Consider the following 114,603-nt stretch of genomic DNA (forward strand, 5'->3'; position numbering starts at 1 on the left):
TTTTGCTATTATACAGAATTTTATCAAAGAATGTCCATTTAATTTTTATAAGTATATATATTGTAATTGCCTAGTAAATAAAAACTTTTGCATTCACTTAAATTTACCGTTTCATCTAAAATTACTTTACCCATAACATCTTTGATAACAAGTTTGGTTTGAACTTTATCGTGATACAACACATCAACAAAAGCCTGTCTTTTGGCACGTGATTGATATTTTAATTCGGCTCTGCTAATGATTGACCAACAACTCATATGATCTTCAAAATCTATAGAAACTGCCGGTAAAACTTCCGCATTATATTCTTTAAAGTTTCCCTGTATGGTAATTTGATATCGCGGATAAGATAATTTGCCTGTTATAATAGGGTTTGGTATGACATTTGCTATATTTGTGATGTCGGGTTTTAAAAAATCGGTGGTTTTGAATTCTTGGCGAATGTCATCTTGTAGAATTTGGTTTTTTATTTTTTGAAATTTTCCATAACCAAAATAACCTGCTATTACTACAAAAAATGAGATAGTAAAATATTTCATTTTAAAAAATCCTTAAAAAACGATAAACAACTTATATAAATATCAATGGGCGTAAATATGTCCCCAAAATTTACGCCCATTATCTCATAAATTTAAATTGGTTGTTTAAAAACACCCAACCTTCTCGCCTTTTTCCGCCTTAGCCAATTTCTTTTGTGCCAATGCGTAAGCTAAATTGCCTAATTTGACATAAATGAATTTAAAATAAAGCAGTATTAAACACTTGCCAATTTTAATGCCATTGCGTGCCGTATTATTTCATTGATATGGCGTTTGGTTGTACTGTCTTGATTGGTTATCCAAATGGACAAATCTTCATCAAGCCAAGCAGTTTCTTGCTGTTTGGCGAGTTTGGCATTGGCTTGCATTTTTTCAAAAATAGGGTGCTTGATACTTGGTCTATTCAAGTCCACACCTTCAAAATAATCAGTATCCACGATTATACCGTTCTTCATATGATTTCTCCGCTTTAACTGCTGTAATTAGCCGAATGTTTTCGCCCCTAAAAGTCCACACCACGACCAAAAGCCGAGCCTGATTACTCATACCGATTGTCAAAAATCATTCTTCATAATACTCAAATCGTGCATCATCTATGGTAACATAATTTGGATCAAGAAAAATACTGGCACATTCTTCAAAGGCAATGGTGCGAGCATTCACCACTTTGGCGTATTTTTCATCGTCCCATTCAAATGTTATACCCATATACTCAAAAACTGTGGTTGGCATTAAAAACACCCAACCTTCTCGCCCTTCTCCGCCTTCGCCAATTTTTCTTCCGCCAACGCCTTAGCTGAACGCACAGGCGGTGGGCAGTCTTCGCCATAATACTGGCGGTCGGCAAAGTAGCTTGAACGCACCATAGGGTTCGCCCAGATGTTAAAAAAGCCCAATTTTTTGCCGTATTCGGTATAACGGGCGAACTCATCAGGGTGGACGTATCTGTCCACAGGGGCGTGGTTTTTACTTGGGGCTAGGTATTGCCCGATGGTGATGATGTCCACGTCATGAGCTTTTAGGTCGTCAAGCAGGGCATAGACTTCTTCTTCGCTCTCGCCAAGCCCCACCATAAATCCGCATTTGGTGGCAACATCGGGACGGCGTGCCTTGTATTCTTTTAGTAGGTTTAGTGAGTGCTGATAGTCCGAGCCGGGGCGAAATGCTTTGTATAGGCGTGGCACGGTTTCAATATTGTGGTTAAAGACATCGGGGGCGGTCTCGGTCAAAATGTCCAACGCCACTTGCTCTCGTCCACGAAAATCAGGCACCAAGATTTCAATCAAGCAGTTGGGGCTTAGGGCTTTGGATTCTTGGATAACTTCCGCAAAATGCCCTGCACCGCCGTCTTTTAGGTCGTCTCTGTCTACGCTTGTAATGACGGCATATTTTAGCCCAAGCCCAAGTATCGTCTCAGCGGTGTGGCGTGGCTCGTCCACATCTAGGGGGTTGGGTCTGCCGTGTGCCACTTCACAAAACGGACAACGGCGTGTACAAATGTCGCCCATAATCATAAAGGTTGCCGTGCCATCGCCAAAGCATTGCGGTAGGTTGGGGCAAGCGGCTTCTTCGCAAACGGTGTAGAGCTTTTGTTTACGCAGTGTGCCTTTGATACGCTCCACTTCGGCAGGGCTGGATAATTTGACACGAATCCAGTCGGGCTTTTTGGGGGCTTCTACGGTGGGAATGACCTTAATGGGAATGCGAGCGACTTTATCATAGCCACGCAGTTTTTCGCCTTGGACGGCTTTTTTGGGGGCGGGCTTGGGGCTTGGGGTATAAGTTTGGACGGTCATGGCTTGCCTATTTTTATAAAAATATGAAAATAAATTGGGATATTTTACCTTATTTCAAGGTAAAAAGCGATGACAAAAATCAAGGCGTGTGGGTGCGATTGTCGCCATAAACCCTTGTCGTTGATAGGGTTTTGCCATTTTTAAAGATGGTTTGGGCGTGGCAGGGGCGTCGATTGGCAATGATGGATTGATTTGTTAAAATGGGTGTAAAAGTTTGGGTGGGTTAAAGTTGTTTTAAAAATAATCATTTGTCAAATTATGGTTGTTTTAAAATTATGGCTATTTTAAAATACTTGCAAATTGTAAATCATATTATAAAATTTTAACACATCCTAATCATTTAAAAGTAAAATAAAAAAGTAAGTTCATGGATTTATTTAATGATATTTTCGACAATCAATCGCCAAATCAATTACCCATAGACCAATTAATAAAAAACAGTCAATTTATGAATACCGACTTTACCGCTTATCTGCACGATGACGGCAAAGGCGTGGTTATTGTGGTGCCATTTGGTAGATTGTATTATTCACCATGTTATTTTGATAAAAAATTCTGTGATGGCTATTTGGCTTATTTATTGGCGGATGGCATTATCAACTGGCAACAAGACACCGTTTATATGTATGGTAAAACGCACCCAACTCCCCGCCTGTCGGCATGGTATGGCGATAAGGATTGCCCTTATGCGTATTCGGGTATTAGCCTTATGCCAAATACTTGGACGGATGAGCTACTTGCCATCAATCAGGCGTTATTTGATGTTTGTAAAAGGCGATTTAATAGCGTGCTGTTAAATCATTATCGCACGGGCGATGATTATATTAGCTGGCATGCCGATGATGAATCAGAGCTTGGGGCAAATCCTTTGATAGCGTCGGTAAGTTTTGGGCAGACCAGACGATTTTTATTAAGGCTTAAAGACAATCATGCGGTAAAACTAGAATTGCCTTTATATCATGGCAGTCTGCTTGTCATGGCAGGGCAGATTCAACACCAATGGCAACACAGCATACCCAAGCAAAAGCGAGTGCAGGGCAGTCGGGTGAATCTGACGTTTAGAAACATCAAAATACGCCAATAGCCCAATACTCCACGTGTCGCCTAAACCCAAATCACACCCAATGCCAAACCCTGACAAATGGGTGGTATTTTTTAAAAAAATGTTGGCTATGGCAAATATTTTTTTGAAAATATGTCATTTTTCGGTTATCATACAAAGAGTAAATTTGGGCAAGATTGCCTTTAAAATCAACGTCTAGGCACTTGATAATTATTGTAATAATGAAAATCATTGTCAAGCACTTATGACCTACTATCATGGAGAATTGCTATGTCGCAAATGCTAACCGAATACAGAGCCCACGTTGCCGAGCGTGAAGCACTAGGCGTACCCCCACAGCCATTGACCGATGCCCAAACTGCCGATTTGGTAGAACTTTTAAAAAACCCACCAGCAGGCGAAGAAGACTACTTGGTGGACTTGCTTGAAAACCGTGTACCAGCAGGGGTTGACCAAGCTGCCTACGTTAAAGCTGCTTTCTTGAACGCTATTGTTAAAGGTGAAGCAACTTCACCACTAATCACCAAAGAGCGTGCGGTATATCTGCTAGGTACGATGCTTGGTGGTTATAATGTTGCGCCATTGGTTGACCTGCTAGACAATGCTGAGCTTGGCGGATTGGCTGCTGAAGCACTTAAGAAGACTCTGCTAGTATTCGATGCGTTCCATGACGTAGAAGAAAAAGCCAAAGCAGGTAACGCCAACGCCAAAGCGGTATTGCAGTCTTGGGCGGAAGGCGAGTGGTTCACAACTCGCCCAGAAGTCCCCACCGAGATGACCATTACTGTATTTAAGGTAACAGGCGAGACCAACACAGACGACCTATCGCCTGCCCAAGATGCGTGGAGCCGTCCTGACATTCCACTACACGCCAACGCCATGCTAAAAAATGAGCGTGATGGCATTAACCCAGAAAAAAATGGCGAAATCGGTCCAATCAGCCAAATCAAAGAATTGATTGCTAAGGGCAATCCTGTTGCTTATGTGGGCGACGTTGTGGGTACAGGTTCTAGCCGTAAATCAGCGACCAACTCTGTGCTATGGTTCTTTGGTGATGAGATTCCTTATATTCCTAACAAAAAAGACGGCGGTGTATGCTTAGGTGGCAAAATCGCACCGATTTTCTTTAATACCATGGAAGATGCTGGAGCGTTGCCTGTTGAGATTGATGTTGCTGATATGAACATGGGTGATGAAGTTACCTTAAAGATTGATCATGCAACTGCAACTGTGTCCGCCTTTAAAAACGGCACACAGATTGCTGAATCTAAGCTAAAAACTCCTGTGCTACTAGATGAAGTGCGTGCAGGTGGTCGTATCAACCTGATCATCGGTCGTAACCTAACAAGTAAGGCTCGTGAAGCGTTAGGTCTTGAGCCTTCAACCTTGTTCCGTATTCCAGAGCAACCTGCTGATACAGGCAAAGGCTTTACTTTGGCTCAAAAAATGGTCGGTCGTGCGTGCGGTCTGCCAGAAGGTCAAGGCATCCGTCCAGGCACTTACTGCGAACCTAAGATGACAACCGTTGGTTCACAAGATACCACAGGACCGATGACTCGTGATGAGCTAAAAGATTTGGCGTGTTTGGGCTTCTCGTCCGACCTAGTCATGCAGTCATTCTGCCATACCGCTGCTTATCCGAAGCCGATTGATGTTGTTACACACCACACCTTGCCTGACTTTATCATGAACCGTGGTGGTGTGTCTCTACGCCCCGGGGACGGTGTGATTCACTCATGGCTAAACCGTATGTTACTGCCTGATACTGTGGGTACTGGTGGCGACTCGCACACTCGCTTCCCGATTGGTATTTCATTCCCAGCAGGGTCGGGTCTTGTGGCGTTCGCTGCTGCAACGGGTGTGATGCCACTGGATATGCCTGAGTCGGTGCTTGTCAAGTTCAAAGGCAAAATGCAACCTGGCATCACGCTTCGTGACCTAGTACATGCTATCCCTTATTATGCCATTCAAGAAGGCGACTTGACTGTTGAGAAAAAGGGTAAGAAAAATATCTTCTCTGGTCGTATCTTAGAGATTGACTTGACCGAAATGGAAAATGACTTGACCGTTGAGCAAGCATTCGAATTGTCTGATGCGTCTGCTGAGCGTTCAGCTGCTGGCTGTGCGATCACGGTATCAGAAGAAAAAGTTGCCGAATACCTACGTTCTAACATCGTCATGCTAAAATGGATGATTGCCGAAGGTTATGGTGATGCTCGTACCCTAGCTCGCCGTGCCGAGAACATGCAAAAATGGTTAGACAACCCAAGCCTGCTAAAAGCCGATGCCGATGCCGAATACACCAAAGTGTATGAGATTGACCTTGCCGACATCAAAGAGCCAATCCTATGCTGTCCAAACGACCCTGATGATGCCAAATTGCTATCAGAAGTGGCTGGTGATAAGATTGATGAAGTATTCATCGGTTCGTGTATGACCAACATCGGGCATTTCCGTGCCGCAGGTAAGCTTCTGTCTGAAGTACCAGCAGGTAGCTTGACCACTCGTCTATGGATTGCACCACCGACCAAAATGGACGAACGTCAGCTCATGGACGAAGGGTATTACAACACCTACGCCCAAGCAGGTGCCAGAACCGAAATGCCCGGTTGCTCGCTATGTATGGGTAACCAAGCTCGTATCGCACCAAACTCAACGGCAGTATCTACCTCTACTCGTAACTTCCCGAACCGTCTGGGTCAAGGAGCGAACGTGTATCTAGCCTCTGCCGAGCTTGCATCAGTAGCGTCCGTACTTGGTAAACTACCAACTGTTGAAGAGTACATGGCATACGCAGGTAAACTTGAATCTATGGAAGCCGAAGTGTACAACTACCTAAACTTCGACCAAATGAGCGAGTACACCGAAAAATCAGACAAAATCAGCGTGGCACAACTTGCCTAATCTAACCTGATTTGACTTGATTAAAAAACACCGTCAAGCGATTGGCGGTGTTTTATTTTTGGTCAATTTTTATCAAAAAACACACTTCTAATCCGCAAAAATGCCACGACCACTAAGACAAGCCCTACCACGACCGCCACGCCTTTACTAATGGGGGCGATAAACTCCGCCACTTGTTCATAGTTCGCCCCAAGTACATAGCCGGCATATGCCAACAGGGTCGTCCAAATGGCAGAGCCTAATGTCGTCAGCACCAAAAACGGCAATATCGGCATGTGGTTCATACCCGCAGGGATAGAGATGAGCGAGCGAATGGCAGGTATCATTCGCCCAAAAAATACCACCGCCTTTCCGTGTTTGTCAAACCAATGGGTCGCATTGGTGATGTCGGACGGCTTGATGAGTAGGTATTTGCCGTATTTTTCGGTCAGAGCGTACAGGCGTTTCTCATCAAACACCGTCCCCAGATAGTACAGTGGCAATGCCCCAAGCACCGACCCTGCTGTCCCTGCGATGATGACGGCAATGATGTTCATGTTACCCATGGCTGACCAAAATCCCGCCATAGGCATGATAAGCTCGCTCGGTATGGGCGGAAAGACGTTTTCCAAAAACATCATCAGCGTAACCCCTGCCAGTCCAAGCCTATCCATGATCGCCAAAATCCACGCACTCATGCTGTCCATGAATACCCCCAATCTTTAAAAAAGGTCTTATCATAACAGAAAAAATACTTTGTTGGCAAAGGTAAATTTGATATAATGAACAACCAACCTTTTATTTATGATGAGAGCCTTATGACCACATTTACCGAACAAAAAAATGCCGTAACCCACATTGACGGTGCCTTACATGACAATGCCAATCTGCGTATTGGGATTGCTGTGGGGCGGTTTAATGGTTTTTTGGTTGAAAGTTTGGTAGAAGGGGCGTTAGATGCTCTGCTACGTCATGGCGTGCTTGGCGAGAACATCACCGTGGTGCGTGTACCAGGGGCGTTTGAGCTACCCCTGACCGCCAAACGCATGGCGGTAACGGGCAACTATGACGCCATTGTCGTGCTCGGGGCGATTATCCGTGGAGCGACACCACATTTTGACATCGTGGCAAGCGAGTCTGCCAAAGGCTTATCGCACGTGGCTCTACATCACGACATTCCTGTGATTAATGGCATTTTGACCACCGAAAACATCGAGCAAACCATTGAGCGTGCCGGCACCAAAGCGGGTAATAAAGGCTATGAAGCAGGCATGACCGCCATTGAAATGGTGAGCGTTTTAAAAGCTCTGTAATCTCTAATAAATTTGGCATTGTTTTTTTATTAAACTTATTTTAATTTTAAATTAAAAAATGTAGGGGTGAATTGCAATTCGCCCTAAGATGGTTTATTAAAAATAAACAATGCCCATTTTTCCATTAAAAGATGATTTTAATGCAGTATTATTTTAAGACTAACTATGACTACATCCAACCCCCAAAACGACCAATTTGACATCAACGAAACTGGCTATAAAACGAGCTATACCGCCATTCGCAAGGCTCGCCGTTTTGCCGTGCAGGGTTTATATGAATGGCTGATGACTGATTATCGTTTTGCCAATGAAAGCCGTGATTTGCTTGGCGGTAATGAGCCACACACGATTGTTGCCCGTACCCGCCGTGATAACGCCATGCACACCGTGCATTTGGGCTATTATCATGAGCTTATGCGTCAAATCCCCATGCAGGCAAGTGAGCTGATTGTGGAGATTTCTCGTTATCTTGACCGCAGTTTTGAAAAGTTAGACACCATTGAAAAGGCGATTTTGCTGATTGGGGCGTATGAGCTTAAGTACAGCTTGCATATCCCTTATAAAGTGGTGCTTGATGAGGCCATGCAATTAAACACCCATTTTGGGGCAACCGATGCTCATAAATTTATCAATGCCATTTTGGACAGATATGCCAAAGACGTGCGAGAATTGGAATATCAAGCCAACAAAGTTGAGAAAAAAGCCAAAAAAGAAAGCGAGTAATTAAAAGGGCGGAATAATTCTGCCCTTTTTTAAAATCATCAAATAAATAACCATGTCCGAATTTTCCCTAATCTACATCCATTTTAAACACGCCACCACACGCCACGTCAATACCGTTTTGGGCATTGGCGATGATTGTGCGATAAGCCACATTCCGCCAAATAGCCAGCTTGTGAGCTGTGTGGATACGCTCGTGGCAGGACGGCATTTTGTTCATGAGACCGACCCGCACGCCATTGCCTACAAGTCGGTGGCGGTCAATCTGTCCGACCTTGCCAGTATGGGGGCGACACCGTATGCCATTTTGGTGGGATTGTCCTTACCAAAGGCGATGGCGAACGATGATTTTTGCCGAGCATTTGCACACGGTTTGGCAGACGCTTGCACGCCCTTTGGCGTGGAGCTGATTGGGGGCGACACCACAGGCTCGCCCATTTTGACGATTTCGGTTACGGCTTTGGGTTTTGTTCCGTCAAATCGAGCAATCACACGGCAGGGGGCGTGCGTGGGTGATGTGGTGTGCGTAAGTGGTGCGGTGGGGCTTGCAAGCCTTGCCCTGCATGGAATTTTGGACGATTTGAATGGAGACGGACACGCCAACCGACCGCCAGACAGCCTGCCCCACGAGCTACGCCAAGCCATGCAATACCCTGCCCCACAGGTGGCACTTGGTGGGCGACTTGTCGGCTTTGCAAACAGCATGATTGACATCTCGGACGGCTTGGGGCAGGATTTGGGGCATATTTTGGCCGCAAGTGGCGTGGGGGCGGTGATTGACCTTGATGCCATACCAAGCCATGCCCTGCTCGATGCCTTGCCCCACGCCCAAAAATGGCAACATCAAATCAATGGGGGCGATGATTATCAGTTGTGCTTTACCATGCCTTCTGCTAAACTTGATTTATTTAAAATCCAAAATCCTGATATGGCTATTTATCCCATTGGACAAATTGTGGCGGATAAGGGATTGGTATTTTTATATGATAAAAGGCAAGTGGATTTATTGGTAAAAGGGTGGGAGCATTTTTGATGAGCTTACAAGCTGATAACATAGAAAAAACCGAACGCCTAATCCGTGAAATTAATTTAATTCACGCCAAATATTCGGCTGATTATTTTGAAACAGGCAAAGTAGAAAAAATTAATTTAAGCCGTAGCTTAAAAAATATTCCAACAGAACATATTTTCTCTTATCGGCTCAATTTACACGAAGCGATTAACGATTATTTGTTATTTTCTGACACCAAAGATATTAACTTTTATTATCGTGTCAAAACTTCTGAAAGTATTCAAGATAAAATTGAGCGTTATTTAAATCGTCAAAACCAATACCCAACCAATAATATTTTAAATGATATTTTTGGCGCAAGAATTGTTTTGCCGTCTGATGATATTGCCATTATCTTGGAAAAACTGGACGATTATAAAGATAAATATAGTCTTAAAAATTGGTATTTAAGAGATATTGATGGTTATGTTGGCATCCATATTTATTTTAAAAATTCTAGTAATTTTTATTACCCTTGGGAATTGCAAATTTGGGACGAAAATGACGCTTTAACCAATATCCAAAATCATATACTTTATAAAAGAAATTTTGTTAAATAGTTCGAGAGTTAAAGACAATGAATGAAATTCCATCGCATTTAATTTTTGGTGAAACCTATTCTGATTTTGAAAAGAAGAAAGATAATCCAACTGAATTTTTGACTATTCGTAAAGAATTGGCTGACGAATTGGGCGTGCAAGTTGAAAATTGTGCCTTTTTTCCTTATAGTGGCGAAACAATGAAACCAACTCTAAATGGCAAAGGCATTATGCTTGCTGATTTGTCCGATAATAAATTGCAAGATGGTAAAATCTATCTTTTAAGTATCAATTCCAGACTAATTGTTAGGCGAGTGCAAATTTTATTAGATAAAATTATTTTAATTGCAGATAATCCAAAGTACCAAAATATTGAAGTTTTTGGCGAGCATTTAAATAATTTAAAGGTAATTGGAAGATTGCGTTATATTATGCAAAATTTTGATTAATTTATTAATAGGAATATAAGTAAAATTGTTATGACTAACCACAAACCCGACATTCGTAAATCAAACCCTTGTCCGCCCTGTCCGCCGACCGCCACGCTCTTTGAAAAATGCGTATATTGGCTAGGGATTGGTTTGGGTTCTGGCTTGCCCAAACGAGCGGCTGGCACTTGGGGAACGGTGGGTGGGCTTATTATCGCCTTGCCCATGCTTTTATTGGGATTTTGGGGGTTTTTAGCCATTACCATCTTGGGGTGTTTGGTCGGCAGTTATATTTGTGGCAAAACGTCTGATTTGATGAATACTCATGATGACCCGCATATTGTTTTTGATGAATGGGTAGGAATGTGGATTGCGTTATTGCCAAGTGTTTGGTCGTTGATAGGTATACCAGATGATAAAAGCGGATTGGTATATTGGCACCCAAGTTTAATTTTACTTTTGATTATTCCATTTATTTTATTTCGTTTTTTTGATATTATCAAACCATTTCCGATTAAATGGGTGGATAAAAACGTCTCTGGCGGATTTGGGATATTGATTGATGATATATTGGCAGGGATAATGTCGGCGGTGGTGTTTTCGGTTGTGATTTTATAAATTACCATCAAAATCAATTTGAATATATTATTGATAAATAATATATTCAAGCGGTTGTATAAATTTATCTGATTTTATATTTTCCCAAATTACATGTTATAATAATTTTACCTAATTTTAGTAAGGATTTACCATGTTAAATATCATCATTCTAGCAGGTGGCAAAGGCACTCGCATGAAGTCGGTTAAGCCAAAAGTATTACAAACTTTAGCAGGCAAACCACTACTTCGCCATGTATTAGATACTTGCCGTGCATTAAATGCCGATAATACCATTTTGATTTATGGTTATAACGGTCAAATGGTCAAAGATGAGATTGCCGACAGCGATTTGATATGGGCAGAGCAAGCCGAACAATTGGGTACGGGTCATGCGGTGCAAATGGCATTGCCCCATTTGCCAAAAGACGGCAAAAGCCTGATTTTATATGGCGATGTGCCATTGACAAGATTGGATACCTTGCAAAATCTCATTGAGCAAAACACGCATGGCATTAGTATGCTGACGATGAGTGTGGACAATCCGTTTGGGCTTGGGCGAATTGTCCGTCAAGATGATAAAGTCATCGCCATTGTGGAGCAAAAAGACGCAACCGATGCTCAAAGACAAATTAAAGAAATCAATAGCGGTATTTATTGTGTGGATAATGCTCTATTGCATAAATATTTGCCAAAGCTCGATAATAACAACGCCCAAGGCGAATATTATCTGACCGATATTATCAAAATGGCGGTGGCAGATAATATTGAGATAAAAACGATTAGCCCGACTTTTGAATTTGAAATAGACGGGGTTAATGACCGCATTCAACTTGCCAATTTAGAACGTACTTATCAGGCTCATCTAATTCATGAATTACAAACAAATGGTGTGCAATTTGCCGACCCTAATCGTGTGGATATTCGTGGCTCATTAAAATGTGGTAGTGATGTGTTTATTGATATTAACACCGTTTTTGTGGGCGATGTGGTATTGGGCGATAATGTGCAAATTGATGCAGGTAATGTTATCTCTAATTGTGCCATTGGCAATAATACTCATATCAAGCCAAATTGTGTGCTTGATGACAGCACGATTGGGGCAGATGTTGCCATTGGTCCTTTTGCCCATATTCGCCCAAAAGCGGATATTAAAGACAAAGTCAAAATTGGCAATTTTGTAGAAATCAAAAAATCTACCTTAAACCAAGGGGCAAAGGTAAGCCATTTAAGCTATATTGGCGATGCCGATGTGGGGCGTGATGTCAATATCGGGGCAGGGGTGATTACTTGTAATTATGACGGCGTGAATAAATTTAAAACGCACATTGGCGATAATGCCTTTGTGGGCAGTAATAGCTCGCTTGTCGCTCCTGTCAAGATTGGCAATAATGCCACGATTGGGGCAGGGTCTGTGATTACCAAAGATACGCCTGATGATAAGCTGACCGTTGCTCGTAATAGACAGACGACTATTGACGGTTGGAAGCGTCCTGTTAAAAAAGGCTAAGTTTTAATCAAATATCGCATTCATTTATTTAGGGCGTGCCTACCTTTTATAACACAATTTAAAATTTAAAAATATTTTAAAAATAAAATGATGTTTTTGCATGAAAAATGGCTATCCGACCACTTAATTTAAAAATTAGGTTAAAATTCTTAAAAATTTACCCAGTTAAGTGATCGGATTGTTTTTCATAATAAAAACTCGTTTGATAGGAATGGCTATCAAACTTCACTTTTACCTTGAAAAACGGGCGATTCCCCTGCTTTTTTAAACGGACATTTTTCATTGCAAATACAAAAGGTAGGTACACCCTAGTGAATGTGATGTTTTTATCATTTCTAAAAAATATTAAAAAATATCAAGACAAATTCATTGTCCTGTGATAAAGTACAAAACCGATGTTTATCATATAATAAGTTGAATTTCAATTTGGTTTTTGTGCTATTTTATAACATAATTTATAATATAAATAATTATTTATAAATGATATGTTTTTAAAAGAATAATTTATTTTTATCATAAAATCACTTATTCCCATAAAAATAAACGCACTGCTCGCCTGTGATAAATGTCTAGTATTTCATCATGATTAAGGAAAATATATGCTGACACTCATCGGCTTGGCAATCATTCTTGTGATTGTCGGTTTGCTTATTACCGAAAAAGTCTCGCCTGTCATCGCCATGGTGCTTGTGCCATTTATTGGTATTTTGGTGGCAGGATTTGATTTGGGACAGATTAAAGAATTTTATGGCGACGGGGCAAAATCAGTCATTCAGATTGTGATTATGTTCATCTTCGCCATTTTGTTTTTTGGGATTATGAGCGATGTGGGGCTGTTTCGCCCTTTGATTGACAAATTGGTTCAGCTAACTCGGGGTAACATCGTTGCCGTGAGCGTGGGGACGGTGCTGGTGTCGGTGGTGGCACAGCTTGATGGAGCGGGGGCGACCACGTTTTTGCTTGTTGTGCCTGCTTTACTGCCACTGTACAAAAAGCTACACATGAATCCGTATATGCTGTTTTTGCTGTTGGCGTCTAGTGCCGGGGTGGTGAATATGCTTCCTTGGGGCGGCCCGACAGGACGTGTGGCGACCGTGCTAGAAATGGATGTAAATGAGTTGTATCAACCGCTGTTTAGTGTGCAAGTCATTGCTTTGACGTATATTGTTGCATTGGCGGCATTTTTGGGCATCAAAGAAAAAAGACGCATCACCAAGGAATTTGGGGTGTTGCCTGATGTGAGTGAGCTTATCAAGCCTGTTGAGCTAAGTGATGAAGAAAAAGCATTGGCACGCCCTAAACTATTTTGGGTGAATGTGGCGATTTTTGTGCTGACCATGGTGTTGCTGTTTTCTGGCAAGTTACCCCCAGGCTATGTCTTTATGATTGCCACGTCTGTGATATTGCTTGTCAATTATCGCAGTCCCAAAGAACAGCTTGCTCGCATTAACGCTCACGCAGGCGGGGCGATTGTCATGGCAAGTATCATCTTGGCGGCAGGGACGTTTTTGGGTATCTTAAAGGGTTCGGGCATGCTTGATTCGATTGCTCATGACTTGGTAAAAGTGCTACCTTCGGCAAGTCTGCCTTATCTACACATCATCATCGGTATCATCGGCATTCCGTTGGAGTTGGTGTTAAGTACGGATGCGTATTATTTTGGACTGTTCCCTGTGGTTGAGCAAATCACCACCCAAGCAGGGGTGTCTCCGACATCGGCAGGCTATGCCATGCTTATCGGTAGTATCGTGGGTACGTTTGTTACACCATTATCGCCAGCGTTATGGATGGGCTTGGGTCTTGCCAATCTGTCTATGGGTAAGCATATTCGTTATTCGTTCTTTTGGATTTGGGGGTTGTCGTTATTGACCCTTGCCAGTGCGATTGTGATTGGGGTCGTGCCTTTGTCATGATTATCAAGGCGATTTAAGGTTTAAAAACACGGTGGGTAAGCCGTGTTTTTTTGTGGGTATGTGGTGGGTGTGCTGAGGTGGTTCGTTGTATTTCATGAACTTGATTTACCACAGCCATGTCATACACCCTAATTTGTCATGAGTTTGTAGGGGTTGGCTCCGCACATCCTTTATTGTCGTCATTTTTAGCCCTTACATCTCATCATTGCGTTTGTAGCAATTTTAAAATCTCTTGGGTATATGATTATACAGCACACAAGCTCAAAAACACATCATCTTACCATTACCACCTTACTCACCTGAGCTAAACCCAATAGAGCAAACTTGGGCAACGATTAAAAGATGGCTTAGAAGTCATTTGTCAGAGTTTGATACAATCGAAGAAGGTTTGAAGTGTTATTTTGGGGTTTGGTGAGTATAGTATGAACCATAAAATAAAAACACGACCAATAGCCGTGCTTTTATAGAATGGATAGGGGGTTATTGTCCTTCGGGAATGTTCTCGCCGTCCCCCTCAGGAATAACTTCATCGCCTGAGCTTTCTGCCATCTCTGAATCACCATCACCTAAAATCTCATTGGCAAGAGCTTCTTCGGCTTCTTCTCGGGCAATCTCCTCCATGGCTTCGGCTTCATTCTCATCGGTGATGTCGATGATTCTTTGCTCGGTTTTTTTGCTCTTGGCAAGATTGCCATCATCGACCCATTTGGTGGGTTCGTCTTTGAGTTGATGTTTCATATAATCCACCCAAACAGGCATGGCAAGCGTGCCTCCATAGGCTCTTGCACCCAATGAAGCAGGCTCGTCATAGCCAATCCACACCACAGCCACATGGTTGCGTTGCAAGCCAGCAAACCAAACATCTTTGGCTTGGTTGGTGGTGCCTGTTTTACCACCTAAGTCAGAGCGGAAATTACCCTGACGACCTGTACCGCCTGTCATCACACCTTTTAGCATACTTGCCATGTAGCGAGACGTGCGTACTGATAAGATGCGTGGTGCTTGCTCGGCTATACCAAATTGAATGGCTTGTTTGGGTTTTAGGCGGTCAAAGATGGGTGCGGCATCTAGCGTAGGATTCTCTTTGCGGTAGGCGGCTTGTTGGGCGTCAAGTGCTTTATGAGCGTTGTGAATGCGTGCTACCAAGGCTTTGGTGCGGTCTATCTTTTTAGGTGGTTCTTGGTCTTTTTTGGTGTTTTTCTCTTTATCCAAGGCATCATCAGTGGTTTGCTCTGATGTTTCTTCGTCTGCTGGTGTATGCCCAAAGCTGTCTAATAATTGGGTATTGACTTTACTAAGCTCTTTATTAAAGCAAACGGCGCAAGCTTGTAAAGGATTGGCTTGGAAGATGGTTTGGTTGTCAAAGTTATAGATACGTTCGATAAAATAAGGCTGGATGCGGTGACCGCCATTGGCAAAAGTGGCATAGGCGGTTGCCATCTGTAAAGGAGTGGCATCAGTTGCCCCCAGTGCTAAGGTGAGAGACTGGGGCAGGCGGTCTTTTTCCAAACCAAACTGTGAGAGCATTTCTCGGGTGGGTTCAACACCCGCCTTTTGCATCATGCGAATCGACGGTAGGTTTAGTGAACGTGCCAAGGCGCTGGAAATGGAAACTGCACCGCCAGCACCACCACCTGCATTCTTGGGTTGCCAATTACCAATTTTGATAGGGGCGTTTGAGATGACATCGCCAGGGCTTAGTTTGCTGTTTTCAAAAGTGGCGGCATAGACCAAAGGTTTAATGATAGAACCAGGCTGGCGATAGCCTTGGGTGGCACGGTTAAACTTGCTTTGGTTGAAATGAAAACCACCAGCGACAGCTTCTAATGCCCCATTTTGGGGGTTCATGGCGACAAGTGCCCCTTGGGTGCGTGGGGGCTGGGTTACGTACCAGCTATTACCTTGCTTGGTCACACGAATGATGTTACCCACTTCAATGGCGGGTTTTAGCTCTTTTCTGTCGCCAGCGACAAGGTTGGTGCCAAAGCCTCGTCTTTTGCCCCCGACTTTGCTGTCAGCATAGTGCATGTTCATAAAGACACGCACTGTCTCGCCTGATTGGAGTTCGGCACGGATTTGACCATTCTTGACTTCGACCACTTTGGCAGGCAGCATGTCACGAAACCGCTCGCCATCTCTAAAAGTAAAAGGTTTAAAATACGCCAAATCGCCCGTTAGAGCTTCAACACCACGATAAACGGTATTTGTATAAGCATTGTGACTATAAGTGCCATTTAGCACGGCTTGCCTTGCTTTTAATTGGTCAGCACTGTCAATGGTCAGCTGTACTCGCCAGCCACTGTCCATGACCTGTGCCCCATAACGCTCGACCAATGCCGAACGTGCCATTTCAGCGATATAAGGCAAGTTTAGATCAAGCTGTTCTTGGTACATATTAAGACCGATGTCAGCGGATAACGCTTCATCGTGCTGGGCTTGGGTGATGTAGCCTTCGGCAAGCATTCGCTTAATAATCCAGTTGCGTCGTTCTAAGGCACGTTTGGGGTTGATGACTGGGTTAAAGTCGGACGGGGCTTTGGGCAGACCTGCCAACATTGCCATCTCTGCGATGGTAAGATTATTTAATGACTTACTATAATAACGTTTGGCGGCGGCACGGATACCATAAGCCCCTTGACCCAAGTAGATCTTATTGACATATAATGTCATGATTTCTTTTTTGGAAAGCTCGTTTTCGATTTTACGGGCAATGAACAGCTCGTTTAGCTTACGCTCAAAAGTTTGCTCGGGGCTTAAAAAGTAGTTTTTGGCAACTTGCTGGGTAATGCTTGAACCGCCCGTTTGTCCATCTGTGGTTGAAATCATCTCAGTGATGGCACGCCCAAGTCCCTTGACGCTAATGCCAGTATGTTCAAAAAAGGTATCATCCTCTGCCGCCAAAAACGCTTGAATCATGGTCTCAGGGATGTCTTCATAAGCTACAGGTAATGAATACCTGTTGCCATACTGCCCGATGAGTTTATGGTCTGCTGTGTAGATTTGCAAAGGCATCTCTAAGGGCATTTTTTTTAATTCTTTGATGTTTGGCAAACTGGGTTCAAGATACATTGCCATGCCATAAAACCCAATTGGAAAAGTTAGCACTAAGATTAAAATTAGAGCAAAAATTGCCAAAATTAGGTTTTTTAGATAAGAAATCAGACGAACGGCAGAATTTTTTTGAGACATAGCGTTTCTAGGTGGTTAAAATTGTTGTCAAAATGTTGTATCATATTCTCTGTGTAAAGAATGCGTTACAAAGCATGTTAATTTTGAAAAATTCATGTTAAAATTACAGCTAAGTATAGCAGATTTCCAACAAAACTGGTAAATAAAACTGTGAAGTTGGCATTATTGGTGTAAAGCAGTAACGCACTGTACTTTCAAAAGCCACTATTATAACCGAAACGATGCTGTTTTTGTTCGGTTGGCGTTAAAAAATATAAGGATAAAGTCTGTGGGACTATCTTTTTCTTCTAAGGGTCGGCATCTTCTCGGCTTAGATGTCAGTACCACTTCCGTTAAACTTGTTGAGCTAACAAAACAACAAGGAAGACTTCATTTGAAGTCTTATGGCGTTGAGCCACTTGAGCCGGGTTGGGTTGTTGACAAAAATATTGTTAACAGCGAAGAAGTGGGTGAGGCGATCGCTCGTTTGGTACGTCGTGCTGGTGCTGGTGCTAAAGACGCAGCAACGGCAGTATCAGGCTCGGCGGTGATTACCAAGATTATTGACATGGAAACAAACATGTCTGATTCTGACCGCGAGGCCCAAATCAAGCTAGATGCTGAGCAGTATATTCCATATCCATTGGCGGAAGTGAATATGGATTTTGAGGTGTTAGGATCATCAACGACTGACCCGAACTTGGTGCGAGTTCTGCTTGCTGCCTCTCGTTCTGAGAACGTGGATCAGCGTGTCGAGACTCTCTTAATGGGTGGCTTGACAGCCAAAGTGATGGATATTGAGTCTCATGCCATTGAGCGTGCATTTAGTTTGATGGTGGATAATCTGCCTAATGACCCACAGGTGGTAGCACTCATTGATTTGGGGCATAAGCAGTCTACGCTGTATATCGCCAAAGATGGTGAATTTATCTATAACCGTGAGCAAGGTTTTGGTGGGGCTCAGCTAACCGAAGAGATTCAGTCGCGTTACAGTATTCCTTATCATGATGCTACCATCGGTAAGCATGAACATACACTGCCTGCTGATTATCATGAGAGTGTGCTCACACCTTTTATGGAAAATATCGTCCAACAAATCAGCCGTTCATTGCAATTTTATTTCTCATCTAGCGAATACAACAATGTTGACCATATTATCTTATGTGGTGGCACTTCTGCGCTGCCAGGACTGGCCCAAATGGTGCAACAACGTGTCGGGGGTATGGTATCAGTAGCAAATCCTTTTGAGGGCATGTCTATTGACTCACGCATTGATACCGTTACGCTCCAAAAAGATGCACCAAGCCTGATGGCGGCGTGTGGATTGGCTTTAAGGGGGTTTGACTGATGGCACGCATTAACTTATTACCATGGCGTAAAGAACAGCGTGAGCGTAGAAATAAAGAGTTTAATCTCTTGGCAGGAGCGACAGCTGGACTTGCTATTTTGGCGACGATTTTGGTGTTGTCTATTTTAAATCGAGAATTGACCAACCAACAAAATGCCAATAAACACATTGAAGACGCCAACGCTCAGCTTGATGTTGCCCTAAAATCGATTGAAGAGCTAGAGGTTAAACGCGAGCAGATGCTGTCTCAGATGAAAGTCATTCAAGATTTGCAAGGTCGTCGTTCGGTGCCTGTGCGTGTATGGGATAACATCGCTCGAGCCATCCCAAGGGATACCATGTATCTAAACAATATCAAGCGTGAAGGCGATGTAATTACATTTACAGGCTTTGCCGCTAACCCCAATGTTGTGGCAAATTTGGTACGCAACTTAAACGCTAGTGAATGGTTGGATGGCTCAGCGGTGGTAAGCATTAAGACCAAACTAGAGGCCTATCAAAGTACGCCCTCTCAACAATTAGCCGATGCAGGTACTCGTTCTGTATATCCTGAAGATGGTTATGTAGAATTTGTGGCAACCACCAAGATTCAATATCAAGAAGACAAAGAAGAAGCCACTGATTCAACCAGTGAAGACGTTGTATTACCACCCGTTACTGTAGACAGTCAAAGTGTGGATGCTCAAACAATGCCTGAGGTTTCAGCGATTGGTGTTGATAACGCTCCAGCTCAAGCATCTTCAACTACAAGCGAGGCAATCCCAGCATCTGAACCCACCAATAATACTACATCGGATACAGAAGCGACTGATACTCCTAATACCCAAAATACGCAACCTACACCTACAGATGGTAGCACTCAAGTAGGAGGTCAACCATGAAATCACCTTTCAAAAAATCTAAACCAACCACCGATACAGCTGCTACTCCAGAGGAGAGTGGTAAGAAAAAAATTAAACTTGGCAAGCCAAATTTATCAAAGCCAAAAGGCTCGGGTGGCTTGGGCAAGCCCAAAACAAAAGCCAAAGGCAAAAAGGTGGGTTCTAAGCCTAAAAAACCTGCTTTTGATTCCAAAAAGTTTATGGCAGAGGTAAACTCCTTAAATGGTCAAAACTATGGCTCCGCCCCGCTCCCAGTTAAGATTTTCATCTTAGCGATGATGCTAGCGATTATTTTGGTTTTGGCTTGGCTTTTGTTAATCTCTAAAAAACTTGATGAAATTAAACAGGCTGAAAGTCAACAAGTTGGTTTGCTTGAAAGTTATAAAGAAAAAGAGTCCAAAGCCCGCCATCTGCAAGCCTATGAGGCACAAGTGGCACAAATGGATACTGACTTTGCAGACCTATTGGCACAGCTACCTACCGACACTCGTGTGCCTGAATTGGTAGATGGCATCAATATGGTGGGTAGTGGTAGTGGTGTGCGTTTTCAGGACATTTCTGTGCAACCTGAGGTGGAGCGAGAGTTCTTTATTGAGCAACCCATTCAAATTATTGGTTTGGGGGATTATCATCAGTTTGGTTCGTTTGTGAGTGGTATTGCTGCTTTGCCAAGAATCATTACCATGCACGACTTTGAGATTAAGAATCCTCAGCCTTCGCTTGATAGAATGCCTGAATTACAACTGGTGTTGCAAACCAAAACTTATCGTGCAAAAGATGATGTGGATTTAAATGCAACTGCCGAAGAAGTGAAGTCAACTAAAGGAGAGGGCAAGTGATTAATTTTTCTCTAAAAACCAATGTTGGTTTGATGCTGTCTATCTTTTTAGTAACAGGTTGTACTGATCGCATTAGTCTTGCTGAAGCTGAGATGGCAAAAATTCGTAGTGAAGGGCCTCAGGCGATTGAGCCGCCACCAGAACCCCTTAAGATTGAAGACTTTGTTTATGCTGCTCAAGGTGAGTCTGACCCTTTTGTAGCAAAAAGCCTACGCGAACGTCAGCAAGTTAGGGAGCAGACGCCTTCTGTGAAACCAGATGAGAATCGAGTGAAAGAGCCGCTTGAAGAGTTTGAGTTGTCGCAACTAACATATCGTGGTAAAGTGGTTGCACCTAATGGTCAGGAATATGGATTGGTACAGACGCCTGATATGATGGTGCATGATGTTCAGGTTGGTAACTACCTAGGTAAAAACCATGGGCGTATTGTTGAAATTACTTCAACTCAAATCAATTTGATTGAGATTGTCAAAGATACTGATGAGCAATACGTTGAAAAAACCACTCCGTTAGTGTCACCAAATTAAAAGCCAACTAGATTTATTCTGAGGATGAAATAATGAATTTTTTAACCAAAAAGTCTGCCTTTGCTTATTCTGCGTTGGCAATCAGTTTTATGGCGGTTGAAGCACATGCTTTAGCTATTCAAGGTCTATCAGCCAACCAAATCAGTGCTGATACCACTCAACTTAAAGTTGCCTTTGATGGTCAGCCTGTAACCCCTGTGGCTTATCAACAGGCAGATGGCAAACAGCTTGCTCTTGATTTTAACCAAGTAAGTAGTGGTGGATTGCCAAGAAGTATGCCCATCAACCGTGGCGTGGTTAATGAAGTGACTGCACTAAATAACGGCTCTATGACCCGCTTAATGATTAACTTAAAGGATAGTGCAAGCTACACCAGCACGGTACAAGGTAATCAGCTACTTATTAATATAAAACAAGGCGGTTCATCGACCACTCAATCTGTAGCAAATCAACCCGCCCCTGCGGTTGTTACCACGCCAGTCCAATCAGCAGTACAGCCGATGACTGTAAAAGTAAACCCATTGTTAGCACCCAACTCGGGTTCATTGGCAAGTAATTATGATGGCGTGTCAACAGTCGATTACTCAGGTAATGCTAATGGTGGTAATGTTACCGTAAACCTAACCAATGAGTCCATTCCTGTAGATGTACAACGCCAAGGTAATAAACTGGTGATTCGCACCACTGGCACTACCATTCCACGTCATTTATTAAAACGTATTAATGGTAGTGGTTTGGTGGCGGATATTGATGCAAAAAATCAAGGTCAAAATGGTGTTATTACGGTTAACATGACAGGTGATTTTGAGTACCAAGCCTATCAATCAGGTGCAACACTTAACATCTCAGTATTGCCACCAAAAATGCTCCGTGAACCGACCATTGAAGAGAAGGTTTATACTGGTGAACCGTTATCAATGGAATTTCAGGATGTATCAGTGCGTACTGTACTTGATGTTTTAGGCCAATTCACCGAAAACAATATTGTCGCTGCTGATAATGTGCAGGGTAATATTACATTAAGACTTATTAATGTGCCATGGGATCAGGCTTTGGATATTATCCTAAAAAGTAAAAATTTGGGTCAACGCAAAAATGGTAATGTGATTTTGGTAGCTCCTGCTGAAGAGTTGGCAGCACGCGAAATTAAAGAGTTGGAAGATGCTAAAAAAGTAGATGAATTAGAACCTATTCGTCAAGAGCATATCCGTCTTAACTATGCCAAGGCGGAAGACATTCATGGTCTATTAGATAAAGTTGGTAGTTCAAGCGGCTCTAACAATAACCGTAACTCACTACTTAGCCCACGCGGTAATGCCACCTTTGATGGTCGTACCAACACCATCATCATCAATGATACGGCACGAAGCATCGCAAATGTACGCCAATTAATTGAAGCCATTGACATTCCTGTTAAACAGGTAATGATTGAGGCTCGTATTGTTAATGCATCAGACACTTTTTCTAAGCAGTTGGGTGTAAGATGGGGTTTTAATAGAACGGGTAATGAATTTGACATTCGCGGAATGAATGGATTGTCTTCTTCAAATACCGAATCACGTTTTGGCAACTTTGCTGTTGATCTGGGTGTGACAGCGGCCACAAGTGGTATATCGCTAGGACTGTTGAATATTGATAATTATGCACTGGGCTTGGAATTGTCAGCAATGCAGGCTGATAATAAAGGAGAGATTATCTCTTCGCCAAAGGTCTTAACATCTGATAAACAACCAGCCAGAATCTCATCTGGGGTGGAGATTCCTTATCAAGAGGCATCAGCCAGTGGTGCAACAACAGTCAGCTTTAAAGAAGCGGCCTTAGTGCTATCTGCCACACCAAACATCACCCCAGAGGGTAAAATCGGTCTAGATTTAGAAATTACCAACTCTGCAGACTCCGGCGGTAGGGTGTTGGGCGTACCAATTCTTAATACAGATGAGATAAAAACCAATGTTATCTTAGAAGATGGTCAGACTGTGGTGCTGGGCGGTGTCTTTAAGAACACCATTGGTAATAACCAAAGTAAAGTACCTTTCTTAGGTGATTTACCAGGGGTGGGTCGTTTGTTTAGAAATAATGTTAGGCTTAACAACAAAGAAGAGCTCCTTATCTTTGTCACACCACGCATCGTCAACGACGGCGTTAGTCGCTACTAATTTTACAGTTCAAACAAAAAGCAGGCTGATGGTCTGCTTTTTGTTTTGTATTCACAAAAAAGCACTAGCCATAATCGCCCAAAACTTGTATCATAGAACATTTATTTTTAGCGATGTTATTATGAGTATAGAAGAATCGGCGGTGATTGAAGAGGTGTTTGTCCAAAAACCCATTCATCACTATGCCCATTTATTGCCGTCTATTTTTTTGGTGGGACCGATGGGGGCGGGCAAGACAACCATTGGTAAACTGCTTGCCAAACATTTAAAACGTCCTTTTTGGGATGTAGATTGGTGTATCAGCGAAAAAGCAGGGGCGGACATCCCGTGGATTTTTCAAAAAGAGGGTGAGTCAGGCTTTCGTGAGCGTGAGAGCCGTGCCATGGATGAGCTGTCTGCCATGCCAAGCATTGTACTGGCTACAGGTGGCGGTGTGGTTGAGCGTGAATGCAATCGAGAATATCTAAAACGTGGATTGGTTATTTTTTTGGATGCGAGCGTGGATACCCAAATCCATCGCACCAAAAAAGACAAAAATCGCCCTCTACTCCAAACAGATAATCCCAGAGCGGTATTAGAAACGCTTTATCAAAGACGATCACCATTATATCAAGAGGTGGCAGACATTACTGTCGCCACAGGAAGGGCTTACCCCAAGCAAATGATGGCAGAGATACTTGATGTTCTTATCGCTTATGCTAAAAATATTGAGAATCAGCAAACATCTTAATTTTTAAACCATTAAAATATTTACAGCAAATTTCAAAGCAGTATCATGACACACATTACCAATACACTCACTGTCCAAACCCAGAGTCACGATTATCCCATTTTTATTGGTGCCAGCACCGCAGGTCAGATAGATTTGGCAAGTCCTATTTTGCCATTCATCAAAGGCAAGCAGGTGCTTATCGTTACTAATACGACCATTGCTCCTTTGTATTTGACCGATTTAACTAAACATTTGGCAGTACAGGGCTTGATGGTTGAGAGCTGTGTCTTGCCCGATGGTGAGCAGTATAAAAACCAAGAGCATATCAATGCCATTTATGATACGCTCATGAAAAATCACTTTGCTCGGGATTGTACGCTCATCGCCTTGGGTGGTGGGGTGATTGGCGATATGACCGGCTTTGCGGCGGCAAGCTTTATGCGTGGGGTAAATTTCATTCAAGTGCCGACCACACTACTGGCACAAGTGGACTCGTCAGTGGGTGGCAAGACAGGCATTAACCACCCCCTTGGCAAGAACATGATTGGGGCATTTTGGCAACCTGTGTGCGTGTTGGCGGACATGACGACATTTGATACATTGCCCAAAAGAGAATTTGCGGCAGGACTGGCAGAAGTGGTAAAATATGCCCTCATTTTTGATAAGGCTTTTTTGGATTGGCTTGAAGTCAATGTTGCAAAAATCACCGCCAGAGATGGTACGACACTAAGCGAGATGGTGTATCGCTGTTGTGACTACAAAGCCAAAATCGTTGCCAGCGATGAACGTGAGTCGGGTGTGCGTGCTTTGCTAAACTTTGGACATACCTTTGGACACGTCATTGAGACGCACATGGGCTATGGTAATTGGCTTCATGGCGAGGCAGTGGCGGCGGGTATGGTGCAGGCGATGATGATGTCGCAAAAACTTGGATTGATTGGCAAAGACGAAGTTGCTCGTGTTGTTGATTTGTTACAAATCTTTGATTTGCCCGTCAAACCACCCTATATAGAACCATCGGTGGCACTGGATTTGATGGGACATGACAAAAAAGTGCAAAACGGCAGTATTCGATTGGTGTTATTAAAAGAGCTTGGCAAGGCGTTTGTCACCAAAGATTTTGATATGGCAGTGTTAACAGAAGTGCTCAACGCCAACCATTGATTTTTTAAATTTTAAAAATATTGTATTAATTAAAGGCAAGACCATGACCCAAAGTGTAGCGATGATTAATAAAAAATCCAGAAGACAGGCGATGATATGGCTTATCACGGCAGGCGTCATGCTGATACTGTGGTTCTTAATGTCGCTTTCTCACGCCACACCAGAGATTACCAAAGAACGTCAAAAAACCAAAGCGGTGGCAGAAGACTTTGCCTTGCCAGTAACCATTGATAATTTAAGCGAGTTTTCCAAAGAAGTGCCACCCATTGACTTTGCGACGGTGGTGCGAGACCTGCGTAATTATCCTGCCGAGTTTAAGGGTAAAAAATTTTTTGAAGACAATGAGAAGCGCTGGACGGTGCAAGTCATGGATGTGGCACAAAATGAGATTATCACCGAATATCTCAAAGGACGCAGAGACCGTGATAAGTTTGCTTATTTTCGCTATCATAATGCCAATAACGAACAGCGTTATATTCTAACCTATGGCATCATGGGTAGCACCCAAGAGGCATTGGGTGCGATAAAGACGGTGGATTTTGGACTGCCCAAAAGTGTCACACCCATGCCTGAGGAAATGAAGCGTTATGTTGGTATGATAGATAATTACGAACGTTCAGCGGAAGTGGTGATTGATTCTTCGGAATCATCACCTCGTGCAGTTCGTTTAAAACCAACCAAAAAAGAAATCCCTGCCGAGGCACCTAAGCCAAAAGAGGAAATAAAAGAGACGCCCAAAAAAGCAGTGGCAGAAGACGTGATTGCCGACTTAAATGAGCAGGAGAATGGGCCGACCAAACAACTCAAAGCTCCGCCTACCATCAAACCCAAAGAGACGGCAGAAAAACCAAAAGCTGATACCAAGAGTAGCAATAAAGCAGAAAGTCAGGTCGAGTCAAAACCTCAAACAAAACCCGAGTCAACCTCTGAACCCAAAAATGAACCAAAGTCTGAACCTAAAAGTGAAAAGCCTGCACCCACCAAGGAGGCGAATGTGGCGGACTTAGAGCCTGCCCCACCCATGACCATGCCAGGTGATGATTGATAGTATTTGAATGGTCGGTCACGTATCAAATTAAATAACTCCAACAGGAAGTGCCATGAAAAACTTAAATGCCCAAGCGGTGCTAGAACAGTTAAAAGCAGGTAATTTGCGTTATGTTGAAAAAATCAAAAATGCCAAAGAACATCATCAGCCTCCGCCGATACTGGTAGAAGAGCAGTTGCCATCAGCCATTATTTTGGGGTGTTCGGACGCTCGTGTGCCTGTGGAGCTCATCTTTGACCAAAAATTGGGCGAGTTGTTTGTCATCCGAGTAGCGGGCAATGTCGTTGCCCCATCGCAGATTGGTTCGGTAGAGTTCGCTGCCGAGAAATTCGGTACCGAGCTCGTGGTTGTGCTAGGGCATAGCCACTGTGGGGCGGTAACGGCATGTGTCGAGACACTCATTAATCCCGACCAATATTATTCGCCCAATTTGCAATCCATCGTTGATAGAATTCGCCCCAGCGTGTACAACCTACATGAGATACTCACCGCAGGCGATGGCAAGATAGACATGGACGAGTTCATTGACCGTGCTGTGCGTGCCAATGTGCGACTGTCGGTAAGTCAATTAAAATCAGGCTCGCGCAGTTTAGAAGATATGGTTAATAGTGGGAGACTGACCATTGTCGGAGCGGAATATGACGTGGCAACTGGCAAAGTGAATTTTTTTGAATAAGTTTATTATTGCAAAAGTGTTTTAAAAGTATGTTAAATCAAAAAGAGGAGTTGTTATGACGACCATTACCCAACCCGCCCAAGCCTTGACCGCCAATGGCGTTAAAGACATTCCAATAGCGTCCGAAGGTTTTACCTTTAACCACACCATGCTACGCATCAAAGACCCTGTCAAGTCGCTAGAATTTTATACAGGCGTGCTTGGTATGACTCTACTCCGCCATAGCCAATTCCCTGATGCCAAATTTGACTTGTATTTTTTGGCAAAATTAACCAAAGATGAGCGTGATAATTTGCCTGCCACAGAGAACCTGACTGCTTATGTCTCGCGCCAACGTGGTATTCTAGAACTCACGCACAACTACGGCACCGAAAATGACGCTGATTTTAGCTATCATGATGGCAACAGCGACCCCAGAGGCTTTGGACATATCTGCTTTGCTGTGCCTGATTTGGCAAAAGCAGTGGCGTGGTTTGATGAAAATAATGTCGTGTTCCAAAAACGCCCCGAAGACGGTAGCATGAAGGACATCGCCTTTATCAAAGACCCAGATGGCTACTGGGTTGAAATTATTGAGCTAAAAGGTTAAAAACAAAAAACACGCTTTTGGGCGTGTTTTTCATTTTATCAATGATAAATGGCGTGCCTGGCGGGAATTGAACCCACGACCTTTGGCTTCGGAGAAAGTAAAAAAACGGTACTTTTTAGTACCGTTTTTTGTTTGTGTTAGCCAATTAAATCCACAGCTTGTAACTTAGTAGAGTAGTCAAGATGTGCATAACGTTGGGTGCTTGATATGTCGCCATGCCCTAAAAGTTCTTTGACCGTGTAAATGGGTACGCCTTTTTGAACGAGCCAACTTGCATAAGTATGGCGTAAATCATGCATACGGCAGTTAATGCCAGCACGCTTTTTACAAAGTTGCCAACCCTTATTGAATGATTTGATATTTTCGCCAGTTTTGGGGTTGGTAAAGACGTAATCGCCTTGTCTATTATCTAAACGGTGTTTTAGTACGTTGTAGGCTGTATCATTGAGATATTTGTACATGGTGCGTCTTGATTTACTGAGCGTATTTCTAACGATGAATTGGCGTTTTTCAAGGTGGACATTTGCCCATTTAAGTGTAAGAACTTCGGACTGACGGCATCCAGTCATGACAAGTAATGTAATAAAGTCGTGCAAGTCGGTATTGTCAAATTCTAGGCTTGCGGTGAGTAATTTTTCGTACTCTTGGGGGCTTAAGTAGTTTGGGATTGTGTCGGATTCAACGTATTTGACGTTGGCAAATGGGTTATTTAACGTAATCTCAAAATCTTTTGAGACTAAGTTTATTGCAGAGCGACAAAAGCCAATTTCTTTATTGACTGTGGCATTAGATACCTGTTTTTGGCGTTCTAATGCCCATTTTTTGACTTCGGCACGCCTTAGCATGGATAGGGGGTAATCATCAAATGGGGCAAGCAGAGCCAGTCTGTAAGTGTATTTGTACTTAGTCAGATGATAGGTCTGATAGTATTTGATAATATCAGATAACTTTTCAAAATTCATAGATTTAACCTTTAAAAACCGTGCGAAATTGCACGGTTAAAGATTACTAGTTAAAAATAGGTTCGGTGTTTGATTTATCAGTAAATATATATTCTTCCGTTGTCGTTATGCCTTGTGTTGTTTTTTGGGGTTGTGTTTGCTTTTCATTTTTTTGCTCATTAAATTCATTTTCTCTATACTCCGAATAGACATCATTTGCTTGACTGTCCCCAGTGCGTGAATATGTATCACGTCTTTGGGGTATTCTTCCTTTTTCGGCGAGCATATATAAACACTGCTCATTGGATATGTTGAGTAAGTCGCCATACTGGTTATAAGCCTTACATTTACCGTTCATTGCCATGACGGAAGCGGGGAGAATTAAAGGGTCGTCGCCTACTTCTAATGTATATTCAGACAGATATTTTTCACGGACGGCATAGACACGCTTTTGTTCGTCTTTTGCTATTGGTGTAGGTTCGTTTTGTGTTGTTGTGCTGTCTTGTTGTTTTTCTTGTTCTTGTTGTATTTGTGTGGGTTTTTCGTCGTCGCCAATCAATGATGATTTTTCAAAATCATCGGAGAAAAAAACTTGATAAATGAAAAAAGCAATGCCGAGCAGTACCCACGCAACAAAAAATAAAATACCTTTGGGTAATCGCTTTTGATGGGTGTTAATCGTCGTAGACTTGTACAATTTGAAAATTCGTTGCTGAGGCGTAAAAAAAACTTAGCTTCACGGTTATGTTTATTAACCATGGCATTTGGATTATCTTTGGCGGAGCCATATTGATAAACCACGGTTTTCATTCCGTAGGGTCTGGTTAAATGATAATGTACGCCTATCAAAACTTTAACAGTAGGGTGCAATAGGCTTGGATATTGAGTGATAAAATAAAAATCAAAGCCCCTATGACGGTGAATCGTTAGACTTTGGACAATGGGGTCATCTTTCGTTTTTATGTCATCATAGGGCGGTACTAATTGCACTTCGTCAATAACGACAATAGAGCCATCAGGACAATCACGCCAATCATGAGTTAATGCCCTAGCGTAATCAATTTTTAAATTATTAATATTAGTATAAATGGTGCGAACAGGCAAAAAGAATTTAAAATTTTGTTCACCCTCACGCTCATTAATACGTTGTATTATTTCGTTGAAATGAACAACTCTTTGAAAATAATAATCGGGTCGTAAATCGTCAAATTCCTGCCCTAAGAAATTAAAGTAATCATCTGGTAGAATTTCAATCTTGTTTTTAAGTTCGTGGCCAGAGCCATCTTCATACTCACGATAAGTAAAATCATGGGCGAATTTTTCCATAAGGTTTTTGTTATGGTTATAAAATTCAATGTTCTTAACCAAATTAACTTTGTTTGATTTCTCAATTGCGTCTAATTTGGTAACAACAAAAGCGGTTTTTGTCGCCCCTGGTACGCCAGTAACAAGATGTAGCATTGTATTTTCCTTTTATGCGTTAGTTGCTAATGACCTATTTTTAACGCTTGAAAATAGGATTTTAAATTTTTTGTAGGGCGTTCGCGCTTCGCAATCGTCGCAAGCTCCTCACTTGTCGCGCGAATGCCCTTATTTAATTTTTTGTAAAGTGAGTTTGCCAGCTTGCATGGTAGAGCGGGCAACAATCGCCCCAATGATGATAGACATTGCCAGGTCAATGCCGGCAATATGGGCAAGACCTAATAAGTCAGCAGATACACTATTAAGACCCGATCTTAAATGCTTAATTGCGGTATCAAGCATGGTTAAAGTGATTGCAGATGTGCCGAGAGTTAAGCCAGCACCAGTTAAAACGTCTTTTAACCATCCTTTTTGCAAATTCTTAAATAAGCTAATCATTGACATTTACGCCCCCTAAAATTCTAACGGCTTGATAACTTGCCATGGATACAATGATGTATTTTATATAAGACAAAATTTCACAAAATTTATGCCATTTAAAGTTAAAAAATTCGAAATTTTTACCAGCAAAAGATCCGTTTATAATCACGTCGCTAGGACATTGACCGCTAAAACGTATTGATGAATCAATGTTTTGGATATTGTCAGGTGATATATCAATATCGGTATCTTTGTCGGTATCATCTTTTTTTACCCAATCGATAAAGTCACAAACTTTACCAGCCCAATCACAAAATGCAGGTAGTTCAAAGGGCTTGGATTCATCCTTGGGCTTAGTTTCGTCGCTTGGTTGTTCTTTATTGTCTGTTTTGTCGTTTGGGCTTGTGCTGTCGTCTGGTTGACTGACATTGCGAAGTGCTGTGTCAATGTCGTTATCATGTTCACCTTTTTCAATTTGTTCTATGATTGTTTCGTTTACTGTGTTGTAGTAATTGTTAGTGATGACGTTAGTTGTGCTATTGTCTTCGTTATTGATAACGTGATTTGCGATTGTGTCAAGTGGCATTGACTGTTCTTTCGTTGTTCCAATACGCTGAATGGAAGGAGCTGTAGTAATTGAAGGATTATCAGAAACAATATAAACATCAAATACATCTGGATTATACGATGATACTGATATTGATTTAACTGAAATGCACGGTTCGACGATTTTGCAATTATAATTTGCGGCAGATTCTTTACTAGGATGAATTTTTTGGTGGTGGTCGAGCCAAAGATAACCATCGGGATGATAATATTTAATAGAATTATTATTTGGGTCTAAAACCCAGTCTATGCCGTCGCCAAGCAAATCTACAACAGCATAAGCTAATGCAGCTGAATTGATACCACGAGCAAAACGCCCTGCTAATGTTTTAGCATTTGCTTTAATGTTAAAGGTGGATTGTTTTTTGACATTTGGGTGATTTGGGTCGTAAGGGACAACAGGGTAATTTTTAGATAAAGTAACTTTTGAGCCGGCTTTTAGTCTTTCAGTATCTAATTGTATGCTATCATCAAACAATCCACGTTTTTGTACAGCGTCATTTAACGCTGGATATGTTGTTTTTTTATAGCTAACTGACATTTCATCAGCACGAGCAAGCACGCTACACAGTGACAGCACGGCAAGCAGTGTGATGATAATGGGGCGGTTATAGTTCATATCCGAGTATTCCAGCGATGATTGCAATCCACATGAGTAAGGCGGGTATGTAGATGATGATAATGCGGAGTATAGTTGCGAGCATAAGAGTTCCTTTTGTTTTGGGTTGGGGTTTGTTATGGGTCTGGAATAGAATCATCACATTCTAAACAAATATCATCAATGGAATGACCCACATAAATAAAAGGCTGTTTACAAATTGAGCAAAGCTCATCATCTGAAAAGCCAATATCATCATAATCATCATAATCATTTTCTTCTGTTCTAAATAAATACATTATCAACCTCAGTAAAAATTCATTTAAAAATATCTATCAGTACCTTAATTGCATAACAAACTAATGCAATAGGTAGCCAATATAACACGCTTGCTTCACTTTCCATTTTTACACCTTTTTAGTTAAAGAAAGACAGCCTAAGGCATGGCAAAGACTGTCTTTGGTGTTACTGCTTAGAATTAAGCAGAGTTTGCACCACGTTTTAAATAACGCCAGCCAGCGAAAATGCCAAGCAGAATAGCACCAGCGGTAAATAGCGTGATAATGAGTGCTTTACCAGCATCGATCTCGCCAGTTAAACCCTCGCCAATTTTTGTAATTTCGGCTGCGTTTGCCGCTTGCATTGAGCTAGCAACAACTGCAGTCGCTACACCGTATTTTACGGCTTCTTTGAAAGTGGGTTTTTGTGATTCTTTTTCAGTTAGAACCAAAACTTCGTTTTGTTTATCCATGGGGATACTCCTGTTAACGCTCGTTAGAGCTCTTTTACTGCTTTTGCAACCAGCGTGAAAGCCAGTATGATTGCAAAAACGCCAATGATTGAACCGCCAATAATAGCCATTTCTTGTTTAGTGATAGCAAGCTTATCAAGCCAAGAAGTAGAATCATAAGCGACCCAAGTTTTACAAAACATGACCCCTTGAACATCTACAAGCTCAGAGCAGATATAATGCGTTTGGGGCTGTTTCATAATCTGTTAAACCTTTTGAGTGGGCTTTATAATTTGAATATCAGTAACAATCACTTGATTGCTTTTGCCGTTGGTGACCATCTCATAAGTGATATTGGCTTCGGCAGGGAATTTGACGTCTTTTATCTTGTCATAATTGGAGCTGTCACCCCAGGTAAATTCGGAGACAGCAAAGCCGACCTGATCGGGTGACGGTTTCATAGATGTTTGTACATAGATTTTGGTTGAATCGTATGTATTGCCGTTGTCTAGGGTGCCTTTGGAGCGTTTAGCCCCAAGGATGATAGGATTTGACATGGTTGTTTCCTCGTGCGTTAGTTGCTAATGACCTATTTTTAACGCTAAAAAAATAGGATTTTTTTTATGGGCTTGCCCACATTGGCGTAATTTTAATGCCCCACATATCAAACAATTCCTTTTCAAGGTCGGTTTGTTTGGTTTTGGGCGGTGCCTTAACGTGGTTCAAAATCTTATCCAAATCAGCATATCTCGAATTTGGATTGTAGTAATTGGCACAAAGTTTTAGGCGTTTGGGGTAATAATCCTTGTCCTTTTTTGTGCAAATCTTTGAAAAAATCTTTCGAAAATCAGGGGTTTTTTGTCCGTTCATATATGTATTAGTAAATATCTCACCAAAGGCCTTGATATATTTACCGAACTGATGCCTGATAATATCTATGGCACGGTGCAAACTGATTTTTGATTCTTGCTTAATTGATTCAAATTTATCCACAATTTGGGGCGTGTGGTCGCCCTTATTCTTTTTTGCCAATTCAATCAAATCAAGGCAATAAGGGTAAGCACCGCAGAAGTATTCAGTCGGGTGCAGTAATATATCAAAGGGTATTAGCCTTTTTTTGGCGTGTATTTCAAGCTCAGAGCGGAACCAAGGCGAGCTTGTATCGCCAAGTTGTTTGCCTTTTTCGTAGCAACGGATAACTTTTCCATTTTTACGAGAGCCGACATACAAGGTTAAGCCCTTGTTTTGTGGGTCGCCATGCTTAAATTCGCCTGCTATGGTGCATGCAGGGCGGTTACGGGTTTTGGGCAGTAAGAACATGTCATTTGATTCTTGCTCATTTGCCCAATCAAAGCTACTGTATTCACCCTTGAAGTCATCATGGGCTAAGTCAATGCGTGATATTTTGCCATCGGTTGCCACGTTATCAAGCCAGTGATGTAGTCTTAGTTCCCAGCCTTCATCAGCGAGCTTACAGCCCATGCCAGTTAAGCCCAAAAATACCGTTTCATTTTGTCCACCAATGCCAATATTTAATAAAATTTCATTTTCGGGGGAGTAAACGGTATAACCGTTTTTGTAATAATGTATGCCTGCATTTTTAGGGATAATAATGCCGAACATATCGCCAAAGATATTTGATAAGTCCAGAGCCATGGCAGAAATGACCATGTCATTTAGGTGTTCTTTTTGTTCATTGTCTAAATCCAATCTAAACAAGTCTTTGGCAGTCGTGCCAAGCTCATACATTTGCTTATTTGTAAATGTTTCCACGGAGCAGACAATATTAAGGGCATCAATAACCACATATTCGCCTTTTGTTGGTACACGCAGGGGTAAAAGGTGCGTTTCACCGCCTATTAATATCGTTTGTTCTTGCACGGTTGATATCGTTTCTAGTATTGTTGAGCTCATTTGTTTTTCCACATTAAAACGTCTTGTTTGTAACGTACGGTGCAAAGTCCTGTACAGTGGTTAGTTTGTTTACGCCGTATTACGCCGTATTACATAAGGCGTAAACCCAAAAATTTGGGTATTAAGTTTTGTCTTGTCTTTTTGTCTTGTCGGGTTTTTCGTTTGGTTTTCGCTACTCTTTGTATGTTGGGGGAACAAAATAAGCGGTTTTTGTGCTTTTTGTTTTTGGGCGTTCCCCTGACGGGTCGGGCTTTTCGCTTCAATCCTTTTAAGCCAAAGTATTATTTTCCTAAGCAAAATTTCATTCTTTCTACCGAGAAATGAAATTTATCTAAGAAAAATATATCCTTTGTTTAAAAGATATTTCCGCTTCAATCCCTAACGCATCCAAAGCGAAGTAACGTACTAAACATAGGGTGTATTCTTAACACTTGGGGGCTACACCCCCAAACCCCCGTGAATCCTTTTAATCATTAATTTAAAAAGCAAAATTAATGATTAAAAGGATTGATGAAAAGGATTGATGATTCACTTATCCGACTTCATCCAACAATCAAAATGAAAATCATTGTATGATTCTTCATGCCCTAGCGGTTCGCCACAGAATTTACATGGTGTTTGGTCGCCGTAAATTTCTTCTAAATTGTCATCTTTGCAGTTATCGCAGAGTTCAAATTCACTATTGGGGGGAATGCTGGTGCCACAAACCATGCAATCCCAGTCGTCAGGTGAATGGTCTAAATAGTCTAAATCAAAGTCATCATCAAAATTCATAATGAACCTATTAAAAAAGGCGGTAACACTGCTATAATAAGAATGCAAACCCAAATTAAAGAGTGTTACCATGAGTGAAAATAATCAAAGTCAAAGCTGGAAAGAATTCCAAGAGCTTAGCGATAAACGGATTTATGTGGAATCCGAAACCAACAACAGCACCCAAGAGCCTTACCAATCAGAACTATTTAACCAGACTGCTGTTAAATCCATGCCCCTGTATCTTGTCATTGGTGCCGTTATGGGGCTTGTGATTGGTGTATTCTTTAAAACGCTTGCCAAACGATTGACAAAGCGTAAAAGTAAGCAAAAACCGCTTCAAATTATTCGCCCAGAATTTAGGGGGATGACAAAGCAAGAGCGGGAACATCGCCAACGCCAACGCCGAAAATATGGGATTTTTGACGAAAAGGGAGAGCGGAAGCGGAAATAAAAGAGCCACCCCGCCCCAAAAGGGGCGATGTGGATGGGTGGCAAACTGGTAAACCAGCCAAAGGCGGATGAAATCCGACTTTGGCAGAGTTATTATCTTTTGCAATCATGACAACGATGGGGGTGCCGTCTTCTTCATCTGATTGGGGCTTGTCTTCTGGATTGGATTGGCTTTGTGTATTTTTTGCCTTGTGTGCCTTATCCAATGCGATAAGGTTGTCAATGTGGGCATCAAACAATTCTTTGCTATTGGGTAGCTCAAAACGCTTAGCATATTTGTAAGCGTGATGAACACTTTTATAAGTTAAAAGCTTGTCCAAGTGTTCGGCAGGGATAAAGAAGTCATCATTAGAGCCATTTAGACTTGCACAAACCTTGATATTATTGCCAACGCTTTTATAAATGCGTAGTTTTGAAGTCTTGTTTGACAGCTCAAGAAGTGTTTCTTGATGGTCGTAGATTGAGAATAGATTTGTCATGTTGTCACTCCAAATTAAAGAATTTCACGTTCGCCAAAAATTTCTAAAAATTCTTGTAGTCTGTGGTCGTCTTTGATTTCTGATGCAAATTGTACTTGCTCAATAGTATTCAAAGAATAGGCGACAAGACTGTTATCGCAATCATCTTCGATGTAGACAACAAACTCAAATTTAACGTTTTTCATGAAATTAACTCCACATTGTTAATATTGCCAAAATTGGCGGTTAGGGGTATAATCGGAATTTATACACCGATTTTGGATTACACCAAATTTGGTGTAATCCAAATCTAAAAAATACACCGTTTTTGGTGTAATTCAAATAATACACCAAAAACGGTGTAATAGCAATGGAGTTTACAAAATGTTACAAAACTTAATTAAGCAAGCAGAAGTTAAGGCGGGAACACAACAAGCATTATCCAAACGCTTTAATGTTGTTTATAGTCGTTTTGGGGATTATAAAAAAGGCAGACGTGTGCCAGACGATGCACTTATTTTTAAATTAGCGGAGTATGTGGGGCTTGACCCAATGCAGGTATTTTTTGCAGTGAAAGCGGAGACAGACCCCGAAAATGGGGAACTTTGGGAGAAATGGCGTGCCTGGCGGGAATTGAACCCACGACCTTTGGCTTCGGAGGCCAACACTCTATCCAACTGAGCTACAGGCACATTTAAGGGCGATATTTTAGCAGATTTTTGCTAAAATTACCATGTTTTTGTAAAAATACCAAAAAATCTTGCTAATTTTTTACAAATTACATAAAAAACGTGGCATTTTATCCTTATTTTCCCTTATAATAGTAGGGTAAATTTCCCAAACCCAGAATAACAAGATTATTCAAGGCTAAACGAGATAAGACAATGAAAAAAATTGTAACTTTATCTTTTGCCACATTGTTGGCAATCTCTGGCGTGATGACCAGCCAAGCAAGTGAAGCACCCGCCAATGTGGAAGCAACGACCGAGACTCAGGCAGAGACCGCGATTGCAGAAGCACCCAAAGCAGAAGCCAAAAAAGAAGCCATCCCCGAGGACAGTGCTCAGGTCAAAAAGCTCATCGCCATGTACCCACAACTGGTGGCACGTATCGCCCCTGTGGGTAAAGTGTGCTTTGATGGCGAAGAGTGTGACATTAACATCACTGTGCTAGCCCCTGCGGTAGAGGGCGAGGCAAGACCAGGCGACATGCTTTATAATGCCATCTGTGCCACGTGTCATGATGCGGGCTTGGTGGGAGCACCAAAAACAGGTACAGCCGATTGGGCTCCACGTATCGCCAAAGGTAAGGCAACTTTGTACGACCACGCCATCAATGGCTTTAACGCCATGCCTGCTCGTGGTGGTGCAGACATCTCTGATGATGAAGTGAAAAACGCGGTTGATTATATCATTTCCCAATCGCAATAATTCATTGAATAATCCAAATGGCTTAGGCGGGTAACCGCTTAGGCTGTTTGGCGTTTTTTTATTTTGGATTAAAAGGTGAATCATGGCAAGAGTTTTCGCCATTGGCGACATTCACGGCAGTAAGGTTGCCCTAGCCACGCTGATAGACGGCATACAGCCAACCCATGATGACACGCTTATCTTTTTGGGTGATTATGTCAATCGTGGCGATGACAGCAAAGGCGTGCTGGATATATTGATGGATTTATCTGACACCTGCCAAACGGTCTTTATCATGGGTAATCACGAGCTGATTATGCTGGCAGGGTTAAAATACAAAGATGACTTTGAATTTTGGCTGAAAGTCGGTGGCGATAAAACCTTGCAATCTTTTAATCTAATGCCCATGCGGTCAGAGTGTTTGCATTTGCCATTTAATTATGTGGGTTTTTTAAATAAAACCGTGGATTATCATGAAACAGACGATTTTATCTTTTGTCATGCGTCCATTTATCCATATTTGCCAATGGATAAACAAAATGATTATGCCCTACGCTGGCGTAAATTAGAAAACGACCATGTCGGTCATGTCTCAGGCAAAACCGTGATTTGTGGACATACCGAACAGCGAGACGGACAGGTGTTATTTCAAAACGGCATTATCTGCATTGACACATGGGCGTATGGGGACGGTTGTTTGACGGCGATAGAAGTAAATGGCAAAAAGCTCTATCAGGCGGATAATGACGGCGATTTCTATATTACAGACGTAAGCAATTTCTTTTAATTAACTTGTATTGATTTAAATAAATTAACTTATTTAAAAAGTGAATTTGTCTTTTTATTATTTACCCTAATTTAGTTATCATGCTTTTTAAAATGCAGATGTGTAGAGGCAATTTATTCGCCTAAAAATCAAAATTTTATCACAGAGCAAATTGCAATTTGCTCCTACAACTCTACCCAAAATATCGTTAATTTACACTATCAAATAAATTTTTAAAAACTAAATCATGACCATACCAGCCTTAAAAATAACCAACCTTAAAAAAACCTATCCCAATGGCACTGCCGCCCTAAAAGGCGTGGATTTGACCGTGCCACAAGGCGAATTTTTTGCCTTGCTTGGAGCAAATGGAGCGGGCAAATCCACGATGATTGGTATCATCAGCTCATTATTTCCCCAAACAGACGGCACGGTGGAGATTTTTGGTGTGGATTTGCACAAAAATCCAAGCCTTGCCAAATCCCATCTGGGCGTTGTTCCTCAAGAATTTAATTTTAACCAATTTGAAAAGTGCTTGGATATATTGATTATTCAAGCAGGCTATTACGGCATAAAAAAGAAAGACGCTCTGCCACGAGCAGAATTTTTATTAAAAGAATTGGGGCTTTGGGATAAGAAAGATACAAAGGCTCGTTCGCTCTCTGGCGGTATGAAACGCCGTCTGATGATTGCCCGTGCTTTAATGCATCGCCCTAAGCTATTGATATTAGACGAGCCGACCGCGGGGGTGGATATTGAATTACGCCGTTCTATGTGGGATTTTATGGAGCGTATCAATAAAGACGAAGGCACAAGTATTATTTTGACGACCCATTATTTAGAAGAAGCCGAGCAGTTGTGTAAATATATCGCCATATTAAATCATGGCGAAATTTTAATTAACACCGACATGAAATCATTGCTGACGCAGTTATCCTTAGAAACCTTTGTTTTTGATTTAAAAGACGAATTAAAAAATACCCCAACTCTTAATAATATCAGCCATATAAATTTGGCAGATAACAAAACCTTAGAAATCACACTTAATAAAACCCAGAATTTAAATGACGTATTTACCCAATTAAACAACCTAAATATCCAAATTGTCAGCATGAGAAATAAAGCCAACCGCCTAGAAGAATTATTTATGGGTGTGGTAGATAGCTATTTTCATAAAGGCAAAATGAAGGATGAAAATAAATTAAATAAAGATGAAAATAAATTAAATAATGGGTATTGTTAACCAACCATACCTTTGGGTAGGTTTGTAGGGGCAAATCACATTTGCCCTGTGATAAAGTGTTGATTTTTGGGCGAATGTAATTCGCCCCTACACGTCCAAATTTTAAAATATATCTTTATTGAACAATACCAAATAATGGGGAAAATCATGAATAACCAATTAACCGCTTTTAACACTCTATTATTTAAAGAAATCAAACGCATTGTTCGTATTTGGCCCCAAACCTTATTACCGCCTGTCATTACCATGACTTTGTATTTTGTGATATTTGGGCAAATGATTGGCTCTCGTGTCGGAGAAATGGGTGGGGTGAGCTATATGCAGTTTATCGTGCCGGGTTTGATTATGATGTCGGTCATTACCAATAGTTATTCTAATGTTGTTTCATCATTTTTTAGCACCAAATTTCATGGCAGTATTGATGAAATGCTGGTCTCGCCCATATCCAAGCACGCCATATTATTGGGTTATGTGGGTGGTGGCGTATTTCGTGGGCTTGCCATTGCGTTAATTGTCAGCATTGTGGCGTTATTTTTTACTAAGTTAACGATTAGTAATTTGCCAATCATGCTGATTACCATTATTGGCACGTCCGTGCTATTTTCATTGGGCGGATTTATCAATGCGGTATTTGCTCGCTCGTTTGATGATATTTCTATTGTGCCAAGTTTTATTTTAACGCCTTTGACTTATTTGGGTGGGGTATTTTATTCGTTGGAAAATTTATCACCATTTTGGCAAAATTTATCTCTACTTAACCCCATTGTTTATATGGTCAATGCCTTTCGTTATGGCATATTGGGGCATTCTGATGTGAATGTCGGTTATTCGTTATTGGCGATTTTGGTATTTTGTGCGGTGTTTTATGGCGTGGCATATAAAATATTAAAAGATGGTAAAAGAATTCGGCTTTCTTAATTTAATCATTAAATTTAAATTTGTAGGGGCAATTTATTCGCCCAATATAAATCAAATAAAAAGGTAAACTATGAGTATTCACGGCGTACTGGGCGAAAGCACCACTTATTCAAAAACCTATGACCCCGCCATTTTATATCCCATCTCTCGGCAAATCGGACGAGATGAGATTTTAAAAGACGTGGGATTTGATTTTAATAATTACCATGACGAATTAAAAAATGGCGTGGATATTTGGCAAGCCTTTGAATTGTCATGGCTAAATCCGATTGGCATTTCACAAGTGGCAATGGCTCGTTTCTCTATCCCTGCCAATTCGCCAAATATCGTAGAATCCAAATCCTTAAAGCTCTACCTTAATAGTCTAAACTTTACCAAATTTAGCCATACTGATGAATTAAAAACCACTTTGCAAAAAGATTTATCTATCTGCGTGGGTGCTGATGTGGGTGTGGAGATTATTGATTTAGATAGTGATGAATTAACCATTGCAAAACCAATGGGTACTTGTATTGATGATGTGCTAAATCATTTATCTGATGAGATTATTTTAAGCGATGATATTGATAGCAAATTTTTAAAAAATGCCAAAAAAGGCGAGTTAGAAACCTATCAATTTTATAGCAATCTGTTACGTTCAAATTGCCCTGTTACCAATCAGCCCGATTGGGGAACGGTGCAAATTGAAATGGCGAGCGAATACGCCTTGGATTTTGGCGAATTTTTAAAATACATTTTGTCGTTTAGACGACACAACGGCTTTCATGAGCAATGCGTGGAGCGAATATTTGCCGACATGATGACGTATTTTAAGCCAACTTCTTTAAAAGTGTTGGCGAATTACACCAGACGTGGCGGGATTGACATTAACCCTGTGCGGGTATTTAATGCGGATAAGGGGCAGATTAAACGGCTTATTCGTCAATAAGATAAAAGTAAAAAATAAACCCTGCAATCACAGGGTTTATTTTAATCAGTTAATCCCACGAGCCTTTAACAAAGCATCGTTTTTGGGTTTGCGACCCATAAACCGCTCAAATAGTCTCATCGGCTCATCAGCACCGCCTTGGGACAAAATGGTATTGATAAAATCCTGCCCTGTTTGTTGGTTAAACAGCCCTTCATTCTCAAAGCGAGTAAAGGCATCGCTTGCCAACACTTCCGACCACAGATAGCTATAATACCCTGCCGAATAACCACCCGAAAAAATGTGGTTAAAACTGTGAGCCATACGCACCCAGTCAGGTTCGTCCAGTACCGAGACGTTTTGGCGAATGTCATCACGCAGGCGAGACAGTGTTTTTTTGTCGCCTTGTTTATGTTCAACGTGCAAACGAAAATCAAATAGGGCGTACTCTAACTGGCGGACGATAGAAGTTGCCGATAGGTAGTTTTTGGCGGTTTGCATTTTTTGAACCATGTCCATGGCAATAGGTTCGCCTGTCTCATAATGAGTCGAGATAAGGGCAAGCACGTCTTTATCCCACGTCCAGTTTTCTAGCATTTGGCTTGGGAACTCCACCGCATCTCTTGGCACACGAGTACCCGATAGGGCAAGCACGTCCACCTGTGTAAGCATATGATGTAAGCCATGCCCGAACTCATGAAACAGCGTTTCTACTTCGCTGTGTAGTAGCAAGGCAGGCTTGTCGCTGGTTGCTCCGCCAAAGTTACACACGAGCATGGAGACAGGTTTTTGGGTGTCGCCAGTGGATTTTTTAAAATGCCCAATCGCTGTGCTATGCCACGCACCGCCACGCTTGTTTTCACGAGCAAATAAATCCAGATAAAATGATGCGATGTGTTTGTCATCTTGATGCAGCTCAAAAAAGCGAGTGTCGGGGTGGGGTAAGGATACGCCTGTTTTTTCACGCACGTCCACACCAAACAGACGGCGAGTTACTTCAAACATGCCGTTTAACACTTTATCCACAGGGAAATACACCCGTAAGGCTTCTTTGTCAATGTCATAGAGTGCTTGCTTTTGCTTTTCGGACAAATAGGCAAAATCCCACGGCTCAATCTTATCATCTTGACCTAGCACGCCAATATCACGTCCGTATTGTTGCAACTCTTGCATTTGTTTTTTGGCGGTGGGGCGAGTTTTGGCAAGCAAATCTTTTAAAAAGCCCAATACTTCATCGGTGTCTTTTGCCATGCGTTTGGCAAGCACGTATTGGGCGTAGTTTTTGTAGCCGAGTAGCTGGGCAAGCTCCAACCGCAAATCAATGAGTTCGTTGATAATAGGGGTGTTGTCCCATCGGTGAGCGTTCACCCCTTTGTCAGAGGCACGAGTGCGATACGCCTCGTACATTTGTTTGCGTAGCTGTCTGTCATCGGCGTAGGTGGTGATGGCAAGATAGCTTGGGACATCAAGCCCAAAACGGTAGCCTGTTTTGCCTTTGGATTTGGCGGATTGCTCTGCTTTTTGTAGGGCGATGTCGCTAAGTCCTGATAGTTTGGCTTTGTCGTCAATGACAAGCTCCCAACCCATGTCGGCATCTAGTACGTTGTTGCTAAACTGGGTGGATAGTTCGGATAAACGAGCGACCACTTGGGTATAACGTTCGGCTTTGTCGCCTGTCAATGCCACGCCTGAGAGTTTAAAATCCAGCAAGGCATCGTTTATCGCTTTTTGTTGGGCTTGGGTGTAGGTTTTAAACTCATCGCTTTTGGCGAGTTTTTTAAAGCCTTCATATAAAGGGCGATACATACCAAACCACGACTCATAGTCGCTTGTGCTTTTGGTGATGTCTTGATACACCGCTCGCAGGGCATCTGAGTTTTTGACCGAATGCAAGTGAGCGACCACGCCCCACACACGGTCTAGTTTGTTTTGGGCATCTTCTATCGGGGCGTAGAAGTTATCCCATGTGATACTTTTTTGGGTGCAGACACGCTTGACCACGTCTTTGTTGTGTTTTAATAAAAAGTCAATGGCAGGCGTGATGTGCGAAATCTCAACCGCCCCAAAGCTCGGCAAGCCGTCAAAATGCAGTAGGGGGTTGTCTTGTAAAGTGGTGGGTAAATCTAAGGGTAGGGGGTGTGCCATGCCAAATTTAGGCAGACTTAGAGCAAATAAGCTACCGATTCCTAATTGTAAAAATTGACGGCGTTCCATGATGTCTCCTGATAAAAAACTTTATCTTACGCAAAGTGATTTAAAAAATCAAGGGTTATCATGGATAAAAGGTAGTGATTATGGGGCTTGATTGGGGGATGATGGCTTGGGCTAGGCATAAAAAAGCCCTGCAAATACAGGGGTTTTGGTTTTAGTCTCTATCAAGTTTGGCTTGTAGATTTTTTAAGCTAGGATAATCTAGGCGGATATCGTATTTTTTGCCGTTTTTGATGGCTTCGGTTTCAACATACAGCTTACCACGCTTCTCATCGATTTCTAACTCGTCAGTGATTTGGTAGCCTTGTGCCTCGATGATGGTGCGAGCTTTTTCAAGGTTTTGATGGACTGCTGGGTCTTGATAAGCGGTGCGTTCTAGATGGTTATCGTCTGCGTGAGCCATGCCGATACTTGCAGTGGTCAAGGCTAGGGCAATGGCTAGGGCTTTTGTAATTTTCATGATATTTCTCTATGATAATGGTATGATAAGCCTAATTGGCTTGGTCTTATTATATAACAAGACCAAGCCGATGATGAGTTATTTTTGTATAAAAAGTTATAATGATTGTTTCTTTAAAACTTCGCCAACAGCTCATCAAGCCCCAACAGCTCCTTATCATCACTCCCACGCTTGGCGTATTCGTATTTACCCTCAGCAAGGTTACGCTCGGATACGACAATGCGGTGCGGGATACCGATAAGCTCCAAATCGGCAAATTTCACGCCCGCCCGCTCGTCTCTGTCGTCTAATAGGACGTTTACGCCTTTGGTTTTTAGGGTGCTATACAGCTCGTCCGCTTTGGCTTCTGCCGAGCCGTCTTTGGATTTCATGGGGACGACCGCCACATAGAAAGGGGCGATATTATCGGCAGGGTCTGGCGTGTCCGCCCATAGACAGCCCTTATCATCATGGTTTTGTTCTAGGCTTGCCGAGATGATACGGCTAACCCCAATGCCATAACAGCCCATCATCAGCGTAACAGGCTTACCTTCTTTACCCAGTACTGTGCAGTTTAGGGCGTGCGAGTATTTATCGCCCAGCTGAAAGATATGTCCGACTTCAATACCACGCTTGATTTGTAGTACGCCTTTACCGTCTGGGCTTGGGTCGCCGTCTACCACGTTGCGAATGTCGGCAACATCTGCATAGACCGCATCACGCTCCCAGTTCATGCCCGTGGTGTGTTTGTTGGCGATGTTCGCCCCACTCACAAAATCCGCCATGACGGATGCACTTCTGTCGGCAATCACAGGTATGCCATATTTTGCCAAGTCCACGCTGATATAGCCTTTGATGAGTCCTGCTTCTTTCATCTCATCTTCGCTTGCCATTTCTAGCGGTGCTTTGATTTGGGGCAACTTCTCGGCTTTTAGCTCGTTTAGGGTGTGGTCGCCACGCAAGACAAGGGCGACAAGTTTTGGCATATCAGGCGTATCTTCCGAGTACGAGCCTTTGACGATGAGCGTTTTTACCGTGCGTGTCAAGTCCATGCCCAAATGCTCCGCCACTTCTTCACAAGTCGGCATATTTGGCGTATCCACGTCCGTGCGTGGCTCACTTGGGGGCTGGCGTGTGTCGTGGCAGACTGCTTCAGCAAGCTCCACGTTCGCCGAGTAGTCGGACTCACTGCTAAATGCAATGTCGTCTTCTCCACTGTCGGCTAATACATGAAATTCATGACTGGCAAATCCGCCAATAGACCCCGTGTCCGCTTGCACCGCCCTAAAATCAAGCCCCAAACGGGTAAAGATACGACTGTACGCTTCATAAAAGTCTTGATAAGTCTTGGCAAGGCTGTCTTTATCAATATGAAAAGAATACGCATCTTTCATGGTAAATTCACGAGCTCTCATCACCCCAAAACGTGGGCGAATCTCATCACGGAATTTGGTTTGGATTTGATAATAAGTGGCAGGGAGCTGTTTGTAGCTTTTTAGCTCGCCACGAGCGATGTCGGTGATGACTTCTTCGTGCGTAGGTCCTAGCACAAAATCACGGCTATGGCGGTCTTTAAAGCGAAGCAATTCCGCCCCATAGTCCTCCCAACGTCCCGACTCTTGCCACAGTTCGGCAGGTTGGGTGACAGGCATGAGTAGCTCTTGGGCACCGATACGCTCCATTTCTTCACGGACGATTTTTTCCACCCGTTTTAGCACACGTAAGCCTGTTGGCATCCACACATACAAGCCTGACGCAAGTTTGCGAATCAGACCTGCTTTTATCATAAGTTGGGCGGAGATGATGTCGGCATCGCTTGGGGTGTTGCGAAGGGTGGCTAGGGTAAATTGACTGGCTTTCATAAAATTCTCGGCAAGTTTGATTTTAAATTTGGTAAAAACGTATTATATTAAAGTAAACTTTGGTAACAGTGCAAGTAATTTTTTTGATAAATGCTAAAATTGTCCCTATTATGGCATTAAATGAGTTGTTTTACGTCAATTTGTATTTTTAAAAGGAGAGTTATGACCACATCTACCCCACCTACCACCCCCAAAGTAAAAAAAGCCAATAAATTCACCTTATTTTGTATCGTGGCAGTCATGGCGATGATTGTGTTTTTGGCGGTTTTTTGGACGTTAAAATTGACCGAAGAGCCTGCCGTATCCGCCATTAGCCGAGACGGTGTTGTTACCGAAATCCAAAAAATGGCTCGCCTAAATACCGTTGCTTTTGGCGTGGACACGGTCATTACCGCCCAAAAAGAAGGCAATTGGTACAAGCTATGGCAGGACGAGCAAAAGGGGCTGTTTGTTGCTCGTGGGCGGGTTTTGGCAGGCGTGGATTTGGGTAAAATCACGGCGGACAACGTGCAAGTTACCTTTGACCCCCAGACCGACCCAAAAGTCGCCCCACACGCCAACATCACGGTAACGCTCCCGCCATCGCAGGTGTTTGAGGTGTTCCTTGATGACATACAGGTCTATGACTGGAAAACAGGGCTGTTTGGGGTGGTGGATAATGACCCTGAGATTTTAAATCAAGCCCAAACATCCGCCAAAGCCGAAGTGCTAAAAAAAGCGTGCCAAGGCGACATCATGACCCTTGCCACCGATAACGCCACCGAACAAATCAAGGGCTTATTTGCCTTGACAGGGGCGACTGTGGTGGTCAATGGCGATGTGGGGGCGTGTAGGGTGTGAATTTGTATGTTTTTTTAATCATTTAAATGTTAAATAATAACATTTCATCAAATTGATAAAATGGGTAAACCTGCCCATAAAATCATCAATTTGCCCAAATAACACACAAAACATGCCTAATTTATATCCATAATATTTTTATGGGTATAAAAATATTGCTCAATGGTAAAATATTTTTACTGTTTGGTATAGCCGTAAACCAAATTATGTTATAAAATAGAATCAGCAAATTAACAACCTAAATTTGCTGATTTATCTTTAATTGTTTATTTAAAATAAATGTTTTGTTGTGGTCTCATGCCAAAATAACCGCTAAATGTGCCTAATTTTGTAAACTATTGATTAAAATTAAGTTTTATCAATGTTTGTTAATAACAAGTTGGTATTTGATAAATTTTTATGAATTATCAATAATTACTTTTATTGGCATCATGAAGCGATTTCATTTTGGATGAAAATAAAGCACTCATTCTAACTGCCATACCAAATTTTTTAACACGATATTAGATAATGGTATTTTATTAAATTTTAAAATTTTCTGACCGAATTTTTAAAAGTTATTTAAAATCAACAATTATTACTGATGGTCGTATTAATTAAATGTGATATTGGGATAAAAGAAAAACATAAATCAAACATTGATTTATGGCGTATCGGGTTGCTTATAAAATTGAGCAGATATTTTCTTTGTCAAAAATATCAGGACGATGGCGTTAGGCAATTTAGACCAATAATCTCCAAGCGATTGCTTTGGTTGAGAGTAAATCATGACGAGTACTGATAGCAAAAAAGCCATGCGTATTGCCATGGTTGGTGTTAGCCCTGCTGACCAAATTACTTTTAAAGGATATCTGCGTGTCCTATTGCGTTTGGACGTAGATTTGGATTGGGTGTCCGCTCAGATGGGTGAGGTTGATTTGTATGTCATTAATGAAGATTTTAAAAATTCTACCAGCGTGCAAAAACTAATAGAATTGCACCCACGCACACCCATCTTATACGTCAGTCGCAACCTGACGGGCGATGGTAGTATCGCTGGCGACTCACTGGTATTACCCCTAAAACAAATCAATACCTTAAATGACTGGCTTCATGAAAAAGTGGATGTATTAAAGGGTCTGCCTTATCAAAAATCAAGCACGTCTGGTGAGCCTGACAAAACAAGCACCCAAACCAATCAGGAGAATCAAACCAGCCAGTCAGCCCAAACTGCTCACACAGCACAATCGCCACAGTCTACCACATCAAAGTTAGATGACGTGATAGACTTGATTAAGACGTTGCACGCTCGTCCTAAGTCCTTATTTGAGTTAACCCAAGATGGAGAGGTATTGGCTGTCATTGATGGGGCACGCCAGCTGGTATGGTTAAAAAGTGCCAAAGTGGCAGATGTGACGGCATGGCGACTGCGCGTGTATGGCGGTGTGGCAGGCGAGCCTAAGCAAGCCCTCGTCATGAATCAGTGGCTGTATCAGATGGCATGGGCGAATGCTGAGAAGTTATTACCACTCATCGATGGCAATGCCCGCTATCAGCTTCGTTCATAGGCAAAGCCTGATAATAATGCCGACAGACGCATTATCTTGCGGACAATGGTTGCCTTAGAAGATACAGCACGCACGGTAAATGAGATTGTGGCACGCACGGGACTGGGTCGTCCTATCGTCCAAAAAGTGATTGTCTCGCTACTGCTTTCTCAGCATTTGATGGATGATAACTACCAAAACGTGAATGCGACCATCATGCAGACATCGACCGTGGTACCAGTGACAGTCACAGCGTCTGCACCTGTGAGCGAGCCTGAACCAAAACCTGAACCAAAAACCGCCGAACAACAAGAGAAAATCGGTTTCTTGTCACGTCTGCGTCGCAAACTGGGGCTGTGATGACACGTCCTAATTGCAATGTTTTTATTTTTATCATACAATAAATTTATCATTATTTACATTCTCATGTTATTTATATTGGTATTGTTAAATAAAGATAGATTTTAAGGTTTTCCGTTCGGACTGAGCTTGTCGAAGTCTAGGAAAACCGTTATGGTTCGACAAGCTCACCACGAACGGCTTTCTAGAAAAGTATACTCAATTAACAATACCTTTATATTTAATATATTGATAGTAGTCCAAAAAGTATGCTGAACTGGGTTTTCCGTTCGCCCTGAGCCTGCCTGCGGGTAGGACAATCGTTAGGCTTCCCAAGCTCACCACGAACGGTTTCCTTTGTAGCATACTTTTTGAACCAAAGCCAATATATTTAATATAGTTATTTAGGTAGCACTTATGCAACGTCTTAAAATTGTATTTAGTGGCCCTATGGGTGCAGGTAAGACCCAGGCCATCTCTAGCCTCTCTGACATTCCTGTGGTCTCAACCGAGGTCATGAATACCGACCTTGATACCAACGCCAAGCTTTTGACCACAGTCGGCATGGATTATGGCGAGCTGACCATTGATGGTGGGGCAAGTATTGGTCTTTATGGCACCCCAGGGCAGGAGCGTTTTAACTTCATTTGGCCCATCCTATCCCAAGGTGCTTTGGGCGTGGTGATTTTAATTGACCATTCGGCACCTGATCCTGTGGCAGATTTGGCACATTATTTAAAGACTTTTGATGGCATTTATGATGGTCGCATTGTACTTGGTATCAGCCAAGTTGACAAAATGCCCGAGCGTGAATTTTCTATTTATCGTGATTATCTAGCGAGCATTGGGCGTAACTTACCGCTATTTCCTGTGGACATGCGTAAACGTGAAGATGTCTTGTTGCTCGTTGAGAGTATCATCGCTAGCCTAGAACAGTCTGAGTAAATCACTTGACAACACTGACATACAAATAAACATCTTGGAGTAAAATAATGAGTCTTAGCCCTTTTAAATTGGATTCTAATCGTGTCAAGCCTGCTGAGCAATTTGTGACACTTTCAAAAGAAGTGCTTCATGAGTTGGTGCATTCTACCACAGGCGTAGATGGTGTATTACTGGCATCGACCGATGGTTTTGAAGTATCATCTATCTTTCAAAAAAACTATGATGGCAATAAACTCTCAGCAGTCGGTTCATCCATCTTGGCACTGGTACAAGCCTTAACTGCCGAGGCTCAGCTGACTGGGTGCCGTTCGGTGATTTTGGATGCTGAAAATGGCAAAATTATGATTAGTGCGGTGCCAAATGTCAATCAGCCCATGATTTTGATTGTGGTGACCAAACAGCAGGTTTTACTCGGGCAAATCATGCACGCCATGAATAAAGCCACCACTCGTTTGGTGGAGCTTGACGGTCAGCATCACGGCAAATAAGTACATGAATCATCACTCAACAGTCCGATATCGGGCTGTTTTTTATTTTTACAAACAAGATGGTGGCTGTAATGACTTTTATTATTAATTGATACATAAAAAATGTATGAATTGTGAATTAATGTTAGAATAATTTGGTTTTTTGGTATAAAATAGACAAATACACAATTTTAGTCGGCAATTGCTCGGACAGTTGTTAGCGTAATTATAATTGGTACAAATGTACACCAAATAAATATAAATGCACTTTAAAATAATTATTTTAACAATTGTTTTTAATGCGACAAAATAATTTTTTAATTAAACATATTAAATATTCATGCATTAATGACAAGTTGATTTTTGATGTATGATAAATGAAGGTGAGTTATGGGTGGTTTATTAGATTCACGCTATAAAAGTTTGCTGTTATCGCTGGCAATCTTTTTGGCATTGGTTGCTGGCATTTTGGGATTTAACTATTATGCCAACCAACAGGTAAAAAAACTTCTAATTTCTTTGATGTGTTCGGCTTTTTAAGTGACGAATATTATAATGTGAACTTGCAGACTCAGCGACTTCAAGTGGTTCCCGAAGAAGGGCGAGCAGAAGCGATTGCCACGCTAAGACAGAGTGTGGCATCGGTTGATGATTACATGAATTTGTATGAATCTGGTGGTGTTTATGAAGGCGAAGGTAGGAATGTGCCTGTTGAAGCACTTAGCCATCCTGATGACGTTCAGGCGTTTAATGAGCTAAAAGCATGGTGGACAGATTATAAACAGCGACTAAATCCTGTACTAGATGGTCGTGCTGACATTGCTCCTGTGGCACAGCACATCTTTGACAACTACGACGAGCAAGTGTATGGCCCTATCTCTGTGGTTTGGGATAACTATACCATGCGTGGCTTGCGCTGGACGACCCTTGCCAGAAACGTGATGATTTCGGGCTTTGTGCTGGCAGGTCTGTATTTTATTTGGTTTGTGTTTTATTTTTTGAAAAAACTGACCGCATCTGACCGTAACCTACAAATTGCCCGTCGCCAGACGACCAACATCTTAGATACAGTGCAAGAAGGTCTGTTTTTGATTGACAAAAACTTTGTCATCTCCGATGCTCACTCTAAGAATCTAGAAGTCATCTTGGGGCGTAAGGACATTGCAGGCATTACCTTGACCGAGCTGTTGCAAGGCATGGTAGGGCGTGATGATATTGAAGCAACCAAGTTGTTTGTTGAACAGCTTTATAATCCTTGGGTAGTGTCAGAGTTGATTGGGGATTTGAACCCACTACGACAAATCAAAGTAAACGTCACGAACGAGCTGGGCGATACGGTGGTCAAATACCTGTCGTTTAGCTTCTTGCGTGTTCAAGAGAGCGAAAACGACGAAGTTGAAGAAATCTTTGTGAGCATTGTTGATGTGACCGACTCGGTATTACTTGAAAAAACTTTGGAGAGTGAAAAGGCGCAGCATGACCGTCAGATTGAGATGATTGGACACATCCTAAACGTCGATATCAACGTACTAAATCAATTCATCAATAACACTTATGAGCGTGTGAGTGAGATGAACGAGGTGCTACGAGTCGAGGGTCAGCTACATAATAAAGCTCAGACCTTATTTAGAAAAATGCATAGCTTAAAAGGTGAAGCATCTGCCATTAAGATGAGTAGTTTTGTACGTCTTGCTGAGCAGGCAGAAGAAAAACTGGTATTAATCCGCAACCAAAGCACGGTCTCAGGTCAGGACTTTTTGGGTTTTACCATGGTTCTAAACGAAATCCTAGACCTAAACCAGTTTGTCGAAAAACTCTTGCAACGCATTAGCCGTGTGGCAAAAGAAATAGACAAAGATGATGTTGGTCAAAGCGTACAAAGTGTCATGGCACAAACAAATGGCAAGCCTGCTACTGTCGCTCCAAGTAGTCATTCGCTAGATTGGCAAAGCTACTTTGGTGATTATGCTCAGCAAATCGCCGAACGTCAAGGCAAAAAAGTTAAGGTAAACTTAACAGGTTTTGAAGATATTCAGATGACCGATAAGCTCAAAAAGTTCTGCCAAGATGTCGGCATTCAGCTACTTAAAAATGCCATTGCTCATGGCATTGAGACACCTGATGTGCGTGTGCAGGCAGGTAAAAGCGAAGTAGGTCAAATCAAGCTAATGCTTTTACAGTATGGCAGTCAGCTACGCATGAGTATCATCGATGATGGGGCAGGTGTGGATTTACAAAAACTACGTCAAAAAGCCATTGAGATGAATCTTATGACTGCTGAACAAGCATCAAGTCTGCCCGACAGCCGTCTGTATGCCTTGATGTTCCGCTCAGGTATCTCAACTGCCAATGGTGTCGATGAAGACAGTGGGCGTGGTGTGGGCATGGACATCGTGCGTGAGTGGGTCAAAGAAGTTAATGGCAAAATCAATGTCGAGAGTCAGCCAGGGCTAAATACAAAGATTGTCATCAACTTTGATGCACAGTAATATAAATAAAAACAGACCTGAATATTCAGATTCAGGTCTGCTTGTGATTTTTAGATTTTGGAGTAAAGAATGGCTTACCGTCTGATGATTGTTGATGATTCTAATATTATTCGGCATTGTTAAACTAAAATACATAATTCAAAGTTCCATTCCACTTAGCAAACAGTAAGTTCAAAGTGTTTTCTATCATTTTCTCGGATTTAGAATAACATTTTGATTTTCTTCTAAATCTTGCTGTGAAATGCCTAATGAGACTATTATAGCCCTCTATGGTAAAAGTTTGAGCTTTGCTTGTCATATGTTTTGATTTTGGAATGACTTCAAGGTAAGATTTCCAGTAGTCACTACAAAACAGTTGAATGTTATGGATATTCAATTGATTGTAAAGCTGTTTAAAGGTGTTGGTGTCTCGTCTGCCACAAACAAAACCTAAGATTTGTTTTGTTGTTCTGTCAATGGCAACCCAAGTCCAGCAAGCGTTTTTTTATGCTTGGTGTAGCTATGAATCTCATCAAGCTCAACGATATCTATCGCTTGATTGCTATCTTGTTTAATTTGATGTTGTTCACCAAGTTTTTTAACCCATTGATAGACTGTGCCATAACTAATACCTAATATGCGACCAATTGAGCGAAAGCCCAAACCTTCTAGATACATATTGATTGCCATTTGCTTGGTTTCTTCGCTTTTATGATGCGTTGGTTTATGTACCGAAAAGTAATGATTGCAACCTTTGCACTTATAGCGTTGTCTGCCATTGTTAAAACCTGCTTTGACAAAGTGTTTGTGCTTACATTTAGGACAACTATCAAATGTTTCGTTCATTGGTTTTTACTCTATATGGTAAAGTATTGAGCTATTTTAACTTATGTATTTGTTTTTAACAATACCATTATTCGTAACCGCATTGAGCGTTGTTTTGAGGGTAGTAGTATTGAGATTGTGGCGACCGCCAATAATGGCGTGGATGCCGTATTAAAATTTGATGAATTTCGTCCTGATTTTATTACCATGGACTTGACCATGCCACAGATGGATGGACTTGAATGCATCAAGCGTATCGTGGGCAAAGGAACGGGCGTGAGTATTTTGGTTGTCTCGGCACTCTCTGACCGTATGACGGCACTACAAGCCTTGCAAGTCGGAGCAAGGGGCTTTATTTATAAGCCGTTTAATGACGAAGAGCTGATTGCGGGCATGCAACGCCTGATTGAACTTAGTGCCAAAGCTAAGAAATGAGTAAAAGGAAATAAGTGGCCAGTTGTGAGTATTGGGGTCATTGTCGTCATCGTTGCCGTGCTGTTTGTGCTTGGCAACATCATGGGCTTAAAGCCAAAGATGAGTGAGGTGCGAGTGGGCGACATGCGAATGTTTGCCCGCAAGATAGACTTGCACCCCAAACTGGTTGCCATACCCGATTGGCTAAGACAGCACAAAGAGAGCAGGCAGGACAAGCAGACAAATAATCACGGCATGATAGCCCAGTACACTGTCATTGATGACAGCTGGCAGTTGCCTGCCAAACGCCTGCTGTGGACGGGGGGCGACTGGCAAAACGAAGATGGCGTGCCTATCAGTGTGGGCATACCCCCCGAGCCACTACTGTCCTATATCCAAGGACTGACCACCAAAGCCAACAGCGTAACCATTTACTGGTACGATGAAAAATACGCCAAAAGTTTTGCCATCAAAGACGAGCAAGCGATGGCAATCATGGAGCAGGATTTATTGGCACTCAAAACCTTTTTGCAAAGCGTGCAAAATATCAATACTCTAAAATCGTCCCACTAGGCGACCACTTGTGTATAAAATTGTTAAAATATTTTACCAGACTATTGACAAAATGCCAAAGCCCCCTTATAAAGTGAACATTTTAACATTATAAGACAAATAGGCAACTCATGGCACTTCCCAAAAAACCCAGCACACGCACCAAAAATACCGTCAAAGCCACAAAAACCCCCACCAAAAAAACGACCAAAACCGCCAAGGAAGACATGGCGGACACCCCTGTGTCGGGCAAAGGCAAAGCCCTAGTTATCGTGGAATCCCCCGCCAAAGCCAAAACCATTAACAAATATCTAGGCTCGGGCTATATCGTGCGTTCTAGCGTGGGTCATGTGCGTGATTTGCCTGTGTCGGGGACGGGCAAAGCCGAAAAAGCGGACGAGTCGGGACTGTCTCGTGAACAAAAGGCGTATAACGCTCTGGTTCGCCGTATGGGGGTTGACCCTGAGAACGACTGGCAGGCGGTCTATGAGATTTTGCCCAACAAAACCAAAGTCATCAAAGAGCTAAAAGCCCTTGCCAAAGACGCTGATACCATTTATCTGGCAACGGACTTAGACCGTGAGGGAGAGGCGATTGCGTGGCATTTAAAGGAAGTCATTGGCGGCAGCGACAGCAAATACAGCCGTGTGGTGTTTAACGAGATTACCAAATCCGCCATTACCGAGGCCTTCAAGCACCCCAGTAGCTTAAATTATGACCGTGTGAACGCCCAGCAAGCTCGCCGTTTTCTTGACCGTGTGGTCGGCTTTATGGTGTCGCCCCTACTGTGGGCGAAGGTCGCTCGTGGCTTGTCGGCAGGGCGTGTGCAGTCGGTTGCCACTCGCCTTGTCGTGGAAAAAGAGCGTGAGATTCGTGCCTTTACGCCCACCGAATATTGGCAAATTCATGCCGATACATTAAGCAGTTCAAAAGAAAATATTTACCTAGAAGCCATCCGCCAAAACGGCAAAGAGTTAAGCCTTGCCAATGAACAAGAAGCGGTGGCGGTCGTTGATATTTTAAACAACAACCCCTTTATCGTGTCTGACCGTGAGCAAAAGCCCACTCAGTCCAAGCCATCTGCTCCTTTTATCACGTCCACCCTACAGCAGTCGGCAAGCACACGCCTTGGCTTTAATGTCAAAAAAACGATGATGCTCGCCCAACGTCTGTACGAAGCAGGCTATATCACTTATATGCGTACCGACAGCACGTTTTTGAGTGCGGACGCTCTATCAAGTGTACGAACGTACATTGAGACCAATTACGGCAGTCAATACCTGCCAAAATCACCCAACGTCTATGGCAACAAACAAAACGCCCAAGAAGCCCACGAAGCCATTCGTCCGTCTGATGTGGCGGTGTTGTCGGCTCATCTAAAAGACATGGAGCGAGATGCCCAAAGGCTTTATGAGCTGATTTGGCGACAGTTTGTGGCGTGTCAAATGCCCCCTGCCCAGTACCTATCCATGACCTTGACCGTGTCGTCTGGCAATGTGGAATTAAAGGCAAAAGGGCGTGTCATGACCTTTGACGGCTACACCAAAGCCCAGCCCCCTGCCAAAAGCGATGACGTGCTACTGCCTGATGTCAAAGTGGGCGAGAGTTTGACGGTAAATGAGATTATCCCAAGCCAGCATTTTACCAAACCGCCAGCCCGTTATACCGAAGCCAGTCTTGTCAAAGAGCTTGAAAAACGTGGTATCGGACGACCGTCCACCTATGCGTCTATCATCTCCACCATTCAAGAGCGTGGCTATGTCCGCACCGAAAACAAACGCCTATTTGCCGAAAAAATGGGCGACATTGTAACCGACCGTTTGACAGGGAGTTTCCCTGACCTAATGGATTACACCTTTACCGCCAATTTGGAGGATAAACTTGACCATGTGGCAGAGGGCGATGTGGATTATAAGGCGGTGCTTGATGAGTTTTATGGTGATTTTAAGGGCAAATTAGAAACCGCCAAAGCCAAATACGGCATGAAACCCAACGACCCCACGGACGTGCCTGATGTACATTGTGATTTGTGCGGTCGCCCCATGCAGATTCGCACAGGTGGTACGGGTGTGTTTTTGGGCTGTACAGGCTATAACCTACCGCCAAAAGAGCGGTGCAAGGGAACGAAAAATCTCATGGCGGTAGAAGCCTTCGCCAATCAGACGGCAGACGATGAGTCGGACGAGATTTTGTCGTTATTAGAAAAAAAGCGTTGCCCCAAATGCCACACGGCAATGGACGGCTATATCGTGGACGGTGGGTTAAAATTGCACGTTTGTGGTAATAACCCTGACTGCGATGGGTATCTCCTAGAAAAAGGCGTATTTGAAACCCAAAAAGACAATGACGCACCGACCATTGACTGCGACAAATGCGATGGGCAAATGGAGCTAAAAACAGGGCGGTTTGGGGCGTATTTTGCTTGCCAAAAATGCGACAATACCCGTAAAGTCCAAAAAGACGGACAGCCTGCACCGCCACGCATGACGGCAATTCCCATGCCACATTTGCGTTCAGTGCGATTTGATGACCATTATATCTTGCGTGAAGGGGCGGCAGGGCTGTTTTTGGCGGCATCCAAATTCCCCAAAATCCGTGAAACTCGTCCGCCCAAAGTGGCAGAACTGCAAGCCATACAAGGCGAGCTTGACCCCAAATTCCACTACCTGCTGTCCGCCCCCACAACCGACAATGACGGCAACCCGACCATATTACGTTGGTCTCGCAAAAATGCCGAGCAATATGTCGGCTCAGAAAAGGACGGCAAGGCGACTAAGTTTGCGTTGGTATGGAGAGATGGGGCTTGGGTGAGCGAGTGATATGAAAAAGTTGGCGGTACTCATTGATGCAGATAATACATCTCACAAGACCATAGGGCTTGTACTACAAGAGATTGCCAAATATGGCGTGCCAATCGTCAAGCGTGTCTATGGCGATTGGAGTAGCGAGATTAATGAAAACGGCAAGCCAACCAATCGCCTACACGTTTGGCGTGATGTTTCGCTATCGCATGCCATTACACCCATTCAGCAGTTTGCCTACACCAAAGGCAAAGATGCCACGGACATGATGCTTATCATCAATGCCATGGATTTGCTGTATGGCAATCAATTAGATGGCTTTTGTATTATATCAAGCGACAGCGATTTTACTCCGCTTGCCAGCCGTATTCGTGAAAGTGGCTTGATGGTTTATGGATTTGGCAAAATCCAAACACCAAGTGCTTTTATCAATGCGTGCGACAAATTTATTTATATAGAAAATCTAACTCAAAGCTATGTGGAAAATGATACCAATGAAATACTTGATAATAAGGAAAATTCATCACTACTGATGGAAAAAAATAAAGTCATGAACAGTCAAAATAGGCTGTCAAAAGACAGCATTAAGCAATTATCTGATGATGTTATTCAAAAACCAACAATGCTCAGTCAACAGGTTGCAATAGATGAGCCAACCCTACAACTTATCTATAAATCTATTAAAGATATTGCAGATGACGATGGTTGGGCGAATTTATCTACGCTAGGCAATCACTTGGCAACCATTAAGCCTGATTTTGATACAAGGACTTATGGACGTGCCAAGCTATCAGGATTATTGCAAGCATTAGATTTGTTTGAGATAAAACTAGAAGGTTCACAAAAATTTGTAAGGAAAAAACCCAGTTTCGCCAAGGTGCTAAAAATCGTTCATGATGTGATAATAGATTATCGTGGTTTAAATGAGTGGACTTCTATCAATCTTTTAGCAATTGAGATTGCTAAAAGAAACCCAGATTTTAATCCTAGAATTTTTGGCTATCAAAATATTCAAGAAATTATCAAAGCCATCGACAGTAAATATTTTGAATTAGATACAGATAAAACACGAATTAAACTGTTGTCAATAAAAGAGAAATAAATGCAACAATATTACCTTGCATTTTTCCTAACTTTCTCGTACAATGGTTAAATAATTCTCAATTTGTTTTATTTTTAACCATGCTTTTAAGGAGCCATCCATGAAAAAATTTGCATTTGCCCTAACGGCTGTCGCCCTTGTATTGACAGGCTGTAACAACACCAAAGCACTTAATGAAGCTGCCAGTGCATCAGCGATTGTGGCATCAGAATATCAACCATTTACCAAAGCTTTCTTGTGCGATAACGGCATCGCACCATCTCTGTACTACCCTAACGACAGCCAAGCCCAGCTAACCTTAGAAGGCGTGACCACCACCTTAAATATCGCACCTTCAGCATCAGGCGAGCGTTATGTGACAGATGCTGGCATCTTCGGTCACGGCGGTGAATGGCACCAAAAGGGCGATATGGCGGTATTTAGTTACAAAGGTGTGCATGGTGCCCCTGCCCAAGTGAACTGCACTGTAGAATAATTAGTAGTCTACTGACAAAACACCGCTCGTTCGGTGTTTTGTTTTATCTTTTAAATAGGAAAAACCATGACAAAGTTATTGCGTTTGGTAAGTTTTTTGGAGGGAATATCTTTTATCCTACTTTTGGGGATTGCTATGCCCTTAAAATATATGATGGATAAGCCATTTTTGGTGCCGTATGCAGGTATGTTTCATGGGGTCATGTTTGTTGTGTTTGTCGTGCTACTGCTTGTGGTGTGTCAGGTCAAAGGTTGGTCTTTGAAGGTATTTGTCATCGGACTTTTGGCATCTATTTTGCCGTTTGCTCCGTTTTGGTTTGAGCGGTACATTCACAAGCTTGAATTGGCAGAAGATGAGCTGATGGCAGATGAATGATAAAAATAAAAAAGCCCTGACAAACATCAGGGCTTAAAATATGGCGGTGACGGAGAGATTCGAACTCTCGATACGCTATTAACGTATACACACTTTCCAGGCGTGCGCTTTCAACCACTCAGCCACGTCACCAATGGGGGCGAATTATAGCAGAGTTTTTGAGGTTTGTCATCTTTTTTATTGATTATTCGCGATAAAATCATAAAAATACCCATCGGCAGTTTGTTGCTTTTTTATTTGTCAGTTTTGGCAAAATAAGGTAAAATATGAGCCATTTTGATTTAAGAGAAAGCCTGTGCCTAGCTTGCCTGATTCGCTAAGAGATGTTTTAGCAGACAAAAACCTAGACATTCCCATGGCGACCGTCATTGCGGTGGCGGTGCATGCCTTTGTGATTTTTGGGGTGGGGTTTAGTGCAGGCATGTCACCCGATGAGATGGCACAGGAAGTGGCAACGGTGCTAAGCGACAACAAAGAGAAAAACGAAGACGCACGCTTTGTGGCGAACGCCAGTCAAGAGGGGGGTGGAGAAGTACGCCAGCAGTTGCGTCAAGAGACGACCGAGATTAGTCCTGACACCAGTGATGACATGGAAGAGACCCAAGACATCATCAACCTACAAAAACAAAGCCGTCAGCAAGCCTACCAAGAAAGCTATCTTCGTACCACCCTGTCTGTGCGTTATGTCAATAGCCAAAATGACAATGACAGCGAGAAAAAGCAAGACGACCTAGAAGCCCAAGAAGAGCGTATCCGCAAAAAAATTCGCACGCTAGAAGCTCAGTTGTCGCAAAAACAGCAAGTCTTTGCATCCAAATCCAACATTCATACAGTCAATAGCAATGCGACCACGCATGGGGTGGCGGCAGGGTACTTGGAGAATTTTCGCCGCCATGTGGAGCGTATTGCTAACCAGTACTACCCTAGTGAAGCACGTCGCAACAACATCATGGGCGATGTCCGTTTGATGGTGGTCATCACGCCTGATGGCTATGTTAAAGCCATTCGCTTGCTTGAATCATCAGGTTCTGCCATTTTGGATGAAGCTGCCAAGCAATCGGTACGCCAATCCGCCCCTTATGGGCATTTTGACGAAGAGATGGGTGAGCTTAGCGAGCTTAGAATCATTCGTACATGGCGATATAGTGATAAGATTGAAGTAACCAATTGATAAATAATACCCCCAACCATGACCGAAGAAACCAAACAAACCCCGTCGCCGATTCTCGATGAGCTAAAAAACAGTGCCGAAGAGTCTGCCGAACGCCTAGAAACCACAGCATCAAGAACAGGCGAAGTGGTGGCAGAGACCACCCGAGAAGTTGTGACAGGTACGACCAGAACCGTAGAGACTGCCAGTGACTACACTTTGGAGCTACTGGGTATTACGGTGGATACTCGCACACTTATCGCCAACTCTGCCGAATTTGCCGTCAAAGCGGTGCTTGCCATCATCATCTTTTATGTGGGCAAGTGGATTGGTAAACACATTGTCAATCTTGCCAAACGTGCCATGGTGCGTAGCTCGATGGACGGCACGGCGGTGAGCTTTTTGGGCAATTTGCTTTATGGAGTCATGCTGGCAGCGGTCATCTTGGCATCCCTAAACCAGCTTGGTATTAGCACCACGTCCTTTGTGGCGGTACTTGGTGCCATGACAGTTGCCATCGGTGTGTCCCTAAAAGACCAGGTGTCCAACCTAGCGGCAGGCGTGTTAATTGTGGTGTTTCATCCGTTTCGTCGTGGCGACTATGTGGAAGTGGGCGGGCAGACAGGCACGGTGCAGGAGATTACACTGGTAAATACTCGCATACGCACGCCCAACAACCATGAAGTCATTATCCCCAATGGCGACATCATGACATCAGCAAGTATCAACTATTCATCTCTGCCTAACCGCCGTGTGGAAGTGCCTGTCGGTATCGGTTATGACAGCGACATCAAGACCGCACGCCACATCATGATGCAGATGGCGGATGGACATGAGTTGGTGTTAAAAGAGCCCGAACCCATCGTGCGTGTGACCGAGCTTGCCGACAGTTCGGTAAATCTTATCATGTATGTATGGACAAATAATAACGACTGGTGGGCGGTGCAATGCGACTTGTTAGAGCGTATCAAATATGCCTTTGATGAAGCGGGGGTTAACATTCCCTTTCCCATTCGTACGGTGCAAATTGATGGGCTTGATGACATGTTGATGGCTGCCAAAGGCATTGATAACCATGAAGTAAAGATGAAGTAAACGACAAAACAGCCCATGTTTATCTTAGTTTATTCATCAATTACACAAACCCAGCCCATAATTTAATAAGCATAAAGCAGAATAAAGACAAATTACAGGTGTTCTATGGGTCATCTGTAATTTGTGATAAAATAACTTGTAACACCACTCATGCCCAGTGATTATCTCGGCTTATCCAAGTAATCATCTAAGCAATCATCTACTACAATGGCTATCATCATGACCACCCCAAAATCCGTTCTTTTTGTTTGTCTTGGCAACATTTGCCGTAGCCCGTCTGCCGAAGCCGTCATGACAAAACTTGCCAAAAATCAAGGGCTTGCCATTCGTTTTGACTCGGCAGGTACGGCAAATTACCACACAGGCGAACGCCCCGACCCACGTGCGATAGACGTTGGCAGTACGCTTGATTTTGATTTAGCTTCCCTTAGGGCAAGACAGCTTACCACGCAGGATTTTTATGACTTTGATGTGATTTTTGCGATGGATAACAACAACTTAGCCAGCATCAAAAAGGTGATGCCGTCCGATGCTACCGCCCAAGTTGTGCTATTTGATAAATTTACCAAACAAGAAGTTGCCGACCCGTATTATGGCGATATAAGCGACTTTCAGGCGATGTTTGAGCATATTGAGCGTGTCAGCCGTGCGTGGTTAGACCTTTGGCAAAGTACAAATCAGCACGGAAATCATCATGGCTAACATTCTAAATAACCACGACTTATCGCACAACAACACCATGGCACTGTCCTGCATCGCTCGCCATGCGATGATGTTGGACGACATTGACACGCTTGGCGATGACATCACGACCGCCATAGCCTTTGCCAAACGCCACGATTTACCGCTGTTTGTGCTGTCCTACGGCAGTAACGTGATTTTGCCAAGTGTGCTAAACGCCCTTGTTTTATTGCCAAGAATACAAGGCATTGAGATTTTGCAAGAAGATGATGAGCGTGCAACCTTGCAAGTCGCTTGCGGAGAAAATTGGCACGATTTTATCAAAACCTGCCTAGACAAGGGCTATTTTGGGCTTGAAAATCTCGCCCTAATCCCTGGGCTTGTGGGGGCGTGTCCTGTACAAAATATCGGAGCCTATGGCGTGCAAGTCTCTGATTTTATTACAAAGGTTATCGCTTACGATTTGACGGACGGTCAAAAATGCGAGCTTGACAACACCGCTTGCAAGTTTGATTATCGCCACAGTTTTTTTAAGGACAATGCAGGGCGGTATTTGATTAGTCATGTGGTATTCACGCTTCACAAACACCCAAAAACCCTAACCAATTATGGCGATTTGGCAAGTTTGGCACAAGAGCTTGCCAACAAAAACGGACGAGATACCCCCCACCCCATTGACGTGTTTTATGCGGTCATTGACATTCGCAACAGCAAACTGCCAAACCCTGCTGTTTTGGCAAATTGTGGCTCGTTTTTTCAAAATCCGATTATCCCCATGAGCGAGTTTATCGCCCTAAAAGAGCAATTTGCCGATTTGCCAAGTTATCCTATCAATGACGATGTTATCAAAATCCCCGCAGGGTGGCTCATTGACAAGGCAGGCTTAAAGGGCAAGGGGGTCGCTCCGATTTTGACACACGACAAGCAAGCCCTTGTGCTAACCAACCACGCCCCACACACCGCCACACAAGACGACATTCGCACGGCTCAGGACTTTATCGTGCGTGCCGTGCAGGACAAATTTGGCGTAACCTTGGTGCGTGAGCCTGTGTGGGTGGACTGATGAGCTTGGGTCTGGGCTTGGGGCGGTGGATTTGGCGAATAGTCAAGGTGATGGCGGTGGTCGGTGGACTGACTGCCTTATCTATCTTTACACCTATTTTTGCCAATGTGGGGGTATTTGCCCTTGATGTGTTTAGCAAAATTACCCTAGACACCGCCCAAAATCCCACCGCCATGACGGTGCTGGGGGGCGGACTTACCAAAAAAGATGGCGTGATTGTGCTGAATCATTATAGCCAAAGCCGTGCTGATACTGTCATTACATTGTACGCACAAACGCCCCTGCCTATCATCACAAGCGGAGCTGAGTCGCCGTGGCTACGAGAACACATAAAAACCGCCCACCCCGAAGCGGTCATCGTGAGCGACAACGCCAGCATGAACACCTGCGAGAATGCCACCTTTACCGCCAAACTCATGAGCCATCACGAACTGCCCAAAAGCGTCTATCTCATCACCGACCGCTATCACATGGCACGAGCAAGGCGACAATTTGCACGAGCTGGCATTGCCACCGTCCCCATCATCGCCCCCCTTGCCATCGCCCCTGATTGGGCGGATTGGGATAATAATTGGGTGCATTCACGGCGGACGATTTATGAGATGGTAGCGTTGGCACGGGACATATTTCGTCCGCAGGACAACTGCCGTACGGCGGATGAGATTAGCCTAGAAGAGATTAGCACGCCCAGACGTGAACCCAAAATATTTTTCTAAATCATACGCCTATTATTTTAAAAATATTTTTAAAAATTTACAAAAAAGGCTTGCATTATTTCAAAATTTAGCTATAATACGCACCCATGGAAGCTTGGCAGAGCGGTTGAATGCACCGGTCTTGAAAACCGGCGTGGGTTTGTAGCCCACCGAGAGTTCGAATCTCTCAGCTTCCGCCATTATTTAAAAAACCGTCCTTAGGGGCGGTTTTTTTGTGCTGACTGGGAAAGGAATGATGTTTACGTATATTTTTCATGGATTTTGGGTGTCATTTGGGTTGATTGTGGCTATCGGAGCCCAAAACGCCCACGTCCTAAAACAAGGATTGCTAAAACAGCATGTTTTTTGGGTGTGTTTGACCTGCTTTTTGTGTGATGCGGTGCTGATGAGTGCAGGCGTGTTGGGATTTGGTACGCTCATTGGGCAGAGTAAGACCGCCTTGCTTATCCTTGCCGTGGTTGGCGTGCTGTTTTTGTTTTGGTATGGTTTGCGTGCGTTCAAATCAGCATGGCAGGGCGGGGCAAATCTGATGGTATCGGCTGAAAGTGATAAAGATGGCGGTGGCAAGAGCATCAAGCAGAGCGTGGGCATCACCTTGGCACTGACCCTACTAAATCCGCATGTCTATCTAGATACGTTGGTGCTGGTCGGGAGTATCGCATCCCCTTTGACTGCTGACCAAAAGCAGTTGTTCTTGATGGGAGCGGTGGGAGCATCAGGGGTGTGGTTTTTTGGCTTGGGCTATGGGGCAAGGCTACTCATCCCGTTGTTTAGCAAACCCAAAACATGGCGAGTGCTGGACACGCTTATTGGTGTCATCATGTGGATAATTGCGTTGGGGCTGATAAAATATGCTTATGGGGTATGGGCGGGTTAAAATTATCATTATGTTTTAAAAATGTTTTAGAATAAAATCACCTTTTACTCAACCCACTCTACCAAACCCAACCACACCATTTGGGATAAAGTCATTTATTTTTGGGCGGTTTTGGGCTAAAATGTGTGAAATTTTTCCCAAAAATCATCATGTCCCTTATCCGTAAACGCAAACTCACCAAAAACCAAACTCGCCAAATCCAAAAAAACCAAGAGACCATCATCGATGACGGCACTTTTGCCACAGGGGTGGTGGTGTCGCATTTTGGCAAACAGCTAGACGTGCAAATCACCGCCTTGCCTGACATCATGCCACAGACAGCGTTAGTACTTGGGCAGATATGGCGGTGTCATGTTCGCACCAATTTGCCCATGCTGACCACAGGCGATACGGTCAAGTTTAGCATTGATGATGTTGCAGGTACAGGACGCATTGAACAGCTACTGCCACGCACGACCCTAATCACTCGCCCTGACCGTTATCATAAAGTCAAGCCTGTCGCCAGTAACGTGGCGATTTTGGCGATTATTTTTGCTCCCTTGCCAAAGCCTGCCACAGGGCTGATTGACCGTTATATTCTTGTGGCACGGCTGGCTGGCGTTACGCCCCTGCTTGTGCTGAATAAGGCAGATTTGTTAGATGAACACCCCGATGTGGTGCAGATTTATCAAGAATATCAAGCACTTGGGGAGCGATACGGCTTTGATGTTATCCAAAGTTCAAGCATGGACAGGACGGGGCTAGATACCCTGATGTCGCACATCACAGGCAAACTTGCCATTTTTGCAGGGCAGTCAGGGGTGGGTAAATCAAGCCTAATCAACCAAATCCTGCCCCATGCCGAGCAGTCCACCAACATCATTTCGGTAGGTTCGCAGTTGGGTCAGCACACCACGACCACCAGTCGCCTGCTTGCTTATGATGTGGGCGATTTGACTCAAGGCGGGATTATTGACACCCCTGGCATTCGTGAGTATGGCATTTGGCATTTATCGGCAGATGACATTTTAAAGGGGTTTGATGAGTTAAATGACTTGCATGGAGCGTGCCAATTTCGAGATTGTAGCCATGCCCCCAATGCCAAAGGCTGTGCGTTTTGGCAGGCGGTGGCGGACGGGACGGTGCTGTCTCGGCGTGTGGAGAGCTTTAATGAGCTGGTCGCAGAAGCCAAGCAAGGGGCAAGTGTGATAAAATAGCCCAAAATAAGTGCATTTATGACAAATAACAGGTATAATATCAGCTTTTGAAATTTTGGAGCAGTCATGGGGCGTTGGTTTGAGTTTATGGGCAATCACCCGTTTTTATTCGGGCTACTCTTTGTCCTTGCCATCATGTTTTTTAGTATTGAAAGTAAACGTAGCGGTAAAAAAATCGCCCCTCAAGCGTTGGGGTTGCTGGTGAATAACGACAATGCGACGTTGATTGATATTCGCCCTGCCAATAAATTTGCCACAGGGCACATCGCAGGCTCTCGCAACATTCCTTTTACCGAGCTAAAAAATCATCTGCCCGAGCTACAAGCGATGACCGCCCCCATTGTCTTTATCTGTGATATCGGTATGCAGGCGGGTATGGCGGTGCAACTGGTCGCCAAGCCCAACGCCATGCGACTAGAAGGGGGCATTGCCAATTATCAAGCACAAGGCTTGCCACTGGTCGGAGCGACAGACAAAAAAGGCAAAAAATAAACCTGTTGGGATGTGTCAATACCAAGATGAGCGGTCTTGAAGTTATGCCAATCGCCCCTATTTAAGAATCTGTACATTTACCAAAAAGAGATAATATGAAACCTGTAACCATTTATGTCAAACAAACCTGCCCCTATTGCATTAATGCCAAGCGACTGCTAGAACACAAGGGCGTGATGTACACCGAGTTTGACGTGACCAAGATGAGCGAGACAGAGCTTGAAGAAGTTACCGTTAAGACCAATCATTACCGCACTGTGCCAAAGATTTTTATTGGCGACACCTTTATCGGCGGTTTTGATAACCTAAACAAACTAGACAGAGAAGGTAAACTTGACGAGATGTTAAGTGCCTAAATGGTTTAATTTAGTTTTAATGTAAGTTTAATTTTAAATCAAAGGAGGCTATCATGGCTGACGAACAAACCGCCCCACAACTGGGTTTAGAGCGTATCTATGTCAAAGACATCTCACTTGAAGTTCCAAGTGCCGAAGTGTTCACCAAAGAGTGGCAACCTGAGCTGGACATCGGTCTGACCACCACTAGCTCTGACCTAGACGAAGACCATAAAGAAGTGGTATTGACCGTGAGTGTTACCGCCAAAAATGCAGGTAGCACCGCATTCATCGCTGAGGTACAACAAGCAGGTATTTTCTTGTTACGCAATATCCCAGAGACGGACATGCCACATCTATTGAACGCCTACTGCCCGAACGTGCTGTTCCCTTATGCTCGTGAGGTCATCAGCGACATCATCGCTCGTGGTAGCTTCCCACAACTTCTGCTTGCCCCTGTCAATTTTGACCAAGCATTCCTACAAAGCCAAGCCCAAGCCGAAGGCAATGCCTAATCGCTAGGCGGGCTGTTTATCATTTGATTGATAAAAACAAAAACCCAAAAGTCATGCTTTTGGGTTTTTTCGTGCGTGATAATATCAGGCAACAATCTCTACCGCACCGTGGTCGTCGCAGTGGTCGCCATGCTGATAGTGCAAACTTCCGTCCACGATATAACAAATGTGGTCGCCATGTGGCACGGCTTCATGTCCACAGCCTTCGCCATGAACGTGGCCCGTGCAGTGGTGAGCTTGGTTGCACTCGGCAGGGTTTTGCTCGCTGACTTCTAGGACGTGTTCGTCCACGTGGTCGCCATGCACATGGTGTAAATGTCCGTCATGCAGATAATCTACATGGTCGCCATGACGAATGGCGGTGTGCCCACAGCCTGTGCCGTGAACGTGGTCGTGATTGGCGTGAATGGTGCAAGTCATGATGTATTCCTTAAAATGAAAAATAAACGGTATTGATGATAATCAATGTCAATATTCTAAGCACATCATGCCACAAAGTAAAGGTTATAGAATTTCAAAAGAGTGAATTTTTGAGATGTTCATAATAACTTTTCATGTATTTTTATTTTTAAAAATAAAAAATTATAGTTCTGGTAATTCCTCGCCAATACTAACAAGTTTTTTTAAAACCTGAATATAATCCTCTTTTTGTTTTAACAATTCATCCCTGTGAGCGATGATTAAATTTAATTTTTCTATTTCTAGTTTTAATTTGTCAATTTCGGTTTGTAGTTTTTCGTTATTATTATAATAATTGTTATTGCCGTGATAGTTTTCACCGATTTGATAGACGACATTTTGTTGTTCTAATTTTAATAAGTCAAACAACTGTACGCCAAAAATTTTGGCAATTTCGTCTAATCTTTGTAAATTTGGCAAACTTTTTCCTGTTTCTATCTTAGCATAGCCGTTACGAGTTAGCCCTAATTTTTCTGTCATTTGCTCTTGTGTCCACTGGCGTTCTTCTCGAAGTTCACGAATGGTGTCAAAATCAATCATAGAAATTTCCTTAAAATGCTTACTGGCAGTTGGCAAATGGGGAGTGTGGGTTGGTTTAAAGATTGGGAAAATTATTGTAACATAAGGGAAATTTTTTGGCAAATTAAATCCCATTAAAATGAATCATCCATCCCAAGCCATCTCGCTACTAAAAAGACATACAAAGATTATTGGCAGTCAGTTTATTATCTCCGATTATCAAAATAAGCCTATCTGGTCTTCTGGCGTATTAGAGGAAGTCTCTTATCTGCTTTTGATTGCTTATGTCAATTTAATGCAAAGTGATGGTATGGATAATCAGAAACAGGCATTGATTGATAAAGTGGTTGATGAATGGACAGGGGTAATAATTGGTATTTTAAATCATCAAAATACACCACAAAATAAAATGATGATTAAGCAAAGATTGAATGAAAAATCTATCAAATACACCCCTGTGATTGATCAAATGCTTGGCGAGCAATTCGACAATAATCCTGATGATGAAGCATTTTATAAATATGAATTGTATGAATTATTTATACAAGAAATCAAAGATAATTTTAATGCTAGATTTTCCCAAAGACCACAAGACGGCTTGGCAGGGGCGATGGATTTTATCAGTTTGTCCGAAGATAATAATATCATTTGCCAAGAAGTTTTTGATGAAAGATCGGTGGTGATGTTATCACTTAAATATGATGATGTTGATGAGATTAACGAACACGATAAGATTGCCATCACAAAAAATCAAAATAAAAAAGACATCAGAAAGCGAGCTTTGGTGATAAGAGATGGTGTGGTGAATTTTTTGACAAATTGTATTTATGATAATACTCAAAATAACCAAAATCAAGATCAGTATTATGATTATGCTGGTAGCAGTAGTCATCGTACTCAAAAAAAGTCCAATGATTACGATAGAAACCCAACATCACAAAAATCCTCCTTTTGGTCTTTTGGGCGAATGAGGCGGACGACTTATATAATGCTGTCTGTACCTGCAATATTTATTTTAATGATTGTTCGTATAGCAGTTTATGGCGGTCTTGGTTCATCGCCATCATTTGCATCTTTGTTAATTGCAACAATGATTGAGTTAGTGCCTTGGTCTTTTTTGGCATTTATTGGTGCAAAAAGACTTCACGACTGTAATTATAAAGCGTGGTGGATTGTAATGCCTTTGGTTGTGATAGCGATGTGGTTTTGGAAGCCCACACAAGGGGCAAATCGTTTTGGGGCTGACCCAAGAGATGATTATTTTGATGATGAGATAGAAATAGAAAAAGACAATTCTATTTGGATTGGTGTTGCAATTTTTTTATTTTACAATCTAGTGTTATCCCCTAAAATGATTGATGAACAGCAAAAATATGAAAATCGTCAAAATAATACACCGACTTATCAAGACAATCAGCCGAGCAATACGCAGACACCCAATATCTCCCCTAATGATATTGTCACACCAAATATTAATAATGAGTCACAATTAAGTCCACAGCTTGTTTTGGCAGAAGCCCAAAAACGATATGATAATGCGGTAGCAAATATTAATGCAGTATGGAGTAGTCTACCCCCAAGCACGCAAGAGTTTTTACGAGCAGAACAACGAGCGATTAATAAAAATAGAGAAGCTGACTGCACCGCCTATGGTAATGCTCAAAGCACCGATAGAGATTTGGCAAAGGCATATCGTTATGCGTGCGAAGTACCACAATTAAATGAGAGAGCGGAGTTTTTAAAAACACAATTAAATACGGTGGTTACACCACCTGCACCTAAAAATGTTGGACCTGCTTATTATCAAAATCAGCAAAGCAGTAAAAATGGCTATCATTTAAATGATTTAATCAATGATACGGTTAAAAAATCTTTATTATTTTTAGATAGAGACAGTGCCAGTTATGATGGGTATAGTCATAAATTAGAAAGTCAGGATATTACTTATGCTGATGTTAATAATGATGGTATCAAAGATGCAGTGGTGGCACTACGTTATTGTGAAGTGATAAATTGTCATACCACAACCAAATCATCAGAGTTGGCGGTTTATTTGGGTTTGGTTGATAATCAATATCTATATGGCGATATTAAAACTTTGGGGATTGACTTGACGGTTTATGTGGATACGCTTGGCAATATTTACACCCAATCAAAATATTATAGTGAACACGAAGATCCTGATTGTTGTCCTTCTATGGTGGTTGATAATGGTTTTACTTTTAAAAATGGAAAATTAAGAGAGATGAATTGATTTGCAATTATTTTTCTAATAAATTTTTGGTGCTTTTATGTCTAATATGCAGTTAGTAAATTATTCTATTAAAAAACTTAGTAGAATAGAAGGTCAAGGTATGGTAATGATTGGATTTTCTAATGGTTTTTTGGTTATACTTACCTTAAAAATACTTGGCGGTGCATTAGGGATGATTTTATTTATATTGGGGTGGGCTATCTTTGCTTTATTGTGTCAAGATAGTTATTATCGTTATGGCGATTATGATGATTATATCAAAATAGATGATAGTCAAAACGAAATTGTGAATAAGTGCAGATATCTCAAAGATAGAATTATAAAGATAAAATATTATTTTTTGTTATATTTCTTTACTGTGGGAATTTATTGTTTTATCTTTATGGATGCTCATAAGGATATTCATCAAGGATTTTCAATTCTTTATGGTTTATGGGCTTTTTACATAGCTTATCATTACCACAAATTTTCAAGTGATATTTTGTATTTTATTGAAAGATAGTTTTTTTTGCATGTCTTATCTATCGGAGTCTTTTATGAAAAAAATTTTCTTAGCATTAATGGCGTTATTTGTCATAAATCATGCCCACGCCTATGAAGTTAAAAATGTCTGTGCTAAATATATGACCAATTATAGTTGGTCGCAGGCATATCAAGTGCAGGCACAGATTTATACGGGGCAAGAGTTAAATCAAGCCACAAGCAATCCCTATTTTGGTAATTATGATATGTTTAGCCATTATGCCGTCATTTGGTGGGATAGGGGTCAAGCCAGTATTATTAAACTTAATTTTCATGTGGCAGGTGGTATGCTGATTAACACCAATGGCATAGACCAAAATGGTCGTCAGTGGCAACTGTCTGATAACAGTTATGGTTTTTGTTATTAATTTTTCACAATTTTTTATTTAGGAGCTTTTATGAAAAAGTTAGTTTTAGCAAGTTTATTTTTGGCAGTTAGTCAAATGGCAATGGCGGTGAATTGGATAGATGTAGGTTTATCATCAAAAAGAGATAACGAGAAAACCTATATTGATTTAGATACTTTTGGTGCTGTAAAAATTAACCAAAATATCTATGTGAGTGCTTGGGTTAAACAAGATTATCCTGTGCTTAGACGACTGCCTGACGGTAGAGTGTATTCTTCAGAGACAACACTAAACTACTTTGATTGCGACTACAGAAAATGGCTTATTGTAGAGCAACATCGTTACTATAATGGGGGTGTAATTTGGTCTGCAAAAACACAACACTCTTTGTTTTCATCTCAAAATTGGGATACTGCTATACCAAATTCAATTGGCGAAGCGTTGCTTGAGGAAGTATGCACATCTTATTCAATAATGAAAAACCAATAGGAATATTCTATGAAAACCCTACCCAAACTCACTTTATCTACTTTATTATTATTCACTCTTACCGCTCACGCTATGTATATCCCTGACCTATTTGGTGCATACGAACAAGGGGCGAGCCGTGCCAGATATGAAAATCAACAGGATGCTTATTATTATGAGGAGATAAGACGCCAGCAGTTAGAAAGGCAACGACAAGAACGGCAAATACAACAAAGAATGGGCGGGCAAAGTGGTTATTATGAATACAGCTATCAAGACAGCTTGCCAGAACCGAGATTGTATGTGCAAGTCATCAATCAAAAAACAGGCAAAGACAAAGGGCATATGAATTTATCCTTAAAGAAAAATGACATGCTGTGTTGGGCGGTAACCCCTGTAAACAGTGCTCAAACTTATCAAGTCAGCGAGCTATTTACCATGCCAGTTCATGCAACCTTTACAGGCAATGCAGGACAAAATGCCAATAACCAATTAATTAGTAGTGTGCAAACAAGCTCAAATACCGCCAAATTTGGCAGACAAATTTATGCAACAAAAAATCAGCTAGATGCTTGTTGGTCTTTTCCTGCTAATACCCCAAAAGGTATTTATCATATCCGAGTCGGGGTAGGGGGTGCTGAATTTGGCACGCAGTCTTTTAAAATCGTCAATTAAGAAAGGGCGGTTGATCCGCCCTTATTTTCCCATTAAATCTTCGGACTAATATCCACTTTTGCAGGAATAAAATGCCCCATTCTTGCCCCTTTAATCGCCAAATATTGGGCATTAAACTGATTAACCCCCACCAACAACGGCACTCGCTCCACCACATCAATCCCCAATTCTTGCAGGTAGGCAAGTTTGTTTGGGTTATTGGTCAAAAGTTTGGCTTGGGTAATGCCAACATGTTTTAGCATAATCTCACACATCTCATAGGTGCGTGCGTCCGCTGGCAAGCCAAGCATAAGGTTAGCATCTAGCGTGTCATGCCCTTGGTCTTGTAAGGCGTAGGCTCGGATTTTGTTCACCAGTCCAATGCCACGCCCTTCTTGGCGTAGATACAAAATTGCTCCGCAGCCGTGAGCCTGTATCATTTGCATGGCGGTGTTGAGCTGGGGGCCACAGTCGCATTTTAATGAGCCAAAAGCATCCCCCGTCAGACATTCAGAATGAATGCGAATGAGTGGGATTTTGTCGGGGTCGGTGGACGGCAAGCCGACACTTAGTAAGACGTGTTCTTGACCGTGTTCATTTTCAAACGCATGAATGATAAAATCGCCATGCACGGTAGGCAGATTGGCTTTGCTGATAAATTGGTACAAAATTTTCCCCAAAAATGCAAATTTTTAAAAGTATTGTGGATTATTTGTGAATTAAATGGTGCTACTATGGCAAATTAAAAGGCTATCTTGTAAAATAACCCCTGATTCAAGTTTGGCTTTGCCATTGCCAAGTTTGGCATTATACCGCAAAAATTGTTATAACTTAACATAACTTTTTAAAGACAACTTTTAAAAAATCAAAATCTGGAACACTAGCCCCATGCCAACTTCTGCTCACGCACCACGCACCTTCATGCACCTGCCCACGTCTCGCCCCACGACACCGCTTTTGGATAAGGTTAGCTTGCCCAAAGATTTAAAGGCATTAAGCACCGATGAGCTGTGCCAATTATCGGACGAATTGCGTGAATATTTGCTCTACTCGGTCGGTCAAAGTGGCGGACATTTTGGGGCAAATTTGGGCGTGGTGGAGCTGACGGTTGCCCTGCACGCCAGTTATGATACGCCTTATGATAAGCTCGTGTGGGACGTGGGTCATCAGGCGTACGCCCATAAGGTGCTGACAGGTCGGCGTGATGAGCTAATTCGTATCCGTGCCAAAGGCGGTCTGACGGCATTTCCCGAGCGGAGCGAGAGCGAGTACGACACCTTTGGCGTGGGGCATAGCTCTACATCCATCTCGGCAGGGCTTGGCATGAGCCTTGCCAGCCGTATTTTGGGCGAAAATCGTAAAGTCGTCTCCATCATTGGCGATGGGGCGATGACGGGGGGTATGGCGTTTGAAGCGATGAATGACGCTGTTCAGCAAAATGCCGATTTGACGGTGGTGCTAAATGATAATGACATGTCAATCTCGCAAGCGATTGGCGGATTTAGTCGCCATTTGGCACGGCTGTGGCAACGTGGGCTTGCCTTTGACATTGACAAACACGGCAATATCTTGATGATAAAGCGTGAGATTAGCCCTGATGACAGACGGGTTCGCCACTATTTGCATATGGCAAATGGGGCAAAAGAAACCCTAGAAAAAATCCCTGCCAAACTGGGCGGTAATCTGGTGCAAAATATCGGTGGCTTGTTTGGCAGAAACGCTCCGCCCATGCCGTTGTCGGACAAAATTGCCGAAAAAGTACATGACCATATTTTCCCTGATAATTTATTTAAGGCGATTGGCTTTACCTACCTTGGGCCTTTTGACGGACATGATTTGCCAAAACTTTTGCAAGTGTTTGAACGTGCCAAACAGTTAAAAGGGGCGGTGCTGATTCACGTCCACACGGTCAAGGGCAAGGGCTTTTTGCCTGCCGAAGCTGACCCCATTACTTATCACGCCATTGGCAAATTGCCCAAAAAAGATTTGCCAAAAACGGACAACGCCCCTAAAGCCAAAAAATATTCAGACATCTTTGGCGACTGGCTTATGGACAACGGAGCTGACCCCCACATGGTTGCTATTACCCCTGCCATGTGTGAAGGCTCGGGCATGGTAGCGTTTGCCAAGGCTTATCCTACCAAGTTTTTTGATGTGGCGATTGCCGAACAGCACGCCGTAACCTTAGCAGGGGGCATGGCGACAGGCGGATTAAAGCCTGTGGTGGCGATTTATTCTACCTTTTTACAACGTGGCTATGACCAGCTGATTCACGATGTCGCCTTACAAAACCTAGACGTAACCTTTGCCATAGACCGAGCGGGGCTTGTGGGCGAAGATGGGGCGACTCATGCAGGCGTGTTTGATTTGGCGTATTTGCGTTGTGTGCCAAATGTGGTGATTGCCACGCCAAGCGATGAACACGAATGCTATCATCTACTGAACGCCTGCTACGCTTATCAAGGCACGAGTGCCATTCGCTATCCTAGGGGCGTGGGCGTGGGGCGAGAGATTGTCAAAAATAGCGATGAGAAATTGCAAATTGGTAAAGGGCAAATCGTTTTTGAGAAAAAATCCAACAGCAACAAACATTTGGTTTTATTAAATTTTGGCACAAGGCTTGCGGACGGCTTAAAAGCGGTTGAAAAATTGGATAATATTTCGGTCATCGTCTGCGACATGCGGTGGGTTAAGCCTTTGGATATTGCTTTGATTGATAAACTTACCAAAACTGCCACCCACATCGCCACCTTAGAGGAACATCAAATCATGGGCGGAGCAGGCTCTGCGGTGAATGAATATTTGGCAAGTCGTGGCATAACTGTACCGATTAAAAATCTTGGGATTGGGGACGAATTTATCGCTCATGGCAGTCATGGCGAGCAGTTAGCCGAATGTGGGCTTGATGAACGGGGGATTTTGGCGAGTTTGAGGGAGTTTTTGGGTGTGTGATGGCATGACAAGGAGTGATTGATAATGAAATTTTATCAAATGTTGCTGGTGCTTTTATTGTGTTTTGGACAAATTGCCACCGCCTCTGATTATGTGTTTTTTCGTTCTCATAATTATGACAATGTGGTGGAATTTTGGTCTCCGGGTCATATTTATATGCCTGCCAGTAAAAATGGCAAATGGGGTTATGTGGCGTATGATGGTCAAAATCATCGTGAAAAACTCATCATTCCACTAGAATATGATGAGGCCTATCCTTTTGATGTTCATGGACTGGTTAGAAAGGGCAGAGAGTGGCGTATTATTGATAAAAATAATCTTACTGTCATGGTAATTGGCGATTATGATAAAGTGGCGTTGTTTTATGGTGGTTTGGCAAAGGTAAAAAGAGGGGAGTATTGGGGACTTATTCAATTACCCAACCAATTACCCAACCAATTACTCATTGATTTTCAGTATGAGGACATTAAAGAATTTGGCGATGGTTTATGGAGAGCTAAACGAGATGGTAAATGGGGACTGATTGATATTAACAATCAAGCAAAAACTGCTTTTGTTTATGACGATATTAAACGGTTTAGATGTTCTAAATGTGGTGATGATGGTAAATCTGGCACAGCCGATTTATATTTTGCTAAAAAAGATAAGTTTTATGGATTTTTGGATAAAAAGACAGGCAAGGAAGTTGGCGATTTTACATACACACATTGGGCTTATACTTCCGATGACGGCAAATGGATGTTGGTGGCAAAATTTAATGGGGGATTGGACTTAAATCAAATTCGCTATGGCGTGTTGGATAATCAAGGAAAGACCATCATTCCTTTTGACTATCATCATTTACGAATGTCGGAGGATAATGGCGTGCTTTTATTTAGTGCTTCAAAGGGTGCATCATTGTCAGGCATGATTGATATCAACAATCATATTATTGTGCCTTTTGATTATCAAAGTGCTTATTATTCATATTATGATAAAGTGATTTATGTGGAAAATTATGATTTTGAAGGTAATGGGGGATTTTATGTCCAAAAAAATAAAAAAGTGGGCTTGTTTGATGTGAATGGCATTAAAGGGAATATTCATATTCCACCACAATATGATGGGATTGATATTTTTCAAAAATCTAACAAAAGAGTATATCATCGCTTTCTTGTCAAACACAAATCCAATCAAGGCGATTTATTTGGTATTGTGGATAATCATAATAATGTCATTTTACCAATCGAATATCAGCATATTAGATATCATGTGCAGTGGAATGGCGATGAATATTTTACCGTGAAAAAGGACGATAAATATGGAGTGTTTGATATGAATGGCAATGAAATTGTACCTGTTCGGTATGATACTTATCAAGAGATTTATGATATATTAAAAAGTTACTAAATCATATGATTAATAATGCATATTTTAAAGATTGCCAAATATTTATCTGATATGCCAGTGATGGAATAAGGGCGGATAATGGTGTAATTTGATGTTAAGATAATTCCATGAAAATGTCATTAATAAAAGGCTTATTGATTTTTTTGTGTATGGGCAGTTTTACTACGACTGTTCATGCTCATAAATGCGTCATGCCTACTGATACTGCTTATGACACCAGCGAGTGTGTGTTTGATGGATTGATTAAAATATCCCAAAACGGCAAATTTGGTGCGATGGACAATCGAGGTATCGTCATTATGCCACTCATGTTTGATGAGATTGGTGTGTTTGATGAGGGTGTCGCTAAGGTGCGATATAAAGATAAATTTGGTTTTATCAATCATCAAGGGCTGTTGGTCGTGCCACTAAAATATGATGATGTGGGATTTTTTAAAAATGGCACGGCATTGGTTCGCAGGGATGATGAATATTTTATGGTGGATGGGCAGGGTCAAAGGGTGTTAGATGAGACACCTGTCATGCCAATACCTGATACGGTCGATGTGCCTGCCGTGGATTTGGCTCATGAACTGCTCTCTGGCGAGCCTGTGATACCAGAACCAAGCTACTAGGTTAATTTGGCAAGTGGTAAATTTTGGTCGCAATTTTGCCCATTTTGGGCTATAATGGTCGTCTTTGTATGATGAATACAAAAGCATTATTTAAATTCAATAAACGTTTGTAAGGTGTGTTATGGAACCTATGGTGGTGATTGCGTCCGAAGTGGCGAAAAAAGTCGGTTATGAGATTTTAAAGGCTCATGAGAACCGTCATCGTATTGATTTGGGTGTTGAGTCCAAGGGGCTTGATGGCTTGGTAACGAAGATTGACCGTTATGCCGAAGAGCTGACCATTTCTTTGTTAAAAGAAAGCTATCCTAAGCACTCATTTTTGGGTGAAGAGTTTGGCTTACAAGAAGGTAAGGGGGCGGATGCTGATTGGTGCTTTGCCATTGACCCACTAGATGGTACACAAAACTTCGTGCATGGCGTACCGCATTTTTGTGTGTCTATCGGCATTCAGCACAAAGGCGTGACCGAACATGGCGTGGTCTATGACCCTGTGCGTGATGAGCTGTTTACTGCCAGTCGTGGACGTGGGGCGAGATTGAACCAACGTCGTCTGTCGGTCTCAGAGCGTACCACGATAGCGGGCGGACTGTTCACCACAGGACATCCTTATGAACGCATGACGGGCGAGACTCGCACGAGCTTTATCCGTCAGCACTTTGCCAGTTTGGCGGTGATTTGTGAGCAGGGCGGACAGGTTCGTCGTACAGGGTCGGCGGCACTGGATTTGTGCTATGTGGCGGCAGGGCGTTTTGATGGCTATTTTGAGATGAGTATCAAGCCGTGGGATGTGTGTGCAGGCGAGCTGATTGCCAGTGAAGCCAGAGCGGTGGTGGTTGACCACAAAGGGGCAAACAACGCCATGCGTACAGGTTCGGTCTTTGCTTGTAATGCCAAACTACTAAAACCACTCATGCAAGCGGTCATCCCGACATGGGAAAATGCATTGGCGTGATAAGATATTAACATTACATCCAAAAAACTTTACAATTACCACAAACGTGATGATATTTGGATGTAGGGGCGTGCTGTGCACGCCTTGTGCAGTAATATCATCAAAGGGTGTGCTCAGCACACCCCTACAAACCCGTGGTAAATATGAAGTTGGTTGGGTGTATATTTAAAAATGAAAACCACCAAACAAGGCGTTTGGTGGTTTTTTGATGGGGCTTGTGCGTGCCTATCCCAAACTGATGAATATTATTTAACCAATTCAATCACGCCTTGGGCTTCATAATTAAGACGACTTTCACCGCCTTCATAACTTTGGGTGGCGACTGAGCTTTCGGGTGCTGCGGCTGTAGCATAACCCATCACGGGACTGACACTAAAACGACCGCCAGCATTGTTTAAGTCCACTTTTATGATTCTATAATCGCTCGCCCCAAAGGCGGTGCTGATGGTTTTGGCTTCATCGGTGAATTTTTGGATGGTTTGGGCTTTGAGTTCATTCTCTACTGCCTTTTGGGTGGCTTCGGATACACCAAAGTCAAGACTGCTAAGCGTCATAAAGCCTTGTAGCTCAGCGATGAGCTCACTGGCTTCTTCGAAGTTTTGGCTTTGGATGTTGATTGATGATGAACCTGTAAAGCCATTGATTTTGCCTTTGTTGTCATAGCGTGGGTAGGTGTGATGGCGACCTGTGGTGACTTTGACATTGGGGTATTTTTGGGCGATGGCTAGGGCTTTGTTGGCGGTGGTGTTTAGGGTATTTGCCAGCGTTTTGGCATTGGCGTTGTCCGCTGATTTGGTGAGTGTGGCAGTCAGCTCATCGTTGGCGATGGTTTTGGTGTTCTCGACATTAAAGCTGATTTGGTTGTAGCTTTGGGCGTGGGCGTGAGTGCCTGCTAATGCCAAACTAAGCAGTAAGGGTAGTGTGAATGCACGCATGAATTACTCCGTGATAGAATATAACAAAAACTAAACTATTGTAATACAATTTATTCTTGATTGTTGTGCTAATTTGTATCTGATTATTGCTTTAATGTAGGGCGTGCCTGCCCTTTATAACGCAATTTAAAATTTAGAAAATGTTGTAGCAGTACAACGGTGTTTTTGCATGAAAAATGGCTAAATCTTGTGGCTTGAAGTCAAAATCCTTGTTGATATTCCAATATCAACGGCGGACTTTTCCTTGAAAAACGTGCGATTCCCCTGCTTTTTTAACAGGCATTTTTCATTGCAAATACAAAAGGCAGACACGCCCTAACAAATAGCATGGATTTATTTTTTAAAATTATTTGTGGGATTTGAGTGCTTTTAAATTGATAAAATCTAGAAAATTTTCTTGCATTTTTAAAAAAATCATGTATAATTACTCTCGGCTTCATCGGTAGCTTCGCAACTTTGATTTATGAACCCCGCCAGGACCGGAAGGTAGCAACGGTAGTAATCCCAAAGTGTGCCGAAGATGTGCTGATGAAGTCATTTTTTTGCCTAAAATTTGGAAATTCTCTTTTTGTAATCTATACTCCAATCCCAACTTAAAATTGCAATCTATTGATTATTAGTTGATTATTTTGTGAGTTGTAGGGGGTAAATTGCAATTCGCCCTTGATAAATCAAGCACTCATATAAAGTTGAGAATGGGGTAATCTATCCTGATACCATTTCTTTGGCACATTCCTGCGTACAATCTTCACCAATTATTTTTAAATTTCTCAATGTCTCGACGCTGTTTTTTGTCGGGTTTGGTGGACGGTCTGGCAAGGTTTTGCAATTTACGTTGTTCGGCAAAAAACTCTCGGGTGGCAATGCTCTCATCTGTCTCATCGTACAGCGTTTGGGCGATGGTGGCACTGCCCCGATTGTCAGATAAGGCTTTAATAATGATGGTTTTTTGTTCTTGGACGCTGGCATGACCTTGGCGAATGGTTAGCGTGTCGCCCACTTGTAGCTCTTTGCTCGTTTTGATTTTTTGACCGTTCATGTGGACTTTTCCGCCTTCTATCGCTTCTTTGGCAAGGGTGCGAGTGCGAAAAAATCGTGCCGCCCACAGCCATTTGTCGGCACGGACTTTATTTAGGGTTTGGGGTTCTTGATTGGCGTTTTTGTTTGTCATAAATTATCTCAACTATTTAAATAGGGCGTGTTGAATATTGGTATTTGCAATGAAAAATGAGAAAAATCGCACGTTTTTCAAGAAAAAAACGCAGGTTGATAGTCATTCTATCAGACAAATTTTATTATGAAAAACAATCCGACCACTTAATTTTAAAAGTTAAGTAAAAAATCTTAAAATCACACAGTTAAGTGGTCGGATAGCCATTTTTCATGCAAAAATTGATTGAAATGTTAAATTTTCATCTTACAGCTAACAAAATTGAATTTTACTACGGAAACTGTTCGCCCTGAGCTATGCCTGTGGGTCGGTTTCCGTCATGGTTCGACAGGCTCACCACGAACGGAAACCGTGGTACTTTTTCATTTTGTAGAGTGTATTTATAAAAATGTTATCAATGTTCAACACGCCCTAAAATGCAGTCCCAATTCTATCATTGTAGAGCGTACATAATCAAGCTCAATAAATTCTTGTTCAAGGCGTATTTGATTGTTTTTGAGATGATGAAATAATGCCAACTGTACATCATTTAATCCTGTTGGTATATTTTCTATGCTTTTTGGTTCGGGAACGATTTTATGGCGATGGGCATTTAATATATCGTGATTCATTAATATGGGTGTAATATGAGATTGGTAAGTTTGTGCTTTTGCCAATATCGCCATGCCCCATGTGTCTATATCGCCCCAATAATAGAGTTTTTTGTGTTGCCATGATTTATTTTTTAACCATGATAGATTATTGCCTGCTCCTAATATCACCAATGTATTTTTTAATGCTGGCAATTGTTTTAGACTGTGTTTATTTTCAACGATTAAAATATTATCGCAAATAATTTTATCAGGGTCTAATTCATGGTGGGGAGCATAAATCTGTGAAAATGGCAAATACAAAGGCTTATCACAACATTCGGATAATAACAGCCAATGGGTGTTATTATCCACGCCCAAAAAATGGGCAAGACCCACGCTTTTTACTTCATTGGCAAATCTTAATTCCAATAATTGCTCAAATAAATAAGTATAACGCTCAAAAAATTTACTGTCAAAATGACTTTTGTAAAGATAATGTTTTTCAGATTCTGCACAACGATTGATAATGATATTGATGTCAAAACTTCTTAATGAATATCCTGCCATGATATGTTTGTCAAGATATTTTGCTAAAATAATAATGCTAACCATGGTGTCCACGGATTCATCATAGTATTTATCAGAAGTGATGATTAAGGTTAATTGATGAAAGGTTAAATCATCATGTTTGGATAAATGATGTTTGATATATTCGTGTTCTAATAAATCAATTACCCATGATAATTGTTTGGCGGTTTCTGTCTGTCTTGTTTTTAATAAAAAAAGCCATTCTTGATAAGAATTAAGTTGTAGATAATCAGGATAATCTATATTACCTAAGGATTGATATTTTTTATTTTGCCAAATAAGTGCAATATTGCCATGATTCAAGACTTCTTTTTCAAAATTATGCCATATGATAAAATGCTCACGCACCATAGACAAATGATTTTTTAAATCATTGGCGGTTGGCGTACCAATCTTGATAATTATGGGATAATGATGATTTAACAGCCTGTCTATTCTTTTGGATTTATTTTGCCAATCTTTGTGCAGAATATTGATGATATCATCAGGGCTTTTTAAGCGTGTCATGATTGTTTTTCCTGATTTATTTTATCGGCTTCTTGTTGTAATCGCTCCCAAGAATAACTTTGAATGCTGGCATATTTACCTAATCTGTGTACCAATATCGCACTTTTGGTATATTGTCTTAATAGTCGCATTTCTTTATTTGGTGTAACAAATAAAGGATGTAAGCCAAATGCCCAAATTGCATTCACAATACGCCCTGCAACCACTTGCGAGCTTTTTGAAAAGGCTTCATCCAAAATAATGGTGGAGAATGTAGGTAGGCTCATGCCTTTTGGGTTTAGAGCATAACTTAAAGATGCGGTCAAAACATAACTGGCGATGATTTCTTTTTCACCGCCACTGCCACGCTGTGAGCCAACAAAACTGCTCAATTCAGTATCATCCATTCTGGATATGACCGAAATAGAAAACTGCAATCTAAACCGTGCGTCCAATAAAGAACGTGCCGATAATGTGTGTTTTTTATCCACGGCTTGACTTAATAAATCAATGAGCTGTTTTAGGGCTAAATAATGCCCTTCGGTATTGTCAGTTTTGATATTTAAATAAAAGCCTTCCAATCTCTTTTTGGCTTGTTCAAATTCTAATAAAGACTGATGAATAACGGGTTTGGTATTTAATCTTAAATATTTATTTTTATCAAAATCCACACTTTTTAATACATGATTTAATTTGTCAATACGCTCTTTTATGTTGCCAACTTGATATTCAATGGCTTTTAATAATTGCCCCACGCTGTCGGTAGATGATGACACCAAATATTCATTAAACTTTTTCTCCTGAATAGGCAAGCCTTCGCTTTCTAAATAATCAAGCCGTGTCAAATACTCAGGCAAATCAATCATCTGTGTGCCACATTCGCTAAGACTGCCTGTATCTGCATTTTTGGCTTTTCCCATTTGTGAGACAATGCTTTTTTCATATTCATTTTTTTGGCGTTGATAATCGTCTTTTTGATGATTTAGTTTTTCATAAGATGCCAATCTTTCCTTGTCAATATTGTGAATATTGTCTTTATTGATTGGCGGGCAATACTCTTTTAAGGCGATAAAGTTTTTGTGAGTGATGATTTCTTTGGTATTGATGTTATTAAAGAAATGGTTAATTTTATCAATCTCTTGGGTGTATTTTTTGATGTCTTTTTCATTTTCTTTTAACTCTACCATGATGTCTGTAATTAGATTTTCTTGGTTGTTAACCTCATGGGCTAAGTCATCAATCTGTCTATTTAATTTTGCCAAATCGCTATCGGGTTTGGTTAATTCTTGATAATGACGATTAAGATTATCAAGTGTGTTTGATAATGAAATAACATCAATATCATCAAATGCCATGTCTTTTAATAATATAATACTTCGCTCTTTATTATTTAATTCTTTGATTATATCGGATAAATTCTGATATTGTTGATCGGCTATTTTGTATTCATCAGTTGATTGTTTTAATTGGGTACTTAATTGATGAACCAAATTTTTATTATCAAATCCTGTTAGCCAATCATCTTTTAGGGATTTTTGGTCTTGTTTGTCAAAATAACGTTTTTGATTAGACATTAAGCCTTCTTTGGTCATGGCGTGCGGGGTATGTTGCAGGGCATTTGTATCATTCACACAATGCCTATCAATGTCAGCCAATACATGAAATACTGATAATGACAAATGGTTGTCTTTAATGGTTAATTTATGAATAAAGCTGTCATGAAATATCTCTTTGTGAGTGGGTGTATTTGTGGCACTAAATAAACGCACGTGCAAGCGGTTTTGGCGATGATTTACCCATGCCAATGCTGATTGTGTGAGATATTCTGGCACAAATAATCTTAGGCGATGACTGCCTATGGCTCGCTCAATCGCCCCTTGCCATGCTTTGTCTTGCACTTCTATCAATTCTGCCAAATAATACAATTCATCACAAGCGATATTTAAATGCTCGGCAAGGCTCTCTTTAAATTTGATAAATTCTAAGGGAATATTAGATGTTTGTTTTTTGGCTTCATTTAATTGTGCGTTGATGTTTGTGATGTCATTTTGATGAGAGTGTCTTTTTGCACCGATTTCATGCAATTCTTGGGTTGTATTTTCAATGTTTTGACGAATTTGCTCTTGGATATTGGCTAATTGCTCTTTATTTTTCAAAAAGTCTTGTTGGCTGTCTTGATAAGTCAAACCAAAATAATGAATAAGCGAGAGATATTGCTTATGATATTTAGAAGTTTTATCAAGGTCTTTTTGGGTTTGCTCTATCTGTCTTTTTAGATGAGTAATATCATTACCGCCTTTTTGATAATATTGGCTTTGTAATAACTCTTTTTGTTGTTTGGTATTTTCTTTTTCTTGTTCGGCGTGATTTAGTGTTATTTTTAGTTGCTCATTATCTATTTTTAGTTCTTTTTGAATGTCATCATAAATACCATGAGCGTGATAGTTATACCAAATGGGCAAATAATCAATCAAAGTATTGATGTGCGTTATTCGATTGTCATTTTCTTGCCACTGTTTTTGTAGATTTTTAAGTGGCAATAAAGATTGTTGTTGTTTTTTGGCGGTTTGTACATCTTGGCGTATTTGACTTAAATCATCAAATTGCGTGATGATGTCATTAGCCTTTTCAAATAAAGACTCATCGTCTAATACCAATTCACGAAATATCTCATCAATGCTGTTTAATTGCTTTAAGCCCACGGTGCGATTTAATAATTTAAAGGCATTGTCTGATACATCAAAAAAGTTTTGGACTTTTGATAAATAACTGCTTTTGCTGTCAAATACATGAATATTGTCATGATTTTTAATCCATGCCTTAAAGCCACGTTTGCCACTTTGATGAAATTCTTGAATGTAGTCTTTTAAAGAAAAATCATCATGAGAAAATATCCATAAATCATTTCTGTCTTTGGCATGATTGCTATTACTATCTATCCAAAAAATGGCAGTTAGTTGGACGGTAGTTTTTGGTTGGTTTTGACTAACAAAAGTATTATCGCCAAATAGCTCTTGCTGATAAATTTGTGTTGATGAATCTGTCTTAATGGGATAAAAATAAGCACGAATTGCCGTTATGGTTTTGCCTGTGCGATTGGTGTCGTCTTTATCATCAGGATTGGCAATGCCACGAATATAACTCATCAAATCCCTATCGCTCTCATGTCCGCCTGTGGATGCAAGATTGTAATAAGGTTTGGTAACCAATAAAGTCATCAATGCATCAATGAGTGTGGTTTTGCCGCTGCCTGTTTGCCCAATAATCGCTGTGCCTTCTTTATCAATATGAGCGGTGTGCAATCCATAAAAACCGCCCCAATTATAGACATCTATTTGATGTAAAAAATAACTGCCATTATTCATCATATACTCCATTTAGATTCTTTAATTGCATTAAAAACTGACTAAGATTTTCAGGATTTGCCAAATGAGCGATTAGGGGGCGAATGATGATTTTTCCTTGTTCGTCCATATCGCCAATAATGCCATAGTCTTTTAATTGGGATAATAAGCGTTTTAATGAATCATCATCACTTTTTTCACTGCCACTATGATTGATGTAAGAAAAATATTGGTTTTTTAGGTCATCAAAATCCACCCAAACTGTATTTGTGCCAACACCGCTTTGGCTTTCTATTTCCACAAATTTTTGTCTTAAAATTGCTATTAATAAAGACTGGTGCAATGTTAATCTTTGACGGCGAATAAAAGGGTGCGACCACATTTCATCATAAGACGGTATTGGGCTATGGTTATTATTGATTGGATTTTCATCACGGTTATTTTTATCATGAGTTTCATGATGTGTTGTATCATCAATAATGGCATCATAAATTTTTTGATAGATACCAACATAAATAACACCACGAATATCGTCAATGTGCATTGATAAATCCATGACGGACAAATAAGCATTGATAAAGTCTATATTGCCAAATAGCTGTTGATAAATATTGGGCTTTTGATGTTTTTCTATATAGCCATGTTTTAATAAATCTTGTATGGAATTTTTTAAGGTTTGGTTGGTATCATAAAGAAATTGCATATCCATAATAATCCTTTTTTTAAATATCATCTAATGACAATTCATCAAAATGGTGCTTTTGTAAGGCGATAACAGGTACTTTAAATTGCCATAATTCATCATGATTTGTATTGCGTTTTAGAATAATATATTCATAAGTGTCTGATATGGATGATGTGCGACATGCCATTTCAATCCATAAAGCAATCGCTTCTAAATCGTAATTATCAGGTATGGGTAATTGTTGGTGTAAATCAGCAATGGATAAGGGCTTATCTGAATGGGATAATAGGGCTTTGGTTTTATCAAACCAATCTTGCCTATCTAATCCGTCCAAGGCTTGCCAAAATGATGAATCTACGCTGTTTAAATCAATGCTTTGATTATCTAGATTTAATTGATGATTGTCATCTGTTTTATATTCATGAATTAAAAAACGCTCAATACTGGCAATTTTATTTAACTCAATGGCAATGGGCGGTAGATGACTTGGCGTGTGTTTGGTACTATAATCTTGCCAATCTATATTGAGAGCTTCTTTAAATATTTGATTTAATAAATCACCAACTCTGTGATGTTCGGTTGCCAAGCCTGTTTGGATAAAACTTCTAACGTCTTTTTCCATATTTTGCTTGGCACGAATGACTTGACTGGCTTCTTTATTTAAAGAGCTAATTAGCGTGGATAAATTGAATAATTGAGTGGGCGTTAGGCTATTTTGGCTAATGCCATATGCTACCAGTTGCTTTATTTGATGATTGAGTTCGTCAATATGATTGTGTTGTAAGGCATAATTAAATCCTTGAAATACCCGACCTTCTGGCGTGCTAATTAGCTCATCATGATAATCCAATAACGTGTGAATTACCTGCCCACGATGATATTGTTCACGAATGACTTTCTCTCTTAATTCTTTATCCATTTGCCGATAAGAATCTTCCACACGGCGAAAATCATGATATAGACTCATGGCAAGTTCATAGATGTTTTGGAGCATTTCTTTGGATGAATGCGTATCTAATAATTCAAAATCGCCGTTTTTAATATTGGCTAATTCTTGATGTAATAGGTTTATTTGTTTTTGGAGATATTGTTCTCTTTCTTGTTGATTGGGATTTAGGCGGATATAGGCTTTTTCTATTTCTGATTGGACGGTTTGTAATCTTGATGTCGTAGAAGTCATGATGGCATCATCTTCTAAGCCTTTGATAAAATAAATGGCTTTTTGTAGGGCATCGGTTGCAAAAACTTCATTATTTCTTTCTATGATTAAACCACGTTTTAGCCAATCTCTCCATTCTTGTTTGGCTAATGCGTGTGGGTCTTTATCAATCAATTCTTTGTCATGAATAAATTCATTAAAACAATTGGTTAATAACTGCACCGCCATATCCATGGTGGGCGTTTGATTTTGGCTCATGAATAATTGTTCGGCACATGCCAAAATAATAGGAGCACGTTTGGCGGTTAATAATCGCCATGTGTCATTTCTTTGGCGTAATAAATGATAACGGCGTGATAGCGTTAAAGTGGGCGTATTCATGATAAGCGGATAATAAATGATTTATTATCATAGCATGATTGTATGATTTTGCAATGGCTAATCAAGGATTTTTATAACATCAAAGGTTTCAAACAACAACCACATTTTATCATCAAATACCTCAAACCGCTCAAAAAATTCTTGATGAGCCGTCCGCCAAAAATCAAGCGACAAATCGCCTTCGCCTTCTTGACGTGCCAATTTTTCATCAACATCACAAAAGCGAATGATGAATTGGGCGGTGTTTTGGATGATACAGCGTGGGCAGTTTTGTCCGTCTGTGATGACTTGTAGGCTACCAACGGGATAAGCTGGCTCGTCCAAATGCCAATGCAGGGCGGTGCAAGTGGCTCGCTTTTTACCGTCTAGGACAAGCTCTACAAGCTCATCCGCCATTTGTGGACTGTCGCCAAATGACCAATGGGGCAGGGCGGTAATGTCTAAGTTGTCGGTATTGATGTTGCCAAATTTGTCAAACATGGTTTTCTCAATTTAAAAAAATGCCATTAGGACAACCCAATGGCAATCGTGATTTTATCAATTACATTTTCTCAACCGTCTTAATACCGAGTAAATCCAAGCCTGTTTTTAAGGTCTTAGCGGTCAAATCTGCCAGTTGCAGACGGCTATTTTTGGTGTCGTCATCTGCCGACAGTATCGGACAGGCTTCATAAAACGATGAAAAAATGCCAGCCAATTCATACAGATAGCCACACAACACATGGGGTGTGCCGTCTTTGGCGACTTGGCGTAGGGCTTCTTCAAATTGCAATAATTTGACCGCTAATGCTCGCTCTTTGTCGTCCGTGATGACAATCTCGCCTGTCAGCGTGTCAGGATTTACCCCTGCTTTGGCAAAAATAGAACGCACACGAGTATAGGCGTACTGCATATAAGGGGCGGTGTTGCCTTCAAAGTTTAACATACTGCCCCAGTCAAACACATAATCGGTCGTGCGGTGCTTGGATAGGTCGGCATATTTGACCGCCCCAATGGCAACCGCATCAATGAGTGCCGTCCGCTCATCGGCAGTTACGTCTGGGTTTTTGCTGTCTATCAAGACGGTGGCACGGGCAACGGCTTCATCAAGCAGGTCGGCAAGTTTGACCGTACCGCCTGTACGAGTTTTGAACGGTTTGCCGTCTTTGCCAAGCATCATGCCAAAATTGTGATGTTCTAATTTAAAGGTATCAGGCACAAATCCGCCAAGCCGTGCAATCGCCCACGCCTGTGCCATGTGTTGGGCTTGACGAGTGTCAGAATAGACAATGGCACGGTCAGCGTGCAAGGTGTGATAGCGGTAGCTTGCGGCGGCGATGTCGGTGGTGGTGTACAAAAATCCGCCGTCTTTTTTCTGAATGATGATACCAAGTGGCTCGCCTTCTTTGTTTTTAAATTCGGGCAGATACACCACGGTCGCTCCGTCATCTTCTACCGCCACGCCTTTTTCTTTTAGGGTTTTGACGATGTCGGGGAGCATGGGGTTATAAAGGCTCTCTCCCATGATGTCTTTATCGGTTAGGGTTACGTTTAGGCGTTCGTAACTGGCTTGGTTTTGGCTCATGGTAATGGCAACGAGTTTTTGCCACATGGCAAGGCAATATTCATCGCCACTTTGGAGCTTGACCACATAGCCACGAGCTTTTTCGGCAAAGTCGGTATCGCTGTCATAAGTCGCTTTGGCATCACGATAAAAGGCTTCTAGGTCGGATAATTCCATGTCGGAGGCGTTTTCGTTTTGCATTTTTTCAAGATAGGCGATGAGCATACCAAACTGCGTACCCCAGTCGCCCACATGGTTGGCACGAATGACGGTGTCGCCCAAAAATTCAAGCACACGCACCGAGCTGTCACCAATAATGGTAGAACGCAAATGCCCAACGTGCATCTCTTTGGCAACGTTTGGCGATGAATAGTCAATGACAACCGTCTCGGTGTGGTCGGACGTAATGCCCAAGCGGTCGGACGTGCGAGCGGTGTGGACGGACTTGGCAAGAAATTCTTTGTCAAGAAAGATGTTAATAAAGCCCGGCCCTGCGATTTCCAATTTGTCGGCAATACCGCCCAAGGCTTGGCTATTTGCCAGCTCATCAAGTACTTTTTGGGCAAATTCTCGTGGGTTTGTGCCAAGTTTTTTGGCAACGCTCATCACGCCATTGGCTTGGTAGTCGCCAAATTGGGGCTTGCCTGATTGCTTGATGACAGGGTCGGTGTCTTTGTCCGCCCCTGCGTTTATCATGGCGGTTTGTAGGTGGGTGTGAAGTAGGGATTGGATAGTCATGATAGCTCTTAAAAGTGATGTTAAAACTTAAAACGGATTATTATACTAAAAATTTAGCGATTTGGGAAAAATCATCGCAAACCCTTTGGGCTAGTCTAGGCGTTTTCCTGTTTTGTCTATATAAAAAGTTTCGCCATTTAATGAGACTTTGGCTTTGCCGTTTTCAAATCCCCAAGAAGCGTAGTCATATTGAAAAGGTATGGCTATTTTACCTGTTTTATCAATAAAGCCATATTTGTTATCTAATTCTACAACAGCCAAACCATCAATAAAAAGACCGGCAATCTGATATTTAAAGGGGATAATCACTTCGCCTGTTTTATCAATAAATCCCCATTTGTCATTTTGCTCTACACCTGCCAAACCCTCTGAAAAATGCCAAGCATCATCATATTGAATAGGAATAACGATTTTGTTCGTTTTATCAATAAAGCCATATTTATTATTTTGTTCTACGATTGCCAAGCCTTCTGAAAAATTGCCGACAAAATCATATTGAGCAGGAATAATAATTTTACCTGTTTTATCGGCAATACCCTGTTTATCCTGTTGCCATACTGTCGCCAAGCCACCCTGCAAGCAACCAACATCATGTCCCGACACTTGTGGTTTTTCACACGCCAAAGCGGATAAGGGTACAAGGAATAGGGCGATGAGAAGGGGGTTTAGAAGTTGTTTCATGGTTATCGCCAATTAAGATAAGTTAGGAAAAATAAGAGAAATCCTCCCTATCTTAGCGGATTTTGGGATGAGAGACAAGCCAAAATGTACCCACAACAAAACCCTGCCAATGGACAGGGTTTTGGGGTGCTTTAAGGCTTCTTTTTTAATCAGCTTCTGAGCGCCTGCTCGTCTGCCTTCACCACCACGCTCGGCTTTAAAGGCATGAGCGGGGCGACTAGGGCGACTTTTAGGACTTCATCAATGGTCTCAACCGCTTGAATGGTCAAGCCTTCTTTGACATTGTCAGGAATGTCGGCAAGGTCGGGCTCGTTGGACTTGGGGATAAGCACGTGCTTGATACCGCCACGATGAGCGGCAAGCAGTTTTTCTTTTAGACCGCCGATTTTTAGCACTTTACCACGCAAGGTAACTTCCCCCGTCATGGCGATGTCGGCACGAATGGCAATGCCTGTAAAGGCGGATACCAAAGCGGTAGTCAGAGCAATACCTGCGGACGGACCGTCTTTTGGCGTGGCACCTTCGGGCATATGCACATGAATGTCGGTGTCTTTGAACTTATCATAGCTGATACCAAAGCGTTCGCCTCCTGCTCGCACCACGCTCATGGCGGCACGGATAGACTCTTTCATGACATCACCAAGCGACCCTGTAAAGACAAGCTCGCCCTTGCCTTGCATAGTGGCAGTCTCAATGGTCAGTAGCTCACCGCCTACCGATGTCCACGCAAGCCCTGTAATCCGCCCAATCTCAGGCTCTTTTTCTGCCAAGCCAAAGTCAAAGGGTTTAACACCCAAATAATCGGCAATGTTGTCGTCCGTTACCGATAACGGCTCAATTTTCGTGCCTTTTTTGGGTTTAATGCCATAAGTCTCAACTTGTGAACGCACCGCTTTACGGCTGATCTTGTTAATTTCACGCTCCAAGTTTCGCACGCCTGCCTCACGGGTATAGTGGCGGATAATGCTAAGAACGGCATCATCGGTAATGTCCAGCTCATCTTTACCAAGTCCATTTTGTTCTAGGGCTTTGGGAGTGAGATAGTTGTGAGCGATGTTCATTTTTTCGTCTTCGGTGTACCCAGGCAGACGAATGACTTCCATGCGGTCAAGCAGGGCTGGCGGTATGTTCATGCTGTTGGCAGTACAGATAAACATCACCTCCGACAAATTCAAATCTAAGTCAAGATAATGGTCATTAAAGCTGTTGTTTTGAGATGGGTCAAGCACCTCTAGTAAGGCAGACGCAGGGTCGCCACGATAGTCCTGTGCCATTTTGTCGATTTCATCGAGCAAAAATAGCGGATTTTTAACTTCTACTTTTGCCAAGGACTGTACGATTTTGCCCGGCATGGCTCCGATATAGGTACGTCTATGCCCACGAATCTCAGCTTCATCACGCACACCGCCCAACGCCATACGCACAAACTTACGCCCTGTGGCACGAGCGATACTCTCGCCAAGCGACGTCTTACCAACCCCTGGGGGACCTACTAGGCATAGGATAGGGCCTCGCAGTTTTTTGACACGAGATTGCACCGCTAGGTATTCTAAAATGCGGTCTTTGACATCATCAAGCCCATAGTGGTCTTTATCAAGGGTTTCTTTGGCTTTGGCAAGGTCAATGGATACCTTGCTTGCTTTTTTCCATGGGGTGTCAAGTATCCACTCCACATAGCCACGCACCACAGACGCCTCCGATGAGCTTGGGGGCATTTGCTTTAACTTTTTAAATTCGGTTTCTGCCTTTTTGCGGACATCATCAGGCAGGTCGGCTTCTTTTAGGCGTTTTTCAAGTTCGCCGTCTTCTTCGTCCGCTCCATCATTTAAATCGGACAGCTCGGATTTAATCGCTTTCATTTTTTCATTTAAAAAATACTCACGATGATTATTTTCCATTTGCTTACGCACGGTTTCTTGGAGTTCATTTTCAAGCGATTGCTCGGCATGATTGCTCACAAAAAACTCAGTCAGCGTGTGGTAATAATCCATGATGTCGCCATCTTCAAGGAGTGTTTGTTTTTTGTCAAGGGGCATGGACACCCGAGTGGCGATAAAGTACATGAGTTCGGTCAAGTCGCCAATCTTGCCTGCCACACGGGTAATCTCACGTCCGTTGCGTAGGTTCTCTTCGGCAAAACTGGCAAAAAAATCCATCAATACCTTTTTATGAGCGTCTTTGTCATCATCGCCGAGCGTGTCGGTGACAGGCTGTTCATGAAACACCGCCACAAAAGCGTTATGCGTCTCATCAATATCAACGCCTGCCACTTTGGCACGAGTCTGTCCTTCGATGAGTACTTTTAGGCAGTTTTCGTCAGCATCGTGGGGCATGGTGCTAATAACCCTGCACACCGTGCCAAAGCGGTAGAGATTGTCGGTGTTAATCTCTTCTGACAGCGAGTCTTTTTGTGAGACCACAAGCAGATGACCATCAAAGCTCTCATTGGCAAGCTGTATGGCGTTAATGGACTGCTCACGTCCCACAAATAGGGCGATTTGCATGTGTGGATAGACCACGACATCACGCACGGCAAGTAGGGGCAAGGTTTGGTTATCAGACATGATAAACTCCAAATAAATTCTTATAATGTCAGCTTGTTATGGTGGCAGGCGTGGCAAATTGCAAGGCAGTGCGATGATTTTATGAAAAATTGGGTCAAAAATCGTATTGTTGTTTATAAATTGTTTATAATATGGTCAATACCAAAAGCCAAATCATGCCATAAAGTACACTTGTCGGTTTTGTTTTATTTTGCTATATTATTCAAAACTCTAAAAATATCTATTAATTTTTTTAAATGATAAAAGGAAAAAACCATGCAAATCATTAATAAACCAACATCGGCTTATGTCGGTGCGTCTTGGGCGGTTTTGGGCGTGGGTGTGCTTGGCTTTTTGATTGGTCTGTGGAATGCCGAGATGATGTTAAACGAAAAGGGTTATTATTTTGCGGTGTTGGCATTGGGGCTGTATGCGGCGATTAGTCTACAAAAAACCATTCGTGATAAAGCAGAAAATATCCCTGTGTCGGGCATTTATTATGGCATTAGTTGGTTGGCGTTGGGGCTTGCGGTGTTACTCATGACCGTGGGTCTATGGAACGCCACTTTGCTACTTAGCGAAAAGGGCTATTATTTTATGGCGTTTACCTTGTCACTCTTTGCGGTGATTACCATTCAAAAGAACATTCGGGATTTGCAAGTGGTTAAGGGGTATGAAAACCCTTATGAGCAGGGCGATGTCTTTTTGGAAAAAGATGATTTTTTAAAAGAAAAAGAGTAAGTGTTTTTAGCTCCTATCTTTTCGCCAAAATATGTAAATACCGCCCCATTTGCCAAAAAGGGTGGGTTTGGGAATAGTTAAGCTCCATTGCCACGACATCATCAGGGTTGTTGTGTCCGCCACGTTTTAAGGGAGCGTAGTCAGAAAATACTCGTATCCCCGACTGGCAAAGGGTGGTATATCCCCCGTCATCAAGCCATGATTTGACCGTGTCATAAGATACAGGGTTGTTTGGCGTTAGGCTTTTGTTGTCGGCAGGTTTGGGGCGTGCTAATTGATAAAAATTGCCCATGATAAGGTTGCGATAAACCATGCTGGCAGGGTTGTAAAAGCATAAGGATAAATAACCGTCATCGGCTAAAAATTCATCAAAAAACGCCATGATTTTGGCAGGTTCGCCCAGCCATTCTAGCACGGCATGGCATAAGATTAGGTCAAATTTTTGTCCCTTTAAAAGGCTTGTGAGTTCTTGATAAGGAGCCACGATAAAGCGGGGCGAAACGTTAAGCTTACAAGCGGTGGTTTGGGCTTTTTGTATCATCTCATCGGAGATGTCGCTGATGATGACGTCATGACGGGTGGCAAGGTTTAGGCTGATTTGGGCAAGTCCTGCTCCCACGTCCAACACCCGAAGCGGACGGTTGGGTAAATGCTCGGACAAATCTCGCTCTAACACGGCAAGGCGGATTTGACCTTTTAGACCGCCATAGACTTTTTTGGCAAAATGGTCAGCAATGTCATTAAAATTACGGTCATTAAAATGGGCGTGGGAGATAGGCTGATTCATGATAAAAAATAATTTGGCAAATGGGTTTGGCGTGGTATAATGGCTACGTTTTGCTTTGATGATACCGCCTTGTTGGGCGTCATTGTATCAAGTGGCGACCACTTTTTAAAGTTATTTAAAGTTATTTTATAAGTAAATTTTAAACCAAATTTGAGATAAGCCATGAAAACGTTTAACCATTTAGCCTGTGTGTCTGCCCTTGCCCTTGCATTGACTGGCATGGTCGGTTGCACCAAAAAAGACAGTCCCGAGCCACAAGCCGAGGCGGAGATTGAGGTTGCGACCCCCGAAGTGGTCGACCGTCCTGCCGTGGTCTGTGATGATGTCAGTCTAAAAAACCGTGTCGTCAGCCTTGTGCGTGATGAGCTCTACACCGCGTCTGTGCGTGGACTGGGCAATGGGGCGAGCGATGAGCTGTCATTGCAGTTAAAGGCACGCCTGTCGGGGCTAGACATTGACCTGCAAAACGTCAGTGAAGACGGTGGCGAGTGCCGTGGACAGCTTCATGTCGTCCTGCCTAACGAAGAGATTGCCTTTGCCAATAAGACGTTTAGCGGGGCAGGCGTGGCAAGCCTAGAAGAACAAGCCATCGAAAAAGACGTGAGTCTCATGGGTGGTAATCGTCTGGTGGGGGATTTTGTCTTCCAAGCAGACGGTGAGGCACTTGCCATTGATAACAATACGCCCGTCATCGCACTGGCGTCTGAGACCATGGCAACAGCGGTGCGTTCGATGAATCGCCAAAACCAAGCCAATGCCAAACGTGAAACCGCCCAAATTGGCAAACCATCAAGCGATATCGTGCCTGCCCCAACGGTGCAAATCCGCCCTGTGGAATTGCCATCGGTGCCTGAACCTGCCCAGACACCAAGACCTGAGGAGGCGATTTTACAGCCTGAGGATGTCCCAAGTGGCACACCACAAAAGAGCGAGCCAAAGCCAGAGCCTAAACCTGAACCAAAGTCCGAACCAAAATCTGAGACCAAGCCAACAGCCGAGCCTAAAACCGAGTCTAAGCCTGAGCCTAAGGCAGAAAAGCCTGCCAGTAACGAGATTACCATCGTTGAGACGGATGAGACTTACTAATCTTTTGTGGTAAGTGATAAAAGGCAAAATACCCCAAAGTGATTTGGGGTATTTTTTTGTGGTGCTTTTTAAAGTCAAAATTTATCCATTGTCCTAATAATGCTCATCAATATCAAGGATGAGTATGCTTGATGAGTTTGCCTGTGGTGTCATAAAAATAAACCCCATCTTTTTTAATGGCTTTGATGTATTGTGGGTCATCATCCATGTCAAGGTCGGATGTAAGACCCGTCAAAAATGGATAAATGCCGTCATATTCAAAAGGCAGTATCACGTTGCCAGTGGTATCTATTAGCCCCACTTGACCGCTTGATTTATAAAAATCAGGAGCAATGATAAAAAAATCCGGTATTGTTAAATAAAGATAGATTTTAAGGTTTTCCGTTCGGACTGAGCTTGTCGAAGTCTAGGAAAACCGTTATGGTTCGACAAGCTCACCACGAACGGCTTTCTAGAAAAGTATACTCAATTAACAATACCAAAAATCCTTACCTTGAAATGTATTGATGTCATCCCTAAAAATCTCATATTCATCAGGATAGGTTAATTCAAAAATTTTTTCGCCTTGACTGTTGTACAAATAAGACGTGTTGTCCATCACCGCATTAAAAAACATATCGCCACTGTCGCTTTTAAGCATATAAATGACGTTGTATTTAAAATCAATCACGGTTTTGTTATTTAAATTGATGATGCCATATTTGCCATTTTTATATAAACCTGAAAACCCTTGATAAAACATGACTAGGTTGTCATACATGGGTGTGATGATTTCATGACCGTGTGCGTCTATCACGCCATACAGCCCGTCTTTTTCGACAGTAAATACATCATCATGCCCATCGATGATGTTATCATAATGCCCAAACGGCACAATCATTCTGCCTTTGGTATCAACCAAGGCGTATCGCATTCTCTCATCAATGACCGTTGCAGTATCAGACTCATCGTCTGCCTTTAACTCGTCTAAGCCGTCAAGGTCTAAGGTGGTAATGACAAAAGACTGGGGGCTGACATCGGTGGCGATGGCTTGTAAGCTTTCGGGGATATGGATTTTGTGGTAAATATTATCTAGCAATAATTTGCCGTCTTTGTCTATCATACCCAAAGGGTAGGGGGCTTGACCAAAAGGGGTTTGAACATAATTACCGACCCGAGCAAGCCCTTGGTGATTTGGACATTCTACAAATTCAAAATCAGCAGAAGGCTTTATGCAGGGTTCTGTATTTTGCAGTAGCACATGGTCAAAATATACGCCATATAACACAACGTCTTTGACATTATCCAAGGTCTTGATATCGGATAAATCATTTGGGTTATAGACATTGACTGCCGATGCACACATGGCATAGCCAAGTAATACCAATGGTAAATATCTCATGTGATGACCTTGGTTAATTTTTGGTAAATTATAGCACTTTCCCCTAAATTCTGCTATGATAAAGGCTTTTATTTACACCAGTTACCCAAAAGGCACACCATGAGCGATTTACACCTTTATAATACCCTATCGGCACAAAAAGAGCGGTTTGTTCCTATCCATGACGGCAAAGTGGGTATGTACGTCTGTGGCATGACGGTGTACGATTATTGTCATATCGGGCACGCTCGGGTCATGGTGAGTTTTGATGTGATTTATCGTTGGTTGTCTCGTTATTTTGAGGTAAACTACGTCCGCAATATCACCGACATTGACGACAAAATCATCAAACGAGCAGGCGAAAACGGAGAAACCATTGGCGAGCTGACCGAGCGTTTTATCAAAGCCATGCACGAAGATGCCGACCGTTTGGGGTGCTTACGTCCGACCAGCGAACCCAAAGCAACCGACCACATTCCTCAGATGCTTGATATGATACACACCCTGCAGTCCAAAGACTTAGCCTATCAGGGGGCAAGTGGCGACGTGTATTATAAGGTGGCAAATTTCCCCGACTATGGCAAGCTCTCCAAACGCAAACTTGCCGATATGCAAGCAGGGGCAAGGGTTGAGACGGTGGACGACAAGGATAATCCTTTTGACTTTGTGCTGTGGAAATCCGCCAAACCGTCCGAACCGCATTGGCAAAGTCCGTGGGGCTTGGGTCGCCCTGGTTGGCACATTGAGTGCAGTGCGATGAGTACCTGCTGTTTGGGCGAGAGTTTTGACATTCATGGCGGTGGGCATGATTTGCAGTTTCCGCACCACGAAAACGAGATTGCCCAAAGCGAAGGGGCGACAGGTAAACCCTACGCCAACAACTGGCTACACGTTGGTTTTGTCAATGTGGACGGCGAAAAAATGAGCAAATCCTTAAACAACTTCTTTACCATTCGTGAAGTGTTGCAGGATTTTCATGCCGAGACCATTCGCTTTTTTATCCTATCTAGCCATTATCGCAGTCCGATTAACTTCTCAGACACCGCCCTAAAAGAAAGTCACACCGCCTTATCACGCCTATATCACGCCCTAAAACCGTTTGATACGGTAGGCACGGATGAGACAGCGTGGCAAGGCGAGTACGGGCAAGCCTTTGTGGGTGCGATGAATGACGACTTTAACACCGCCCAAGCGGTGAGTATCTTGTTTGAGATTGCAGGCGAGATAAATAAGGCGGTCAAGGCAGGCGATATGGCAAGTGGGCTACAATTTGCCGTGATATTAAAGACCCTAGCAAGCGTGCTAAATATCGCCCAAAAAAAGCCAACGGAGTTTTTTCAACAGGAAATAAAAAGCACTCATTCGTTGCAATATAGCATGTCTTGGACTAAAGAGGGTTTTACAGTAGATGACTTTAAAAAATATGTAGAAGAAAAAATTTTGGAGCGAGCTAATGCAAAAAAAGAAAAAAATTTTGCCCTTGCCGACCAAATCCGTGCCGAACTAAAAGAAAAAGGCGTGGAGCTAGAAGACAGTAGGGCAGGGACGAGCTGGCGGAGAGTGTAAATAAAAAATTGAGCTATTTTTATGGCTCAATTTTTGTTTTTGGGATTAAAAGAATGTATCAAAGAGCTTTTAAATCGCCCATAATCCGTAGGGAGAAAATTGCAATCTTCCCTTGTGAAATTATTAAATTTAGGTTCTTTGGTTAATAAATAAAAGAGAATATCAATGAAACATCTATTTTGGTTATGTGGTATTAGTTTGGCTTTTGGCATGGTAAATGTGACAACTGCCGATGAGTTTGATGTGCCATGTGTCAAACCAACCACACAAATTCCCTTTACTTATCAAGAATGCCTAAATCAAAAAGGCGTGGCACGAGTGGGTAATGTGGTGCAAACGCCATTTGGCGATTTTCCTTATCCGTTTGGGCTGATTGACAAGACAGGCAAGCTCATTTTGCCTGCAATTTATCATGAGATTGATTTTCCTGATGATTGGGCGTATGACAGTTATACAGAGCCAAGTGATGCACTGATTGTGGTTGCGCAAAGAGACAGTGGAGAGTCAATGTTTGGTAAGCTCGGTATAGATGACACTTTTGGGCTTGTCAATGAAAAAGGTGAGTTTGTTGTGCCAATGGGGTTTTATGATGACATTGGCGGTTTTTCTGATGGTTTGTCAAGGGTGGAAAAGGACGGTGAATACGGTTATATAGATAGCCTTGCGAGTGTTGTCATTCCTGTTGTTTATGATTATGCTGAGTTGTATTTTACAGACGGCTTTGCAGGTGTAAAAGGGCAAGGTAAATACGGCATTATTGACAAACAAAATCGCCCCGTCATCGCTTTTACTTATGACGGTGCAGAAGTTTTGTCAGGGCGATTATTTGCCGTTGCCAAAGATAGGCAGTACGCCCTGATAAGTCCTGAAGGTAAATTTTTGTCCGATTATCAGTATGAGATGATAATGCCAACGCATTATGGCGATACTTATGTTGTACAGCAACAGGGCAAATATGGCTTAATCAATGAGCAAGCCGAAGTGCTGATAGCACCTAACTATGATTATGTTGGCGTGGATTTTGAGAAAACCTATGCCGATGATAATACGAATGATAAGATATATTTTAAAGCAGAGCTTGGCGATAGTACCGAGAGTTTTGCTATCACTTGTAAATAAATCATGACAAAATCCATGTATACACAAATCATTACCCATATCATCGCCTTATTATTGGCGGGTGGCAGTGCATTGTTGGCAAATGATGTGATGACATTTGGCGGATTGATGGTGCTGGGTGTGATGATGTTTGTGATGACTGCTTATATTGTCCTTGCCAAAGAAGCCAAAAAAGTCGCTGACGGTATTTTTGCCGTGCTGTTTTTTGTGGTGGGGTTTTGGGTGTTTTGGTTTGGTGGTACTTTGTTTGCCTTTTTGCTTGCTCTAACTGCTTTGTCGATAACACTGGAATACAACGTTGTGTCATGCCAACAGGTCATATGTTGGTAGGATTTGCCGTTGCATTTATCGCCACGCCTTTGTCTTGGCGGTTTTACAAAACCAAACGCACTCAAAGAAGTGAGATGATATGGCTGTTGGCGATAGTGATCGGTTGGGCGGTGGGACTATTGATAAATGTGTTGGGGGTGTAATGGTTTATTGTTTAGTGATATTAACAGCTTTACGTCATTATTTATGGGTGATTTTAATACATAAAACCAAATAATAAAAAGGTTAATTTTCAATATCTATTTGGCTATTAAAAATTTGATACAACTCATCTTTCTTTTTTGGGTCTGGTATTTTATCTAATAAATCTTTTGATTTTTGAATATACGCCACATTTCCAGCATTTATCTCAGCCAGATAGTAAGACAAAATTTCTTTGGTATTGTCTTTTTTGTTATAGTTATTTTTCTTAATTTCTTCTTTTGCTTTTTTGGCGATATGAGAAAAGCAATTTGTTACCTTATCATTGTCGTAATCATTGATTTTCATAAGTTGGCATTTATAAATAAGTAACCAATGATCGGGGTTTTTCCTAAGAACTTCATCAATAAAATCTATGGCCTTATGAACATCTGTTAATGTATATATTTGCAATAATGCTTTGTACTTTTCGTTCTCATCATTCATGCGATTTGCTTCTGGCGCTAAGTCCAACAACAGCCTTTTCGTTTTTTCGTCATCATCAATGACGCCATTTATTACGATGTCATTTATTTTTTGTATGACATAACGGTCGTACTCGTCTTTATTAGTAGCATTAATTTTTGAAGTGACATGATGCTCCGTTTTATCATAACCGCAAGATAATAATGAAGTCATTAATATTGCTATAATAATAAATTTCATTATATTTTCTCCGTATTTATATAAAATTCATATATGGCAGAGCTTGCGATGGGAGACATTCAACCTGTATTAAATTTCTGTTATCAACGACCAAATCTCATCAGTGCTTGTTTGCTTGGGTCACAGTCGCCATCACGCACATCTACGACAGTTACCCCTTCATCGATAAAACTGTGAGCCGAACAGCGATTGCCAAAGGTTTTGGTAAACTGTTGTCCGTTTTGTTCAAGCGTGGCACAGACAGGCATATATTCCATGGTGCAATGTCGTATGGGCTTTTTTAGTTTTGGCATGCCATGATTAAAAGGTGTGTCATCATGAGTGGGCTGGGAGATGGTGGTGGGGGTAGAAGAGGTGCTAGGCGTAGAACAGGCGGTAATGGACAGCACCATGCCTAGTGCCAAAATAAGATGTTGGGTTTTCATTGCTGTATTCCAAATGGGGTGAGGGTTGATGTAATGATGTCTAGTTTTGACTGTTATTTGTAGGGCATGCACCATTGATGGTGTTATTGGCTTGATGATGGTTGAACATACCCCAGATGTTTTATGGTGCGTACCAAGCACCTTTCTTGGCACGTTATTCACACGCCCCGTCATCCACTTTGATGACTTTGATATCTTTTGGGATAAAACTGTGAGCCGAACAGCGATTGCCAAAGGTTTTGGTAAACTGTTGTCCGTTTTGTTCAAGCGTGGCACAGACAGGCATATATTCCATGGTGCAAACGGGCTGATTGTTCAATATGGGGCGGACTGGGGGCGTGTCATTTGGCTCGGTCTGGGCGGTGGAGCAGGCGGTTAGTAGCAGTAAGCAGGGCAGGGCAAGGTATTTCATGGACTCTCCAAAGGTTTTAAATAAATCATTATAAATCATAAAAAAACATTTGCCAAATCGGATAATCTGGCGTATAATGCACCGCTAATTTTACACGCACAAACCGATACACAATGCTAAAACGAACAAGCAACCGTATATCCAAAGGCTAGGCAGATGACTGCTTAGCCTTTTTCGGTTTTTTGATGTGTATTTTTTATTTTTTGCCATAAGGGGCTGTTATGTTAAGACTAAGTTATGAAGCACTGACCTTTGATGATGTACTGCTACTACCTGCCTATTCAGAAGTGTTACCCAAAGACGTGAGCCTATCCACTCGCCTAACCCGTGAGATTAACCTAAACTTGCCAATCCTATCGGCGGCGATGGACACCGTTACCGAATCAAAAATGGCAATCGCCATGGCACAGCTTGGCGGTATGGGTATTATCCACAAAAATATGGACATCGCTCGTCAAGCCAGCCGTGTCCGCCATGTCAAAAAGTTCGAAGCAGGCACAGTTGCCGACCCCATTACCGTAAGCCCTGACACAAGCGTGGGCGAGCTACTTCGCATTACTCGTGAAAACAACATCTCAGGCGTGCCTGTGGTGGACGACAACCGTCAAGTGGTGGGGATTGTAACGCACCGTGATTTGCGTTTTGAGACCAACCTTGACCAACCTGTCAAAAACGTGATGACCCCAAAAGATAAGCTCGTTACCGTGCGTGAGGGCGAATCTACCGAGAACATCAAACGCTTACTTCACACGCACCGCATTGAAAAAGTGATTGTGATTGATGATGAATTTCGCCTAAAAGGGCTAATTACTGTCAATGATTTTAGCAAAGCCGAAAACAACCCCAACGCCGCCAAAGACACCCAAGGTCGTTTGCGTGTGGGGGCGGCAGTTGGTACAGGGGCGGACACCGAAGCCCGTGTAGAAGCGTTGGTGGAAGCGAACGTGGACGTGATTGTGGTGGATACCGCTCACGGGCATAGCCGTGGCGTGATTGACAAAGTCGCCTTTGTCAAGAAAAAATACCCCCATATCCAAGTCATCGGCGGTAACATTGCCACAGGCGATGCTGCTCTTGCCCTACTAGACGCTGGGGCGGATGCTGTCAAAGTGGGTATCGGGCCTGGCTCTATCTGTACCACTCGTATCATCGCAGGCATTGGCGTGCCACAGATTAGTGCCATTGACAACGTGGCGAGTGCCTTGCAAGATCGCATTCCACTCATCGCTGACGGTGGTATTCGTTTTTCTGGCGACATGGCAAAGGCTCTGGCGGCAGGGGCAAGCTGTATCATGGTAGGCGGACTCTTGGCAGGGACAGAAGAAGCCCCTGGGGAGATGGAGCTGTATCAAGGTCGCTATTATAAGGCATATCGTGGCATGGGGTCGCTTGGGGCGATGAGCGGACAAAATGGCTCGTCTGACCGCTATTTCCAAGATGCCAAAGAAGGCGTGGAAAAACTTGTCCCAGAAGGTATTGAAGGGCGTGTGCCATACAAAGGCTCGGTAACAGGCATCATCAATCAGCTTGCAGGCGGTCTGCGTTCGTCCATGGGCTATACAGGTTGTGCCACCATCGAAGAGCTACGCACCAAACCTGAGTTTATCAAAGTAACATCGGCAGGTATGAAAGAGTCGCACGTTCATGATGTGCAGATTACCAAAGAAGCTCCGAATTATCGTCAAAGTTAATCAAACTTATCAAAGCTAATTTGCAAGATGATAAAAATCCGCTCAATCAAGGTTGAGTGGATTTTTGTTACAGTGTATATATCTCGTACATAACCCACACCGCCCCAATCGCCATCACCGTCCAATACACTTTGGCGGTTGATGTCATGCGTTCGTCATTGCCGATATAAAACGGCTCATAACGTGGCGGTATTGTGCCTTCATGAATTTGCTTGATGAGTGCAAAAATCTCTTTTTCATTGATGAGTGTTTGCTCATAACGGCAAGTGGTTAATGCCAAATGTTCATTATCGCCCGTCTTTAAGCTGATATCCATGCGATACACCATAAATCCAAAACGGTGATTTTCTTGAATGTGTAACGACAAATCCGCAATGTCATCAAACTCTATGAATTTATCATTAAAAACACCTCGCCCAATGATATAGTCTTTATCAATGATAAGCATGGGTTTTTTGATGATTAAATTTTTTAAAAAGATAATCAGAAAAAACAACCAAAACAAACCCGATAATAAAATAACCCCATTGATAAACCAACTACCAACATCAGATAACACATACCAAAAACAATAAGTCGCCCCGATACAAACAACAAGCATAAAGAATTGTATCACAAGGGAGCGTTGAGTGGGATATAGATATAGGGGCAAGCGAAAACCAGTCATGGTGTTTTACCGTCATTTCATCAAATTACCAACAACCAACATCAGTACCACAAAACCAATCATAAACAATCCCCATGTTGTCATGCGGTCATGAATGTCCATATCAAAATCTTCAAATGTGGGCGGTATATTGCCTTGATGAACTTGATTGATAAGATGAAAGATTTCTTTTTCATTGATTATTACTGTTTCATATTTCATGCTTCTAATAGGCAGATATAATTTTTTGCCATTTTTTAATAAAATGACAATATGCCAATGTTTCACGTCTTTATGAGTATGATAATCTAATTCTAATGAGTGAATGTCTTTAAAAGCAATGGCGTTATTTTTATTCAACAATCTTTTTAATAATCCATGTCCGCCACTAATGCGATAACGGGTAATCACTAAGGCAGGCGTGGGATTGATTAAAGAAATGACACATACCAAAACAATCAAAACCCCAAAAACCATGGATAAAATCGAGATGGTAATCATAAACCAGTCATCGGTAGTGGTGTTCATCGTTTGCTCAATCCAAATCATCGCACCGCCAATAACCAAAGAAAATAGCAGGAATTTATTGGAATAATAAAGTTCTATCGGTAGGGGGATTTTATCGCTCATGCGTGTTTAATTCCCATGATAATCGCCAATAATAGCATACTTGTCATAAAGACAATCATCAATAAACCGCCTACATTGACTCTGTCAAAAATGCCCATTTTTGTTGTGGGAATGATTAAAACATCTCGACCCTGATAGGCTTGATTGATTAGGTCAAATAGCTGTTTTTCATCAAGATGTAAATGATTGTGGCGATAGGCATTCAAAGATATCTTTTGTATATCATTATCTTTATGGATTTGTATGTACCAAAATTTAAAATCACGATAGCTTTGATAATCCAATATGCCAACATCTTGGTTGTGGGCTTGAATGTCCCTAAAATAAATTGTTTGCTGTGTGATGTGAAAAAATGAAAGGTGGTCTTTATCAATAACAAAGAAAGGTTCATCTCTGATTACTTTAAAAAACTGATAAAAAACAAAACCCAAAGCAATCAAAAATAAAACACCAAATAAAATTTTGATAAAAAATTCATCTTTGGCAATCCAAAATCCCAAACCAAATAATACCGCCAAAAAAATATAAAACACAATCAATACCCAATGTACTCGCTTTTTGGGATATAAGATTAGGGGTAGGGGAATTTTATCGCTCATGGTTATGTCTGGGGTAGTTTAAAATGCTATCATAAGGGCGAATAATTATATCCGCCCCTAACAATCTTTTTAAGATACCATTGATTTTAAAACATCATTAACGCTACTTTTTAATCCCTGTATATTTTTCAAAATTCTCGGCATAATCATCAATATTATCGCTAAGCATTTTTTGGTATTGCTCGGTATAAAAAGCGATGATGTCCGCTTTTTCTTTGGCAAAATCCGACCCCTTGACAAAACCAATGCTCGCTGCTGACACCGCAAAACGAGCAGCGGCATAAGTCAAAGACGCCGCCACTTGCCCTGCGTGAGAGTTTGGCGATAATTGGCTGTTGGCAAGGGTAATCACACTATCCGCCCGCTCAAAAAAGGCGTTGGCATCTTGGGGTAATTCGGCGGTGTTATTGGTCATTTGTTCGTTAAGGTTTGACATAAGTTTTCCTTTAAATTGATATTGAACGAATGAAATTAAATTAATGACATTGTTAAGTGGTTTGGATATATTGTAGGGGCAAATTACATTTGCCCTGTGATAAAGTGTTGATTTTTGGGCGTTGTGTTCACCCCTACACGTCCACATTCAAATCATTTTTACTTGATAATACCAAATTAACAAAAGCCAGTCAAAAAACTGGCTTTTATCTTAGCATAATCTTAGTAAATCACCAATTCGTATCCGCTTTAATCGCTTCTACTTTATCGGTTTTTTCCCAAGTAAAGGCATTGTCCGTGCCATGTCGCCCAAAATGCCCATAACTTGCTGTAATTTCGTACATGGGTTGTAGCAAGTCCAGCATGCGAGTGATACCATAGGGGCGTAGGTCAAAGTGGGTGCGGATTAGGCGAATGATTTCGTCATTACTCACTTTACCTGTACCAAAGGTATTGACCGAAATGGAAGTCGGCTCCGCCACACCAATAGCATAGGACACCTGCACTTCAATGCGGTCGGCAAGCCCTGCGGCTACCAAGTTTTTGGCAACATAACGCCCTGCATAGGCGGCACTTCTGTCCACCTTAGATGGGTCTTTACCAGAAAACGCCCCACCACCGTGCCGTGCCATACCGCCATAAGTATCCACAATGATTTTACGTCCAGTCAGACCTGCGTCCCCCACAGGCCCACCGATGACAAATTTGCCCGTTGGGTTGATGTGGTATTTTGTGCCTGCGTGGAGCAGGTCGGCAGGAATGACTTTTTTGATAATTTCTTCCATGACCGCTTCATATAGGTCGGCTTGACTAATGCTTGGGTCGTGCTGGGTGGATAGCACCAAAGCGTCCACAGCGGACGGTTTACCATGCTCGTCATAACGCAGGCTCACTTGTGCCTTAGCGTCTGGACGAAGCCACGACAGCGTGCCGTTTTTTCTAAGTTCGGCTTGTTTTTCCATTAGGCGGTGGGATAATTGAATCGGTGCTGGCATTAAAACATCGGTTTCATTGGTCGCATAGCCAAACATCAACCCTTGGTCGCCCGCCCCTTGCTCTTCGGGGTGGCTTCTGTCCACGCCTTGGGCAATCTCGGGCGACTGTTTGCCAATCATATTGATGACCGCACAGCTTGACCCGTCAAAGCCCAAATCGCTATGGTTATAGCCGATTTTATTGACCGTACGGCGGACGATGGCTTCCACGTCAATGTTGGCGTGGGTCGTGATTTCGCCTGCCAATACGACCGCCCCTGTTTTGGTTAGGGTTTCGCACGCCACACGAGCGTCCTTGTCTTGGGTCAAAATCTCATCAAGTATGGCATCTGAGATTTGGTCTGCCATTTTATCAGGGTGTCCTTCGGAGACGGACTCTGATGTAAATAATTGATAATTCATAAAAAATCACTTAAATAGATTAAAAAACTTACGACATTCTGGTGGCTTTTCATTATTTGCCAAAAAACAAAAGGGCAAATCTAGGCTTGACAGAATGAGCAAAACTCTACATCGTAAGGCGAGAATATCTGAATTTTGCATAGATATTTGGTGGAAAATTATACCCCATTTTGGCGGATAAATGTAAAAAAATAGATGAAAAAAATTTGTCAAATCATGAAAAATTTTGTAGGGTTTGTTATTTTCCATGATTTTTCCATGATTTTTTCACAATCATACAAAGAGCGAGTGATTATAATAATGCCAATTTATCAACACAAAAAGGCATACTATGACACAAAAATATGACATGACCGAGCTTTGGTCAAAATGGATGGCATTGGTATGGTTAAATGCTATTCTTGGGTTGTTTCTTGGTGGTTTTTTGGAGGTTAAGTCATGGACGTATAATATAGGTATCTTTTTTGGTATTTGGGTATTTGTGCCAATCTATGTATTTTTGGATAAATACGCGTTGGATCATCAATATGAACGATTTAGAAAAGCTTTATGGATTGGCGTGATTATTCGGGTGTTAATGCAGTTAATTATGGTTGCGGATATGGTTGCAGGTGTAATAGCGTATGAATTGGTTGGCGGTATTATGGGTTTTAATGAAAGGACACGCCCAGCAGACATCGGGTTTTTTGGAGCGTTTTTCTTAACGGTGGTAACAGGTGGGGTATTATCCGTTGTGGTGGCGATATTGACGGCGGTGATTATGGCGACAATAACGATTCGTGATTATTTAAAAAATAATGGGGCTAAAAGATGAATAATATTTGGTTAAAATGGACAGGTCTGGTATGCTCCAATGCAATCGTTGGGTTTTTATTTTTGGGTGCTTTTGGGGGTTATTTTAGTAATTGGCTAGAGACATTAAGTTTGATATTGGGCGTATTGGTATTTGTGCCTATTTATGTGATGATAGATAAATATGCCTTAGCACATTATCCAACATTTAGTCTGATATTGCATGATATGGTTATGGGTAGGATTTTATTACAATTTAGCATTCTTACAGAATTTGTGGTGGCTTTATTGGCGATAAAAATTTTAACGATGATAACAGGGTTTTATTATACGCCTTATTTTAAAGGTTTTATGCTGATGTTTATATCGGGATTGTTGGTATCTACTTTTATTTTGGGATTGTCATGGATTATTTTTAAAATTAAAAAATAAAATCCTGATAACTGTTTGTATTTTTGCCTAATAATTTTATAAAATCATTTTCATCAACCACTTGACTGTTTTGTAATAATGTTAAATTATCCATAGAAAACAACGGATTTTTATATATTGGATAAATCATTTTTAAAAATAATTTAGCAAAATATACAGGGATATTGATAATAAAAACAGGCTGTTTTTGATAAAAATTAGTTGCCAGTATTTTTAAATAATCTGTTAATAAAATGGGCGAGCTTGCCATATTAACAACATCACTTTTTTGTAAAGATGTTTGAAAAGATAAAAGATGTAAAAACCCCAACGCCACATCATCAACATGAATAGGCTGTATGATAAAATGACCGCCATTAGGCAAAACCCAAATCGGTAATTTGGCAAGTCTCAAAAACAGCTCGGTACTTACTCCACCTTGCCCAAACACCAAAGACGGACGAATGACAGTTACCCTAAAATCATCATCTGCCAATGCCAATAACGCCTTATCGCCACGCCCTTTACTGCCCACAAAAGCAATGGGCGAATGCTCGTCCGCTCCGAGTGCTGAGAGATTTAGCCAATGCTTTACGCCATTTTGTTTGGCGATAGTGGCAAGGTAAACAGGCGTATGATGATGAATATTTTCCATAAAGGCGGTATCATCACTCATCACGCCAACAGCGTTAATCACCACATCAATATCATCAAATAAATCGGGCGGTAGGGTTGGATAATTAAAATCAAGCGTTTTTGATGATAGGGTTTTTATGTGATATAAGGGATTTTTACTTAATAAATTATCAATCTTTTTGCCAATAAATCCTGTATGACCGAATAATAAAATGTTCATGGTTTTTTATGTTGATTTAATCGCTCTTTTGGTGATAATTGACAAATACCATTATCGCATTCATTGATTTCTGTATATTACCAAACAGTTTGATAATAAGCCATTTTGGGATTTTGTAGCGGTATTTGGCAAATAAAGGATAGATAATGGCACTTAATGGCTTGATGATTGGCAAATGAAGTAATTTGTTAAATTTGGTGTCGGCAGTTTGGTGCAAAAGTCGCACCGCTTTTATGCCTTTGTGCATGACATTATTATCATCTAATACGCATAAATAAGTCATGGCGGTTAATTCATCAATGCCATGCTTTTGTAATTCTGCCAAGCCGTATTTTATGGGGGTGATGTGAATATCATCGCTTTTGATATGATAGGCTTCGGTACGACAAATGGGGCAAGTGTCATCGTAATACATTTTAATCATAATTTATCCTCCAAAAAATAAATACTTTTGTCTTGAAACTCAAATCCCATAGACAGTAATTGATTGGGCAAAACTTTTTGTCCGTCTATCAATAACGTTGCCATTTCACCAAGCAATAATGTCAAAAACCAAGACGGCAAATGAAATAACGTGGGTTTATTTAATAATTGCCCAATCGCTTTGGTAAAGTCGGCATTGGTTATTGGATTGGGGCTTGTTAGATTATAAAATTGGCGAATGGGTAAATCATCGCTTTTATTTTTGGCAATGATAAACAGCACGGCACGCACCCAATCAGACACGCTAATAAAACTTAATACCTGTTTGCCATTGCCAAGCTGTCCGCCAAGCCCCATTTTAAAGGCAGGTAGCAGACGAGTCATCATGCCACCATTAGGGTCTAGCACCACGCCTGTGCGAATGATGGCGACTTTTGTGGGGCAAATATCAGTGGCGGATAGGGCAAGATTTTCCCAAGTTTGACAAAGCTCGCTGGCAAAATCTTGACAAATGGGCGATGAATTTTCATCAAAAATCGTATTATCCGACACGCCGTAATAACCAATCGCCGACCCACTTATCAATAATGATATGGGATTGTTTTTGATAAAGTCTAATATCGCCAAAGTGGGGTTCGTTCTGCTATCAAAAAGCCGTCTTTTTTGTTTATCGCTCCACCGTTTATCAGCAATGCCTGCCCCTGCCAAATTGATGATGACATCAATGGGTGTTGATAAATTTTTTAGGGTATTGTAATCAATCACTTTGATATTATTTAAAGGCGTGATTTTATCAGGATTTTGACTTACCCAAATCACATGATGACCTAAGTTTAATAATGCTGGGGTTAATTGTCGCCCCAAAAAACCACTACCGCCAGTGATTAAAATATTCATAAACTCTCCTTATACTCTATCACAGATTTTGGCAGGACAAACCACCCAATAATTATGGCTGATAAAGCCCCTAATAATCCCATAACACTCATTATCGTTAAATCATCATTAACACTTTCTAATGATAAGTTATCTCTAAAAAATAAAAATGCTAATGTGAATATAAAAGATGTAAAAAACCCTATTAAACTGATGATGACAAAATGACTGGGTTTTTTATAAAATTTGAATTTAGCAATCAAACACCCTGTGGCAGTTGCAGGAATAAATCCCACAAACATCCCAATAATACCGATAAATAATACCGAACCAATAAAATCCAAAATATCGTTAATGCCGTCTAGCTCGCCCACCATGCCCACCATGCCAATTAACACGCCACCCACCAAACCACCTAAGACAGCATAGGTGTATAGGATTTTGTTTGTGGGATAATTTACTTGATTCATGATAACTCCTACATCGGCTTAAATACCATTAAAAACACAATCCCCAATACCGCCAAGAATGCAGGATAGCCTGCCAATTCCCATTTTCTGGCATAGTCCCAATAGGATTGGGGTAGGGCGGTGTCGCCATTGTCGTGCGACTGTTTGGCGATGTCTCGCATTTTTAGTTGCCACACGACCACAGGAAGCCAGCACGCCCCCGTAAAGAAAAACAGCAAAAGACTTGCCCAAATCCAAGTGGCAGAAAATGGCATGTTTAGGGCGTTCATGAGCCACAGTCCCGAGAAAAACTGAAAAAACACCGCAGGGGTGGTAAACCAAAAATCCGCCCGACACACCCAATGGCTGACGACCGATTGGGCAGGGACACAGCCACTGCGATTGGTTACGAACAGATAAAACGCCGTGCCAAAGCCTGTGCCTAAAATTATCATGGCGGATAAGATATGCAAGGTTTTGATGAGTTGATATAGGGTAAAGTCGCTCATGGTTTTTCCTTGGTTTACCATAATTTCTGTAAAAACAGAAACAATTTAATAAAAAATAGCAGGCACGCCCTAACTTATTTTGGGTTTGTGATACTCATATAAAAATATCACGATTGCCAAAATGGGCAGGGTTTTTATCATACTGCCTAAGGGGTGTAACAATTGTTCTATCAGTAATGATTTTGGCAAAAGCGTTAAAATCAATGTATTATAGCCAATGATGATAATGATTTGGGCAAGCCAAAGCAGATAATGCGTGCGGTATTTGGTCATGATAAGTAGGGCAAATAACACATCAATGCTACTGGCTCCGATAAATAACACATTACCAATCACGCCATAAAATCTCATGCTGTGTAATAAATCAAGCGATGATGAATGATTAAAAACTATGGGAACGATACCGCTATATAGCCATAATAAGGCAAGGGCGTGATAGATATAATTGGGTATTTTCATAAAATGCCTTTATTTTTAATAGATGATGATTGTTAATGTTATAAAAACCTGCTATGATAAACCTTTCTAAAAGACAAACATAAGTCTAAGATACCTACTTTGACAACCATTTACCCCCAAGATTTTGAGACTCTTGATAATGCCTTAACCGCCTTTCATCAAAAGGTCTATTATAATAAAGCAAGGCGTTGGTATAAAAAAACGTTTGGGCTGTTATGAAAAACCGTCCGTTCTAAAACGCAAACGCCAAAAAATGAAACGTCTATTGAGCCAACGACAAACTTATAATGCCCGTGTTTGTGATAACCCATTACCCAATCTCTGGCTAAAAATAGAATTGGATAAAAGCCTAGCACGAGATGCCCCTAATGCCGTTGGGCGTTAAGGTTTTGGATAAATATAACAGTTGCCAGTATCGCATAAGCCATTGAGTTCATTTAATTTTATATCATAAACCGCCCCATACCACCATTTTACCAAATAGGCAGGGATTAAATGACGGCGTTTGGCAAAATACGGATAGGCGATATTTAATAAGGCATAAATCACAGGCAGATTAAATAACCAAAACGCCCCCACGCCAAATAGTCGTATATTTGCCGTTTTGTACAATATTCGCACCGCTTCCATGCCTTTGTACCAAGCTCCCCATTCGTCTTTGACGCACAGATGAGTCATGGCTTCTTGGTAGCTGATACCTGCTTGGGCAAGCTCGTTTTGACCGTCCGATACGCTGATGATGATAATATCGCCACCACTCAGATGCCATAAAGACATTGCTTCGCTACGGCATAGGGTGCAACTGCTGTCATAGAACATGGCGAATTTCATGATATTTCCTTTTGAAATTTCTGTTAAAACAGAAATAATAATGCAAAAAAGTTAAAAATTATTGGGTAATTTTGGCAAAAATAATTTACCACAAATCATCGCTGATATTCCGCCAATAATAGCCAATGGAAAAGGTATAATAAACAAATCCCAAATTGTAATTTGCATATTCGGTTGTTGATTGCTAAAAACCACCATAAGTAAAGCAAAAATTGCCGTTATTAAAAAACCAATGGCAAATATTTTGATATAATCTTTTTTATCAATAAAGATAAAATTTTTAAATGATAAATAAATACCTGTCAAAAAAGCAGGAATGCCACCCGCCCAAGCACCAAGAAAAGCAAATCCAAGTATATAAAATGGTAACTTTAAGAATAAACTTATTATGCCTTTATGACTTATGTGGTTTATTATTTGTTCATAGGTAGTTTCTATCATAAAACCAATGCAACAAAACATAATACCGCCAATCATACCGCCACATAGCCCAAACCCAAAAATCACTTTTATTTTTGGATAAATAAAGCCATGTTGTTTGGCATAAGCTAGGATTTCTTTTTTGGTTGTCATTTTATTGCTCGTTTATTTTTTATTTCAAAAACTTCTGCACCGTTGCTCCAAGTTTTAGGATTTTATTGAGCGTATTTGTGGAGAGTTTTAGCATTTCATTTGCCCAAGTGGTGAGCGTATCCACAAAGCCGTGCGTGTCCTTAATGCGTTGTTTGACCCCTTCATTTTCCAGTTCAAATTCAGGCGTATTCATGAGTTCATCTAAAAACTGCACGGTAGGGGCAAGCTCTCTTTTGTAGCGTTCTTCTACGATAACCCGAGCCAGAGCCCATACATCAGTGTTAGTGGTAAAATAGTCTCGTCTGTCACCTAATATGTGCGTGGTCTGCACAAGATTTAGGCTTTGTAGTTCCTTAATGCTGTTGGAGACATTGGAGCGAGCGACCCCGAGCGTATCTACGATTTGTTCAGCGTTCATGGGCTTTGCTGTGATGAATAATAGGGCATGAATTTGGGCGACCGTGCGGTTTACGCCCCATTTACTGCCCATTTCGCCCCAATGCAGGACAAATTTTTCGGTGGTGGGGGAGAGTTTCATGGTGTTTTGCCTTGTTAGAATTTATGATTATTTTAGATATTTTTATAATTTCTGTCAATACTGAAATTTAGAAATTTAACAAAATCATTTTTACAATCAAACAACATTTCACCCTTGCAATTTGGTCAATTTTAAGATAATTTACAACTGTACATATCGGCAATGCCAACAGCTTGGGTGGGTTTGTACTTAGGTAATTTGTACTTGGGTAAATTGGCAAGCCGATAGGTGCAAGTTGCAGGTTAATACACCTTGCTTTTCGTTTACCATGTTTATAAGGAAATTGTATGCGTTATGCCAATCCCAATACAGACGGCTCAAAAGTCAACTTCAAATCCCAATATGAAAACTTCATCGGTGGCGAATGGGTTGCCCCCGTCAAAGGCGAGTATTTTGACGACATCTCGCCTGTGGACGGCAAAGCCTTTGCCAAAGTGCCAGACTCAACGAGCGAAGACATCGAGCTTGCCCTAGACGCTGCCCACAAAGCAAAAGACGCTTGGGGTAAGACATCCCCCATGGAGCGAAGCAATATCTTACTAAAAATCGCCGACCGCCTAGAAGAGAACTTGGAGACGCTTGCCGTTGCCGAGACGTGGGAGAACGGCAAGCCTGTGCGTGAGACGTTGGCGGCGGACATTCCCCTTGCCATTGACCATTTTCGCTATTTTGCAGGGTGCATTAGAGCCCAAGAAGGCGGTATCAGCGAGATTGATCGTGACACGGTGGCTTATCATTTTCATGAACCGTTGGGTGTGGTTGGGCAAATCATCCCTTGGAATTTCCCCATTCTTATGGCCGCATGGAAAATCGCCCCTGCACTGGCAGCAGGCAACTGTATCGTGCTAAAACCTGCCGAGCAAACGCCTGTGAGTATCCTTGTGCTGACCGAGCTTATCGAAGACATCTTGCCAAAAGGCGTGCTAAACATCGTCAATGGGGACGGCTTAAAGGTGGGTAAACCGCTTGCCACGAACCCACGCATTAGCAAAATCGCCTTTACAGGCTCGACCGAAGTCGGTCAATACATCATGCAATACGCAACCGAAAACATCATCCCTGTTACCTTGGAGCTAGGTGGTAAGTCGCCTAACATATTCT

124 protein-coding genes, 3 tRNA genes, 1 other RNA gene and 3 pseudogenes (1 of these 131 running past the window's edge) are annotated in these 114,603 nt (G+C 41.9%); 73 read left to right on the forward strand and 58 right to left on the reverse strand.

Translation table 11 applies throughout. From position 1 onward, the window contains the following. Positions 1-38: 38 nt before the first annotated feature. From DX073_RS09410 to lipA, 4 genes are all read right to left on the reverse strand, one after another. Positions 39-539 (reverse strand): hypothetical protein, encoded by a 501-nt coding sequence (locus DX073_RS09410; RefSeq protein ID WP_115007758.1) that lies wholly within the window; start codon positions 537-539, stop codon positions 39-41. Positions 540-754: 215 nt separating this feature from the next. Then, complete coding sequence (locus DX073_RS09415; RefSeq protein WP_181814415.1) at positions 755-994, reverse strand: hypothetical protein; 240 nt, start codon at positions 992-994, stop codon at positions 755-757. A 106-nt stretch (positions 995-1,100) separates the two neighbouring features. Continuing rightward, positions 1,101-1,271 (reverse strand): BrnT family toxin, encoded by a 171-nt coding sequence (locus DX073_RS09425; RefSeq protein ID WP_115007764.1) that lies wholly within the window; start codon positions 1,269-1,271, stop codon positions 1,101-1,103. Beyond that, a complete protein-coding gene (gene lipA / locus DX073_RS09430) occupies positions 1,271-2,335 on the reverse strand; it encodes a lipoyl synthase (RefSeq protein WP_115007766.1) in 1,065 nt (354 codons plus the stop codon). The genes DX073_RS09425 and lipA overlap by 1 nt, the downstream gene beginning before the upstream one ends. A 367-nt stretch (positions 2,336-2,702) precedes the next feature. Between lipA and DX073_RS09435 the strand changes: the two genes are divergently transcribed. Next, the gene (locus DX073_RS09435) at positions 2,703-3,419 is read left to right on the forward strand and encodes an alpha-ketoglutarate-dependent dioxygenase AlkB family protein (RefSeq protein WP_115007768.1); all 717 of its coding nucleotides are present in this window, start codon (positions 2,703-2,705) and stop codon (positions 3,417-3,419) included. Between the two features lie 258 nt (positions 3,420-3,677). Next, positions 3,678-6,302 (forward strand): bifunctional aconitate hydratase 2/2-methylisocitrate dehydratase, encoded by a 2,625-nt coding sequence (locus DX073_RS09440; RefSeq protein WP_115008324.1) that lies wholly within the window; start codon positions 3,678-3,680, stop codon positions 6,300-6,302. Between the two features lie 62 nt (positions 6,303-6,364). Here the strand turns inward: DX073_RS09440 and DX073_RS09445 are convergent, their stop codons facing one another. Next, complete coding sequence (locus tag DX073_RS09445) at positions 6,365-6,988, reverse strand: DedA family protein (protein WP_115007770.1); 624 nt, start codon at positions 6,986-6,988, stop codon at positions 6,365-6,367. Positions 6,989-7,099: 111 nt separating this feature from the next. On the opposite strand from DX073_RS09445, the gene ribH reads away from it, so the two are divergent. The 9 genes and pseudogenes from ribH to DX073_RS09490 all read left to right on the forward strand — a co-directional run. Next, positions 7,100-7,594, forward strand: a complete 495-nt coding sequence (ribH, locus tag DX073_RS09450) for a 6,7-dimethyl-8-ribityllumazine synthase (protein WP_029103191.1) — start codon at positions 7,100-7,102, stop codon at positions 7,592-7,594. Between the two features lie 165 nt (positions 7,595-7,759). After that, positions 7,760-8,317 (forward strand): transcription antitermination factor NusB, encoded by a 558-nt coding sequence (gene nusB / locus DX073_RS09455; RefSeq protein WP_115007772.1) that lies wholly within the window; start codon positions 7,760-7,762, stop codon positions 8,315-8,317. Between the two features lie 52 nt (positions 8,318-8,369). Then, a complete protein-coding gene (gene thiL / locus DX073_RS09460; protein WP_115007774.1) occupies positions 8,370-9,347 on the forward strand; it encodes a thiamine-phosphate kinase in 978 nt (325 codons plus the stop codon). Next, positions 9,347-9,925 carry a nucleotidyltransferase family protein gene (locus tag DX073_RS09465; RefSeq protein WP_115007776.1) on the forward strand — a complete coding sequence of 193 codons (579 nt, stop codon included), beginning with the start codon at positions 9,347-9,349 and terminating at the stop codon, positions 9,923-9,925. The genes thiL and DX073_RS09465 overlap by 1 nt, the downstream gene beginning before the upstream one ends. 17 nt (positions 9,926-9,942) lie before the next feature. Further along, a complete protein-coding gene (locus DX073_RS09470; RefSeq protein ID WP_115007778.1) occupies positions 9,943-10,353 on the forward strand; it encodes a S24 family peptidase in 411 nt (136 codons plus the stop codon). A gap of 30 nt (positions 10,354-10,383) precedes the next feature. Further along, a complete protein-coding gene (locus DX073_RS09475; RefSeq protein WP_115007779.1) occupies positions 10,384-10,950 on the forward strand; it encodes a phosphatidylglycerophosphatase A family protein in 567 nt (188 codons plus the stop codon). 133 nt (positions 10,951-11,083) lie between these two features. Further along, positions 11,084-12,439: a bifunctional UDP-N-acetylglucosamine diphosphorylase/glucosamine-1-phosphate N-acetyltransferase GlmU gene (gene glmU, locus DX073_RS09480; protein WP_115007781.1), complete on the forward strand. Its 1,356-nt coding sequence runs from the start codon at positions 11,084-11,086 to the stop codon at positions 12,437-12,439. A gap of 599 nt (positions 12,440-13,038) precedes the next feature. Further along, positions 13,039-14,352 carry a CitMHS family transporter gene (locus DX073_RS09485; RefSeq protein WP_115007783.1) on the forward strand — a complete coding sequence of 438 codons (1,314 nt, stop codon included), beginning with the start codon at positions 13,039-13,041 and terminating at the stop codon, positions 14,350-14,352. A gap of 268 nt (positions 14,353-14,620) precedes the next feature. Further along, positions 14,621-14,767 (forward strand): annotated as a pseudogene (locus DX073_RS09490) (transposase); the annotation flags it as partial. 65 nt (positions 14,768-14,832) lie between these two features. Here the strand turns inward: DX073_RS09490 and DX073_RS09495 are convergent. Continuing rightward, entirely contained in the window at positions 14,833-17,541 is a 2,709-nt protein-coding gene (locus tag DX073_RS09495) for a penicillin-binding protein 1A (RefSeq protein WP_115007785.1), read from the reverse strand. A 268-nt stretch (positions 17,542-17,809) separates the two neighbouring features. Between DX073_RS09495 and DX073_RS09500 the strand changes: the two genes are divergently transcribed. The 10 genes from DX073_RS09500 (at position 17,810) to gloA (ending at position 27,460) form a co-directional block, all read left to right on the forward strand. After that, positions 17,810-18,868 (forward strand): pilus assembly protein PilM, encoded by a 1,059-nt coding sequence (locus tag DX073_RS09500; RefSeq protein WP_115007787.1) that lies wholly within the window; start codon positions 17,810-17,812, stop codon positions 18,866-18,868. Further along, positions 18,868-19,749 (forward strand): PilN domain-containing protein, encoded by an 882-nt coding sequence (locus DX073_RS09505; protein WP_115007790.1) that lies wholly within the window; start codon positions 18,868-18,870, stop codon positions 19,747-19,749. Before DX073_RS09500 ends, DX073_RS09505 begins: the two co-directional genes overlap by 1 nt. Then, positions 19,746-20,588: a type IV pilus inner membrane component PilO gene (locus DX073_RS09510; RefSeq protein WP_258556925.1), complete on the forward strand. Its 843-nt coding sequence runs from the start codon at positions 19,746-19,748 to the stop codon at positions 20,586-20,588. Before DX073_RS09505 ends, DX073_RS09510 begins: the two co-directional genes overlap by 4 nt. Continuing rightward, positions 20,585-21,115, forward strand: a complete 531-nt coding sequence (locus DX073_RS09515) for a pilus assembly protein PilP (protein WP_258556926.1) — start codon at positions 20,585-20,587, stop codon at positions 21,113-21,115. Before DX073_RS09510 ends, DX073_RS09515 begins: the two co-directional genes overlap by 4 nt. Before the next feature lie 32 nt (positions 21,116-21,147). Continuing rightward, a complete protein-coding gene (locus DX073_RS09520; RefSeq protein WP_115007792.1) occupies positions 21,148-23,271 on the forward strand; it encodes a type IV pilus secretin PilQ in 2,124 nt (707 codons plus the stop codon). Between the two features lie 121 nt (positions 23,272-23,392). After that, a complete protein-coding gene (locus DX073_RS09525; RefSeq protein ID WP_115008327.1) occupies positions 23,393-24,001 on the forward strand; it encodes a shikimate kinase in 609 nt (202 codons plus the stop codon). Between the two features lie 45 nt (positions 24,002-24,046). Beyond that, the gene (gene aroB / locus DX073_RS09530) at positions 24,047-25,147 is read left to right on the forward strand and encodes a 3-dehydroquinate synthase (RefSeq protein WP_115007794.1); all 1,101 of its coding nucleotides are present in this window, start codon (positions 24,047-24,049) and stop codon (positions 25,145-25,147) included. Positions 25,148-25,190: 43 nt separating this feature from the next. Then, positions 25,191-26,192: a hypothetical protein gene (locus DX073_RS09535; RefSeq protein WP_115007796.1), complete on the forward strand. Its 1,002-nt coding sequence runs from the start codon at positions 25,191-25,193 to the stop codon at positions 26,190-26,192. A 55-nt stretch (positions 26,193-26,247) separates the two neighbouring features. Further along, positions 26,248-26,871, forward strand: coding sequence for a carbonic anhydrase (locus tag DX073_RS09540; RefSeq protein WP_115007798.1), 624 nt, complete (start codon positions 26,248-26,250; stop codon positions 26,869-26,871). A 55-nt stretch (positions 26,872-26,926) separates the two neighbouring features. Continuing rightward, on the forward strand, positions 26,927-27,460 hold the full coding sequence (gloA, locus tag DX073_RS09545) for a lactoylglutathione lyase (protein ID WP_115007800.1): 534 nt from the start codon (positions 26,927-26,929) through the stop codon (positions 27,458-27,460). A gap of 137 nt (positions 27,461-27,597) precedes the next feature. On the opposite strand, the gene DX073_RS09550 is transcribed toward gloA, so the two are convergent. The 11 genes from DX073_RS09550 to DX073_RS09600 all read right to left on the reverse strand — a co-directional run bounded on the left by DX073_RS09550 (position 27,598) and on the right by DX073_RS09600 (position 34,865). Further along, complete coding sequence (locus DX073_RS09550; protein WP_115007802.1) at positions 27,598-28,422, reverse strand: tyrosine-type recombinase/integrase; 825 nt, start codon at positions 28,420-28,422, stop codon at positions 27,598-27,600. A gap of 46 nt (positions 28,423-28,468) precedes the next feature. Beyond that, a complete protein-coding gene (locus DX073_RS09555; RefSeq protein ID WP_115007804.1) occupies positions 28,469-28,960 on the reverse strand; it encodes a hypothetical protein in 492 nt (163 codons plus the stop codon). Further along, the gene (locus DX073_RS09560) at positions 28,957-29,862 is read right to left on the reverse strand and encodes a zonular occludens toxin domain-containing protein (RefSeq protein ID WP_115007806.1); all 906 of its coding nucleotides are present in this window, start codon (positions 29,860-29,862) and stop codon (positions 28,957-28,959) included. Before DX073_RS09560 ends, DX073_RS09555 begins: the two co-directional genes overlap by 4 nt. Positions 29,863-29,991: 129 nt before the next feature. Then, positions 29,992-30,267 carry a DUF2523 family protein gene (locus tag DX073_RS09565; protein WP_115007808.1) on the reverse strand — a complete coding sequence of 92 codons (276 nt, stop codon included), beginning with the start codon at positions 30,265-30,267 and terminating at the stop codon, positions 29,992-29,994. After that, positions 30,254-31,468, reverse strand: coding sequence for a hypothetical protein (locus DX073_RS09570; RefSeq protein WP_115007810.1), 1,215 nt, complete (start codon positions 31,466-31,468; stop codon positions 30,254-30,256). The genes DX073_RS09565 and DX073_RS09570 overlap by 14 nt, the downstream gene beginning before the upstream one ends. A gap of 116 nt (positions 31,469-31,584) precedes the next feature. Then, the gene (locus DX073_RS14340; RefSeq protein WP_181814416.1) at positions 31,585-31,746 is read right to left on the reverse strand and encodes a hypothetical protein; all 162 of its coding nucleotides are present in this window, start codon (positions 31,744-31,746) and stop codon (positions 31,585-31,587) included. A 179-nt stretch (positions 31,747-31,925) separates the two neighbouring features. Then, positions 31,926-32,198 carry a hypothetical protein gene (locus tag DX073_RS09575; protein WP_115007812.1) on the reverse strand — a complete coding sequence of 91 codons (273 nt, stop codon included), beginning with the start codon at positions 32,196-32,198 and terminating at the stop codon, positions 31,926-31,928. Between the two features lie 23 nt (positions 32,199-32,221). Further along, positions 32,222-32,437, reverse strand: coding sequence for a hypothetical protein (locus tag DX073_RS09580; RefSeq protein ID WP_115007813.1), 216 nt, complete (start codon positions 32,435-32,437; stop codon positions 32,222-32,224). A gap of 6 nt (positions 32,438-32,443) precedes the next feature. After that, positions 32,444-32,734 (reverse strand): hypothetical protein, encoded by a 291-nt coding sequence (locus DX073_RS09585; RefSeq protein WP_115007815.1) that lies wholly within the window; start codon positions 32,732-32,734, stop codon positions 32,444-32,446. 64 nt (positions 32,735-32,798) lie between these two features. After that, positions 32,799-34,091, reverse strand: a complete 1,293-nt coding sequence (locus DX073_RS09590; protein ID WP_115007817.1) for a replication initiation factor domain-containing protein — start codon at positions 34,089-34,091, stop codon at positions 32,799-32,801. 528 nt (positions 34,092-34,619) lie between these two features. After that, positions 34,620-34,865 (reverse strand): hypothetical protein, encoded by a 246-nt coding sequence (locus DX073_RS09600; protein WP_115007822.1) that lies wholly within the window; start codon positions 34,863-34,865, stop codon positions 34,620-34,622. Between the two features lie 70 nt (positions 34,866-34,935). Between DX073_RS09600 and DX073_RS14100 the strand changes: the two genes are divergently transcribed. Beyond that, positions 34,936-35,298, forward strand: a complete 363-nt coding sequence (locus DX073_RS14100) for a hypothetical protein (protein WP_147279714.1) — start codon at positions 34,936-34,938, stop codon at positions 35,296-35,298. Here the strand turns inward: DX073_RS14100 and DX073_RS09605 are convergent. From DX073_RS09605 to DX073_RS09610, 3 genes are all read right to left on the reverse strand, one after another. Then, entirely contained in the window at positions 35,204-35,776 is a 573-nt protein-coding gene (locus tag DX073_RS09605; protein WP_115007824.1) for a hypothetical protein, read from the reverse strand. The genes DX073_RS14100 and DX073_RS09605 overlap by 95 nt on opposite strands. A 14-nt stretch (positions 35,777-35,790) precedes the next feature. Next, positions 35,791-35,961: a hypothetical protein gene (locus DX073_RS14345; protein ID WP_181814417.1), complete on the reverse strand. Its 171-nt coding sequence runs from the start codon at positions 35,959-35,961 to the stop codon at positions 35,791-35,793. Between the two features lie 409 nt (positions 35,962-36,370). Continuing rightward, positions 36,371-36,447: transfer RNA gene (locus tag DX073_RS09610), tRNA-Arg, on the reverse strand. A 192-nt stretch (positions 36,448-36,639) separates the two neighbouring features. Here DX073_RS09610 and DX073_RS09615 point away from each other — a divergent pair. The 5 genes from DX073_RS09615 (at position 36,640) to queF (ending at position 41,019) form a co-directional block, all read left to right on the forward strand. Continuing rightward, the gene (locus tag DX073_RS09615; RefSeq protein ID WP_115007826.1) at positions 36,640-37,185 is read left to right on the forward strand and encodes a c-type cytochrome; all 546 of its coding nucleotides are present in this window, start codon (positions 36,640-36,642) and stop codon (positions 37,183-37,185) included. Between the two features lie 82 nt (positions 37,186-37,267). Then, the gene (locus DX073_RS09620) at positions 37,268-37,951 is read left to right on the forward strand and encodes a metallophosphoesterase family protein (RefSeq protein WP_115007828.1); all 684 of its coding nucleotides are present in this window, start codon (positions 37,268-37,270) and stop codon (positions 37,949-37,951) included. A 226-nt stretch (positions 37,952-38,177) separates the two neighbouring features. Beyond that, entirely contained in the window at positions 38,178-39,173 is a 996-nt protein-coding gene (locus tag DX073_RS09625; protein ID WP_115007830.1) for an ABC transporter ATP-binding protein, read from the forward strand. A gap of 147 nt (positions 39,174-39,320) precedes the next feature. Continuing rightward, on the forward strand, positions 39,321-40,091 hold the full coding sequence (locus DX073_RS09630; protein WP_115007832.1) for an ABC transporter permease: 771 nt from the start codon (positions 39,321-39,323) through the stop codon (positions 40,089-40,091). A gap of 70 nt (positions 40,092-40,161) precedes the next feature. Continuing rightward, on the forward strand, positions 40,162-41,019 hold the full coding sequence (gene queF / locus DX073_RS09635; protein WP_115007834.1) for an NADPH-dependent 7-cyano-7-deazaguanine reductase QueF: 858 nt from the start codon (positions 40,162-40,164) through the stop codon (positions 41,017-41,019). 45 nt (positions 41,020-41,064) lie between these two features. Here the strand turns inward: queF and DX073_RS09640 are convergent, their stop codons facing one another. The 3 genes from DX073_RS09640 to DX073_RS09650 form a co-directional block, all read right to left on the reverse strand. Further along, a complete protein-coding gene (locus DX073_RS09640) occupies positions 41,065-43,212 on the reverse strand; it encodes a M3 family metallopeptidase (RefSeq protein ID WP_115007836.1) in 2,148 nt (715 codons plus the stop codon). A 151-nt stretch (positions 43,213-43,363) separates the two neighbouring features. Continuing rightward, on the reverse strand, positions 43,364-43,669 hold the full coding sequence (locus tag DX073_RS09645; RefSeq protein ID WP_115007838.1) for a PepSY domain-containing protein: 306 nt from the start codon (positions 43,667-43,669) through the stop codon (positions 43,364-43,366). Between the two features lie 113 nt (positions 43,670-43,782). Continuing rightward, positions 43,783-45,510 carry a proline--tRNA ligase gene (locus DX073_RS09650; RefSeq protein ID WP_115007840.1) on the reverse strand — a complete coding sequence of 576 codons (1,728 nt, stop codon included), beginning with the start codon at positions 45,508-45,510 and terminating at the stop codon, positions 43,783-43,785. 162 nt (positions 45,511-45,672) lie between these two features. Between DX073_RS09650 and DX073_RS09655 the strand changes: the two genes are divergently transcribed. From DX073_RS09655 to DX073_RS09680, 7 genes are all read left to right on the forward strand, one after another. Next, positions 45,673-46,350 carry a DUF4230 domain-containing protein gene (locus DX073_RS09655; protein WP_115007842.1) on the forward strand — a complete coding sequence of 226 codons (678 nt, stop codon included), beginning with the start codon at positions 45,673-45,675 and terminating at the stop codon, positions 46,348-46,350. Positions 46,351-47,117: 767 nt separating this feature from the next. Further along, complete coding sequence (locus tag DX073_RS09660) at positions 47,118-47,897, forward strand: hypothetical protein (protein ID WP_147279715.1); 780 nt, start codon at positions 47,118-47,120, stop codon at positions 47,895-47,897. A gap of 45 nt (positions 47,898-47,942) precedes the next feature. Continuing rightward, a complete protein-coding gene (locus DX073_RS09665) occupies positions 47,943-48,236 on the forward strand; it encodes a hypothetical protein (protein ID WP_115007846.1) in 294 nt (97 codons plus the stop codon). A gap of 396 nt (positions 48,237-48,632) precedes the next feature. Next, positions 48,633-49,160, forward strand: a complete 528-nt coding sequence (locus DX073_RS09670; protein ID WP_079324175.1) for a GTP-binding protein — start codon at positions 48,633-48,635, stop codon at positions 49,158-49,160. 47 nt (positions 49,161-49,207) lie between these two features. Further along, positions 49,208-49,648, forward strand: a complete 441-nt coding sequence (locus DX073_RS09675; RefSeq protein ID WP_051225951.1) for a roadblock/LC7 domain-containing protein — start codon at positions 49,208-49,210, stop codon at positions 49,646-49,648. Between the two features lie 369 nt (positions 49,649-50,017). Continuing rightward, positions 50,018-50,167: a hypothetical protein gene (locus tag DX073_RS14350; protein WP_181814419.1), complete on the forward strand. Its 150-nt coding sequence runs from the start codon at positions 50,018-50,020 to the stop codon at positions 50,165-50,167. A gap of 44 nt (positions 50,168-50,211) precedes the next feature. Then, complete coding sequence (locus DX073_RS09680) at positions 50,212-52,116, forward strand: ATP-binding protein (protein WP_220186742.1); 1,905 nt, start codon at positions 50,212-50,214, stop codon at positions 52,114-52,116. Positions 52,117-52,240: 124 nt separating this feature from the next. Here DX073_RS09680 and DX073_RS09685 read toward each other — a convergent pair. Then, a protein-coding gene (locus DX073_RS09685) for an IS1 family transposase (RefSeq protein WP_228707437.1) occupies positions 52,241-52,941 on the reverse strand; the annotation gives its coding sequence in 2 pieces (ribosomal slippage) (positions 52,241-52,593 and positions 52,593-52,941; 702 coding nt in all). Between the two features lie 69 nt (positions 52,942-53,010). Between DX073_RS09685 and DX073_RS09690 the strand changes: the two genes are divergently transcribed. The 7 genes and pseudogenes from DX073_RS09690 to DX073_RS09715 all read left to right on the forward strand — a co-directional run bounded on the left by DX073_RS09690 (position 53,011) and on the right by DX073_RS09715 (position 58,639). Further along, entirely contained in the window at positions 53,011-53,355 is a 345-nt protein-coding gene (locus tag DX073_RS09690; RefSeq protein ID WP_258556948.1) for a response regulator, read from the forward strand. Positions 53,356-53,379: 24 nt separating this feature from the next. Next, positions 53,380-53,907 (forward strand): hypothetical protein, encoded by a 528-nt coding sequence (locus DX073_RS09695; RefSeq protein ID WP_115007852.1) that lies wholly within the window; start codon positions 53,380-53,382, stop codon positions 53,905-53,907. Between the two features lie 206 nt (positions 53,908-54,113). Beyond that, positions 54,114-56,705: a type I DNA topoisomerase gene (gene topA, locus DX073_RS09700; protein ID WP_181814455.1), complete on the forward strand. Its 2,592-nt coding sequence runs from the start codon at positions 54,114-54,116 to the stop codon at positions 56,703-56,705. Between the two features lies 1 nt (position 56,706). Continuing rightward, positions 56,707-57,546 (forward strand): annotated as a pseudogene (locus DX073_RS09705) (NYN domain-containing protein); the annotation flags it as partial. Between the two features lie 33 nt (positions 57,547-57,579). Next, positions 57,580-57,789 (forward strand): annotated as a pseudogene (locus DX073_RS15150) (OST-HTH/LOTUS domain-containing protein); the annotation flags it as partial. A 100-nt stretch (positions 57,790-57,889) separates the two neighbouring features. Next, a complete protein-coding gene (locus tag DX073_RS09710; RefSeq protein ID WP_115007858.1) occupies positions 57,890-58,264 on the forward strand; it encodes an MliC family protein in 375 nt (124 codons plus the stop codon). 66 nt (positions 58,265-58,330) lie between these two features. Beyond that, positions 58,331-58,639: a DUF3817 domain-containing protein gene (locus tag DX073_RS09715; protein ID WP_115007860.1), complete on the forward strand. Its 309-nt coding sequence runs from the start codon at positions 58,331-58,333 to the stop codon at positions 58,637-58,639. A gap of 41 nt (positions 58,640-58,680) precedes the next feature. Here DX073_RS09715 and DX073_RS09720 read toward each other — a convergent pair. Next, positions 58,681-58,771: transfer RNA gene (locus tag DX073_RS09720), tRNA-Ser, on the reverse strand. A gap of 163 nt (positions 58,772-58,934) precedes the next feature. Here DX073_RS09720 and DX073_RS09725 point away from each other — a divergent pair. From DX073_RS09725 to secB, 11 genes are all read left to right on the forward strand, one after another. Further along, complete coding sequence (locus DX073_RS09725; RefSeq protein ID WP_258556927.1) at positions 58,935-59,810, forward strand: energy transducer TonB; 876 nt, start codon at positions 58,935-58,937, stop codon at positions 59,808-59,810. An 18-nt stretch (positions 59,811-59,828) separates the two neighbouring features. Then, positions 59,829-60,884, forward strand: a complete 1,056-nt coding sequence (locus tag DX073_RS09730) for a mechanosensitive ion channel family protein (RefSeq protein ID WP_115007862.1) — start codon at positions 59,829-59,831, stop codon at positions 60,882-60,884. Between the two features lie 219 nt (positions 60,885-61,103). Beyond that, complete coding sequence (locus tag DX073_RS09735; protein WP_115008329.1) at positions 61,104-61,586, forward strand: low molecular weight protein-tyrosine-phosphatase; 483 nt, start codon at positions 61,104-61,106, stop codon at positions 61,584-61,586. Next, the gene (gene murB / locus DX073_RS09740) at positions 61,579-62,628 is read left to right on the forward strand and encodes a UDP-N-acetylmuramate dehydrogenase (RefSeq protein ID WP_115007865.1); all 1,050 of its coding nucleotides are present in this window, start codon (positions 61,579-61,581) and stop codon (positions 62,626-62,628) included. The genes DX073_RS09735 and murB overlap by 8 nt, the downstream gene beginning before the upstream one ends. Next, on the forward strand, positions 62,628-63,344 hold the full coding sequence (locus DX073_RS09745) for a YdcF family protein (RefSeq protein ID WP_115007867.1): 717 nt from the start codon (positions 62,628-62,630) through the stop codon (positions 63,342-63,344). The genes murB and DX073_RS09745 overlap by 1 nt, the downstream gene beginning before the upstream one ends. Positions 63,345-63,432: 88 nt before the next feature. Continuing rightward, positions 63,433-63,523: transfer RNA gene (locus DX073_RS09750), tRNA-Ser, on the forward strand. A gap of 53 nt (positions 63,524-63,576) precedes the next feature. Further along, the gene (locus DX073_RS09755; RefSeq protein WP_258556928.1) at positions 63,577-64,221 is read left to right on the forward strand and encodes a LysE/ArgO family amino acid transporter; all 645 of its coding nucleotides are present in this window, start codon (positions 63,577-63,579) and stop codon (positions 64,219-64,221) included. Positions 64,222-64,370: 149 nt separating this feature from the next. Continuing rightward, positions 64,371-65,417 (forward strand): ribosome small subunit-dependent GTPase A, encoded by a 1,047-nt coding sequence (rsgA, locus tag DX073_RS09760; protein ID WP_115008330.1) that lies wholly within the window; start codon positions 64,371-64,373, stop codon positions 65,415-65,417. A 66-nt stretch (positions 65,418-65,483) separates the two neighbouring features. Further along, the gene (locus DX073_RS09765) at positions 65,484-65,909 is read left to right on the forward strand and encodes a rhodanese-like domain-containing protein (protein ID WP_115007872.1); all 426 of its coding nucleotides are present in this window, start codon (positions 65,484-65,486) and stop codon (positions 65,907-65,909) included. 95 nt (positions 65,910-66,004) lie between these two features. Further along, on the forward strand, positions 66,005-66,265 hold the full coding sequence (gene grxC, locus DX073_RS09770) for a glutaredoxin 3 (protein ID WP_115007874.1): 261 nt from the start codon (positions 66,005-66,007) through the stop codon (positions 66,263-66,265). 53 nt (positions 66,266-66,318) lie between these two features. Next, complete coding sequence (secB, locus tag DX073_RS09775) at positions 66,319-66,759, forward strand: protein-export chaperone SecB (protein WP_115007876.1); 441 nt, start codon at positions 66,319-66,321, stop codon at positions 66,757-66,759. Positions 66,760-66,843: 84 nt separating this feature from the next. Here the strand turns inward: secB and DX073_RS09780 are convergent, their stop codons facing one another. Together DX073_RS09780 and DX073_RS09785 are read right to left on the reverse strand one after the other, a co-directional pair. Continuing rightward, positions 66,844-67,179, reverse strand: coding sequence for a hypothetical protein (locus DX073_RS09780; RefSeq protein ID WP_115007879.1), 336 nt, complete (start codon positions 67,177-67,179; stop codon positions 66,844-66,846). A 162-nt stretch (positions 67,180-67,341) separates the two neighbouring features. Next, positions 67,342-67,758, reverse strand: coding sequence for a helix-turn-helix transcriptional regulator (locus DX073_RS09785; RefSeq protein ID WP_115007880.1), 417 nt, complete (start codon positions 67,756-67,758; stop codon positions 67,342-67,344). A gap of 118 nt (positions 67,759-67,876) precedes the next feature. Between DX073_RS09785 and DX073_RS09790 the strand changes: the two genes are divergently transcribed. From DX073_RS09790 to DX073_RS09810, 5 genes are read left to right on the forward strand one after another with little or no spacing between them, the layout of a single operon-like run. Beyond that, positions 67,877-69,991: a DUF805 domain-containing protein gene (locus tag DX073_RS09790; RefSeq protein WP_115007882.1), complete on the forward strand. Its 2,115-nt coding sequence runs from the start codon at positions 67,877-67,879 to the stop codon at positions 69,989-69,991. A gap of 37 nt (positions 69,992-70,028) precedes the next feature. Then, positions 70,029-70,493, forward strand: a complete 465-nt coding sequence (locus DX073_RS09795; protein WP_115007884.1) for a hypothetical protein — start codon at positions 70,029-70,031, stop codon at positions 70,491-70,493. 34 nt (positions 70,494-70,527) lie between these two features. Then, positions 70,528-70,881 carry a hypothetical protein gene (locus DX073_RS09800; protein WP_115007885.1) on the forward strand — a complete coding sequence of 118 codons (354 nt, stop codon included), beginning with the start codon at positions 70,528-70,530 and terminating at the stop codon, positions 70,879-70,881. A 30-nt stretch (positions 70,882-70,911) separates the two neighbouring features. Further along, positions 70,912-71,349, forward strand: a complete 438-nt coding sequence (locus DX073_RS09805) for a surface-adhesin E family protein (RefSeq protein ID WP_115007886.1) — start codon at positions 70,912-70,914, stop codon at positions 71,347-71,349. Positions 71,350-71,358: 9 nt separating this feature from the next. After that, positions 71,359-72,003, forward strand: a complete 645-nt coding sequence (locus DX073_RS09810; RefSeq protein WP_115007887.1) for a hypothetical protein — start codon at positions 71,359-71,361, stop codon at positions 72,001-72,003. A 32-nt stretch (positions 72,004-72,035) separates the two neighbouring features. Here DX073_RS09810 and ribA read toward each other — a convergent pair whose 3' ends face one another. Then, a complete protein-coding gene (ribA, locus tag DX073_RS09815) occupies positions 72,036-72,653 on the reverse strand; it encodes a GTP cyclohydrolase II (protein WP_115008331.1) in 618 nt (205 codons plus the stop codon). A gap of 217 nt (positions 72,654-72,870) precedes the next feature. Here ribA and dxs point away from each other — a divergent pair, with 217 nt between their 5' ends. The 4 genes from dxs (at position 72,871) to DX073_RS09835 (ending at position 77,889) form a co-directional block, all read left to right on the forward strand. Then, positions 72,871-74,934, forward strand: coding sequence for a 1-deoxy-D-xylulose-5-phosphate synthase (gene dxs / locus DX073_RS09820; protein WP_115007888.1), 2,064 nt, complete (start codon positions 72,871-72,873; stop codon positions 74,932-74,934). A gap of 24 nt (positions 74,935-74,958) precedes the next feature. Continuing rightward, positions 74,959-76,323, forward strand: coding sequence for a WG repeat-containing protein (locus DX073_RS09825; RefSeq protein ID WP_115007889.1), 1,365 nt, complete (start codon positions 74,959-74,961; stop codon positions 76,321-76,323). A gap of 107 nt (positions 76,324-76,430) precedes the next feature. Continuing rightward, positions 76,431-76,937 carry a WG repeat-containing protein gene (locus DX073_RS09830; RefSeq protein WP_115007890.1) on the forward strand — a complete coding sequence of 169 codons (507 nt, stop codon included), beginning with the start codon at positions 76,431-76,433 and terminating at the stop codon, positions 76,935-76,937. Positions 76,938-77,058: 121 nt separating this feature from the next. After that, entirely contained in the window at positions 77,059-77,889 is an 831-nt protein-coding gene (locus DX073_RS09835; RefSeq protein WP_115007891.1) for an inositol monophosphatase family protein, read from the forward strand. Positions 77,890-78,134: 245 nt separating this feature from the next. Here DX073_RS09835 and DX073_RS09840 read toward each other — a convergent pair whose 3' ends face one another. After that, a complete protein-coding gene (locus tag DX073_RS09840; protein WP_115007892.1) occupies positions 78,135-78,824 on the reverse strand; it encodes an SIMPL domain-containing protein in 690 nt (229 codons plus the stop codon). 437 nt (positions 78,825-79,261) lie between these two features. On the opposite strand from DX073_RS09840, the gene ffs reads away from it, so the two are divergent. Beyond that, positions 79,262-79,358: signal recognition particle sRNA small type (gene ffs / locus DX073_RS09845), an RNA gene on the forward strand. A gap of 214 nt (positions 79,359-79,572) precedes the next feature. Here ffs and DX073_RS09850 read toward each other — a convergent pair. The 9 genes from DX073_RS09850 to lon all read right to left on the reverse strand — a co-directional run bounded on the left by DX073_RS09850 (position 79,573) and on the right by lon (position 92,736). Next, a complete protein-coding gene (locus tag DX073_RS09850; protein ID WP_115007893.1) occupies positions 79,573-79,995 on the reverse strand; it encodes an RNA-binding S4 domain-containing protein in 423 nt (140 codons plus the stop codon). A gap of 401 nt (positions 79,996-80,396) precedes the next feature. Next, positions 80,397-81,662 (reverse strand): Wadjet anti-phage system protein JetD domain-containing protein, encoded by a 1,266-nt coding sequence (locus tag DX073_RS09855; RefSeq protein ID WP_115007894.1) that lies wholly within the window; start codon positions 81,660-81,662, stop codon positions 80,397-80,399. After that, entirely contained in the window at positions 81,659-85,018 is a 3,360-nt protein-coding gene (locus DX073_RS09860; protein WP_115007895.1) for an ATP-binding protein, read from the reverse strand. The genes DX073_RS09855 and DX073_RS09860 overlap by 4 nt, the downstream gene beginning before the upstream one ends. Further along, positions 84,999-85,694, reverse strand: a complete 696-nt coding sequence (locus tag DX073_RS09865; protein ID WP_181814421.1) for a DUF4194 domain-containing protein — start codon at positions 85,692-85,694, stop codon at positions 84,999-85,001. The genes DX073_RS09860 and DX073_RS09865 overlap by 20 nt, the downstream gene beginning before the upstream one ends. A 13-nt stretch (positions 85,695-85,707) precedes the next feature. Next, positions 85,708-87,210, reverse strand: coding sequence for a DUF3375 family protein (locus tag DX073_RS09870; RefSeq protein WP_115007897.1), 1,503 nt, complete (start codon positions 87,208-87,210; stop codon positions 85,708-85,710). A gap of 57 nt (positions 87,211-87,267) precedes the next feature. After that, positions 87,268-87,690, reverse strand: coding sequence for an ASCH domain-containing protein (locus DX073_RS09875; RefSeq protein ID WP_115007898.1), 423 nt, complete (start codon positions 87,688-87,690; stop codon positions 87,268-87,270). A gap of 61 nt (positions 87,691-87,751) precedes the next feature. Continuing rightward, on the reverse strand, positions 87,752-89,491 hold the full coding sequence (gene argS, locus DX073_RS09880; RefSeq protein WP_115007899.1) for an arginine--tRNA ligase: 1,740 nt from the start codon (positions 89,489-89,491) through the stop codon (positions 87,752-87,754). Positions 89,492-89,581: 90 nt separating this feature from the next. Then, on the reverse strand, positions 89,582-90,172 hold the full coding sequence (locus tag DX073_RS09885) for a WG repeat-containing protein (RefSeq protein WP_115007900.1): 591 nt from the start codon (positions 90,170-90,172) through the stop codon (positions 89,582-89,584). A gap of 149 nt (positions 90,173-90,321) precedes the next feature. Continuing rightward, on the reverse strand, positions 90,322-92,736 hold the full coding sequence (lon, locus tag DX073_RS09890) for an endopeptidase La (protein ID WP_115007901.1): 2,415 nt from the start codon (positions 92,734-92,736) through the stop codon (positions 90,322-90,324). Positions 92,737-92,991: 255 nt separating this feature from the next. Here lon and yiaA point away from each other — a divergent pair, with 255 nt between their 5' ends. After that, the gene (gene yiaA / locus DX073_RS09900) at positions 92,992-93,456 is read left to right on the forward strand and encodes an inner membrane protein YiaA (protein WP_115007903.1); all 465 of its coding nucleotides are present in this window, start codon (positions 92,992-92,994) and stop codon (positions 93,454-93,456) included. Between the two features lie 13 nt (positions 93,457-93,469). Here yiaA and DX073_RS09905 read toward each other — a convergent pair whose 3' ends face one another. Continuing rightward, positions 93,470-94,243 (reverse strand): methyltransferase domain-containing protein, encoded by a 774-nt coding sequence (locus DX073_RS09905; RefSeq protein WP_115007904.1) that lies wholly within the window; start codon positions 94,241-94,243, stop codon positions 93,470-93,472. Positions 94,244-94,405: 162 nt separating this feature from the next. On the opposite strand from DX073_RS09905, the gene DX073_RS14550 reads away from it, so the two are divergent. Next, entirely contained in the window at positions 94,406-95,329 is a 924-nt protein-coding gene (locus DX073_RS14550) for a hypothetical protein (RefSeq protein WP_220186743.1), read from the forward strand. Between the two features lie 112 nt (positions 95,330-95,441). Here DX073_RS14550 and DX073_RS09915 read toward each other — a convergent pair whose 3' ends face one another. Together DX073_RS09915 and DX073_RS09920 are read right to left on the reverse strand one after the other, a co-directional pair. After that, positions 95,442-95,630 carry a WG repeat-containing protein gene (locus DX073_RS09915; protein WP_181814422.1) on the reverse strand — a complete coding sequence of 63 codons (189 nt, stop codon included), beginning with the start codon at positions 95,628-95,630 and terminating at the stop codon, positions 95,442-95,444. A 168-nt stretch (positions 95,631-95,798) separates the two neighbouring features. After that, positions 95,799-96,710: a WG repeat-containing protein gene (locus DX073_RS09920; protein WP_115007906.1), complete on the reverse strand. Its 912-nt coding sequence runs from the start codon at positions 96,708-96,710 to the stop codon at positions 95,799-95,801. A 99-nt stretch (positions 96,711-96,809) separates the two neighbouring features. On the opposite strand from DX073_RS09920, the gene cysS reads away from it, so the two are divergent. The 4 genes from cysS to DX073_RS14355 all read left to right on the forward strand — a co-directional run bounded on the left by cysS (position 96,810) and on the right by DX073_RS14355 (position 99,847). Further along, positions 96,810-98,255 carry a cysteine--tRNA ligase gene (cysS, locus tag DX073_RS09925; protein WP_115007907.1) on the forward strand — a complete coding sequence of 482 codons (1,446 nt, stop codon included), beginning with the start codon at positions 96,810-96,812 and terminating at the stop codon, positions 98,253-98,255. Positions 98,256-98,420: 165 nt separating this feature from the next. Further along, positions 98,421-99,374, forward strand: coding sequence for a WG repeat-containing protein (locus DX073_RS09930; protein WP_115007908.1), 954 nt, complete (start codon positions 98,421-98,423; stop codon positions 99,372-99,374). Positions 99,375-99,377: 3 nt separating this feature from the next. Continuing rightward, on the forward strand, positions 99,378-99,704 hold the full coding sequence (locus DX073_RS09935; RefSeq protein ID WP_115007909.1) for a hypothetical protein: 327 nt from the start codon (positions 99,378-99,380) through the stop codon (positions 99,702-99,704). After that, on the forward strand, positions 99,680-99,847 hold the full coding sequence (locus DX073_RS14355; RefSeq protein WP_181814423.1) for a hypothetical protein: 168 nt from the start codon (positions 99,680-99,682) through the stop codon (positions 99,845-99,847). The genes DX073_RS09935 and DX073_RS14355 overlap by 25 nt, the downstream gene beginning before the upstream one ends. A gap of 82 nt (positions 99,848-99,929) precedes the next feature. On the opposite strand, the gene DX073_RS09940 is transcribed toward DX073_RS14355, so the two are convergent. The 3 genes from DX073_RS09940 to DX073_RS09950 all read right to left on the reverse strand — a co-directional run bounded on the left by DX073_RS09940 (position 99,930) and on the right by DX073_RS09950 (position 101,387). Continuing rightward, complete coding sequence (locus DX073_RS09940; RefSeq protein ID WP_115007910.1) at positions 99,930-100,550, reverse strand: hypothetical protein; 621 nt, start codon at positions 100,548-100,550, stop codon at positions 99,930-99,932. An 83-nt stretch (positions 100,551-100,633) separates the two neighbouring features. Further along, positions 100,634-100,975, reverse strand: a complete 342-nt coding sequence (locus tag DX073_RS09945) for a hypothetical protein (protein WP_115007911.1) — start codon at positions 100,973-100,975, stop codon at positions 100,634-100,636. Positions 100,976-101,129: 154 nt separating this feature from the next. Continuing rightward, entirely contained in the window at positions 101,130-101,387 is a 258-nt protein-coding gene (locus DX073_RS09950; protein WP_147279717.1) for a hypothetical protein, read from the reverse strand. Between the two features lie 221 nt (positions 101,388-101,608). Between DX073_RS09950 and guaB the strand changes: the two genes are divergently transcribed. Further along, on the forward strand, positions 101,609-103,078 hold the full coding sequence (gene guaB, locus DX073_RS09955; protein WP_115007913.1) for an IMP dehydrogenase: 1,470 nt from the start codon (positions 101,609-101,611) through the stop codon (positions 103,076-103,078). Positions 103,079-103,145: 67 nt separating this feature from the next. Here the strand turns inward: guaB and DX073_RS09960 are convergent, their stop codons facing one another. The 5 genes from DX073_RS09960 to metK all read right to left on the reverse strand — a co-directional run bounded on the left by DX073_RS09960 (position 103,146) and on the right by metK (position 106,785). Next, positions 103,146-103,745, reverse strand: coding sequence for a hypothetical protein (locus DX073_RS09960; protein ID WP_147279718.1), 600 nt, complete (start codon positions 103,743-103,745; stop codon positions 103,146-103,148). Between the two features lie 12 nt (positions 103,746-103,757). Further along, a complete protein-coding gene (locus tag DX073_RS09965; RefSeq protein ID WP_115007915.1) occupies positions 103,758-104,354 on the reverse strand; it encodes a hypothetical protein in 597 nt (198 codons plus the stop codon). Continuing rightward, positions 104,351-104,953: a hypothetical protein gene (locus DX073_RS09970; RefSeq protein WP_115007916.1), complete on the reverse strand. Its 603-nt coding sequence runs from the start codon at positions 104,951-104,953 to the stop codon at positions 104,351-104,353. The genes DX073_RS09965 and DX073_RS09970 overlap by 4 nt, the downstream gene beginning before the upstream one ends. Positions 104,954-105,056: 103 nt before the next feature. Continuing rightward, positions 105,057-105,389: a DUF3144 domain-containing protein gene (locus DX073_RS09975; protein WP_079363991.1), complete on the reverse strand. Its 333-nt coding sequence runs from the start codon at positions 105,387-105,389 to the stop codon at positions 105,057-105,059. Positions 105,390-105,618: 229 nt separating this feature from the next. Continuing rightward, positions 105,619-106,785, reverse strand: a complete 1,167-nt coding sequence (gene metK, locus DX073_RS09980; protein WP_115007917.1) for a methionine adenosyltransferase — start codon at positions 106,783-106,785, stop codon at positions 105,619-105,621. 331 nt (positions 106,786-107,116) lie between these two features. Between metK and DX073_RS09990 the strand changes: the two genes are divergently transcribed. Further along, entirely contained in the window at positions 107,117-107,599 is a 483-nt protein-coding gene (locus DX073_RS09990) for a hypothetical protein (RefSeq protein ID WP_115007919.1), read from the forward strand. After that, on the forward strand, positions 107,596-108,009 hold the full coding sequence (locus tag DX073_RS09995) for a hypothetical protein (protein ID WP_115007920.1): 414 nt from the start codon (positions 107,596-107,598) through the stop codon (positions 108,007-108,009). Before DX073_RS09990 ends, DX073_RS09995 begins: the two co-directional genes overlap by 4 nt. On the opposite strand, the gene DX073_RS10000 is transcribed toward DX073_RS09995, so the two are convergent. The 6 genes from DX073_RS10000 to DX073_RS10025 all read right to left on the reverse strand — a co-directional run bounded on the left by DX073_RS10000 (position 107,999) and on the right by DX073_RS10025 (position 111,560). Further along, complete coding sequence (locus DX073_RS10000; RefSeq protein WP_115007921.1) at positions 107,999-108,844, reverse strand: NAD-dependent epimerase/dehydratase family protein; 846 nt, start codon at positions 108,842-108,844, stop codon at positions 107,999-108,001. The two genes, DX073_RS09995 and DX073_RS10000, sit on opposite strands and share 11 nt — an antisense overlap. 16 nt (positions 108,845-108,860) lie before the next feature. Next, the gene (locus DX073_RS10005) at positions 108,861-109,268 is read right to left on the reverse strand and encodes a thiol-disulfide oxidoreductase DCC family protein (RefSeq protein WP_115007922.1); all 408 of its coding nucleotides are present in this window, start codon (positions 109,266-109,268) and stop codon (positions 108,861-108,863) included. Beyond that, positions 109,265-110,164, reverse strand: a complete 900-nt coding sequence (locus tag DX073_RS10010; protein WP_115007923.1) for a TIGR01777 family oxidoreductase — start codon at positions 110,162-110,164, stop codon at positions 109,265-109,267. The genes DX073_RS10005 and DX073_RS10010 overlap by 4 nt, the downstream gene beginning before the upstream one ends. After that, the gene (locus DX073_RS10015; protein WP_115007924.1) at positions 110,161-110,613 is read right to left on the reverse strand and encodes a hypothetical protein; all 453 of its coding nucleotides are present in this window, start codon (positions 110,611-110,613) and stop codon (positions 110,161-110,163) included. The genes DX073_RS10010 and DX073_RS10015 overlap by 4 nt, the downstream gene beginning before the upstream one ends. Positions 110,614-110,621: 8 nt before the next feature. After that, positions 110,622-111,101, reverse strand: a complete 480-nt coding sequence (locus DX073_RS10020; RefSeq protein WP_115007925.1) for a DUF2269 family protein — start codon at positions 111,099-111,101, stop codon at positions 110,622-110,624. A gap of 69 nt (positions 111,102-111,170) precedes the next feature. Beyond that, complete coding sequence (locus DX073_RS10025) at positions 111,171-111,560, reverse strand: DoxX-like family protein (RefSeq protein ID WP_115007926.1); 390 nt, start codon at positions 111,558-111,560, stop codon at positions 111,171-111,173. A 253-nt stretch (positions 111,561-111,813) separates the two neighbouring features. Between DX073_RS10025 and DX073_RS14740 the strand changes: the two genes are divergently transcribed. Next, on the forward strand, positions 111,814-111,945 hold the full coding sequence (locus DX073_RS14740) for a hypothetical protein (RefSeq protein ID WP_258556929.1): 132 nt from the start codon (positions 111,814-111,816) through the stop codon (positions 111,943-111,945). On the opposite strand, the gene DX073_RS10035 is transcribed toward DX073_RS14740, so the two are convergent. Genes DX073_RS10035 through DX073_RS10045 form a run of 3 tightly spaced genes read right to left on the reverse strand, consistent with a single transcriptional unit; the run spans position 111,942 to position 113,502 of the window. Further along, on the reverse strand, positions 111,942-112,391 hold the full coding sequence (locus DX073_RS10035; protein WP_115007927.1) for a thiol-disulfide oxidoreductase DCC family protein: 450 nt from the start codon (positions 112,389-112,391) through the stop codon (positions 111,942-111,944). The genes DX073_RS14740 and DX073_RS10035 overlap by 4 nt on opposite strands. Before the next feature lie 51 nt (positions 112,392-112,442). Then, the gene (locus DX073_RS10040; RefSeq protein ID WP_115007928.1) at positions 112,443-112,964 is read right to left on the reverse strand and encodes a hypothetical protein; all 522 of its coding nucleotides are present in this window, start codon (positions 112,962-112,964) and stop codon (positions 112,443-112,445) included. 19 nt (positions 112,965-112,983) lie between these two features. Continuing rightward, a complete protein-coding gene (locus DX073_RS10045; RefSeq protein ID WP_078273360.1) occupies positions 112,984-113,502 on the reverse strand; it encodes a GbsR/MarR family transcriptional regulator in 519 nt (172 codons plus the stop codon). Between the two features lie 287 nt (positions 113,503-113,789). Here DX073_RS10045 and exaC point away from each other — a divergent pair, with 287 nt between their 5' ends. Then, on the forward strand, positions 113,790-114,603 hold the 5' portion of the coding sequence (exaC, locus tag DX073_RS10050) for an acetaldehyde dehydrogenase ExaC (RefSeq protein ID WP_115007929.1). 701 nt of this gene lie beyond the right edge of the window; 814 of the gene's 1,515 nt are visible here — the first part of the coding sequence; the start codon lies at positions 113,790-113,792; the stop codon falls past the right edge of the window.

The sequence above is a fragment of the Moraxella lacunata genome (assembly GCF_900453205.1).
GTDB lineage: Bacteria > Pseudomonadota > Gammaproteobacteria > Pseudomonadales > Moraxellaceae > Moraxella > Moraxella lacunata_B.

Excerpts from the sequence above, each read along its gene's own strand:
- DX073_RS09675 (WP_051225951.1), top strand. The coding sequence starts at position 49,208 with ATGAGTCTTAGCCCTTTTAAATTGGATTCTAATCGTGTCAAGCCTGCT.
- gloA (WP_115007800.1), top strand. The coding sequence starts at position 26,927 with ATGACGACCATTACCCAACCCGCCCAAGCCTTGACCGCCAATGGCGTT.
- DX073_RS09905 (WP_115007904.1), bottom strand. The coding sequence starts at position 94,243 with ATGAATCAGCCTATCTCCCACGCCCATTTTAATGACCGTAATTTTAAT.
- DX073_RS09840 (WP_115007892.1), bottom strand. The coding sequence starts at position 78,824 with ATGCGTGCATTCACACTACCCTTACTGCTTAGTTTGGCATTAGCAGGC.
- DX073_RS10025 (WP_115007926.1), bottom strand. The coding sequence starts at position 111,560 with ATGAAAATACCCAATTATATCTATCACGCCCTTGCCTTATTATGGCTA.
- DX073_RS09505 (WP_115007790.1), top strand. The coding sequence starts at position 18,868 with ATGGCACGCATTAACTTATTACCATGGCGTAAAGAACAGCGTGAGCGT.
- DX073_RS09425 (WP_115007764.1), bottom strand. The coding sequence starts at position 1,271 with ATGCCAACCACAGTTTTTGAGTATATGGGTATAACATTTGAATGGGAC.
- DX073_RS10000 (WP_115007921.1), bottom strand. The coding sequence starts at position 108,844 with ATGAACATTTTATTATTCGGTCATACAGGATTTATTGGCAAAAAGATT.
- DX073_RS09920 (WP_115007906.1), bottom strand. The coding sequence starts at position 96,710 with ATGAGATATTTACCATTGGTATTACTTGGCTATGCCATGTGTGCATCG.
- DX073_RS09710 (WP_115007858.1), top strand. The coding sequence starts at position 57,890 with ATGAAAAAATTTGCATTTGCCCTAACGGCTGTCGCCCTTGTATTGACA.
- DX073_RS14740 (WP_258556929.1), top strand. The coding sequence starts at position 111,814 with ATGAAACGTCTATTGAGCCAACGACAAACTTATAATGCCCGTGTTTGT.
- DX073_RS09440 (WP_115008324.1), top strand. The coding sequence starts at position 3,678 with ATGCTAACCGAATACAGAGCCCACGTTGCCGAGCGTGAAGCACTAGGC.
- DX073_RS09585 (WP_115007815.1), bottom strand. The coding sequence starts at position 32,734 with ATGTCAAATCCTATCATCCTTGGGGCTAAACGCTCCAAAGGCACCCTA.
- DX073_RS09735 (WP_115008329.1), top strand. The coding sequence starts at position 61,104 with ATGACCACCCCAAAATCCGTTCTTTTTGTTTGTCTTGGCAACATTTGC.
- DX073_RS09755 (WP_258556928.1), top strand. The coding sequence starts at position 63,577 with ATGATGTTTACGTATATTTTTCATGGATTTTGGGTGTCATTTGGGTTG.
- DX073_RS09640 (WP_115007836.1), bottom strand. The coding sequence starts at position 43,212 with ATGGAACGCCGTCAATTTTTACAATTAGGAATCGGTAGCTTATTTGCT.
- DX073_RS10045 (WP_078273360.1), bottom strand. The coding sequence starts at position 113,502 with ATGAAACTCTCCCCCACCACCGAAAAATTTGTCCTGCATTGGGGCGAA.
- DX073_RS09605 (WP_115007824.1), bottom strand. The coding sequence starts at position 35,776 with ATGACAAATCTATTCTCAATCTACGACCATCAAGAAACACTTCTTGAG.
- DX073_RS14550 (WP_220186743.1), top strand. The coding sequence starts at position 94,406 with ATGAAAACGTTTAACCATTTAGCCTGTGTGTCTGCCCTTGCCCTTGCA.
- DX073_RS09520 (WP_115007792.1), top strand. The coding sequence starts at position 21,148 with ATGAATTTTTTAACCAAAAAGTCTGCCTTTGCTTATTCTGCGTTGGCA.
- DX073_RS09975 (WP_079363991.1), bottom strand. The coding sequence starts at position 105,389 with ATGTCAAACCTTAACGAACAAATGACCAATAACACCGCCGAATTACCC.
- rsgA (WP_115008330.1), top strand. The coding sequence starts at position 64,371 with ATGTCCCTTATCCGTAAACGCAAACTCACCAAAAACCAAACTCGCCAA.
- queF (WP_115007834.1), top strand. The coding sequence starts at position 40,162 with ATGAGTATTCACGGCGTACTGGGCGAAAGCACCACTTATTCAAAAACC.
- DX073_RS09510 (WP_258556925.1), top strand. The coding sequence starts at position 19,746 with ATGAAATCACCTTTCAAAAAATCTAAACCAACCACCGATACAGCTGCT.
- DX073_RS09415 (WP_181814415.1), bottom strand. The coding sequence starts at position 994 with ATGAAGAACGGTATAATCGTGGATACTGATTATTTTGAAGGTGTGGAC.
- DX073_RS09970 (WP_115007916.1), bottom strand. The coding sequence starts at position 104,953 with ATGAGCGATAAAATTCCCCTACCCCTAATCTTATATCCCAAAAAGCGA.
- DX073_RS10015 (WP_115007924.1), bottom strand. The coding sequence starts at position 110,613 with ATGAATCAAGTAAATTATCCCACAAACAAAATCCTATACACCTATGCT.
- DX073_RS09495 (WP_115007785.1), bottom strand. The coding sequence starts at position 17,541 with ATGTCTCAAAAAAATTCTGCCGTTCGTCTGATTTCTTATCTAAAAAAC.
- DX073_RS09570 (WP_115007810.1), bottom strand. The coding sequence starts at position 31,468 with ATGAACTATAACCGCCCCATTATCATCACACTGCTTGCCGTGCTGTCA.
- DX073_RS09850 (WP_115007893.1), bottom strand. The coding sequence starts at position 79,995 with ATGACAAACAAAAACGCCAATCAAGAACCCCAAACCCTAAATAAAGTC.
- DX073_RS09445 (WP_115007770.1), bottom strand. The coding sequence starts at position 6,988 with ATGGACAGCATGAGTGCGTGGATTTTGGCGATCATGGATAGGCTTGGA.
- DX073_RS09945 (WP_115007911.1), bottom strand. The coding sequence starts at position 100,975 with ATGAAAACCCAACATCTTATTTTGGCACTAGGCATGGTGCTGTCCATT.
- DX073_RS10035 (WP_115007927.1), bottom strand. The coding sequence starts at position 112,391 with ATGAAATTCGCCATGTTCTATGACAGCAGTTGCACCCTATGCCGTAGC.
- DX073_RS09590 (WP_115007817.1), bottom strand. The coding sequence starts at position 34,091 with ATGAGCTCAACAATACTAGAAACGATATCAACCGTGCAAGAACAAACG.
- DX073_RS09560 (WP_115007806.1), bottom strand. The coding sequence starts at position 29,862 with ATGCTACATCTTGTTACTGGCGTACCAGGGGCGACAAAAACCGCTTTT.
- DX073_RS09540 (WP_115007798.1), top strand. The coding sequence starts at position 26,248 with ATGAAAAACTTAAATGCCCAAGCGGTGCTAGAACAGTTAAAAGCAGGT.
- DX073_RS09875 (WP_115007898.1), bottom strand. The coding sequence starts at position 87,690 with ATGTTTGACAAATTTGGCAACATCAATACCGACAACTTAGACATTACC.
- dxs (WP_115007888.1), top strand. The coding sequence starts at position 72,871 with ATGCCAACTTCTGCTCACGCACCACGCACCTTCATGCACCTGCCCACG.
- DX073_RS10020 (WP_115007925.1), bottom strand. The coding sequence starts at position 111,101 with ATGAGCGACTTTACCCTATATCAACTCATCAAAACCTTGCATATCTTA.
- topA (WP_181814455.1), top strand. The coding sequence starts at position 54,114 with ATGGCGGACACCCCTGTGTCGGGCAAAGGCAAAGCCCTAGTTATCGTG.
- DX073_RS09470 (WP_115007778.1), top strand. The coding sequence starts at position 9,943 with ATGAATGAAATTCCATCGCATTTAATTTTTGGTGAAACCTATTCTGAT.
- DX073_RS09655 (WP_115007842.1), top strand. The coding sequence starts at position 45,673 with ATGACCACATCTACCCCACCTACCACCCCCAAAGTAAAAAAAGCCAAT.
- DX073_RS14100 (WP_147279714.1), top strand. The coding sequence starts at position 34,936 with ATGAGTGAAAATAATCAAAGTCAAAGCTGGAAAGAATTCCAAGAGCTT.
- lipA (WP_115007766.1), bottom strand. The coding sequence starts at position 2,335 with ATGACCGTCCAAACTTATACCCCAAGCCCCAAGCCCGCCCCCAAAAAA.
- aroB (WP_115007794.1), top strand. The coding sequence starts at position 24,047 with ATGACACACATTACCAATACACTCACTGTCCAAACCCAGAGTCACGAT.
- DX073_RS09730 (WP_115007862.1), top strand. The coding sequence starts at position 59,829 with ATGACCGAAGAAACCAAACAAACCCCGTCGCCGATTCTCGATGAGCTA.
- DX073_RS09990 (WP_115007919.1), top strand. The coding sequence starts at position 107,117 with ATGACACAAAAATATGACATGACCGAGCTTTGGTCAAAATGGATGGCA.
- DX073_RS09550 (WP_115007802.1), bottom strand. The coding sequence starts at position 28,422 with ATGAATTTTGAAAAGTTATCTGATATTATCAAATACTATCAGACCTAT.
- DX073_RS09715 (WP_115007860.1), top strand. The coding sequence starts at position 58,331 with ATGACAAAGTTATTGCGTTTGGTAAGTTTTTTGGAGGGAATATCTTTT.
- DX073_RS09660 (WP_147279715.1), top strand. The coding sequence starts at position 47,118 with ATGACGAGTACTGATAGCAAAAAAGCCATGCGTATTGCCATGGTTGGT.
- DX073_RS09625 (WP_115007830.1), top strand. The coding sequence starts at position 38,178 with ATGACCATACCAGCCTTAAAAATAACCAACCTTAAAAAAACCTATCCC.
- DX073_RS09435 (WP_115007768.1), top strand. The coding sequence starts at position 2,703 with ATGGATTTATTTAATGATATTTTCGACAATCAATCGCCAAATCAATTA.
- lon (WP_115007901.1), bottom strand. The coding sequence starts at position 92,736 with ATGTCTGATAACCAAACCTTGCCCCTACTTGCCGTGCGTGATGTCGTG.
- DX073_RS09830 (WP_115007890.1), top strand. The coding sequence starts at position 76,431 with ATGAAAATGTCATTAATAAAAGGCTTATTGATTTTTTTGTGTATGGGC.
- DX073_RS09535 (WP_115007796.1), top strand. The coding sequence starts at position 25,191 with ATGACCCAAAGTGTAGCGATGATTAATAAAAAATCCAGAAGACAGGCG.
- DX073_RS09650 (WP_115007840.1), bottom strand. The coding sequence starts at position 45,510 with ATGAAAGCCAGTCAATTTACCCTAGCCACCCTTCGCAACACCCCAAGC.
- DX073_RS09645 (WP_115007838.1), bottom strand. The coding sequence starts at position 43,669 with ATGAAAATTACAAAAGCCCTAGCCATTGCCCTAGCCTTGACCACTGCA.
- thiL (WP_115007774.1), top strand. The coding sequence starts at position 8,370 with ATGTCCGAATTTTCCCTAATCTACATCCATTTTAAACACGCCACCACA.
- DX073_RS09790 (WP_115007882.1), top strand. The coding sequence starts at position 67,877 with ATGAATCATCCATCCCAAGCCATCTCGCTACTAAAAAGACATACAAAG.
- grxC (WP_115007874.1), top strand. The coding sequence starts at position 66,005 with ATGAAACCTGTAACCATTTATGTCAAACAAACCTGCCCCTATTGCATT.
- murB (WP_115007865.1), top strand. The coding sequence starts at position 61,579 with ATGGCTAACATTCTAAATAACCACGACTTATCGCACAACAACACCATG.
- DX073_RS10005 (WP_115007922.1), bottom strand. The coding sequence starts at position 109,268 with ATGATTAAAATGTATTACGATGACACTTGCCCCATTTGTCGTACCGAA.
- DX073_RS09835 (WP_115007891.1), top strand. The coding sequence starts at position 77,059 with ATGGAACCTATGGTGGTGATTGCGTCCGAAGTGGCGAAAAAAGTCGGT.
- DX073_RS09800 (WP_115007885.1), top strand. The coding sequence starts at position 70,528 with ATGAAAAAAATTTTCTTAGCATTAATGGCGTTATTTGTCATAAATCAT.
- DX073_RS09565 (WP_115007808.1), bottom strand. The coding sequence starts at position 30,267 with ATGTCAATGATTAGCTTATTTAAGAATTTGCAAAAAGGATGGTTAAAA.
- DX073_RS14355 (WP_181814423.1), top strand. The coding sequence starts at position 99,680 with ATGCCAACAGGTCATATGTTGGTAGGATTTGCCGTTGCATTTATCGCC.
- DX073_RS14350 (WP_181814419.1), top strand. The coding sequence starts at position 50,018 with ATGGGTGGTTTATTAGATTCACGCTATAAAAGTTTGCTGTTATCGCTG.
- DX073_RS09885 (WP_115007900.1), bottom strand. The coding sequence starts at position 90,172 with ATGAAACAACTTCTAAACCCCCTTCTCATCGCCCTATTCCTTGTACCC.
- nusB (WP_115007772.1), top strand. The coding sequence starts at position 7,760 with ATGACTACATCCAACCCCCAAAACGACCAATTTGACATCAACGAAACT.
- cysS (WP_115007907.1), top strand. The coding sequence starts at position 96,810 with ATGAGCGATTTACACCTTTATAATACCCTATCGGCACAAAAAGAGCGG.
- DX073_RS09670 (WP_079324175.1), top strand. The coding sequence starts at position 48,633 with ATGCAACGTCTTAAAATTGTATTTAGTGGCCCTATGGGTGCAGGTAAG.
- yiaA (WP_115007903.1), top strand. The coding sequence starts at position 92,992 with ATGCAAATCATTAATAAACCAACATCGGCTTATGTCGGTGCGTCTTGG.
- DX073_RS09745 (WP_115007867.1), top strand. The coding sequence starts at position 62,628 with ATGAGCTTGGGTCTGGGCTTGGGGCGGTGGATTTGGCGAATAGTCAAG.
- DX073_RS14345 (WP_181814417.1), bottom strand. The coding sequence starts at position 35,961 with ATGAAAAACGTTAAATTTGAGTTTGTTGTCTACATCGAAGATGATTGC.
- DX073_RS09410 (WP_115007758.1), bottom strand. The coding sequence starts at position 539 with ATGAAATATTTTACTATCTCATTTTTTGTAGTAATAGCAGGTTATTTT.
- DX073_RS09855 (WP_115007894.1), bottom strand. The coding sequence starts at position 81,662 with ATGACACGCTTAAAAAGCCCTGATGATATCATCAATATTCTGCACAAA.
- DX073_RS09805 (WP_115007886.1), top strand. The coding sequence starts at position 70,912 with ATGAAAAAGTTAGTTTTAGCAAGTTTATTTTTGGCAGTTAGTCAAATG.
- DX073_RS09940 (WP_115007910.1), bottom strand. The coding sequence starts at position 100,550 with ATGAAATTTATTATTATAGCAATATTAATGACTTCATTATTATCTTGC.
- DX073_RS09575 (WP_115007812.1), bottom strand. The coding sequence starts at position 32,198 with ATGGATAAACAAAACGAAGTTTTGGTTCTAACTGAAAAAGAATCACAA.
- DX073_RS09865 (WP_181814421.1), bottom strand. The coding sequence starts at position 85,694 with ATGGATATGCAATTTCTTTATGATACCAACCAAACCTTAAAAAATTCC.
- DX073_RS09665 (WP_115007846.1), top strand. The coding sequence starts at position 47,943 with ATGGTTGCCTTAGAAGATACAGCACGCACGGTAAATGAGATTGTGGCA.
- DX073_RS09580 (WP_115007813.1), bottom strand. The coding sequence starts at position 32,437 with ATGAAACAGCCCCAAACGCATTATATCTGCTCTGAGCTTGTAGATGTT.
- DX073_RS09485 (WP_115007783.1), top strand. The coding sequence starts at position 13,039 with ATGCTGACACTCATCGGCTTGGCAATCATTCTTGTGATTGTCGGTTTG.
- DX073_RS14340 (WP_181814416.1), bottom strand. The coding sequence starts at position 31,746 with ATGTATTTATTTAGAACAGAAGAAAATGATTATGATGATTATGATGAT.
- ribH (WP_029103191.1), top strand. The coding sequence starts at position 7,100 with ATGACCACATTTACCGAACAAAAAAATGCCGTAACCCACATTGACGGT.
- DX073_RS09960 (WP_147279718.1), bottom strand. The coding sequence starts at position 103,745 with ATGACTGGTTTTCGCTTGCCCCTATATCTATATCCCACTCAACGCTCC.
- DX073_RS09935 (WP_115007909.1), top strand. The coding sequence starts at position 99,378 with ATGACAAAATCCATGTATACACAAATCATTACCCATATCATCGCCTTA.
- metK (WP_115007917.1), bottom strand. The coding sequence starts at position 106,785 with ATGAATTATCAATTATTTACATCAGAGTCCGTCTCCGAAGGACACCCT.
- DX073_RS09600 (WP_115007822.1), bottom strand. The coding sequence starts at position 34,865 with ATGAATTTTGATGATGACTTTGATTTAGACTATTTAGACCATTCACCT.
- DX073_RS09615 (WP_115007826.1), top strand. The coding sequence starts at position 36,640 with ATGAAAAAAATTGTAACTTTATCTTTTGCCACATTGTTGGCAATCTCT.
- DX073_RS09525 (WP_115008327.1), top strand. The coding sequence starts at position 23,393 with ATGAGTATAGAAGAATCGGCGGTGATTGAAGAGGTGTTTGTCCAAAAA.
- DX073_RS09965 (WP_115007915.1), bottom strand. The coding sequence starts at position 104,354 with ATGAGCGATAAAATCCCCCTACCGATAGAACTTTATTATTCCAATAAA.
- DX073_RS09825 (WP_115007889.1), top strand. The coding sequence starts at position 74,959 with ATGAAATTTTATCAAATGTTGCTGGTGCTTTTATTGTGTTTTGGACAA.
- DX073_RS09780 (WP_115007879.1), bottom strand. The coding sequence starts at position 67,179 with ATGACTTGCACCATTCACGCCAATCACGACCACGTTCACGGCACAGGC.
- DX073_RS09620 (WP_115007828.1), top strand. The coding sequence starts at position 37,268 with ATGGCAAGAGTTTTCGCCATTGGCGACATTCACGGCAGTAAGGTTGCC.
- guaB (WP_115007913.1), top strand. The coding sequence starts at position 101,609 with ATGTTAAGACTAAGTTATGAAGCACTGACCTTTGATGATGTACTGCTA.
- DX073_RS09765 (WP_115007872.1), top strand. The coding sequence starts at position 65,484 with ATGGGGCGTTGGTTTGAGTTTATGGGCAATCACCCGTTTTTATTCGGG.
- DX073_RS09795 (WP_115007884.1), top strand. The coding sequence starts at position 70,029 with ATGTCTAATATGCAGTTAGTAAATTATTCTATTAAAAAACTTAGTAGA.
- glmU (WP_115007781.1), top strand. The coding sequence starts at position 11,084 with ATGTTAAATATCATCATTCTAGCAGGTGGCAAAGGCACTCGCATGAAG.
- DX073_RS09465 (WP_115007776.1), top strand. The coding sequence starts at position 9,347 with ATGAGCTTACAAGCTGATAACATAGAAAAAACCGAACGCCTAATCCGT.
- secB (WP_115007876.1), top strand. The coding sequence starts at position 66,319 with ATGGCTGACGAACAAACCGCCCCACAACTGGGTTTAGAGCGTATCTAT.
- DX073_RS10010 (WP_115007923.1), bottom strand. The coding sequence starts at position 110,164 with ATGAATATTTTAATCACTGGCGGTAGTGGTTTTTTGGGGCGACAATTA.
- DX073_RS09860 (WP_115007895.1), bottom strand. The coding sequence starts at position 85,018 with ATGGAGTATATGATGAATAATGGCAGTTATTTTTTACATCAAATAGAT.
- DX073_RS09810 (WP_115007887.1), top strand. The coding sequence starts at position 71,359 with ATGAAAACCCTACCCAAACTCACTTTATCTACTTTATTATTATTCACT.
- DX073_RS09995 (WP_115007920.1), top strand. The coding sequence starts at position 107,596 with ATGAATAATATTTGGTTAAAATGGACAGGTCTGGTATGCTCCAATGCA.
- argS (WP_115007899.1), bottom strand. The coding sequence starts at position 89,491 with ATGACTATCCAATCCCTACTTCACACCCACCTACAAACCGCCATGATA.
- DX073_RS09785 (WP_115007880.1), bottom strand. The coding sequence starts at position 67,758 with ATGATTGATTTTGACACCATTCGTGAACTTCGAGAAGAACGCCAGTGG.
- DX073_RS09930 (WP_115007908.1), top strand. The coding sequence starts at position 98,421 with ATGAAACATCTATTTTGGTTATGTGGTATTAGTTTGGCTTTTGGCATG.
- DX073_RS09870 (WP_115007897.1), bottom strand. The coding sequence starts at position 87,210 with ATGAATACGCCCACTTTAACGCTATCACGCCGTTATCATTTATTACGC.
- DX073_RS09630 (WP_115007832.1), top strand. The coding sequence starts at position 39,321 with ATGAATAACCAATTAACCGCTTTTAACACTCTATTATTTAAAGAAATC.
- DX073_RS09475 (WP_115007779.1), top strand. The coding sequence starts at position 10,384 with ATGACTAACCACAAACCCGACATTCGTAAATCAAACCCTTGTCCGCCC.
- DX073_RS10040 (WP_115007928.1), bottom strand. The coding sequence starts at position 112,964 with ATGACAACCAAAAAAGAAATCCTAGCTTATGCCAAACAACATGGCTTT.
- DX073_RS09950 (WP_147279717.1), bottom strand. The coding sequence starts at position 101,387 with ATGAAATACCTTGCCCTGCCCTGCTTACTGCTACTAACCGCCTGCTCC.